112 protein-coding genes, 1 riboswitch and 1 other annotated feature (2 of these 114 cut by a window edge) are annotated in these 115,343 nt (G+C 48.0%); of the genes, 29 read left to right on the top strand and 83 right to left on the bottom strand.

The window, feature by feature from the left end; translation table 11 throughout:
* From KB186_RS11630 to KB186_RS11590, 9 genes are all read right to left on the bottom strand, one after another.
* Positions 1-1,136, bottom strand: the 5' portion of a protein-coding gene (locus tag KB186_RS11630) for an alkaline phosphatase family protein (RefSeq protein ID WP_232773645.1). 931 nt of this gene lie to the left of the window's left edge; the window shows 1,136 of its 2,067 coding nt (coding positions 1-1,136); its start codon is at positions 1,134-1,136; the stop codon falls past the left edge of the window.
* A 374-nt stretch (positions 1,137-1,510) separates the two neighbouring features.
* Positions 1,511-2,698, bottom strand: coding sequence for a M20 family metallopeptidase (locus KB186_RS11625; RefSeq protein ID WP_232773644.1), 1,188 nt, complete (start codon positions 2,696-2,698; stop codon positions 1,511-1,513).
* A 50-nt stretch (positions 2,699-2,748) separates the two neighbouring features.
* On the bottom strand, positions 2,749-3,972 hold the full coding sequence (locus KB186_RS11620) for a Zn-dependent hydrolase (protein WP_173608917.1): 1,224 nt from the start codon (positions 3,970-3,972) through the stop codon (positions 2,749-2,751).
* A 150-nt stretch (positions 3,973-4,122) separates the two neighbouring features.
* The gene (locus KB186_RS11615; protein WP_173608918.1) at positions 4,123-4,560 is read right to left on the bottom strand and encodes a hypothetical protein; all 438 of its coding nucleotides are present in this window, start codon (positions 4,558-4,560) and stop codon (positions 4,123-4,125) included.
* Position 4,561: 1 nt separating this feature from the next.
* Positions 4,562-5,515 carry an aminoglycoside phosphotransferase family protein gene (locus KB186_RS11610; protein WP_173608919.1) on the bottom strand — a complete coding sequence of 318 codons (954 nt, stop codon included), beginning with the start codon at positions 5,513-5,515 and terminating at the stop codon, positions 4,562-4,564.
* Positions 5,516-5,651: 136 nt separating this feature from the next.
* A complete protein-coding gene (locus KB186_RS11605) occupies positions 5,652-7,238 on the bottom strand; it encodes a M4 family metallopeptidase (protein ID WP_232773643.1) in 1,587 nt (528 codons plus the stop codon).
* A gap of 151 nt (positions 7,239-7,389) precedes the next feature.
* Positions 7,390-8,718 (bottom strand): helix-turn-helix domain-containing protein, encoded by a 1,329-nt coding sequence (locus KB186_RS11600; RefSeq protein WP_229087974.1) that lies wholly within the window; start codon positions 8,716-8,718, stop codon positions 7,390-7,392.
* A 43-nt stretch (positions 8,719-8,761) separates the two neighbouring features.
* Positions 8,762-9,298: an HXXEE domain-containing protein gene (locus KB186_RS11595; RefSeq protein WP_173608921.1), complete on the bottom strand. Its 537-nt coding sequence runs from the start codon at positions 9,296-9,298 to the stop codon at positions 8,762-8,764.
* Positions 9,299-9,313: 15 nt separating this feature from the next.
* Complete coding sequence (locus tag KB186_RS11590) at positions 9,314-9,904, bottom strand: TetR/AcrR family transcriptional regulator (protein WP_173608922.1); 591 nt, start codon at positions 9,902-9,904, stop codon at positions 9,314-9,316.
* A 133-nt stretch (positions 9,905-10,037) separates the two neighbouring features.
* Positions 10,038-10,315, top strand: a binding site (T-box leader).
* Positions 10,316-10,548: 233 nt separating this feature from the next.
* Between KB186_RS11590 and trpS the strand changes: the two genes are divergently transcribed.
* The gene (gene trpS, locus KB186_RS11585; protein ID WP_047070564.1) at positions 10,549-11,535 is read left to right on the top strand and encodes a tryptophan--tRNA ligase; all 987 of its coding nucleotides are present in this window, start codon (positions 10,549-10,551) and stop codon (positions 11,533-11,535) included.
* Positions 11,536-11,594: 59 nt separating this feature from the next.
* Here the strand turns inward: trpS and KB186_RS11580 are convergent, their stop codons facing one another.
* The 4 genes from KB186_RS11580 to KB186_RS11565 all read right to left on the bottom strand — a co-directional run bounded on the left by KB186_RS11580 (position 11,595) and on the right by KB186_RS11565 (position 19,282).
* A complete protein-coding gene (locus tag KB186_RS11580; protein WP_232773642.1) occupies positions 11,595-17,084 on the bottom strand; it encodes a chitobiase/beta-hexosaminidase C-terminal domain-containing protein in 5,490 nt (1,829 codons plus the stop codon).
* A 171-nt stretch (positions 17,085-17,255) separates the two neighbouring features.
* A complete protein-coding gene (locus KB186_RS11575) occupies positions 17,256-17,936 on the bottom strand; it encodes a queuosine precursor transporter (RefSeq protein WP_221867532.1) in 681 nt (226 codons plus the stop codon).
* Between the two features lie 69 nt (positions 17,937-18,005).
* Positions 18,006-18,614: a Crp/Fnr family transcriptional regulator gene (locus KB186_RS11570; protein WP_221867531.1), complete on the bottom strand. Its 609-nt coding sequence runs from the start codon at positions 18,612-18,614 to the stop codon at positions 18,006-18,008.
* Positions 18,615-18,754: 140 nt separating this feature from the next.
* Positions 18,755-19,282, bottom strand: a complete 528-nt coding sequence (locus KB186_RS11565; RefSeq protein ID WP_221867530.1) for an HPP family protein — start codon at positions 19,280-19,282, stop codon at positions 18,755-18,757.
* 139 nt (positions 19,283-19,421) lie between these two features.
* Here KB186_RS11565 and KB186_RS11560 point away from each other — a divergent pair, with 139 nt between their 5' ends.
* Entirely contained in the window at positions 19,422-20,378 is a 957-nt protein-coding gene (locus KB186_RS11560; protein WP_232773641.1) for a GntR family transcriptional regulator, read from the top strand.
* A 161-nt stretch (positions 20,379-20,539) separates the two neighbouring features.
* Positions 20,540-21,610 carry a hypothetical protein gene (locus KB186_RS11555; protein ID WP_173608928.1) on the top strand — a complete coding sequence of 357 codons (1,071 nt, stop codon included), beginning with the start codon at positions 20,540-20,542 and terminating at the stop codon, positions 21,608-21,610.
* Positions 21,611-21,759: 149 nt separating this feature from the next.
* Here the strand turns inward: KB186_RS11555 and KB186_RS11550 are convergent, their stop codons facing one another.
* Positions 21,760-23,040, bottom strand: a complete 1,281-nt coding sequence (locus tag KB186_RS11550; RefSeq protein ID WP_255688669.1) for an NCS2 family permease — start codon at positions 23,038-23,040, stop codon at positions 21,760-21,762.
* Between the two features lie 167 nt (positions 23,041-23,207).
* Between KB186_RS11550 and KB186_RS11545 the strand changes: the two genes are divergently transcribed.
* From KB186_RS11545 to KB186_RS11535, 3 genes are all read left to right on the top strand, one after another.
* Positions 23,208-24,080, top strand: a complete 873-nt coding sequence (locus KB186_RS11545; protein ID WP_232773639.1) for a LysR family transcriptional regulator — start codon at positions 23,208-23,210, stop codon at positions 24,078-24,080.
* Between the two features lie 77 nt (positions 24,081-24,157).
* The gene (locus KB186_RS11540) at positions 24,158-25,681 is read left to right on the top strand and encodes a glycine betaine uptake BCCT transporter (RefSeq protein WP_173608931.1); all 1,524 of its coding nucleotides are present in this window, start codon (positions 24,158-24,160) and stop codon (positions 25,679-25,681) included.
* 91 nt (positions 25,682-25,772) lie between these two features.
* Positions 25,773-26,303, top strand: coding sequence for a hypothetical protein (locus KB186_RS11535; RefSeq protein ID WP_232773638.1), 531 nt, complete (start codon positions 25,773-25,775; stop codon positions 26,301-26,303).
* Between the two features lie 31 nt (positions 26,304-26,334).
* Here KB186_RS11535 and KB186_RS11530 read toward each other — a convergent pair whose 3' ends face one another.
* The 3 genes from KB186_RS11530 to KB186_RS11520 all read right to left on the bottom strand — a co-directional run bounded on the left by KB186_RS11530 (position 26,335) and on the right by KB186_RS11520 (position 28,394).
* Positions 26,335-26,787: a 2-thiouracil desulfurase family protein gene (locus KB186_RS11530; protein ID WP_173608933.1), complete on the bottom strand. Its 453-nt coding sequence runs from the start codon at positions 26,785-26,787 to the stop codon at positions 26,335-26,337.
* Between the two features lie 24 nt (positions 26,788-26,811).
* Positions 26,812-27,750, bottom strand: coding sequence for a type I pantothenate kinase (gene coaA / locus KB186_RS11525; RefSeq protein ID WP_229087973.1), 939 nt, complete (start codon positions 27,748-27,750; stop codon positions 26,812-26,814).
* Between the two features lie 191 nt (positions 27,751-27,941).
* Positions 27,942-28,394: a Dps family protein gene (locus KB186_RS11520; protein ID WP_047070550.1), complete on the bottom strand. Its 453-nt coding sequence runs from the start codon at positions 28,392-28,394 to the stop codon at positions 27,942-27,944.
* A 261-nt stretch (positions 28,395-28,655) separates the two neighbouring features.
* Between KB186_RS11520 and KB186_RS11515 the strand changes: the two genes are divergently transcribed.
* Together KB186_RS11515 and KB186_RS11510 are read left to right on the top strand one after the other, a co-directional pair.
* Positions 28,656-29,081, top strand: a complete 426-nt coding sequence (locus tag KB186_RS11515; RefSeq protein ID WP_173608935.1) for a DUF1259 domain-containing protein — start codon at positions 28,656-28,658, stop codon at positions 29,079-29,081.
* A 52-nt stretch (positions 29,082-29,133) separates the two neighbouring features.
* Positions 29,134-29,565: a DUF1259 domain-containing protein gene (locus KB186_RS11510; RefSeq protein ID WP_173608936.1), complete on the top strand. Its 432-nt coding sequence runs from the start codon at positions 29,134-29,136 to the stop codon at positions 29,563-29,565.
* Positions 29,566-29,934: 369 nt separating this feature from the next.
* Here the strand turns inward: KB186_RS11510 and KB186_RS11505 are convergent, their stop codons facing one another.
* From KB186_RS11505 to KB186_RS11485, 5 genes are all read right to left on the bottom strand, one after another.
* Entirely contained in the window at positions 29,935-30,831 is an 897-nt protein-coding gene (locus KB186_RS11505; RefSeq protein ID WP_232773637.1) for a nucleotidyl transferase AbiEii/AbiGii toxin family protein, read from the bottom strand.
* 18 nt (positions 30,832-30,849) lie between these two features.
* On the bottom strand, positions 30,850-31,434 hold the full coding sequence (locus KB186_RS11500) for a hypothetical protein (RefSeq protein WP_173608937.1): 585 nt from the start codon (positions 31,432-31,434) through the stop codon (positions 30,850-30,852).
* A 432-nt stretch (positions 31,435-31,866) separates the two neighbouring features.
* Positions 31,867-32,490, bottom strand: coding sequence for a hypothetical protein (locus KB186_RS11495; protein ID WP_173608938.1), 624 nt, complete (start codon positions 32,488-32,490; stop codon positions 31,867-31,869).
* A 149-nt stretch (positions 32,491-32,639) separates the two neighbouring features.
* The gene (locus tag KB186_RS11490; RefSeq protein WP_232773636.1) at positions 32,640-34,448 is read right to left on the bottom strand and encodes a helix-turn-helix transcriptional regulator; all 1,809 of its coding nucleotides are present in this window, start codon (positions 34,446-34,448) and stop codon (positions 32,640-32,642) included.
* A 4-nt stretch (positions 34,449-34,452) separates the two neighbouring features.
* Positions 34,453-35,040, bottom strand: a complete 588-nt coding sequence (locus KB186_RS11485) for a sensor domain-containing protein (protein ID WP_221867520.1) — start codon at positions 35,038-35,040, stop codon at positions 34,453-34,455.
* A 270-nt stretch (positions 35,041-35,310) separates the two neighbouring features.
* On the opposite strand from KB186_RS11485, the gene KB186_RS11480 reads away from it, so the two are divergent.
* From KB186_RS11480 to KB186_RS11470, 3 genes are all read left to right on the top strand, one after another.
* Positions 35,311-37,299: a serine hydrolase domain-containing protein gene (locus tag KB186_RS11480; protein ID WP_232773635.1), complete on the top strand. Its 1,989-nt coding sequence runs from the start codon at positions 35,311-35,313 to the stop codon at positions 37,297-37,299.
* A 74-nt stretch (positions 37,300-37,373) separates the two neighbouring features.
* Entirely contained in the window at positions 37,374-37,526 is a 153-nt protein-coding gene (locus tag KB186_RS11475) for a hypothetical protein (protein WP_172141946.1), read from the top strand.
* A 209-nt stretch (positions 37,527-37,735) separates the two neighbouring features.
* The gene (locus KB186_RS11470) at positions 37,736-39,739 is read left to right on the top strand and encodes a serine hydrolase domain-containing protein (RefSeq protein ID WP_232773634.1); all 2,004 of its coding nucleotides are present in this window, start codon (positions 37,736-37,738) and stop codon (positions 39,737-39,739) included.
* A 335-nt stretch (positions 39,740-40,074) separates the two neighbouring features.
* Here KB186_RS11470 and KB186_RS11465 read toward each other — a convergent pair whose 3' ends face one another.
* From KB186_RS11465 to KB186_RS11435, 7 genes are all read right to left on the bottom strand, one after another.
* On the bottom strand, positions 40,075-40,770 hold the full coding sequence (locus KB186_RS11465) for an Imm3 family immunity protein (RefSeq protein WP_173608943.1): 696 nt from the start codon (positions 40,768-40,770) through the stop codon (positions 40,075-40,077).
* 3 nt (positions 40,771-40,773) lie between these two features.
* Positions 40,774-44,034, bottom strand: a complete 3,261-nt coding sequence (locus KB186_RS11460; RefSeq protein ID WP_232773633.1) for a deaminase domain-containing protein — start codon at positions 44,032-44,034, stop codon at positions 40,774-40,776.
* Positions 44,035-44,071: 37 nt separating this feature from the next.
* Positions 44,072-44,446 (bottom strand): DUF4280 domain-containing protein, encoded by a 375-nt coding sequence (locus tag KB186_RS11455; protein ID WP_173608945.1) that lies wholly within the window; start codon positions 44,444-44,446, stop codon positions 44,072-44,074.
* Positions 44,447-44,653: 207 nt separating this feature from the next.
* Positions 44,654-45,583 carry a S66 peptidase family protein gene (locus KB186_RS11450; protein ID WP_232773632.1) on the bottom strand — a complete coding sequence of 310 codons (930 nt, stop codon included), beginning with the start codon at positions 45,581-45,583 and terminating at the stop codon, positions 44,654-44,656.
* A 49-nt stretch (positions 45,584-45,632) separates the two neighbouring features.
* A complete protein-coding gene (locus KB186_RS11445; protein ID WP_173608947.1) occupies positions 45,633-47,000 on the bottom strand; it encodes a sigma-54 interaction domain-containing protein in 1,368 nt (455 codons plus the stop codon).
* Positions 46,987-47,748, bottom strand: a complete 762-nt coding sequence (locus KB186_RS11440) for a response regulator (RefSeq protein WP_232773631.1) — start codon at positions 47,746-47,748, stop codon at positions 46,987-46,989. The genes KB186_RS11445 and KB186_RS11440 overlap by 14 nt, the downstream gene beginning before the upstream one ends.
* Complete coding sequence (locus KB186_RS11435; protein ID WP_221867513.1) at positions 47,735-49,306, bottom strand: ATP-binding protein; 1,572 nt, start codon at positions 49,304-49,306, stop codon at positions 47,735-47,737. Before KB186_RS11435 ends, KB186_RS11440 begins: the two co-directional genes overlap by 14 nt.
* Before the next feature lie 99 nt (positions 49,307-49,405).
* Here KB186_RS11435 and KB186_RS11430 point away from each other — a divergent pair, with 99 nt between their 5' ends.
* On the top strand, positions 49,406-50,455 hold the full coding sequence (locus KB186_RS11430) for a DctP family TRAP transporter solute-binding subunit (RefSeq protein WP_173608949.1): 1,050 nt from the start codon (positions 49,406-49,408) through the stop codon (positions 50,453-50,455).
* A 5-nt stretch (positions 50,456-50,460) separates the two neighbouring features.
* On the opposite strand, the gene KB186_RS11425 is transcribed toward KB186_RS11430, so the two are convergent.
* The 3 genes from KB186_RS11425 to KB186_RS11415 all read right to left on the bottom strand — a co-directional run bounded on the left by KB186_RS11425 (position 50,461) and on the right by KB186_RS11415 (position 53,518).
* On the bottom strand, positions 50,461-51,915 hold the full coding sequence (locus tag KB186_RS11425) for a HAMP domain-containing sensor histidine kinase (RefSeq protein ID WP_173608950.1): 1,455 nt from the start codon (positions 51,913-51,915) through the stop codon (positions 50,461-50,463).
* Positions 51,881-52,570 carry a response regulator transcription factor gene (locus tag KB186_RS11420; protein WP_173608951.1) on the bottom strand — a complete coding sequence of 230 codons (690 nt, stop codon included), beginning with the start codon at positions 52,568-52,570 and terminating at the stop codon, positions 51,881-51,883. The genes KB186_RS11425 and KB186_RS11420 overlap by 35 nt, the downstream gene beginning before the upstream one ends.
* Before the next feature lie 213 nt (positions 52,571-52,783).
* Positions 52,784-53,518, bottom strand: coding sequence for a stalk domain-containing protein (locus tag KB186_RS11415; protein ID WP_173608952.1), 735 nt, complete (start codon positions 53,516-53,518; stop codon positions 52,784-52,786).
* A gap of 247 nt (positions 53,519-53,765) precedes the next feature.
* On the opposite strand from KB186_RS11415, the gene KB186_RS11410 reads away from it, so the two are divergent.
* Entirely contained in the window at positions 53,766-55,058 is a 1,293-nt protein-coding gene (locus tag KB186_RS11410; protein ID WP_173608953.1) for a dicarboxylate/amino acid:cation symporter, read from the top strand.
* A gap of 49 nt (positions 55,059-55,107) precedes the next feature.
* Here KB186_RS11410 and KB186_RS11405 read toward each other — a convergent pair whose 3' ends face one another.
* Positions 55,108-55,362, bottom strand: coding sequence for a hypothetical protein (locus tag KB186_RS11405; protein ID WP_173608954.1), 255 nt, complete (start codon positions 55,360-55,362; stop codon positions 55,108-55,110).
* Between the two features lie 327 nt (positions 55,363-55,689).
* Between KB186_RS11405 and KB186_RS11400 the strand changes: the two genes are divergently transcribed.
* Entirely contained in the window at positions 55,690-56,187 is a 498-nt protein-coding gene (locus KB186_RS11400) for a cation:proton antiporter regulatory subunit (protein ID WP_173608955.1), read from the top strand.
* A 2-nt stretch (positions 56,188-56,189) separates the two neighbouring features.
* Positions 56,190-57,422 carry a cation:proton antiporter gene (locus KB186_RS11395; protein ID WP_232773630.1) on the top strand — a complete coding sequence of 411 codons (1,233 nt, stop codon included), beginning with the start codon at positions 56,190-56,192 and terminating at the stop codon, positions 57,420-57,422.
* Positions 57,423-57,469: 47 nt separating this feature from the next.
* Here KB186_RS11395 and KB186_RS11390 read toward each other — a convergent pair whose 3' ends face one another.
* Positions 57,470-58,030 (bottom strand): peroxiredoxin family protein, encoded by a 561-nt coding sequence (locus tag KB186_RS11390; protein ID WP_221867509.1) that lies wholly within the window; start codon positions 58,028-58,030, stop codon positions 57,470-57,472.
* Positions 58,014-58,709, bottom strand: coding sequence for a hypothetical protein (locus KB186_RS11385; protein WP_232773629.1), 696 nt, complete (start codon positions 58,707-58,709; stop codon positions 58,014-58,016). Before KB186_RS11385 ends, KB186_RS11390 begins: the two co-directional genes overlap by 17 nt.
* Positions 58,710-58,798: 89 nt before the next feature.
* Between KB186_RS11385 and KB186_RS11380 the strand changes: the two genes are divergently transcribed.
* On the top strand, positions 58,799-59,578 hold the full coding sequence (locus KB186_RS11380; RefSeq protein WP_221867507.1) for a GNAT family N-acetyltransferase: 780 nt from the start codon (positions 58,799-58,801) through the stop codon (positions 59,576-59,578).
* A gap of 54 nt (positions 59,579-59,632) precedes the next feature.
* Here the strand turns inward: KB186_RS11380 and KB186_RS11375 are convergent, their stop codons facing one another.
* The 21 genes from KB186_RS11375 to KB186_RS11275 are packed head-to-tail and all read right to left on the bottom strand — an operon-like array spanning position 59,633 to position 78,877.
* Positions 59,633-60,268: a precorrin-2 dehydrogenase/sirohydrochlorin ferrochelatase family protein gene (locus KB186_RS11375; protein WP_221867506.1), complete on the bottom strand. Its 636-nt coding sequence runs from the start codon at positions 60,266-60,268 to the stop codon at positions 59,633-59,635.
* A 25-nt stretch (positions 60,269-60,293) separates the two neighbouring features.
* On the bottom strand, positions 60,294-61,076 hold the full coding sequence (gene cobA / locus KB186_RS11370) for a uroporphyrinogen-III C-methyltransferase (RefSeq protein ID WP_221867505.1): 783 nt from the start codon (positions 61,074-61,076) through the stop codon (positions 60,294-60,296).
* Entirely contained in the window at positions 61,073-62,113 is a 1,041-nt protein-coding gene (cobT, locus tag KB186_RS11365; protein ID WP_173608962.1) for a nicotinate-nucleotide--dimethylbenzimidazole phosphoribosyltransferase, read from the bottom strand. Before cobT ends, cobA begins: the two co-directional genes overlap by 4 nt.
* Positions 62,113-63,630, bottom strand: coding sequence for a cobyric acid synthase (locus KB186_RS11360; protein WP_173608963.1), 1,518 nt, complete (start codon positions 63,628-63,630; stop codon positions 62,113-62,115). The genes cobT and KB186_RS11360 overlap by 1 nt, the downstream gene beginning before the upstream one ends.
* Positions 63,623-64,999 (bottom strand): cobyrinic acid a,c-diamide synthase CobB, encoded by a 1,377-nt coding sequence (locus KB186_RS11355; protein ID WP_173608964.1) that lies wholly within the window; start codon positions 64,997-64,999, stop codon positions 63,623-63,625. Before KB186_RS11355 ends, KB186_RS11360 begins: the two co-directional genes overlap by 8 nt.
* Complete coding sequence (locus KB186_RS11350; protein ID WP_173608965.1) at positions 64,996-66,141, bottom strand: cobalt-precorrin 5A hydrolase; 1,146 nt, start codon at positions 66,139-66,141, stop codon at positions 64,996-64,998. Before KB186_RS11350 ends, KB186_RS11355 begins: the two co-directional genes overlap by 4 nt.
* A complete protein-coding gene (cobM, locus tag KB186_RS11345) occupies positions 66,141-66,920 on the bottom strand; it encodes a precorrin-4 C(11)-methyltransferase (protein WP_232773628.1) in 780 nt (259 codons plus the stop codon). The genes KB186_RS11350 and cobM overlap by 1 nt, the downstream gene beginning before the upstream one ends.
* Positions 66,920-67,630, bottom strand: a complete 711-nt coding sequence (cobI, locus tag KB186_RS11340) for a precorrin-2 C(20)-methyltransferase (RefSeq protein WP_173608967.1) — start codon at positions 67,628-67,630, stop codon at positions 66,920-66,922. The genes cobM and cobI overlap by 1 nt, the downstream gene beginning before the upstream one ends.
* Entirely contained in the window at positions 67,627-68,856 is a 1,230-nt protein-coding gene (gene cbiE / locus KB186_RS11335) for a precorrin-6y C5,15-methyltransferase (decarboxylating) subunit CbiE (protein ID WP_173608968.1), read from the bottom strand. The genes cobI and cbiE overlap by 4 nt, the downstream gene beginning before the upstream one ends.
* Positions 68,819-69,955, bottom strand: coding sequence for a cobalt-precorrin-5B (C(1))-methyltransferase (locus KB186_RS11330; protein ID WP_232773649.1), 1,137 nt, complete (start codon positions 69,953-69,955; stop codon positions 68,819-68,821). Before KB186_RS11330 ends, cbiE begins: the two co-directional genes overlap by 38 nt.
* 4 nt (positions 69,956-69,959) lie before the next feature.
* Positions 69,960-70,610 (bottom strand): precorrin-8X methylmutase, encoded by a 651-nt coding sequence (locus KB186_RS11325; protein ID WP_106655678.1) that lies wholly within the window; start codon positions 70,608-70,610, stop codon positions 69,960-69,962.
* Between the two features lie 2 nt (positions 70,611-70,612).
* Complete coding sequence (gene cobK, locus KB186_RS11320) at positions 70,613-71,386, bottom strand: precorrin-6A reductase (RefSeq protein WP_173608969.1); 774 nt, start codon at positions 71,384-71,386, stop codon at positions 70,613-70,615.
* A gap of 12 nt (positions 71,387-71,398) precedes the next feature.
* A complete protein-coding gene (locus KB186_RS11315; protein WP_232773627.1) occupies positions 71,399-72,343 on the bottom strand; it encodes a sirohydrochlorin chelatase in 945 nt (314 codons plus the stop codon).
* A gap of 35 nt (positions 72,344-72,378) precedes the next feature.
* On the bottom strand, positions 72,379-74,136 hold the full coding sequence (gene cobJ, locus KB186_RS11310; RefSeq protein WP_173608971.1) for a precorrin-3B C(17)-methyltransferase: 1,758 nt from the start codon (positions 74,134-74,136) through the stop codon (positions 72,379-72,381).
* Between the two features lie 27 nt (positions 74,137-74,163).
* Positions 74,164-75,114 carry an adenosylcobinamide-phosphate synthase CbiB gene (cbiB, locus tag KB186_RS11305; protein ID WP_221867502.1) on the bottom strand — a complete coding sequence of 317 codons (951 nt, stop codon included), beginning with the start codon at positions 75,112-75,114 and terminating at the stop codon, positions 74,164-74,166.
* Positions 75,111-75,743 carry a histidine phosphatase family protein gene (locus KB186_RS11300; RefSeq protein ID WP_232773626.1) on the bottom strand — a complete coding sequence of 211 codons (633 nt, stop codon included), beginning with the start codon at positions 75,741-75,743 and terminating at the stop codon, positions 75,111-75,113. Before KB186_RS11300 ends, cbiB begins: the two co-directional genes overlap by 4 nt.
* A complete protein-coding gene (cobS, locus tag KB186_RS11295; RefSeq protein WP_232773625.1) occupies positions 75,740-76,480 on the bottom strand; it encodes an adenosylcobinamide-GDP ribazoletransferase in 741 nt (246 codons plus the stop codon). Before cobS ends, KB186_RS11300 begins: the two co-directional genes overlap by 4 nt.
* The gene (gene cobU, locus KB186_RS11290) at positions 76,477-77,016 is read right to left on the bottom strand and encodes a bifunctional adenosylcobinamide kinase/adenosylcobinamide-phosphate guanylyltransferase (protein ID WP_232773624.1); all 540 of its coding nucleotides are present in this window, start codon (positions 77,014-77,016) and stop codon (positions 76,477-76,479) included. The genes cobS and cobU overlap by 4 nt, the downstream gene beginning before the upstream one ends.
* Positions 77,013-78,128 (bottom strand): threonine-phosphate decarboxylase CobD, encoded by a 1,116-nt coding sequence (cobD, locus tag KB186_RS11285; RefSeq protein WP_232773623.1) that lies wholly within the window; start codon positions 78,126-78,128, stop codon positions 77,013-77,015. The genes cobU and cobD overlap by 4 nt, the downstream gene beginning before the upstream one ends.
* Complete coding sequence (gene cobO / locus KB186_RS11280; protein ID WP_017247397.1) at positions 78,125-78,673, bottom strand: cob(I)yrinic acid a,c-diamide adenosyltransferase; 549 nt, start codon at positions 78,671-78,673, stop codon at positions 78,125-78,127. Before cobO ends, cobD begins: the two co-directional genes overlap by 4 nt.
* Before the next feature lie 27 nt (positions 78,674-78,700).
* Positions 78,701-78,877, bottom strand: coding sequence for a hypothetical protein (locus KB186_RS11275; RefSeq protein WP_232773622.1), 177 nt, complete (start codon positions 78,875-78,877; stop codon positions 78,701-78,703).
* A 35-nt stretch (positions 78,878-78,912) separates the two neighbouring features.
* Positions 78,913-79,128: riboswitch (cobalamin riboswitch) on the bottom strand.
* 181 nt (positions 79,129-79,309) lie between these two features.
* Between KB186_RS11275 and KB186_RS11270 the strand changes: the two genes are divergently transcribed.
* Entirely contained in the window at positions 79,310-80,002 is a 693-nt protein-coding gene (locus KB186_RS11270) for a M15 family metallopeptidase (protein ID WP_232773621.1), read from the top strand.
* A 71-nt stretch (positions 80,003-80,073) separates the two neighbouring features.
* Here the strand turns inward: KB186_RS11270 and KB186_RS11265 are convergent, their stop codons facing one another.
* On the bottom strand, positions 80,074-82,161 hold the full coding sequence (locus tag KB186_RS11265; protein WP_232773620.1) for a hypothetical protein: 2,088 nt from the start codon (positions 82,159-82,161) through the stop codon (positions 80,074-80,076).
* A 280-nt stretch (positions 82,162-82,441) separates the two neighbouring features.
* Here KB186_RS11265 and KB186_RS11260 point away from each other — a divergent pair, with 280 nt between their 5' ends.
* Both KB186_RS11260 and KB186_RS11255 read left to right on the top strand, forming a co-directional pair.
* Positions 82,442-83,326 (top strand): hypothetical protein, encoded by an 885-nt coding sequence (locus KB186_RS11260; protein ID WP_232773619.1) that lies wholly within the window; start codon positions 82,442-82,444, stop codon positions 83,324-83,326.
* Positions 83,327-83,401: 75 nt separating this feature from the next.
* Positions 83,402-83,932, top strand: coding sequence for a peroxiredoxin (locus KB186_RS11255; RefSeq protein ID WP_232773618.1), 531 nt, complete (start codon positions 83,402-83,404; stop codon positions 83,930-83,932).
* Between the two features lie 288 nt (positions 83,933-84,220).
* On the opposite strand, the gene KB186_RS11250 is transcribed toward KB186_RS11255, so the two are convergent.
* Positions 84,221-85,795 (bottom strand): glutamate synthase-related protein, encoded by a 1,575-nt coding sequence (locus KB186_RS11250; RefSeq protein WP_232773617.1) that lies wholly within the window; start codon positions 85,793-85,795, stop codon positions 84,221-84,223.
* A gap of 73 nt (positions 85,796-85,868) precedes the next feature.
* Complete coding sequence (locus tag KB186_RS11245; RefSeq protein ID WP_232773616.1) at positions 85,869-86,180, bottom strand: hypothetical protein; 312 nt, start codon at positions 86,178-86,180, stop codon at positions 85,869-85,871.
* A 360-nt stretch (positions 86,181-86,540) separates the two neighbouring features.
* Here KB186_RS11245 and KB186_RS11240 point away from each other — a divergent pair, with 360 nt between their 5' ends.
* From KB186_RS11240 to KB186_RS11225, 4 genes are read left to right on the top strand one after another with little or no spacing between them, the layout of a single operon-like run.
* Positions 86,541-87,833, top strand: coding sequence for a right-handed parallel beta-helix repeat-containing protein (locus KB186_RS11240; RefSeq protein ID WP_370646672.1), 1,293 nt, complete (start codon positions 86,541-86,543; stop codon positions 87,831-87,833).
* Positions 87,830-88,411, top strand: a complete 582-nt coding sequence (locus KB186_RS11235; RefSeq protein WP_232773614.1) for a nitrous oxide reductase accessory protein NosL — start codon at positions 87,830-87,832, stop codon at positions 88,409-88,411. The genes KB186_RS11240 and KB186_RS11235 overlap by 4 nt, the downstream gene beginning before the upstream one ends.
* A gap of 17 nt (positions 88,412-88,428) precedes the next feature.
* Positions 88,429-89,235, top strand: a complete 807-nt coding sequence (locus tag KB186_RS11230) for an ABC transporter permease (RefSeq protein ID WP_064201759.1) — start codon at positions 88,429-88,431, stop codon at positions 89,233-89,235.
* A gap of 4 nt (positions 89,236-89,239) precedes the next feature.
* Entirely contained in the window at positions 89,240-89,965 is a 726-nt protein-coding gene (locus KB186_RS11225; RefSeq protein WP_232773613.1) for an ABC transporter ATP-binding protein, read from the top strand.
* Positions 89,966-90,019: 54 nt separating this feature from the next.
* On the opposite strand, the gene KB186_RS11220 is transcribed toward KB186_RS11225, so the two are convergent.
* The 6 genes from KB186_RS11220 to KB186_RS11195 all read right to left on the bottom strand — a co-directional run bounded on the left by KB186_RS11220 (position 90,020) and on the right by KB186_RS11195 (position 95,314).
* Complete coding sequence (locus KB186_RS11220; protein ID WP_173608991.1) at positions 90,020-90,937, bottom strand: response regulator; 918 nt, start codon at positions 90,935-90,937, stop codon at positions 90,020-90,022.
* A gap of 3 nt (positions 90,938-90,940) precedes the next feature.
* On the bottom strand, positions 90,941-92,209 hold the full coding sequence (locus KB186_RS11215) for a sensor histidine kinase (protein WP_232773648.1): 1,269 nt from the start codon (positions 92,207-92,209) through the stop codon (positions 90,941-90,943).
* 76 nt (positions 92,210-92,285) lie between these two features.
* Entirely contained in the window at positions 92,286-92,936 is a 651-nt protein-coding gene (locus KB186_RS11210) for an amino acid ABC transporter permease (protein WP_173608992.1), read from the bottom strand.
* Between the two features lie 15 nt (positions 92,937-92,951).
* Positions 92,952-93,605 (bottom strand): amino acid ABC transporter permease, encoded by a 654-nt coding sequence (locus KB186_RS11205; protein ID WP_088906220.1) that lies wholly within the window; start codon positions 93,603-93,605, stop codon positions 92,952-92,954.
* A 96-nt stretch (positions 93,606-93,701) separates the two neighbouring features.
* The gene (locus KB186_RS11200) at positions 93,702-94,553 is read right to left on the bottom strand and encodes a transporter substrate-binding domain-containing protein (protein ID WP_173608993.1); all 852 of its coding nucleotides are present in this window, start codon (positions 94,551-94,553) and stop codon (positions 93,702-93,704) included.
* A gap of 32 nt (positions 94,554-94,585) precedes the next feature.
* Positions 94,586-95,314, bottom strand: a complete 729-nt coding sequence (locus tag KB186_RS11195) for an amino acid ABC transporter ATP-binding protein (protein WP_007715956.1) — start codon at positions 95,312-95,314, stop codon at positions 94,586-94,588.
* A 187-nt stretch (positions 95,315-95,501) separates the two neighbouring features.
* On the opposite strand from KB186_RS11195, the gene KB186_RS11190 reads away from it, so the two are divergent.
* A complete protein-coding gene (locus tag KB186_RS11190) occupies positions 95,502-95,981 on the top strand; it encodes a hypothetical protein (protein WP_232773612.1) in 480 nt (159 codons plus the stop codon).
* A gap of 69 nt (positions 95,982-96,050) precedes the next feature.
* Here KB186_RS11190 and KB186_RS11185 read toward each other — a convergent pair whose 3' ends face one another.
* The gene (locus KB186_RS11185) at positions 96,051-96,905 is read right to left on the bottom strand and encodes a manganese catalase family protein (RefSeq protein ID WP_173608994.1); all 855 of its coding nucleotides are present in this window, start codon (positions 96,903-96,905) and stop codon (positions 96,051-96,053) included.
* Positions 96,906-97,063: 158 nt separating this feature from the next.
* Between KB186_RS11185 and KB186_RS11180 the strand changes: the two genes are divergently transcribed.
* From KB186_RS11180 to KB186_RS11170, 3 genes are all read left to right on the top strand, one after another.
* On the top strand, positions 97,064-97,420 hold the full coding sequence (locus KB186_RS11180) for a DUF2512 family protein (RefSeq protein WP_173608995.1): 357 nt from the start codon (positions 97,064-97,066) through the stop codon (positions 97,418-97,420).
* Between the two features lie 123 nt (positions 97,421-97,543).
* On the top strand, positions 97,544-98,062 hold the full coding sequence (locus KB186_RS11175) for a DUF3231 family protein (RefSeq protein ID WP_173608996.1): 519 nt from the start codon (positions 97,544-97,546) through the stop codon (positions 98,060-98,062).
* 71 nt (positions 98,063-98,133) lie between these two features.
* Positions 98,134-98,550 carry a DUF2243 domain-containing protein gene (locus tag KB186_RS11170; protein WP_232773611.1) on the top strand — a complete coding sequence of 139 codons (417 nt, stop codon included), beginning with the start codon at positions 98,134-98,136 and terminating at the stop codon, positions 98,548-98,550.
* Positions 98,551-98,569: 19 nt separating this feature from the next.
* Here KB186_RS11170 and KB186_RS11165 read toward each other — a convergent pair whose 3' ends face one another.
* From KB186_RS11165 to KB186_RS11110, 12 genes are all read right to left on the bottom strand, one after another.
* Positions 98,570-99,496 carry an ADP-ribosylglycohydrolase family protein gene (locus tag KB186_RS11165; protein ID WP_221867489.1) on the bottom strand — a complete coding sequence of 309 codons (927 nt, stop codon included), beginning with the start codon at positions 99,494-99,496 and terminating at the stop codon, positions 98,570-98,572.
* A gap of 37 nt (positions 99,497-99,533) precedes the next feature.
* On the bottom strand, positions 99,534-99,731 hold the full coding sequence (locus KB186_RS11160; RefSeq protein ID WP_229087967.1) for a hypothetical protein: 198 nt from the start codon (positions 99,729-99,731) through the stop codon (positions 99,534-99,536).
* 88 nt (positions 99,732-99,819) lie between these two features.
* Positions 99,820-100,110, bottom strand: a complete 291-nt coding sequence (locus KB186_RS11155) for a DUF3817 domain-containing protein (protein WP_047070474.1) — start codon at positions 100,108-100,110, stop codon at positions 99,820-99,822.
* A gap of 96 nt (positions 100,111-100,206) precedes the next feature.
* Positions 100,207-100,734 (bottom strand): PadR family transcriptional regulator, encoded by a 528-nt coding sequence (locus KB186_RS11150; protein ID WP_173608998.1) that lies wholly within the window; start codon positions 100,732-100,734, stop codon positions 100,207-100,209.
* Between the two features lie 12 nt (positions 100,735-100,746).
* On the bottom strand, positions 100,747-102,264 hold the full coding sequence (locus KB186_RS11145) for an MDR family MFS transporter (RefSeq protein WP_173608999.1): 1,518 nt from the start codon (positions 102,262-102,264) through the stop codon (positions 100,747-100,749).
* Positions 102,265-102,374: 110 nt separating this feature from the next.
* Complete coding sequence (locus KB186_RS11140; protein WP_173609000.1) at positions 102,375-103,028, bottom strand: hypothetical protein; 654 nt, start codon at positions 103,026-103,028, stop codon at positions 102,375-102,377.
* Between the two features lie 166 nt (positions 103,029-103,194).
* A complete protein-coding gene (bla, locus tag KB186_RS11135) occupies positions 103,195-104,013 on the bottom strand; it encodes a subclass B1 metallo-beta-lactamase (RefSeq protein WP_173609001.1) in 819 nt (272 codons plus the stop codon).
* A 42-nt stretch (positions 104,014-104,055) separates the two neighbouring features.
* Positions 104,056-104,736, bottom strand: a complete 681-nt coding sequence (locus tag KB186_RS11130) for an FHA domain-containing protein (protein WP_232773610.1) — start codon at positions 104,734-104,736, stop codon at positions 104,056-104,058.
* A 27-nt stretch (positions 104,737-104,763) separates the two neighbouring features.
* Positions 104,764-105,678, bottom strand: coding sequence for a BBI family class A beta-lactamase (gene blaBBI / locus KB186_RS11125; protein WP_173609003.1), 915 nt, complete (start codon positions 105,676-105,678; stop codon positions 104,764-104,766).
* Between the two features lie 216 nt (positions 105,679-105,894).
* Positions 105,895-106,293 carry a penicillinase repressor BlaI gene (gene blaI / locus KB186_RS11120; RefSeq protein ID WP_173609004.1) on the bottom strand — a complete coding sequence of 133 codons (399 nt, stop codon included), beginning with the start codon at positions 106,291-106,293 and terminating at the stop codon, positions 105,895-105,897.
* Positions 106,294-106,336: 43 nt separating this feature from the next.
* Entirely contained in the window at positions 106,337-108,106 is a 1,770-nt protein-coding gene (locus tag KB186_RS11115) for a BlaR1 family beta-lactam sensor/signal transducer (RefSeq protein ID WP_173609005.1), read from the bottom strand.
* A 218-nt stretch (positions 108,107-108,324) separates the two neighbouring features.
* Positions 108,325-108,894, bottom strand: coding sequence for an FAD-dependent oxidoreductase (locus KB186_RS11110; RefSeq protein ID WP_047070467.1), 570 nt, complete (start codon positions 108,892-108,894; stop codon positions 108,325-108,327).
* A gap of 225 nt (positions 108,895-109,119) precedes the next feature.
* Here KB186_RS11110 and KB186_RS11105 point away from each other — a divergent pair, with 225 nt between their 5' ends.
* On the top strand, positions 109,120-109,998 hold the full coding sequence (locus tag KB186_RS11105) for a YpjP family protein (protein WP_232773609.1): 879 nt from the start codon (positions 109,120-109,122) through the stop codon (positions 109,996-109,998).
* A 50-nt stretch (positions 109,999-110,048) separates the two neighbouring features.
* Positions 110,049-110,582 (top strand): hypothetical protein, encoded by a 534-nt coding sequence (locus KB186_RS11100; protein ID WP_221867485.1) that lies wholly within the window; start codon positions 110,049-110,051, stop codon positions 110,580-110,582.
* Between the two features lie 57 nt (positions 110,583-110,639).
* On the opposite strand, the gene KB186_RS11095 is transcribed toward KB186_RS11100, so the two are convergent.
* From KB186_RS11095 to qoxA, 5 genes are all read right to left on the bottom strand, one after another.
* Positions 110,640-111,170, bottom strand: a complete 531-nt coding sequence (locus KB186_RS11095; RefSeq protein WP_232773608.1) for a GNAT family N-acetyltransferase — start codon at positions 111,168-111,170, stop codon at positions 110,640-110,642.
* A 404-nt stretch (positions 111,171-111,574) separates the two neighbouring features.
* The gene (cyoD, locus tag KB186_RS11090; RefSeq protein ID WP_069846383.1) at positions 111,575-111,892 is read right to left on the bottom strand and encodes a cytochrome o ubiquinol oxidase subunit IV; all 318 of its coding nucleotides are present in this window, start codon (positions 111,890-111,892) and stop codon (positions 111,575-111,577) included.
* Between the two features lies 1 nt (position 111,893).
* Positions 111,894-112,502, bottom strand: a complete 609-nt coding sequence (gene cyoC, locus KB186_RS11085; RefSeq protein ID WP_232773607.1) for a cytochrome o ubiquinol oxidase subunit III — start codon at positions 112,500-112,502, stop codon at positions 111,894-111,896.
* 2 nt (positions 112,503-112,504) lie between these two features.
* Positions 112,505-114,475, bottom strand: a complete 1,971-nt coding sequence (locus tag KB186_RS11080) for a cbb3-type cytochrome c oxidase subunit I (RefSeq protein WP_232773606.1) — start codon at positions 114,473-114,475, stop codon at positions 112,505-112,507.
* 23 nt (positions 114,476-114,498) lie between these two features.
* Positions 114,499-115,343 carry the 3' portion of a cytochrome aa3 quinol oxidase subunit II gene (qoxA, locus tag KB186_RS11075; RefSeq protein ID WP_173609010.1) on the bottom strand. The gene runs 142 nt beyond the window's last position, so 845 of the gene's 987 nt are visible here — the last part of the coding sequence; its start codon lies beyond the right edge, outside the window — the gene reads right to left on this strand; the stop codon is at positions 114,499-114,501.

Below are 115,343 nucleotides of genomic sequence, written 5' to 3'. Positions count from 1 at the left end.
CCGAAGCGGCTCTTTTGGTTGTTCATAATGACGTTCAAATCTTCCTCGGTTAGGAGGCCGTCTCCCGATACGTCAATCGAATTCGTAACGATTACTTCCGCTTTCGCCGTTTTGCCTCCATCGACAGTTTTCACTGTGAGTTTTGCTTTGCCCGGTTTACCTGCTACAACAGTTGGGCGTCCATTGACCATTTCGACCTTCGCGACTTCTTTGTTGTTGGAACTCCATCTGACATCCTGAACGGATGCTTCTTTCGGGGAAATTACAACTGTAACAGGCATCGTTGCTCCAGCTTTCAATTCGAGCTCCTTCTGATCCAATGAAATGCTCTTCACTGGAATTTTCGGAGCACTTGCGTAACTATCAGCTACTTCTTCATCTGTAACGGTACGACTCAGAATCTGCAATTGGTCCAACTGTACGTCATAGCGGTTTCCAAAATGGTTTCCAGCGCCATCTACTCCAATCTTGGTAGTGAAGCTAGTGTCGATTGTTCCCTTGGATTGGCTGATGTCGATTGTTTTTGCTACTTTACCGTCGACGTAGATCGTTGCCAGTTCACCCCGATCATGAGAAACGACGACATAGTGCCATGCATTATCCGCAATGTTTGGAATCGTTGCATCGAGACGGGAGCTGTCGGATGTGCGCCAATTCCACTTTAACGTAGAACCTTGCAGTCCGATGAACCACCCCACGTTACCACCGCTTGACCAGTTTTTATTGGAGATAATGCCAGGATCAGCGTCAACGCCAGGAGATTTTACCCAGAAGGCAATGGTGAAATCTTGTGTTTCCCCAAACTTCATTTCGTCATTTTCACCCAGATCTATCCAGGTTGCATTGTCTTTTGAGGTTGACTGGAAGTGAATGGATTTCCCCAATCCTACACGTCCTTCCACGAACGTTGGTGTTCCGAACACTTGCACTGGATAGTGAGATTCTGAGCTATCCTCTATGCTATTCTCAAACAGGAAACGATAGAGTTGCTTTTCAGATGGGAGTTCTTTCGCCGCCTCTGCCGTCGCATAAACAGACGAATTCAGAAATGGAGCTGGTGCGATGACTCCACCGGTAACGAGAGTTGTAACTGTTAAAAGGGCAGCAAGTCCTTTTTGGTTCAGGATTTTTTTCATGATACCTCTCCTCCTCTGATCTCAATTCATTTTCTTTTCATCGGCTTGATTTGCTTCATCACTTGCTTACGTAATTATCAAGCCTCCCTTTTTCTGCCCCGATCCCTATCACTTAGAAAGAATCCAGGTCTGTTTGCATTCATTTTATAGCTGCAGTGTTGAGGGTTTATTAAAATCAAAAGAAAAAACAATGAATTAAAAATTAAATACACAACACATCAACCACAAACACAACAAAACACACGCTTTGCGTACCACTACCTGAGTCCCGGATTGTGGGCTCTATTGGAAGGTAAACGTAAAAAAGCAGCTTGCCACATTGACAAGCTGCCTTACTTTTGGATTATGACTGGAGAATGATCGCTACCCTGTTTCTATTCCATCACGATTTTTCTGGCCGCGTTGACGAACATTTTTACGCCGACTTCGAGCGCATCCTCGTCGATTGTAAAACGTGGATGGTGGTGCGGATATGTGATGCCTTTTTCTTTGTTTCCGGCGGCGACGTAGAAGAAGCAGCCTGGCGCTTTTTGCTGGAAGGCCGAGAAATCCTCGCCCCCCATGGTTGGGCGCATATGCTCTACCCATTCTGCTCCCAGTGATTCTTCCACGACCTCTTCCATCAATTTCGTCACTTCGGCATCGTTGATAACCGGACGATAGCCAAATTCGTACTTGAACTTATAACCAGCGCCATGCGCTTCTGTAATGCCTTTGATCACGCGTTCCATGAGTTCCGGAACAGACTCGCGCAGATTTTTGTCAAAGCTGCGGACTGTCCCGCAAATCTCTACCGCACCCGGAATGACGTTGTGTGTCGTTCCCCCCACAAATTGTGTGACAGAGAGAACCAGATTATCGAGCGGATCGGCATTGCGGGATACGATGTGTTGGAGGTTGGTCACCACTTGTGCCGCAATCGCGATGCTGTCGATCGTTTCATGCGGGAGCGCCGCATGTCCGCCTTTTCCAAGTACCGTGATCCAGAACGTATCGGGAGCTGCCATCATTGGACCTGGGCAGATACCCACTGTCCCAAACTCCATCGTCGACCACAGATGCGTACCAATCACCATGTCTACGCCGTCCATGACGCCTGCCTGTACCATTTCCTCCGCTCCGCCCGGGTATACTTCCTCCGCGTGCTGAAAGAAGAAACGAACCTCTCCCTTGATCTGATCCTTCATCCCGGACAGCAGCTTTGCCGTTCCGAGCAGCATGGAAGTATGTCCGTCGTGTCCGCACGCATGCATGACACCAGGATTTTTCGAGACGAATTCAAACGTATTCTCTTCCGTAATCGGCAATGCATCCATGTCAGCGCGCATGGCAAGCACTTTTCCAGGCTGGGAACCGATCAATCTGGCCATCACACTGTTTTTCGTCGGTCTGGACACTTCCAGATTGCCAAAAGAAAGCAATGTCTCGTATACAAACTGTGCTGTTTTTTCTTCATGGAAGGATAATTCAGGGTTCTCGTGCAAATAGCGTCTCCACGCAATTACCTGATCCTTGATTTCTTCGACCGCCTTATTAAGTGTTACCACTGCTATTGCTGTCATGCCGCTCTCCTCCTGATTTTCGTGGCTCCCCCACTTACTATCTCATATGCCTATTTTGCTAAGGATAAAACGGTGCGGTACAGTACTTGTGCTCCGTTCGCACAATCCTCTTTTGTCGTGAACTCTGCCGGGTTGTGGCTAATGCCATCCTTGGACCTGGCGAAAATCATGCCAACCGGGCACAGCTCAACTAGCTGCATGCAATCATGCCCTGCTCCACTCGGGAGTCTAAATGCTTCCAAGCCTTCTGCTTTACATGCTTCGGCTACAGCATGCTGGATATCGTCCGAGCATACAGCAGGAGCTATGCGTTGCAGCAGTTCCACTCTCAACGTAACATTGCGCTCAGCACAGATCACTTTTGCCCGTTCGTAAATACGCTGTTCCACTTCATCGCGGATCGCTTCGTCCACGTCGCGCAAATCAAGCGAAAACTCGACTCGTCCAGGAATGACATTCACCCCGCCTGGGAATGCTTGCAGGCGTCCAACCGTCCCTACACTGGTTCCTGTCCGTCCGGCTTCTTCCTCGATGACCAGCATCACTTGAGCGGCTGCTGCCATCGGATCACGGCGCAAATTCATCGGCGTTGCCCCGGCATGACCGGCTTCTCCCTCCAGCACGAAATTCAACCAGAGCGGGCCCGCCACTCCTGTCACGATCCCGACAGATAGGCCGCGGCTTTCCAGTACTTTACCTTGCTCGATATGTAGTTCCACATACGCTTTTACACTTCCAGGCGTTCTCGCGGCGAGACTGGTGCGGTCTGGATCAAGCCCTGTTTGTCGCATTGCTTCGGCAATCGTGACCCCATTCTTGTCTGCTTGTTCCAGCTCGTCACGCTTGATCAGACCCGCGATACCGCGACTGCCGATCATCCCGTAACCAAAACGGGTTCCTTCTTCATCTGTGAACGCGATGACTTCGATCGGATGCTCTGTTTCGATTCCCTGTTCTTGCATCGTCTGTAAAACTTCTACGCCAGCCAGCACGCCAAGTGGGCCGTCATAATCGCCGCCATTTGGTACGGAGTCGATATGCGAGCCAACTAAAACGACAGGAGCGGCCGGATTTTTCCCTTCTTTTCGCCCAATCAAGTTCCCAACCTCATCTTCGCGAACGGTGAGACCTGCTTCTTTCATAAAGCCTGTGACGAGATCTTTTGCCGCCCTTTCCTCAGGCGTAAAAGACAACCGCGTGATGCCGCCCGCCTCTTGCTTCCCGACGTTGCCAAGCTGTCCCAATCGATCCCACAATCGATCCGAATTGATCATGACGCGCCACTCCCCCTTCTATGTAAAGCCAATAACGGTTGATTAACGGTTATGTCCTTAATTGTATAATAGTCTGTCTATTTTGAAAAGGAGGCAGCCATGGCCCCCTGAAATAAAGTCCTAGACTGTCTCAATAGCTGTTCGATTTCCTTACGGAGATCCTTCTACGTAATAATTGATTTCCTCCAATGCTTCCGCCGCAGTTTCCCTAATAGAATCGTTCGGAGAATATAAGTACGGCTCAATTACTTTTATAAATTTTCGGTTTTTTGAAAAACCCAGGATGGTTAATGCATAAATAAGGATAGCGTCTTCCAGTGTTGGCAGAACATCTGCTAATGGCTCCCATTCTACATTTCTTGCGACTCCTTGAAAGGTTACTGCATTCATGAGTAGATAAAACAAACTTTCCTTTACTTCAAAGTTTTCCTCTGCAATCGCAAGTTCCAGGACATACTTTGTAAATGTGATAACGTCATTTCGATTAGGGTTTCCATACTCGAGCAAATCACCAATATCACCCAATCTGAGATGTAGATCTTCCCTTCTATTTAGGAATAACCTTTCCAAGTAAGTAACGTCTATCATGTTAAGCCTCCCTGCTATCAATCTTCCTCAATTCCCCTTTCAAATGTCCGATCGTCTCCACTCGATCTTGTTCTTCCTGCTCATCAAACAGAAGCTGCTCTAGCAGTTCACCTATATCTTCCAGCCTACGCCGGATTTGATAGAATTCCAGCGCTTGTCGATTGATCACATAATTTGGATGTGTCTTCCGATAGGTAGTCATAAACTCCTCAAAAAAAGGCTCATCTACCAAAAACATCAGATCGGCTTCTACTGGAGCCAGCTTCAATCCTTCCCAGTCTATGAGAATGAGCTGGTGATCAGATTGCATCAGGTTCCAGTTGTGAATATCCGTATGGCAAAGCTTCATTTTTACCTCACTGCCTCGCAATTCCTCTGCAATCATCTCCAACTTATTCATGCGGTCAGCCAGTACGTTTACAAAAGGTCTGACGATTTCATCCACATCATCAGGCAGACGATAGATATCTTCGTTCAGCATTTCTCTAAACTGCTCGGCAAATGGGATGCGGAAGTCTTCCTTGATGGCAGCCGTACTGACCGGGATTTCTTCTGTGTACAAATGCAACTCTGCTATGATTTCTGCCAACTGGCGAACTTGCATCGAGTTTAACACTTGGCTCCCAATGGTTTTCCCCTCAATATATAAAAACAGTTGATAGATGCCCATGTCGTCTTCATGTTTAAATGCTGCGTTTCTAGTCAGCAGCGGAACTGGAATTTTGCCTTGCAGTCTGGTCTGACGTGATAGCCATTGGATAATGGGAACATACTTATCGATCAGCGCTGTCCACTTGGGCGTAGATGCTCTGCTTTTTTCATAGACCTTCAAGAAATAGGAGTGCTGGTGGCTAATGACTTTATAAGCAAGCGCCGACCATCCACCTTGTTGAGGGGTCACATCAACAGCGTCTATATCATAATGGTGTCTCACTATGTTTTTTAGATGATCCATGAGATACTCCTTTCTACTCCATATACACACAAGGTAAATTACCACCAACATACAAAAAATTGTCTTGCCCCACAATAGGAGCAAGACAATTTTTAATAGTATGACAAATATTTCGTGTCGCAAAATACTTTAGTGATTATTGCACGCCAACTGCATCATACGCATCTTTTACAGATTCTACTTGTTGGGAATTAGCACCGAAAAGAACTGTTGCGGATTGAATAGCTGCTTGTCGCATAGCGGAGAAATTAGAGTTTGGATTGAGGTAGTTTGTTAGAGCGTAGTAGTAGATTTTTGCTGTGTCATTGCGACCAATGCCTGTAACCGTTACACCGTGGTGTGAGCCACCCTCTGCGAGGAGGTATGCCGCTTTGTTGTTGATACCGCTGTTCGTGTGTACGCCTCCGTTGTCATTTGGACCTGTATATCGATCGCTGTAGTGGTCAGGATCACCAGCAATGGTTGGATCTTCGAGAGAGCGCAGAGCATCTCCTGGAGTTCCTGGCGTGTATACATCTTCACCCATGAGCCAATCGTCGTTGTCAATCATTGCCCCGAAGATATCAGAGATGGATTCATTTAACGCACCGGACTCATTTTGATAGATCAGATCGGCTGTTTTTTCTGTAACAGCATGTGTTAATTCATGTGCGACGACATCCAAGCCAGCAGACAGTGGACGGAATACGCTTCCATCTCCATCACCGTATACCATTTGTACGCCGTTCCAGAATGCGTTGTTATAGTTGCTACCGTAATGGACAGTGGAGATCAATTTCGCACCGTTGTTGTCATAGCTGTTGCGGTTATGTGCGTTTTTATAGTAATCGTAGGTTGCCTGTGCATAGGCATGCGCGTCAACAAGTGCTCCATCTGTCCACTTGTTATCGGTATCAGAGCCAAGAGTGCCTGGGAGAGTGTATCTGTTCCGTGCAGTGTACGTCTCAATTCCCTTGCCGCGAGTCGTATCTTTCGTTGTATAGTTGGTATTGCTTACTTTCGTTACTTCGAACGATTTGGAATCACCTAGTACCCCTGTACCCGTCCCTGTAATCTCATGGAGCATATTGTATTTGTTAATCACGTCACCAGTGTTTGCATCGATGAAATACTTCCAACGGCCTGGCTGTGGATCGAGGAAATTCAGCTCCACTTCGTAAGCCAAATACGATTCATCTTCGTGGATGTAGATGTAGAGGTTCCCTTCTGGCTTCACTTCGAACTTCTTCACTTCTTTGTCAATCTCATCCTCCAAATCCTTGATAGCCTCTTTAACCGCTTTATCTGCCTTGAGTTTTGGTTTTTTCGTCAGCTTATCATTGTCTGACAAGTCAGGCGCGTAGTTCCCGAGGAATGCCGTTACATTTCCATCCTCGTTTACGTGAATCGTCTGCTGATAACCATAGACCGGGATGCCCTCGTACATTTCTTGTACGCGATAGTGAGTCATGTCTGTCTCTTTGTCTGTCACTTCATCTAGCACTTTAAAGTGATCTTTCACATCTCCATCAATGCGGAAGGAATCTTGGTACTGTTCCAGGAATCCCCAAACTTTTTCTTCGCCATCCAGCTCTTCTGCTTCGAACTCTTCTCCGATAAATTCGGGGGTATCCCACTCAGCGCTATAGACGATGCTTTCGGATGCGGCCTGCGTAGCCAACGGCAGGAATGTAGTGGTACCTAATGCGAAGCTGAGTGTTACTGCAAAAACCGATTTCTTCATACTTGTTAACTCCTCCTTGGTAATTATTGTTTTTTATGTAATTTCATAGTTGTTTACATCTCTTATTATTTGTCATAAATGTGAATTTGAGAACAATTTTTTAACGACAAAAAAATCATTTCCCGAAAGAAATGATTAATTGGTAAATTTATTACAATTGCGATTGCCATACGATTCGATACACCTTTCGCGGTCTGCCCCGCGGGTGCGGGTTTTCTTCTCTGATTACCTGCGCTAGTCCCTTTGACTCCAGTTCAATCAGGATTCGTCTGGCGCTTCGTGGCAGAATTTGCAGATATGAGGCTAATTCTGTCGCATGAATTTCCTGAGAGCCTCGCTTTTTGAGTATGGAGTAAAGCTTGGCGAGCGTCATGACACTTAGAGAGGTAAGCTGACTGAGCTCTTGCAGCTTTTCTGAGTCGTACCGATAGGTGATCTGTTCATCACGACCAAGCGGCCCTGCGATGCTTTTGTCATCAAAGAAGACCATCCAGTTGCCTGCCCCGCGCTCTTTGGCGTGCAGCAAAGCCGCGCCACCGTGGATTTCTGCTTCATAAGCGGTCTTGCCGATCCCGATTCCGCACGTCACCAGATCAGCGCGAATGCCAAACAGCTCTTCCAAATCCGGCATGGTCGCATAGTCACGGGTCACTTCTTGCAGGTTGCCCCGCGTTGTAAAAATAACGTAGCGTCCGGGACCTGCTGTCTTTAGTGAGCCTTGCAAATGCTTTGCGTAGCGCAACAGCTTTTCCATCGTCTTGATCTCGGCATTTTGCCATTCATCTGTGGAAAAGTTGCCACCGGCAAGCTCGCGAAATGGATCGATCTCCATCATCTGCACAGCGATTTGGGTATCTTTGAAGTGAAGCATTTCGTGTGTCCGCAAAAGCATGTGAATGACCGAAATCACGCCTGCACGTGTCGGCACGACCCGATGTACAGGGACACCTCTGCGTGCCAGCTCTACATCTGCTGTCCGCAAGCAGGTGACAGCCACCTTTGTCTTGCCTGCCCTCCAAAGCTGTTCGTGGTAATCCGCCAGTTCATCGGCTGAGATCGCTCCCTCGTAATGCTTGAGCCATTTGTAGCCGCCAGCGATGCCCGCTTCATCCATAAAATGCTCCAGTTCTTCTGGTGAAAATGTATCAAAGCTCACTTCCTCCACCCGGATTCCCAATTGATGGGACAGATGAAGCAAGGTTCTGTACAAGCTCGCACCGAGATGAGGCACATACGCCATCGGGACTTGAACCTTGCCTGACTCGCTCACCATGGCATAAGGGACTTGTCCGGAGAAAAGCCACATATCCACCTCATCCACATGCGGCATGATCAGATCGAGGATTTCTTCTTCTTTCCAATAGACAATCGGCAAGTATTCAATTTCGGGAAACTCTCGCATGACTGATTCGATGATGGCAAGTGAATCATCCGCGCCTATTACGCCTAGTCGCAGCTTCAACAAAATTCCCTCTTTCACACCAATCTTCTCCTACTAGGATAACATACTCCCTTTCTTTTTCTCATCGGGGGATCATTTTACCTGCTGCCTCCCCAAGCCGGTGTGCCACGTACAAAACAGGTATGATCAGCAAGCTGAACGGCAATGTGCTCCATAGCAACGGCCACGTCACAAGCCCCGCCTCAAGCAATCGATCATACGTATATAAACTATACGGCAAAACGAATGCCACAGCCGTCACCACACCAGGTGTGTACGTGCGAAGGACAACGGTATGACCAACATGCATGAACACATGGAGAAACATCACGTGCAGACAAACAAGGAAAAACGGAAGGTACGTTCCAGCCGAAAGCGTCGTGACAGTCAGGATGACCGCTGCCGATAAAACCGCGAAAATAAAGGAGACTGCGACAGCAAATTGCGCCGTATTCATTGAAAGAGACGGCTCCAGCATCTTCATAAGCCGTTCTGGCACAGTCCGTCTAATCATGTCTTTCTTGGCTCGCACCCAACCTTCTACCATCACGATCTCCTCGAAATCATGAAACATGAAAACGACTAAAAATAGCCAAATCAGATGGGACAGCTCCAGCATACAAGCACCCACTCCCTATTCGTTTGCCTGCAAAATTCCATATGCCAAAAAAGATACCGCGTCATCTGCAAGCTGCTCCGCTGTTTTCTCCCCTGTCAGCAAATACCGCGCCGTCATCCGGTCTATAACTGCGATCATTGCTTCAGCCGCTATCTCCACAGACAACTCGACACGAACATGCCCAGCAGTCTGATTTTGTCGCAAGTTGACAGCAACAATCGAAGCCAGCTTACGATGCAGCTCTTCGCCCTCTTCTGCCTGATACAGCACAATCCGGGTCAAGTCGGGCTGATCCTGAAAAAATCGGAACAAGGCGAGCAAGTTTTCCCGTACCTGATGGAAGACATCTGCCTTCGTCAAAGCCGTTACCTTTTGACCGCTATTCGCCAATTCCCACAGCTTGGTGACGAATGTGTCCGTCAACTGCTGATACAAGCCTTCCTTGCTGTCGAAATACTGGTAAAAAGACGCCTGAGTCAGACCTGCTGCTTTCACAATGTCGCTCACCCGTGTACGATGAAAGCCTTTTGCCGCGAACTCAGAAGCTGCGGCCGCAAGCAACCGACTACGACTCAGCTCTCCTTTTGACAATTTGTCATTGGTCATTTTCTCACCTACCAAAAGTAACTCATCAGTTATATAACTCTTGAGTTATTTTTACAACTTTTGGATTTCCTTGTCAAGACCCACTTGCTTTTTCCTTCCGCTCTATGTAAAATGTTTGCTCAAAGGGTATCATTTGATGGCAATGAGGAAGAAGAGTAGTCATTTTGCGAGACTTCAGAGAGCTGATGGTTGGTGCGAATCAGTGTTAAGGAAATGATGAATGGGCTTCCGAGCTCCAAACCGAACCCGCCCTTATGGCGGCAGTAGGCCTTGGCGTTACGTCCGTACGTTACAATGGACACCGTATCAAGCTGTCTTACACAGAAGCGGTACGGATTAAAGAGATTTTGCGTATGGATGATTCCTTGCGCGAAATAACAAGGGTGGCACCACGGTTCATTCGTCCCTGTCCAGGGCGGATGAACCTTTTTGTATTTAAGTGGACATTCAAAAAATCGACTTTTGATCACGAAGTAGTTCTGAAAGCTTATGCGGCATCGAAAATGGCGTTCACCTTCGAAGTCCGGTGCTCATGTAGGTCCCCTACATTCCGCTCCTCCTTCTTCAGCTTCTCGCCATTTTCTCGGTGCTGAAAAGTCGACTTTTTGAATTCATATTTCACGATTGAAAGGAGCAACTTTCCCATGAAAACCATCTTTTCCGGCATTCAGCCGAGCGGCATTATGACACTCGGCAACTACTTGGGCGCAATGAAGCACTTCGTTCCGCTTCAAGATCAGTTCAACTGCTTTTACTGCATCGTCGACCAGCATGCGATCACCGTTCCACAGGAGCCTGCTGTTCTGCGCGAAAACATTCGTCGTCTCGCGGCTCTCTATTTGTCCGTTGGCCTCGATCCGAACAAAATGACGCTATTCGTCCAATCGGAAGTACCGGCCCATGCCAAGCTCGGCTGGATCATGCTGTGTACCTCTTACTTGGGTGAATTGGAGCGCATGACCCAATTCAAGGACAAATCCGATGGACGCGGCGAATCTATTCCAGGCGGTCTGCTAGCTTATCCTCCATTGATGGCTGCTGATATTTTGCTGTACGGCACTGATTTTGTCCCAGTGGGCGAGGATCAGAAGCAGCATCTGGAGCTGACACGTGATTTAGCTGCTCGTTTTAACAACCGTTATGGTGACATTTTCACCATTCCGGAAGTTCGCCTGCCAGAGACTGGCGCACGCATCATGTCCCTTGCTGAAGGCACCAAGAAAATGAGCAAATCCGATCCAAACCAAGGCGCCTTCATTTCCATGCTGGATGATGCAGACACCATCACGAAAAAAATCAAGCGCGCACAGACGGATTCCGACAGCGTTGTACGTTATGACAAAGCAGAAAAGCCTGCTGTCTCTAACCTCATGACCATCTACTCCCTCTGCTCCGGAAAAACGCTGGACGAGATTGAAGCGATGTACGAGGGCAAAGGCTATGGCGCATTCAAAACCGAGCTGGCAGAAGTTGTCGTAGAAACACTCCGTCCGATTCAAGAACGCTTTGAGCAGCTGTTCCACTCCTCAGAGCTGGATGATATCCTGACTGCCGGGGCAGAAAAAGCGAATAAGGTCGCGAATGAGATGCTATACAAAGTTGAAAAAGCGATGGGGATGGCACGTATCTAATCCATTTGCACAACAAAAAAACGGGCTGGGAAGCTTTCTCCCAACCCGTTTTCTTTTCGTCAATTGCTCTTAACCGTGACAGTTACCTTCGCTGTCTTGCCATTGTAGCTGATCGTGATGGTCACTCTTGTCCCTGGTTTGGCATCATCCAAGACAAGAATACGTCCAGACTCATCCACCTCTACCTGTTCGGGCTTGCTTGATGTGAACTCGATACCCGCTGCTTCGGTAACGTCCTCTTCTGCATCATTACCGAGGATCGCCTTCACCTTGAGTTGTGCTTCCTCTCCTTGGGCTAGCTTGAGAGATTTCGGCTCGATCTCGATCCTTTTCAGGGCACTCTCTCCGACGACATAAGTTGCCGCCGTTGTTACTGTAAAGCTACCCAAATCATCTTCCTTCGTCACCTGGATCGCTTTACCCTTGAGTCCAGTAGCTGCTCTCCACATATTGCTACGGTACGAATACGCCTGGAGCTTTTCGCTTGCGTCCTCGGCGACTGGCAGACCAAGTGTAAAGCCTGTTTTGCCGAGATTTGTCACTTTTTTACCGTTGCTCCACACTTGCAATTGATACGCTTCGCCAGGGTTCGGCACACCTTTCCACCCGTTCCCGTTTGCTTGTGTCAGAGTGAGAGCAAATTCTCTTGCACGCTGAGCGGCAAAATATGTGCCAGGCACCTCAACCCATGCTTCGCTGTCCAAGGTTACGCGAATGCCTACCTCTTTTTCCTTTAATTGTTCAACGAGCTGTTGTTCCAGGGTCACCGTTGGATCAGCGGATTCTCCCTTGCGAGAACGCGTGTCGCTCGCATCGTCATCGCCTTCTTTCACCTGAACGAACAGCACAGGAGCAAAGCCGATCTTTTCTTTCACGGACTCGATTGCCTTCATGAATTCCCCGAGTACGTCCAGAAGCTCATCTACTTGTTCGTCATCTGCCTTGATTTCATCCCCATCTTCTATGACGACAGTGCCAAGCTTTTTCAAGAGCTCTCCTGCCAATGTTCGGACATGCTTGGCTACCTCTTTGGAAATATCCTTTTCATCGAGCGGCTCCAGCGCTGTTTTCGCCAAACTCGTCAAAGAGGCAAGTGCCAGGCGGGCAATCTCTTCATCCTCGATGCCATCTTCAGTGAGCGGGTCAAATGCTTTGTCCAAAAAGCTCTTCGTCACATCTTGGAGTGTCTCTTCACTGATAATTCCTCGCTCAGCCTGCTCGGTTACTGCCTCGAGTACAATCGTGATCGTATCCGTGACTGTCTCCCATTTCTCCGTCGGCGTCCATTGCTTGGCATCCAGAAGTTTTTCCAAATGGCTGAGCACTTGATCCACCTGACCCAAAATGGCTTTCTCCCCGTTACTTGAGGAGATCACTTGAGCTGCTTGCTTGTTCAACTCACGCTGCGCGTCCGGTGTGGGTGTTCTGTCCGGCGGCGTAACTGGCGGTGGTGAATCCGGCTTGGCCGGAACCTGTACGGTCAATACTTTCGTTTCTGCTGTCGATTGATCGGATGCTCGCGTGACCTCCAAAACTAGGTCTACATTCGTCTGGCGATATGGCAGCGTAATTTTTCCATCCAGCGCAATGACTGCTGGATCACTAGACGACTTGATCGCGATAGTAAAGCCTGTAGGTACTTCTGGCAGCTTCAAACGGGTCTCACCCGCTGCGGGCTGTGTGAGCTGCGTAATGCTTTCCGCGACTTCTTGTGCTGTTTTTTCCGGCGTACCACGATCCTTCAAGTCCAGTTGGACAAGGACGGGATTATGATCACTCACACGTCCCTCGCTCTCGGTCAAGCCAGCGTTGATGTGAACGATGTCAACCTTTGTGTCATCCTTCAAGTGGTTGCTGACCAAAATTTGATCCAAGACTTGGGAGTTCCCTTGGTACACGTACGTATACTGCTCACCCTTCGGCAGTTTCTCGACCATATTGGTCAAAACGCCATCTGCCAATTCCTGCACCGGATTCGAAAACGGGAAATCGTTGAGATCGCCCAGCACCACAACATTTGCTTTCGCTTCCGCTGCATGGATTTCTTTTACGAAGTTATTTAACACACGGGCAATTTTCATCCGCTGTACTTCACTCACCAGCTGTGGCGGCTGATCTTTTCCAAACAGCGCTTGATCTCCACCCTTGGAGTTGAAATGGTTGGCGATGACAATGACTGGATCGCCCTGGAAAATGAATTCCGCTGCCAGTGGCTTACGGCTCGAAGCAAACGCCGCGTTGGTCGGATCTACCCGTCCTGGATTGTGTGACAAATGCGCTATACCATCTCGTGTCTCGATTTGCACCGCATCAGTCGCACCACCTGGCGTTCCTGCTGCCAGCTGAACCCGTTCTGGGTTGTAGAAGAAGCCGACACGGATGTTTCCTCCTGGCTGTCCACCATCCTGATTGTTCTGTGGCGCAATATCGATGTATCGGTAAGTCGGTCCGTTTTTGTTTGCTATTGCTTTGATCAATGCGTCCGCAGACTGCGTAGCATCTGTTTGCCCATTGTCCGTCGGGCCATTATCGTCCTGCATTTCCACCACTCCGACAATATCCGGCGCTTTCATGTTGTCTACAATCGTCTCGGCGATGCGATTGATTTTGGCAGAATCGGTTTTTGCCGAGAAATTCTCGATGTTGTACGAAGCGATTGTCAGCTTGTCTTCTTTTGGGGAAATACTTGTCACTGGCTGCTCATAATGGCTTGGCTGTACCGTAAACGCTCGTGTATGGAACAGCTTGTAGTTCGCAAAGCTGTAATCAATGATACCTACCAGCGGGCCGTCAAATTTGTCGCCGACTTTTACTTCTCCAGTAATCGATTCGAGTTTGTCCGATACCGTGATGCGCTCAGGGTGAAAATCATTGGCTTCCAGCACCACTCCGCCGGCTGGCGTACGTGGCTGATTCGGATGGGCTCGATCATCGATGACGACAAATTCCGTTGCGCGTGGATTGGTAAACGTCTTGGTTTCGCCAACCACGATTGGATTTTCGATTTGTACCAGCATGCCTTCGAGGCTTTCCCAGAAGTCGATGCCGTCTTGGTCTGGATCGAATTTGCCGAGACTGTCGTTGTCGATAATTCCTTTCGGATATTCGTAGTTGTCTTTGCCCAAGATGAGTGGGTCTGGGAGTCCCTTTGCTGGATTTACAACGGCGTACGAGGTTGCATCAATTTGCGTTTGAGTGAGGTCTGTACCCGCCCTGTTCGATGGTACATATTCCTTGACGGTACCACTAACGGTTACTTCATCGCCAGGGGCGACCGCTGCTTTTGGCTCGTAAACGTAAATGCCTTCAGAGGTAAATGGATCTGCGTCCGGTTGCGGGTCTTGCATATAAAAGCCTTGTACATTGCTGCCGCTTTTGACGATGGCCGTGACGATTCCTGGAATATTGGTCACCGTTCCATCCGTCATCGGTGAGCGGTGCGAGGTTCCTTGAATGTCATGGATACGAATGTTTTCTTTTTGAACCACATAGCGGAAGATCGCTATATTGCTGTCTGTGTAACCATCCTTGACGGCTATGGCTGAAAGTGTCGTATCCGTATCAATCTGGATCGGTCCCGTATACTTGATGCTTCCTCTGCCGGGCGTTGAACCATCTACCGTATAGAAGATCGTAGCGTCAGCCATCGTCGTTGTGAGCGTGACATTTGTTCCTTTTGTCACCATAGGACCAGCTGGGCTCGCTGTGACCATCGGGACTTTATTCTCGTCCTCGACGAGATCGGCAACAGTGCGCGGCACCAGCTTGTATACATTGCGGTCGTAGTTCACCACGCCTGTAATAGCTGCATAGCTCTTGTTCACTGGTAGCAGAAGAGAGGCATCCGGTCGAGACACAAACGTGCCGTGCTGATCCTCCAGCGTATAGTTGCCGCTTGATACTGATTTGACAGTAACCACCTTCACGGTTACCAGTTTGCCTTCCAATGCCTCTCCTGTAGCAGTTGCAAAATCAGTGGAAGTCACAACTTGCGTTTTAGGCACACCTGCTTGCTTTTGCACGATTTCCACGTTATTGGTGAGTGCTTCGAGTTGAGCAAGTCCATAATAATCATTCATTTTTCCGGTAGCTCGGATCTTGTCTCCTACCTCAACTTTGCCAGTCAGCCCTGGCGCACGAAGTACGAGTCCTGCCGTCTCATCTTGGAAGTACACGTTGTTTTGTCCGCCCGCTTCAAACATCGCGGTCACCGTTCCGACGACAATCACGTTCGTCCCAACCGGGGTTTTTCTTGCTTCAGCAATCGTCGTCGAACCTACGGCTGACTTGGTGACGCTAACTTCCGGGCTCTCAAACGACTTGCCATATGCCCCAACTGTTTGCTGCGTTACGAGGATATGATCCAACTGGTCGATGTTTGGAATCGTAAAGGAAAATGACCCATTTGCCTGTGCCGTTCCAGTTTCTTTGTTACTAAGCATTAGCGGTTGTTTTTGTGGATCGTATGCACGCAGTATCGCATTCCCTGCTGCCGCACCTGCTTCTCCACGCAGCTCGCCCACACCGTTCAATGCTTGCAGGCTGACTTTATCCTGGATCATAGCTGGGCTTGCTACCGCTGGCCTCAGCTCAATGCTCGCGCTTTCCTTCTTGCTGCCTTCCGTTGCCGTGAGATAGACTCCCTGTGCATTTGGATCGGGATTGGTAAAAGTCAGGCCGATCAGTCCGGAAGCATCCGAATCTTGCTGTGCCAAAGGAGTGTCGTTACCTGTTCCGGTAGGCTGACTCGCATAAACCTTAATAGTCCGCCCTTGACCGGCATAGCCGCGAATTGTTGCTTGGATAGGATCCGTATGATCAAAAATGAGTTCTGTGGCATTCGGCTTTTCGGTCACATCTGTTGGTAGCGGCGGTTCTACCGGGCTTTGCGTGTTTTTCGGGGTAGGTGCCCCTGTAATAAAATCGTTGCCGTTGTTATTGGTATCCCAGCCATTTCCTCCGTTCGGCACAATGCCACTGGCGTCGCTAATGCGTTGGGCACTGGTCGTATTCGAGGGAGCTGGTGCTGGTGAGTTGCCCTCAGATGAATTGGCATCACCAAATCCAACCATATCAGCAACACCTGCTTGTGAGGATACATCTGTTCCAGTTAAAGGTGTTGTATGGCTGACGAGAGCGACTTTCCCTTTCGTACCTGACAAATCAGTCTTTCCAGTATCATCAGGAGAAGGGAGTTCTGTCCCTCCACCTTGTCCTGCCGCTTGCTGAATCAAATAAAATCCATAGGGGGCAATGCTTCCAGTCAAATTAGTTGCCTGCCATTTCTCACCCGTAGCAGAAGCATACTGAACTGACCACCCTACTAGCGAAACAGCCGTGTCTGTCGGGTTATACAATTCAATGAAGTCATTCTTGTAATGGGCACCTGAATTCCCCCCACCCCCATACACCTCACTGATCACCACATGATCAGCCCGCTCGGCTTTTACCTGTGGTATCCACCCGGTCGGTAAAACAGTTCCCATCATGACCGCGGCTATTAACACCAGCTTTGGCCATCTGGAAGTAATCCCTCTTTTTTTCAACATTCTTGCATCATTCCTCCTCACATCATTCGGAAGTAATTACTATAAGATGGTAAACGCATAACCTGAATCTTATGTAAATTTGATGTAAAGTTTGTATAATCCTTCTAAACATGGAAAAACAAAAACCGCCAAGTTTCATCGTCCTTGGCGGTTTTTCCGTGTTTTTGTCAATTAGCTTTCGTCCACTTTCATACTACGTGCGATATAAAGAGCCGGCGTCGAAGCTGCCGATACGACAAACTTGATCAGGTAGGTGGTCAACAGGATTTGCCACCAAACATCCATCGGGAATTCTCCCAAAAAGGCAATCGTACAAAAGGTAACCGAGTCAAGCAACTGACTAAAGAGCGTGCTTCCATTATTGCGAATCCAGAGCTGATTTGGGCCCGGACATTTTTTCTTCAACCACGAATAGATTTTCACGTCGACAAACTGGCTGACAAAATACGCACACAAGCTACCCAGTGCAACTCTTGGCATCAAGCCAAAAATCGTCTCTAAGGAACCTTGGGCAATATCTGTTTCCTGTGGTTCAAACACCAGCACGAGCTGCATGATGATCGTAGCCGCAATTAAGGTAAAGAAGCCGAACCATACGGCTTTTTTCGCTTCTCTTTCCCCATACTTCTCGTTCAATAGATCGCTTACCAAATAAATAGAAGCATAAATCGTATTGCCGAGCGTCATGACCAAGCCGAACATTTCGATCGTTTTGACCACTTGGATGTTGGCCAGCACGGTTGCCATCCCGATCCACGCGTACAGTCCCATTCTGCCGAACAATCGGTAGCAGAGCAGGAACAGCCCGAAGTTCACCAGAGCAAACAGCACTCCGATCCAAAAATTAAACATATGATTTCCTCCTAGTTTTGATAACGCGGGAGTTTACGAACCGCGGCCCGTTTTGAGCATTCAATCATTTTACTTGCATTCTCTTTTTTTATCAACCATTCTCGAGGCATGTACCGCAATCGACATGCGGGACACCAACACCATTCCCTCATCGACCAAACTCGCTAATGCTAATGAAACAGTTTCTCTGGTCGCCCCTACCATGTTGGCAATCTCCTGGTGGGAGAGAGATACGGTCAATTTCCAAAACGGCCCCTCTGCTTTTCCGAACCGCTGACATAACTGAACCAACAGATGCAACACGCGATCCCTGACCGATTCCAAGGCCAGCTTTTCCATCCGCTCCTCTTGTTCGCCCAATCGTTTTGACAACTGATACATCATTTCTTTCAAGCGTGGTGGACATGCTTGCAGCATTTCTTCCATCCGAGTCGCACTCCAATGAGTAAGGGTCGTTTTTTGCATCGCTTCAATGTACACAGCACGTGACCCTAGCACCATTTCCCCAATCTCGCCAAAAACAGCTCCGGGTCCCAGCAATCCCACGGTAAAGGATTTTCCATCCTCGTTTAACCGAGAGAGACGCAGAAGTCCCTTTTGAATGAAAAAAATGCCCATTCGAGTGTCCGTCGGTGTCTGAAACACCGTTTTCTTGGCTAGAACGATTTGCTCACTCATGATACATCCTCTCCACACCACATACCTAGTTACCTATACTTTTATGTATTTCATCTCATTTGTCAATCACCCTCTCCTCTTCTTTCTCCATGAAAAAATGACCCCCTAATAAAAGGCGGCCATTGTTTACTGTGATATTGCTATACCCAAAACACAGGATAAGCACGCTTCTTATGCATGTTATTGACGAATAGCGCAATCAGCACAACCACTACTGCACCTATAAGTACCGGAGACAATAAAAACTCCCATCCCTTGCCGTCCATGACAATGACGATCGGATTGGCACCCGCAGGAGGATGGGTCGTTTTCGTGACATGCATGACGACAATCGCAAGACCGACACTAACTGCTACGACCCACAGCTGCGATCCGCCTATTTGATAAAGCAGCACGCCAACCAAGCTGGTAAAAAAATGCCCCCCGACGATATTGCGCGGCTGAGATAACGGCGAATCCCAAGCCACGAAAGCAAGCACACAGCTTGCTCCAAATGAAGCCATCAACCAAACAGCGGTGGTGAATTCCGTCAGCATGCCCAACACCCCTATCGTCACTAATCCGCCAAGGCCCCCAATCAAAGCAACCGAGCCAGATATTTTCAAAGGCGTTCTGCTTCTCCCCTTCATTTTGGCTACAAATCCCTTTATGCTCCATTCATCACTCATCACAGTCACCTCCTGCTCCCATCGTAGCAAGTGACCCTTCCTTGTTCTGTAAGCTATCTTACAAAAACACAAATAATAGCTAGTTACCTAGATATTTAGTAAAATAAAATACAAACACCAAACTGTGAGGCGAATATCCATGACTCAATCACTTGTGCGGCTAAATCCAGACTTTCCAATCCCGATTCATGTGCAAATCAAAGAACAATTGAAGCTTCTCGTTGGCCTCGGCCACCTTCAACCGAGCGAAATGCTCCCACCTGCTGCCCAATTAGGGGATCAGCTGCAAGTCAACCGTAACACCATCAATGCTGTATACACACAGCTACGGGATGAAGGTCTCGTCCATATGCAAAAGGGTCGCGGCACCTCTGTCGCCGACAATTCTGCGATTACTGCCTTTCGCATGCGGCAGCAATCGCTTTATGATCACGCCAAAACCATCATGACCGAAGCACAGCAGCTTCCGTTTTCGCTGGATGAGCTTATGCTTGCTTCCATTGCTTACGGGCACTTGTTTCTTTCCCGGTCCAAAAAAGAAGCCCGATGGCTCTTGGTAGAATGTCACGAGCATGACCATCCTTTTTATCGTAGGAAAATAGAAGAGATCATTGGTCAGCCCATTCAGGCTGCCTATCTTGAAAACCATTCAGATGTTCTCTCTGCTATACAAGATGCCGACCAAATCGTCACCACCGTCAATCATGCAGAGGAGGTAAAAGAATTAGCTGCTCGTTATCACAAATCAGTCCTCATCATTGGAGCAAGTGCCCAGACGAGCACGCTTCTGGAGATCGCTCGCCTGGAGGCAGGCCGTGCAGTTGGGTTTGTTTGTCTCGGAAAAAAAGGCGGGGAATGGATGGCGAGACGGGTACAAGAGGCAGGTATCGAACAGATTCAACACATGACCGCAGGATTCGCTGATGAACGCTCCTTGCAGCAGATTATCCACGATTCTGACTTGCTCTATGCCTCCGCTGCGGTATATGATCAGCTCCTCGCGTTAGCTCCAGACAAAACACGTCTCTATCCCATGCTGTTGGAGCAAAGCAGCGAGGCACTGCTAAAAGAAGCGAGCAACCTCCTAGCCCCCTAACTTTTACCTGTTACCGATTTGTAGGATTTATGTCGATAGTCTGTAACCAATGCAGCCACCCTATCGTACATAATGAACGTGTAGCAAGGACAAGCCAAGATGCAGCAGACTACACATTTACATCATGATCAGTCAGCAAGACTGGGGAGGAGATTCACCACATGAAACACTTGAAACACTTGAACAAACTCGTAACAGGAACAGTACTAACTTCCGTACTTTTCACTGGAGGGTATGCAATCACAGCAGATGCAAGCAACACAACTGCTACAACAAAAGGCTTGCAAGAGATTACGAAAAAAACAGCAGACGTAACGGGTGACAAAACCGCAGACACAGTGGTTCTGTACGGGAAAAAAGAGAAAAACAGCCCATACGTGAAGGACCTCACCATCAAAGTAACAGATGGCAAAACGAAGAAATCTTTTAACATCGACGTGAAGGACAACGGCTACGAGCCGAAGCTGTCCGTTCAAGATTTCACTTACGATAAAAAAGGCGAGATCATGGTTACTGCAAGCACTGGCGGAAGCGGCGGCTACACAACCAATCACATCTACACCGTGAAAGATGGAAAAGCGAAAGAACTCAGCCTGCCAGGTCTCGATAAAAACAAAGCAGGCGTAGTCGGAGCGGACTTCGTCGAACTGAAACCGATCGACCTAAACAAAAATGGCCTCTACGTACTGGAAGGCACAGAGCGCCTGACTGGTGATTACAATGCAGATGTTCGCGGCTACCTCAAATCCAAATGGAAGTGGAACCAAACCAAATGGGAATTGATGAGTGCCAACTTCGAACCAGCTGTAAAACCACTCGAAGTCTATCATGATACTTTCAAAAGCCAAGACGCAGCCTTTACTTTTAAAGGTCCAAAATCTTGGAATGGCAACATCCTTGTTGAGGAAAAAACAGGCCCAAATGCAGACGAATACTTGCCAGAAGCAAAGAGTGTAACCCGCTTCATCTTCAATGCTGACAAAGCGGAAGATCGTACACCTGTTGTAGTTATCACCGCGTTTGACCTGAATGACTGGAAAAAACTGAACAACCCGGACGAGCCACCAGTCGGCGTCGAAATTGCACGTAACCAAGCAACCAACACGGTTTATGTAGCAAGCTTGCCACAAGACACAGTATTTGATCCAGCAAGCAAAGAAGGGAAGAAATTCATCCCTCTGATGATGTCTCTGGACCAAGTAAAACAAGCGTTTACGCTGGTAAAACGATAATCAATGCGCATCTCTCCGTGAATAATCCCTTTGCCTCTCTCATTGGCAAAGGGACTTTTTCATTGTTTTTAAGATGGTTTTACGAGGCAAATCGCACGGGAGAACAGAACAAAAAAACCCCCGACACAAGTCGAGGGAAACCTTCTCTTTTATGCGAAGATCGGCAGCATGAGATTCAGCAAGAACAATCCCGCGATGACATACATGAGCGCAGGCACTTCACGGCGTTTGCCCAATGCGAGCTTCAAGAGCGGATACGCCACGAATCCAAACGCAATTCCATCTACAATGCTGTAGGACAACGGGATAATCGCGATGATCAAAAAGGCAGGGAAGCCTTCCGAGAAGTCCTTCAGATTGATATTCTGTACATTTTGCAGCATCAGTGCGCCAATGATGATGAGCACCGGAGCAATGGCTCCATCTGGAATCATTTTGATGACAGGAAGCAAACCGAGCGAGAGCAGGAACAAGGTACCTGTTACAAGTGCGGTCAGTCCCGTCCGTCCTCCCGCTGCGATTCCTGCGGCTGTCTCTACCGTCGAAACCGTCGGACTGGTTCCCAGAATGCCAGAGATGGCAGCCGACAATGCATTCGCTTGCAGCGACCGGCCAAACTTCTCCGGCTGCCCAAGCATCGAGGTATGCCCATGAATCAAGCCGATATTTTCAAAGACGATGACCATCGCCAATGAGAAGGTCGCGATCCAAAATGGCAACGCCCAAATGGCTGAAAAGGAAAGACCCGCAAATACGCTTCCGTAATCCGCGAATGAAAACGAGCCTCCCCCTCCTGGCTCGATAATCCCGAACAAAAAGCCAAGTCCTGTACCAACCGCAATACCGATCAAGAAGTTGCCCGGTACATTACGAACAAACAAAATCAACGTAACAATCAAAGTTATCAGCGTGACGATCACATGCGGGCTGGACACGTCACCCAGCGCGACAAATGTAGACGGATTCATAACGATTAGCCCGCCTTTTTGCAGACCGATGAAGGTCAAGAACAGCCCGATCCCTACGGTAATCGCTTCTTTTAGCGAAGCGGGTATCGCACTGGACAATATTTTCGCGGCCTTTGTAAAGGCAATGACACTAAAGATCAGACCCGAAACAAAAACAGCTGCCAATGCTTCTTGCCAAGTGAGGCCCATCGATTTGCATAACGTGAACGTAAACAGGGCGTTGATCCCCATGCCGGGAACCAGAATAATAGGTGCATTTGCCCAAAAGGCCATAAGAAGTGACCCGATAAATGCCGTCAATACAGTCGCCAGAATGCCTGCTTCCATCGGTATTCCAGCATCATTTAAAATCGAAGCGTTTACGGCAACAATGTAAACAATGGTGACAAAGCCAATAAATCCGGCGATGAGTTCCCTTTGAAACGTCGTGTCGTAAGCGCGCAAGTGAAATAGCTTTTCCATCCACGTACGCACGGATTTCCCTTCTTTCCTTTATGTCTTTTCCATGAAGTGAAGATTCACAGGAAACATGCTATCATAGCTTCATCAATATGAAAAATATCCATAAAATCTAATTTTCATATCGTTTTCATATGGAACCATTCTCGTAAGGAAAGAAGGCATTGTGTGTGGACATTCGGCAACTGCGTTATTTTATCGCCATAGCGGAAGAAGGTCAGATAACGGGAGCGGCTAAAAGGCTGAACATGGCCCAGCCGCCTTTGAGCCAGCAACTGAAACAAATGGAGGAGGAACTCGGAACCTTGCTTGTTGAGCGCTCAGGCAAACAAATGGTTCTGACAGAAGCAGGCGTCACTCTCTACAAACAGGCCCTCAATATCGTTCATCAAATGGAGGAAGCCCTTTCCGAGGTCAAAGAGACAGGCGAAGGCATTCGTGGGACGCTTTCCATCGGTGTCAGCGCACTGTCGGCCTATCGTCTGCCAGAACAAATTCGCGTGTTTCAGCAAAAATATCCGCTCATTACGTATAAAATTTGGAAAGGCGATACGCAGCTCCTCAATCAGTGGCTGGAGCGCAGAACCATAGAAGTCGCTATCGTACGTCTCCCCCACTCATTGAACAACTGCACCATGATTCCGTTGGAGGAAGAGGATTTTGTGCTCATTGTTCCTGCCACCTCCCCTTATGCCGATCGCAAAGAAATCGAAATGCGCGAGATCGCCCAGCTCCCGCTCATCATGCCGAGCACGCCAGGATTGGGCATCTACGACTTGATTATCAAGGAATTTTCCCGTCTAGGCGTGGAACCGCATGTCATCTGTGAGTGCCCGGACATCTCGCTCATCGTCAGCATGGTCGCCTCCTCTGTCGGTTCCTCCATCGTCCCCATCTCGGCATGGGAAACTCATCAGAGCGAACAAATTCGCGGGATTCGACTCTCCGGTACTTCTATTTATTCTTCCGCTGCTGTCGTTTGGCAGTCTGGACGCCATCTATCCAAAGCAGCGAATCGGTTTATCGAGACGTTTTCATCGTAACTCCAGTGGAATAATCTTGGAAATCCCGCGGGATGATAAACTATTACCATTTCTTGTAGATTCCCGGGAGGATAAAGATGACTTTCCTGATATCCTTGGTCATTGTATTTGTCATTGTGCTGTTCGGCGCGATTTCTCCTGAGCTGTTCGCCTCTGCGGCTTCCCATGTCCTGAAAGTGACCACGACGAATTTTGGCTGGTTTTATTTAATCGTGACTTTCGGTTTTCTGATCTTTTGCATCTTCCTTGCCTTTAGCAGATACGGACAAATCCCTTTGGGGAGCGACGATGATGAGCCGGAATACTCGCTGCCTACGTGGTTTGCCATGCTGTTTTCTGCTGGGATGGGGATCGGTCTTGTCTTTTGGGGAGTGGCAGAGCCCGTCTCTCATTACTTCGCTCCGCCAGCAGGTGTGACTGGACAAACGACCGAAGCCGCACAAACTGCTCTGCGCTATGCGTTTTTTCACTGGGGTCTGCATCCTTGGGGGATCTACGCTCTCATCGCACTCTCTCTCGCGTATTTTCAATTTCGCAAAGGGGCGAAGGGCTTGATTTCCTCCACCTTTGGCCCACTGCTCGGTGAACGCATACACGGACCGCTCGGAAAAGGGATCGATATTCTGGCTGTCATCGCCACGGCATTCGGTGTCGCAACCTCACTTGGCCTCGGAACTCTGCAAATAAATGGGGGCTTGTCTCACCTCTTTGGACTGCCGTCCAGTACCACAGTGCAGATCGTCATTATTTCCATAATTACAGTGCTATTTCTGCTCTCGGCTACGACAGGGCTGGATCGAGGTATCAAGTATTTGAGCAATACGAATCTGGTATTCGCTTTGTTGCTCCTCCTGCTAACGCTCGTACTGGGACCAACCTCATTTATTTTTGACGCCTTCACCAGCACACTGGGCAGTTATTTGAACAATCTCATCTCGATGAGCTTGCGACTGACCCCTTTTACACAAGGGACATGGGTAGCCAACTGGACACTGTTTTACTGGTCGTGGTGGATTGCCTGGGCGCCGTTCGTCGGCATGTTTATCGCACGCGTCTCCAAAGGTCGCACGATCAAGGAATTCGTCATTTGCGTGATGCTCGTTCCGAGTTTGTTGAGCTTTATTTGGTTTTCGGTTTTTGGCGGAACTGCTCTTCATCTTGAAATTTTTGATCAAGCGCCTATAGGGGCGGCGGTACAAAGTGACATATCGACTGCGTTGTTCCTCGCCCTGGAGCAGTTGCCTATGGGGTACATTCTCGCTGTCGTTGCGATTCTGTTAATCATTACCTTTTTTATTACATCAGCGGATTCCGCTATTTTCGTGCTCGGCATGCTGTCTTCTGATGGCAACCTGGACCCGTCGAATCGGGTAAAAATCACCTGGGGCGTCCTCCAATCCGCTATCGCGATTGTTCTGTTGTTAAGCGGCGGCTTGGAAGGCCTACAGACAGCCTCCATAGTGGCAGCACTGCCTTTTACCGTCATCATGGTCTTGATGTGCTTCTCCCTTGTCATGGCATTGCAAGAAGAAGACCGGATTGCGAAAAAGAAGCGGAAAGAACAGCAGAAGAAGCTGGAGAGGTTGTTGAAGGAGTTGTAAAAATTAGGAAGACCCTTCTATCAGGCATTATGCTTCGTGAAGGGTCTTTTTTGTGGTATTATATGGAAAATATTTCAAAGGATTTGATCGTATGGAGCTAGATCGTTCTTTTCGAAAAAAGATAGTACCGATACCGTACTGGAAATTGATGATTGTCTTCACACTATTCATTGCTTCGTTTATTATCTTGCAAGTATGGGAAAATCAAAATCGCCTCTATACCGACAATCTGTACATGAAACGATCGATTTTTACAGGTGTAATGTTTCAAGTGGAATTTATCAAGGAACCAAACAGGAAAGAAATAGAGCTGTACAGCTTTGCAACCCCAGACGCTCGAGTGGATCGCCAACAAATGCACAAAGACAACCAACTGGAGTTTTCATTACTGGAGGATAAAATCGATCTGCTCATTCGAGAAGAGCGCAATGTCATCTTTTATTTCCTAATCTTGTCGTACATACTGTCCGTTTGGTTTATACTGCGAAATGTTATTCGCGATCATAGCCTTCCTGCGTTAGCATTTGTTGCATGTGTCTTCTTCAGTTTTTCTCTTTGGCGTTCTTGGTTCAAAATACAGGAGTTGCTTGAAGAGACCGCTTATTATATGAGCAGATTGTAAAGGGGGACGCTATTCATCGCGCCCCCCTTTGTTATTCATTAGATGTTTTCACCTCAGATGTTACCTCAATCCCGTTTCTGCGAAACAGCGCTGCCGTCAGCCCGACACCCGGCACTTTTTTCCCGGAAAAGCTGCCATCGTAAACGAAGGAGCTCCCACAGGACGGGCTGTTTTCTTTTAAGATAGCAGATGTGGCTCCAACCGTTTTCGCCAGCTTCAGTGCTTGGTTCGCCCCCATCAAAAATTCCTCGGTAACGTCTCGGCCAGTGTCGTCTATGATGCGTGCTTTGCCATCCAGAACATCATCTCCCGTACCCCCGATGATTTCGGCTGGCGGTCGTGGTGTTGGCAAGCCTCCCAGCTGTTCAGGACAGACGGGAATGGCCTTTCCTTCCCGGAGCAATTGCTCCAGCTCTTGGTTCAAGCATGACTTCTGATCGTAACGGCATTCACAGCCGATCAAACAGGCGCTAATCACTTTCATGACAACCGTCCTCCACCTTTTTATTTACAGCTTGCGCAGCTTCACGCTTTGTACCCTATGATCCTGCCCCTTGTCCAAAATCAATTGAGCGCGAACACGCGTCGGCAAAATGTTTTGACGCAGGTTAGCTCCATTGATCTCCGTCCAAATACCGGTGGCCACCTTAGTCGCCTCCTCATCAGACAAACTCGCGTAACGCTTGAAATACGAGGATGGATCGGAGAACGCAGTCTGACGCAGCAGCTTGAACCGCTCTACATACCATTGCAGGATGTGCTTCTCTTCCGCGTGTACGTAGATCGTGAAGTCAAAGAAATCCGAAACAATGACCTCGGAAATACGAGTATCGTTTTCGTCACCTCTAGGCGGTTGCAGCACATTCAAGCCTTCGACAATCAAAATGTCAGGCTGTCTGACGGTCTGCCATTCATCTGGCACGATGTCATATACAAGGTGGGAATAAACTGGTGCTTTCACTTCAGGCAAACCCGATTTTACATCGGATAAAAAATTGATAAAGCGGCGCAAGTCATAACTCTCCGGGAATCCCTTGCGCTTCATGATTCCTCTGTCTTCTAGGACCTTGTTCGGATACAGGAACCCGTCGGTCGTTACCAAATCCACCTTCGGATGATTCGGCCAGCGGGACAACAGCGTCTGCAAAATGCGAGCCGTTGTGCTTTTGCCTACAGCCACACTGCCTGCGATACCGATAATGAATGGAACCTTGCCATCCTGGTTCCCTAAAAAAGTGTGAGTCGCCTGGTACAGCTCCTGCGTGCCCCCGACATACAAATTCAGCAGACGGGACAACGGAAGGTAAATGTCGGAGACTTCGGTCATGGACATTTTCTCGTTTAAGCCCTGCAAAAGGGAAAGCTCGTTATCAGATATGGTCAACGGCGTGGAAGCCCGCAGAGCACTCCACTGCCCGCGATTAAATGTAACATAGGGTGATGCCATGGGAATGTACATCCTTTCCATCATGAAAGTGCTTACTTTATTTCACACAAGGTTAGTTTACACCAGCATGTCTTTCTTGGGAACAAGGGGGTTGCCCCAAATCAGACCAGCTCTGCACTTTGCCTTCATGAGTACATAGGAAAAAAGCCGATACCCCATGGCATCAGCTTTGCTTATAAAAGAATTTCTTGTTATTTTCCCAAGTGGGCTTGCAGCATCCACACATGCTTCTGCAAGCTGTCCATGATCCCTAAGAACATATCGCCAGTCGCTTCATCGTCCCCTGCTTCCGCGGCTGTAATACCTTCTTTGAGTTCTTTGATCAGGAGTGTAAAATCGTTCACGACTGCCTCTACCATCTGATCCGCAGACTCTCCACCTGTCGCTTCCTTAATGGAAGCCTGCTCCATACAGGCCTTCAACGTCGAAACAGGCTTGCCCCCAACCGTTAACAGCCGTTCTGCCAGCTCATCCACATTTTTGGCTGCCTCGTTGTATAGCTCCTCAAATTTTTCATGCAGGGTAAAGAAATTCGGTCCTTTGACAAACCAGTGATAATGATGCAGCTTCATATACAGCACAGACCAGTTGGCAACTTGTTTATTAAGTACGTCGGTCACGGGCCGACTCATTGTCATACTCATCCGGACGCTCCACCTCTCATGGTATAGATATAGCGTTTGTAGTATGTGGTCAATCAGGCGATTCTATTCTTTTCATGACAGTCCATCTTTTCTACAAGCTGGACGAAACTGCGAGCACGAGCTTATACAACTAGCTCCACGTATTGCTAAAAGCTCTGGAATGAAATGTGTGTCTTTTTCATGTAAAAAACCACAAATTACTCATTTCCCTTTTTTCTGTCAATCATAAGCTATTTCTAGATTGACAAAAGGAGGATTACTATGGCGCATAAAGCGAAAACGAAGGTTAGCCCACAATTCAAAAGACTCTGTACCCGATTTGGAAGAATATTAGGGGGCGAGTCGGAAATTGACAGTGGGCCGGTTTGTTTTGTCATGCGGCTTACAAATCTTCGAGAAACCATCTTAGGAAGACGAACGCTATCTCCTTTAGTTCGAGCTCAAATGTTTTCGTTTGAATCCCTTGATAAGTCGGGCCGTGCCCTTTGTTTGGGAGAGACTGCCGTTCACCAAAATCAGGTGAACCGCTTGATGTCGAATCTCCGCAAGCGCGGAATTAAAGTGACCGCACTTCACAACCACTGGCTAAAAGAAAACCCGCGCTTAATGTACATGCATTGGGAAGCGATAGAAAACCCTATCGTATTCGCTAGGAAAACCAAAGAGTCCATCGCATTCCTGGGTTAACATGGTGGAGCCATGAAGTTTTCATTTCATCATAATCGAAAGGATGACGGATATGGGCAAAGTAAATGCAAAAGCAAAGGCAAGTCCCCAGTTTAGAAGACTGTGTAACCGATTTTCAGCCATTTTAGGTGGAACAGAGCATGAAATTACAAGAGGTCCCGTTTGTTTCGTCTCCAGAAATAGAGTATTCAATGCGTCTATATTAGGCAGAAAAACCACATCTCCATTGGTCCGCTATCAATTGTTCTCATTCGAATCCTTGAACAGTTCGGGACGTGCACTATGTTTAGGGGAAACGGCTCTCTTCCAAAACCAAGTAAACCGTTTATTGTCAAACCTTCGCAAAAACGGGATAAAGGTAACAGCAGTCCATAATCACTGGCTCTTTGACAACCCGCGTCTTATGTATATTCATTGGGAGTCAATTGATAATCCCATTGCATTTGCCAGGAAAGTGAAGCGTTCTATTGCTTTTTTGGGATAATCATTGGTATTGATAACAGAAAACAGCGGCAGGATAACGTGATCATATCGTCCAAGACTGCCGCTCAGCTTCAAACCAAAAACGCGAGATTTCGTACACAATCCACGATTAGTATCCCCTGAATCTCCGTGCAATTGCGGATTCACGGGATATTGCCATTTTCGTTACTACTTTCACCTTTTCCTGTTGTCTCGCGCATTTTGTTTCACGAGCTGCTGTGCAATTGTATTTGGGTTAATGTAGGGTATTATTCATTGATGTTGATGGGGAATGTTCCGACCAATTTCATCATTAAACTTGTATCCCATAAAAAAAGCTCACTCCTTCTACCCTAACAGAAGGAACAAGCCTACTTCATTTATTATCCTGTTACAATTTTTTGGGTGTTGGACTTGGCAAACTTTCAAACGCTTCCCCATTAATCCCGGCAAAATCCATCTTTTTACGCAAATCACTGACAAACTGCGTAAAATAGAGGCCACGATCCATGCTGCCCGCATATTTTCTCAAGTCGTAATCGTAGGTTAACGAATCGTATATGTAATGCAAATCATCAACAAGCACCTTTTTCATATCCGCATTTTTAATAGATGGATCGATACTGCATTCGTTCACGAGCGCCTGTAATGTTGCCTTGAGCGCATCGTTGTCATAGGACGGGTGAGCGAGTAAAAATTTCAAATCGTACAAGTCTTTAAACCTCGGTCTGACAATTGTTTGATGCAGCTTCCAAGCAACCTGGATGGACAGAGGCACAGTGTACGGAACCAGAAAGCTTTCCCCGAAAGCAGGTTGGTACTGTAGCGGAACTGGGTCTGCTTCCATTTCCAGGTTAAACGAAATATCAAGATCAAGCTCGTTATAATCATTCGCTTCCCTTGTTTGGCCTTTGAAATAATAGGCAATATCCGTATTTATCGTCGGAAAATCATCTGCCATTGCGTAATCGATATATCTCCAAAAGGCATTTTCACGAAAGCTTCTAAACACGACGCCGTCGTTCAGATCCATTTCGGTTACTTGAATCATCCATTGTGTAAATACTTCATGGGCGTGCTCGACGTCCCTGATCTTCCCCGCATACAATAAGTCAATATCATCCGCGTCCCGAATCTCTCGGTTGTCCAAATATTGTCTGGTGAGAAGGCTGCCTTTTAATACAAAGGGCATATTCACAAGAGCAATTCTTCTCAACAGTGCTTCCAAAACTACTAGCTCTCTCGCCTCATATTCTAACTCTGCTACATCATCATATGTTATCATCATGATCCTCCATCTTAAAAATTAGGATATCCAGCCGCTGTCCAGTTCTTCTCGGCTGTCATAAATACATAGTTCGTATTGTTCTTTGATTAACTCGATCTGATTTGCTTGCAATATGGTATGTATCATTTCTACTCGATCGTAAAACTGTTTCGGGCTCTCATATTCTCGGACAGTGATGAATCTCACCTTTCCATTCGCATTCAATGAGTTTCTCGAAATATGCCCGCCATGATCCTCACATAAATTTCGTAACGCATCGACATCATCGACCTGTACTTTGCCATGCCATTCGAAGTAAGGCTTCGAGTTTTTTAGGATGGGCTGGTGAAAGTACGTTTCTTCCTTTGGAGAAATCTCTACTTTTTTTCGGACGATGGTAAAACCGTTGTTTTGAAACGTAGCTGCAACCTTTTCCATCTCTATATTCGCTTCATGAAAATCTGCTCGCTTGATTACTCCTGTTATCATCGGTTGATTGATGTAATTTCCCTGATCCAAAACGATCATGACCGGTTTCACATGTTGCGATTGGCAGAGATCGATAAAAGCTTCCTTTTCATCAAGTTGTAGATCGTTGAAGGTAACATGAAACTCAAATTCCATTACTTCACTCCCTGACTTTCCTTGTATGGCACAATCAATATATTTCCTTTTCTTCCTATTTGTATCGACATATCTATGCTAGCTCTTAACCGTTTCGTTTAAAAAATAAAAAAGTAGAGGTTCGCTGAGAATCTTCTCTCAACATATCTCTACTTTGTATGGTGCTAGTTGCTAACCATTTAGCTTGGTGGTTGCTGAAAAGTCCAGAGAGTGCACGTTTTGGGACCAGTACTCCAAGATTTCATCGAGTCTTAACGCCTAAGTCCTGATCTTTGAGCCTAAAGAGCTTTGATACGTAAGGTTTGAAATCTGAGCGCTAAGCTTTGAGCTTTCATCCGCATATTCACCAAATAATTTTAGGATGGCCTGGTTAACCCACCAGGCAAGGGACTCTCGTTTATCAGCTATTCAAATGATTAGCAAATCACACTGTTAATCCACAAGATTGATTTTGGTAATCGTATTGGATTCGCTTAATATAAAATCGACTTCACACTCAAACTCGTCAATTTCTTTACTAAGCGTATCCATTTTCTCTTTCAGCTTCAAGGGGTCTACGAGCTTCGCTTCATTTTGTTCTTTAAACGGTTTGGAGATCGCTTCCATTTCCGTATCCTTCACCTTGGAGTCTTTGCCAAAGTTCGCTTCGAGCAGCTTTTCCAATCGCAGCTGTACTTCTTCATTTTTCTCTTCAACCTGCATGACAGCGTGGTTGTAATCTCTTCTCATTTTCTCCAGCAGTGATTTCTCATATTGAATGGAGGTTTTTCGCTCGATTGCTTCGGCAACTGTCATTTTCTTGCCGCTTATCGTTACCATCGTCTTTGCGTTGGACTCGACGATCAGCGACTTAATTTTTTGTCTTCTTTTTATTAAATCAATGGTGGATTGGTAGTTGCGCTCTGTTGTTTCCACATACAGTTCTGTTGACGTGTAACCAGTTACTGGCTTAGGTCCAATGGCCGAAGACATGAAAGTCGTTTCATTGATTCCTTTTTGAATTCGTTTATCGAGTAACTTTAATTCTGAGAGTCCTCTTGTGATAGACATTTCCATCGTGTCATTCCTCCTCGTGGAGTTTGGATAGAAGAGTTGTTTATATATAGGGGGGTTCATTTGATAGTTTAATATACAACTATCTGTAAATAGCTGTCAAATGACCTATACAAAAAAAACCAGGGCCTACTCTCCCTGGCTATCACACGTTACAGAAGTCCTTCCATTTTCCCTTTTTGTACCGCGTCATCCCGATTCCGCACCCCGAGCTTGTCATACAGAGCAGACGCATAGTTACGCACGGTCCCGTCTGACAAATACAGCTTGGAAGCAATTGTTTTATAACGCATGCCTTGGGAAAGCATCTGCAAAATCTCCTGCTCCCGCTTCGTTAAACCATAAGCATTCTCGTCTTTTTCGCTTTGTTTCGGTGCACCGAGCAAATCTTCCTGTTCGCTTGCTGGCTGTGCATCCAGCATTTTATGAAACAGGTCCTGTGCAATCATCGTACCACCGCGATGGACGAGGCGAATCGTTTCCGCAAGCTCTCGTGAATCGATCGATTTCAAAAGATATCCGTCTGCACCACTGCGCATGATTTCCTTGGCTTTTTCAGTATCTTGAAACGTAGACAGGACAAGGACACGAATACCGGGCCATTTTTCCTTTATTCGTTTTGTCGCAGTAATCCCGTCCATATTCGGCATCTCCAAGTCCATCAGCACAAGATCTGGTTCCAGCTCCTCGCACAGCGCCACAGCCTGGACCCCATCCTCTGCTAACCCGACTACCCGCAGGTCCCGCTGTCCCTCTAATATGGAACGCAAGCTTTCCCGAATAAACGAGTGATCATCGACGATAAACAAACGAATGATTTCATCGGTGCTCTCTACCATCCTCGGAACCAAACAAGTAATGAGCGTTCCTTCTCCCCGCTCTGAGTATACGGATACTCTTCCTTGCAGAAGCGCGGCCCGCTCTTTCATCGTCGTGATCCCGAAGCCATCCTCCCAATTATCCACCCCGTGACCGTTATCCTGTACTTCCAGCCTCGTCTGTTGCTGCTCAAAATGCAAGGAAACGACGATGTCTGTAGCGTTCCCGTGTCGTACGGCATTCGTCAAAGATTCCTGCAAGCAGCGAAACAAGGTCATTTTCACTTGTTTACCGATCGGATACTCTTCTCCAATTGCACGAAACCGCACATTCACTTTTGCATGTGTCTGAAACTCCTCTGCAAGCTGCCTCAGCGAATGAACCAAGGGAAGCGTCTCTTGCGGTGCCCCCATCTGATGCAAGTACCCTCGCACTTCCTTCATACCTTTTCGCGCAAGCTGCAAGAGGGATTCGAGCTTTTGCGCCCCTTCCTCCGACGCTACATCCTGACGCAAGGTTTCCAGCCCCATGATGATCGAGACATAGGAATGCCCCATCGTATCATGCAGGTCCTTTGAGAGTCGGTCCCGCTCCTCCAGCAGAGTCACTTTCTCGATTTGGGTGAGGTATTGCTCCAGCACACTGTTTTGCTTGAGAATAATTTCATTTTGCCGATGATTGACGATGAGCAAATGAAAGGCAAACCCTATCGCATAAGCAAGCCCGACTTGCGAAAAAATCACGAAGACATCAATTTCCCGCGAAAAAAGCACAATCAGCAGTGGAAGGAAAACAATCGTAATGGGAGCCGCCCAGCGATACGATTTCTCCGCACTATTGGCGGCAATCAAAAAAGCAGGCATCAATAAAGTAATGTACGCCTCCGGAAACATAGACGTGAGATAAATCGATAATCCGCCAAACAAGAGCATTTCTGCTATCAGATAATAACGATAGCTCAGCATTAAACAAATCCACGGGACGGAAAACACCATCATTTCCCAAAGTATAACAATCCATAAGGGTAGCGTGAGATAATCTCCAAATTTTACAGTCGTAACGGTGAGTGAAAAGCAAACGATCAGACGTAAAAAAAACATCACCCAGTCATACCAAGCCCATTGTTTCACGACATCTAACAAACCATCATCTCCTAATTGCTTTGAACATCAAGCGGGTGTACCCACCAACTAATTGTACCAGACCGTTCCCTAGCTTGGAGCATCCGATCATGAGTATGAATCCTAAACCCATGATTTGCAATGCCTTCAGCTCTGAATCCACTACGCTCCCGAAAAAATGTATCTCCACGAAAGGATAGCACAACGGTACGATCGCAAAAAATACGGGTGCAATGTAGATGAGCACTCCGACCACCAGGCAGATACAGCCTAGGACAAATTTTTTCATCAGCCAGTAAACGGATATCCAGTTTTTTACATCCGATAATTCCGCCTTAGCCTGCATCCATTGATTTCCCTTGGCTCTTTCTCTCATTGCCAACGGTTCTATGGAAATATCCGTATAAATCTTCGTCTGAATACGTTCATGCTGGACAAAGGTTTGAGTTGTACGCAAAACATTGGTGAGCAATGGAATTCCCACTACGGTAAAGGACAAGGCCAAGCCAAGCATGATACTGACCATGTAAAAACATAAATAAAATACTCCCGAGACAAATGTATACAGCAAAAAGATAACATTTTGAACGTTACGCATGATCGCTTTTTTCATATAAGCTAATTCTCTCCTATCTATACTTTTTCCGACACACTAATGACGGTCTGCCATAACCGTAAACCACTGCGCGTCACATGAGCCAGTATCAAAATGTCATATGACAGGCTAAGTCATGTCATTTCATCAAAATCATTTGTTAGTCGGAAAAGTGATGACAGGAAGTAACTACCGAGTATGACACGAGCTTTGCCATACTGTGCTCAAGCGCTCGCTCTCAGAGTCGGTGCGCCAAAACGTTTTGTAACACAAAAAGGAGAATCGCACATGAAAAAAGTGATACAAAAAATGAGTCTCGTTGTTTTTCTTCTCTCCACAACCTTGATTTCCGCATGCACACAGTCGCTCGGTGCTGTTGAATCTACTCAGACTGCTTCCATTGCTACCCAAGGACCGGTGGATGCCAAAGAAATAGAAGCGTTTGCTGATCCACTGTTTGCAAAAAAAATGAAAGAATTTAATGTGGCTGGTTCCAGCTTTGTTGTCGTCCGTGATGGCAAAGTCATCGTGAACAAAGGCTACGGTTTTGCTGACAAGGAAAAGAAAACCCCTGTTGATAAAGACACGGTGTTCCAAATTGGCTCAGTATCGAAAACCTTTACCGCCTTGGCTGCCATGCAGCAAGTCGATGCGGGTAAAATTGACCTGCATGCCAATATAGAGGAATATCTCGGTGGGCTAAAAATTCCGAATAAGACAGGAAAACCAGTCACCATGTACGACTTGCTCGCCTACACACCCGGCTTCGAATTTCCGGACGAAACTACCTTTACCGGTCCACAATACATCGGGCAGGACATCTCTATGGATGAATTCTTTCCAAAGCACATGCCGGTCATCGTCCGACCACCTGGCGAAGTCTATACGTATGATAATACAGGATTCTTGCTCGCTGGCTACGCTGTGGAAAAAACAAGTGGAATCCCATTTTACCAGTATATGGATGAAAAAGTGTTCAAACCTCTCGGAATGTCCTCGACCAGTGTACGCTTGAAGCCTGAGCTCATGAAGAGAATGGCTACCAATTACTTTAATACTGGCGAGCAACGTCCGCTAGAAGGAACCAATCCAACTGATGGTCCGCAGGGAAGCATTATATCAACAGCAGATGACATGGCAAAGTACATGATCATGCACCTGCAAAACGGAAAATTTGACGGCAAGGAAATCGTCAGCCAGAAAAGCTTGGATTTGATGCATACGCACCAGTATTCCGCGGGTGACATCCCGATCACAACCTTAGGCTTTGAAAACTATTTTCCAGAGTATGCAAATGGTCAGAAAGTTGTTTTGAAGGGCGGAAACATGCCAGGCCATTCTTCCCTGATGGTATTGATCCCGGAACATAAAACCGGCTTTTTCATGTCCTACAACAATGATTCAATGGTTAGCGCTGATATTTACAAAGAATTCATGGATCATTATTTCCCAGAAACAGAGAAAAAAGCTGAGCCTGTTTACATGACCTTGAGTGAAGCGGATGCGCAAAAATATGTCGGGCTGTATCAAAATACACGTGCCTATTGGACACGCACTTCTATTACCTATGAGAATGGATCACTCGTGCTTGAGAGTGAGGCAACCGGAAAACAAAAACTGCGAATGATTAAACCATTGCTATTTGAAGATGAGACAGGCGAAAAAGTCGCGTTCAAGGAAGACAAAAACGGTAACATCAACTACTACTATTATACAACAGCAATAGGCGTTAACATTGCTGGCGAATCTCAAAGAATGGAAATGGAAAAGACCTACTCAGACGTCCCTAACACTAGCAGCTATAAGACCCATATCAACAACCTCAGCGCCCTTTCCATTATGGGAGCGAAATCAGGAAGTAAATTTGATCCTACAGGGACCATGACACAAGGCGAATTTGCTGACACCCTGATCAAAGCAGAAGGCCATTACGTAATGGCCGGGAGTGAAGACGGACTTAGACAGCAATTGGCCGCAGGCATCCCTAATTTGAACCCATCGGCACCAATTACAAGACAAGTCGCTGCTGCCATGATCCAAAATTTAAAGCAGCTTGAACCTGTGGCAACCAGCAAAGTGACGCTGCAAGACCCGGCCGACGCATGGGCAAAAGATGCGATCACTGCTCTTGTTTCACAAGGCATCGTCGATCCTGACACGAAGGTAAACGCAGATGGCTCTTTCACATTCCGCGCAAAAGATTTACTGAAGCGTCAAGAAGCCAGTGCCTTGCTTGACTTAGCATTTGGTTACTATTCATTGCCGATTAAACGATAAGCATCCTTTTCCTATTTTTGGGATAAAGTAGGGACTTGTTGTATACCCTACTCCTTTGAGGGAGGTGAATGGTCGTGGAAAATAGCGATAAACACAGGGGACAAGCTGAGCAAAAAGTTTCAAGTGACTTGAATGAGAAGGAAATCGAGCTTCAGCATCAATTTCAAATGTTCCCTACCCCGGATGAAAAACGCGCCTCAAAAGTGATTACCGAGCTGAAAGATTAATAATTACTCTCCCCTACTTTAAGGCTGTCGAGAAACTCGGCAGTCTTTTTCATATGCTCTTGGAACCTGCGTATGAGCCAGTGCCAAAGTGTCATATGACAGAAAGTTACTACCGAGTATGACAAGAGCTTTGCCATACTGTGCTCAAGCGCTCACTCTCGGAGTCGGTGCGACAAAACGTATTAGCAAAACCCAAAGGAGAATCACACATGAAAAAAGCTTTTCAAAAAATGAGTCTCACGGTTTTTCTTCTCTCCGCGACCTTGATTGCCGTATGCACCCAGCCACTCGGTGCAATGGAAATAAATCAGACTGCTTCCATTGCTGCCAATAACATAAAAGGACCGCTGGATGCAAAAGAAGTAGAAGCGTTTGCCGATCAACTGTTTGCAGAGAAGATGAAAAAATTTAATGTGAATGGTTCCAACTTTGCTGTCGTCCGTGATGGCAAGGTCCTCGTGAACAAAGGATACGGCTTCGCTGACAAGGAAAAGAAAATCCCTGTTGATAAAGACACAGTGTTCCAAATTGGCTCTGTAACGAAAACCTTTACCGCCATGGCGGTCTTGCAGCAAGTCGATGCGGGCAAAATAGACCTGCATCATAATGTAGAGGCATATCTCGGCGGGCTAAAGATTCCCAATAAGACGGGAAAACCGCTCACTCTGTACGACATGCTTACCTATTCAAGCGGCTTCGATTCTCCTGACATCACTACCTTTCTCGGTCCACAATACATCGAGCAGGACATCTCGATGGCTGAATTCGTTTCAAAGAATAAAATGCCGTCCGTCATCCGACCACCTGGCGAGGTCTATTCCTACGATAATACAGGATTCTTACTCGCTGGCTACGCCGTGGAAAAAGCAAGTGGAATCCCCTTTGCCCAGTATATGGATGAAAAAGTGTTCAAGCCTCTCGGAATGACCTCGAGTAGCGTTCGCTTAAAGCCTGAGCTCTTGAAGAGAATGGCTGCCCATTACCGCCCTAATGGCGAGCCACATCCCGCAGAAGGATTCATTCCAAGTGATGCTCCGCAGGGAAGCATTCTATCAACGGGAGAAGACATGGCCAAGTACTTGATCATGCAGCTGCAAAACGGGAAATTTGACGGCAAGGAAATTGTCAGCCAGAAAAGCCTAGACTTGATGCATTCTTACCAGATTTTCGCGGAAAAGGACATCCCGGTCACAACAGTAGGCTTTGAAAACCTCTATAGAGAGCTGGCAAATGGTCAGCACGTGGTTTTCAAGGGAGGAAACATACCTGGCCATGCTTCCCTGATCGTATTGATCCCTGAACAAAAAACCGCCTTTTATATGTCCTACAACAATGACTCGGACATGAGATCCGATATTTTCAAAGAGTTCATGGATCATTATTTCCCCGAAAAAGAAAAAGCAGAGCCTGTTTACTCTCCCTTGAGTGAAAGAGATGCACAAAAATATATCGGGCTGTACCAAAATACGCGTGGCTTTTGGAACCGCACTTCGATTGCCTACGAGAATGGCTCACTCATGCTGGAAGATAAAACCGGTGGAAAACAAAAGCTGCGCATGATTCATCCACTGCTGTTTGTAGATGAGGAAGGCAATAAACTCGCGTTCAAGGAAGACAAAAACAGCAACATCCAATACTTCTATTATTCCACGCCGAAAGACGTCACACACGCCGTTGCCCATTCACAAAAAATGGATAGGAAGGAGACTTACTCAGACGTCCCTAACACCAGTAGCCATAAGACCTATATCAGCAATGTCAGCGCTCTTTCCATTATGGGAGCAAAAACGGAAGGTAAATTTGATCCTACAGGTACCATGACACAAGGCGAATTTATTGACGCTCTGGTCAAAGCAAATGGCTGGTATGGATTTCCCGGGGACGAAGACATGAATAGACAGCAATTGGCCGCGAGCCTCCCTGATTTAAACCTTTCGGCACCTATTTCAAGACAAGCCGCTGCTGTCATGATCCAAACTTTGAAGCAGCTTGAACCCGTGGCAACCAGCAAAGTGAAGCTGCAAGACAAAGCCGATGCATGGGCAAAAGATGCGATCACTACTCTTGCTTCACAAGGCATCGTCGATCCTGATACGAAGATAAGCGCAGATGGCTTCTTCACATTCCGCGCAAAAGATTTGTTGAAGCGTCAAGAAGCAAGTGCCATGATTGATTTAGCGTTTGGTTATCATTCTTTGCCGGTTAAGTGGTGAGTAGCTGTTTTCTCTCTTTGGGATAGTGTAGGGCTCTTTCTCTCCCCCACGGCTGTCGAGTAACTCGGCAGCCTTTCTTCTTTTAGAAAAAAATCCGCTTATGGGACACTAGATTCTCGCCAGAACCTTCATCTCTGCGAGACTCTCGTGTGCATGCTTAAAAGGCTCATTCCTCCTCGCCGTTCGAGTTGGAATAAGCCTTTGAAAGTTAGTTTAAGCGTTTATTAAGTTTTTTTGTGTTTGGTTTGTTGTATAGTACGATTTTGCTGTTGAAGTTTTAAACCAAGTTTACACAAAACTTTTGAAATACCCATGCAATCGTCGCCAGTTGAGCCTTAATGATATGCCAAACGATCTAATACCCGTTCTATTCTCAATTGCAATTTTTGTTTTTCATTTTTAGATAGTTGTTCTCCAACATCATCAATGTTAAATTCTTTAAGGGTTATTTCAATATGTTTAAGTTCAACAGTATCCGTCAAACCGTCCTCTAACAATCTTTCAGCTAATGTAGTGTAGACTCCAATTTTTTCACTCTTTGTGTTTCTACAATCTCTTTTAAATCTATCCAATACTTCTTTTGCAATTTGATCAGGAGTTTTGTCTTTTGAAGTTATCGAATTATAGTAGTTGTTAACTTCATTAATCATTTCATCATAGTACCACATAGCTCTTGCATTATTAGTTAATTGTTTGTTACTTAGGTTAAATAAAACTTCATTCTTTCGGGTAATTAATTCTTCATATTCGCTTGCAGATAGTTTCTGTCGTAGAACTTCGTAGTCAACCTCATCTAAAAGCTTTATTATTATATCTTTTGATTTATGAAACACGTAGGGTTGCTTTAAAACTAGCTCACTATACCTAACTAAAATTGTAGCTTTTTCTAGATCACCACTATTCATTATTAGCTCGAAATCTTCGAAAGTCTTGGCTAATGCTTCCAAATTACTCATGTTCCTATATTTGTATTCCTGAAATGTTTCATCAAATGAGTTCAAAATCTCTCTATATTTTAATTTAGGAATCATGGTCTAGCCTCCCGTTTTTTTAGTTGGTACGATAGGATTTCCTTGATTATGAAGTACTTCAATTTGAATGTTCTTAAACTTCTCTGTAAATTGTCTGATGATGTAATTACAACTTCCACAAGTATCCTTCTCTGTAAACATAGTTATTTTTCCTCTTGCATTTGTATTGTTCCCTAGATCCTTTGCTATTTCATTTAATATCTTATATTCTGTATCGTCAATCCTTAAAGACTCAATACCAAGTGCATTAGGTGCGGTTGTGGCTTCAAATATTGGATCGTCTGGAAGTCCAGATATGTCTTTTATATTTGGGTTTCCAGAGTGTTTTTCCACTTGACTGTGCGCATAGTATTCTTTTTTGGGTAATTCTATATCCAGGTCAACCTTTGTATAAGAAAAGTTTCCTTTACCACTTTTTAAAACTGTATTGGATAGATTTCCTTTATATTTAGATGCAGCTATCAATAGGTCCTTGTCAATTATTTGATCAACTTGTCTTGTTGTGACCCACTCAAAATCAATGAGTTCACCTGTATCTGGATCACGAGTGTATCTGTGTTCATATGGAGTCGATCCTTTCGATGGATCACCTTTATCCGTCCCCTCAGTATCCGGCTTCTTATCTCCTTGAGGATCATTTTTCTTAGTACTATCACCCTTACCCTTAGGAGGCGTAGAATGATTCGAATTCCCAAAATCGCCGTTCACTACCTTTGGTAAATCCTTCTCATCAGGAATCTCGTGAGGTTTTTCAGCATGTTGAGCATGCCCTGTCCTCGCCTCAGTATCTGGCTTATTACTTCCTTGAGAATTATTTTTGTTAGCACTATTAGCCTTGCTATTCAGTGACGGAGAATAATTCGAATGTCCAGAATCCCCATTCACTACTTTTGGTAATACATTTTTATTAGGAATATCGAGAGATTTTGCAGCGTGTCCCGTTTGGGTTTCTGGGGCACGAGAACCAGTATGGCCCTTCCCACCATCCAGTCGATCATCAATCTCTTTATTCGACTGCTCTTTCATTTTCATCTGAAGCTTTTCAACGAGTCCTTGAATCTCTGCCTGCTTATCACCCGGTGTCTTAGCACTCGTCTTCATCTTCCCATCAAAAATCGATGCTCCGCCATCCATCATATTATCGACAGAGTTAAGCAATAGTCCACCTATTCCTTTTCCTCCGCCACCATCCAAACCCTTTCGACCACCTGGCCCATCCAGCTTATTGGCCAGTTTCACTGTCCGCGTAACGGCTGTACCTGTACCAGCACTAAGAGCACTTACCGCTACCTCTGCAACCACCATGTCTTTCTTAAACTCATTCTGACCCTTTGCATAGCTTTGTTCTTCTGATCTGGTCCACAGACCGCCGCTAAACAAGTTATCTTGATCATATTGGGCGTCTTTCACGAATGGGTCGATATAGTCATCGTATAGCCCTTGTCCAAACGACTTTGCATCGGATTTGATTTGTTCCCACGATTTATTGCCCGTTACCGTATCTCCCACGTAATTGACTGCATTCGTAGCGGTTTCTACAGCTCCTCTCGCGAGATCATTTCGTTCGAGGAGAGAAGGTCGCTCTTCCCCAGTCACCCCTTCATAAATGGCGTCTACCAGATACGATGTTGGTAACGCGGTCGACGCAATATCTCCGGCATCTACTACGACATTCCACAAGCCTAACAAGGTATCTCCGAGACCATCTAACTTTCCTTTCGCCTCAGCAAGCTGGTTGTTGACAGTTCTACGCAACATGACGGCAGCCAAACCGTTTTCCTGAACGTCCTTTTCAAACGCACTTAATATTCTCGGAAACGCCTGGCGTACGGTCGCATCCAGCTTAATCTCCTCACTACTGGATTTGTTTTCCTCCAACAACTCTATCGTATCCGACGCCGTTTTCACGTTCAAGCTCTTAGTCCCGGACAAAGACACGGCTGCCCCTGTCAAGGTCAGGGCACCACTCGCACTGATATTCACATTCGAGGTACTTTTCAGACTGACGCCAACATCCTTGTTCATCGAGATGTAAAGCATCCCTTCCTGAGCAGTCATCGTCAGCTCTTTATCCCCGAGCGTAAACTCTTTTCCCTGCGGATTCCCAAACGTCTTCACACCGGGGTCCTGCATTTGCCGCTCCTGCTTCTCGGCAGCCGCTCCTTTGGGCGCATGGCGCACGGAGTTCATGACCATGCCGTCGTCTTCTTCGGCGCTCGGGAAGTACAGCTTTACCTTTGAGCCGAGCTCGGGCATGAGGTACAAAATTTGGTTGCCTTCCGCTGCATATGGGAACCACTGGGCCTTGCTTGGCTCTTGCTTTTTGTCCATGTTCAGGTGGAGCTTGACCTGATTGCGACCAATTTGAATCACTTTTCCGTCGATCGCCGCACCGATAATGGCCTTGTTGTACAGCTTCGTTTGCTTGACGGCTTCTGGCACGGCACATATATAGCTCCATCTCAGGAGTCCCTGCTCCAGCTTCCCAGTGACTTTTGTAATGACAAACGTTTGCCCTTCCCGCTGCACCTCATCCCCGATTTGCAGCAGATCGTCATAATCGAAGGCGTACGTCGTGTACTGGTACTCGCTGACAGACGAGGAGCCGTTTGCGGCCTTTTTCATGTACGGTGCGATGGCCCGGTTGACCTCGTATGGCGATTCGTCTTCCAGCTTGATTCGCTGGCGTCCCTCCGGCATGCCGATCCACAAGCGTACCTTATGCGCACTCAAATCCGGTACGAGGACGGCTCCGACATGGGACGCGATTCGCTTTAAAAAGGTCCAGTCTGTCTCCTCGTACTGCATGATGAACTTGCCCTGCTGGCGGTCGTCGAAGGCTTGATCGATGACATCTCCACCGTGATAGATGGACATGATTTCGTCTACGACATCCCGGTAGAACCGATTCACCTGTTGAAACGAACGTGTTTTCACGCTCATGTCCAACGCATATGTATGCGACACGGCCTTTATTGTGACGTAGTGAATATCCCGTACGACCTTGATTTCCACATGATCCAGCCGCCCCATGAAAATCGGCTGTTTTTCCCCGCCTTCCACCTTGTACAGCTCGATGGGATCGTGGGTGCCGGCACGATTGATGATCTCGTCCTCTTTGTCTTCCGGGACAATTCCTGTGATCGTGAGCGTGGCATGCGTGCCTGTTTGATGGACGAACTCCAGCTGATCTAACCGTATTGGTCCATATGGCCAAACGACTTTTATATCCTGATAGGTCATGACGCCGCTTGTACGCTGCATATTCTCCCCCCTCCTTTTCTAGCAAGCGCGATAAGCGTCAATCCTGACCGTCTTTTTCAATCGTGATGATGCCTGAACGATTGCAAACCAGCTGCGACCTGCTCAGTAAGGCATGCTCGTTGTCGATGAGCACATCGTGTTTTCCATCTGTCCATTTCGAGAACGTCTGTGGTACACACTCCACTCCTCCTGCCGCTTTGCAAAACCCAAAGCATCCGATATTCACGCCGGGGACGTGATCGGCGACATTCATGACAGGCTTGTTAAGGCTGTAAACGCCATGGCACAAGGGTAAATTCAAAACGCCGGGGTCGGTTCCCTGACTGCACTTGAGGGTCGCTCCCCGCACGACATATGAGTACTCGGGGCTGAACAGCCCCATTGCAAGTGCTTGAAGTAACGCTAGCATCATTAGACCTATCTCCCCTTCCCAAAAAATCCTCCGCAAGCAACTTCCATATTTCGTCTTATTTTTACATTCCATCTAATAATCGGGATAAATTGGAAAATAATTTATGGGTCAAACGTCCTGTTTCCTTATTTTTCAAAATAACCCAAAAAGGCCTCCACCAACTCTGCGATAGTTGGGGAAGCCTTCTTGAAAGAAAAAGCAATCTCGTTATATCGTTACACTTTCTTCGATCACCAGCTCACCGTTTGTCGCGTCGAGACTGGCCTCTACGCCCAGAGGGAGAGCAATGTTGCACGCGCCATGCCCGATCTGTATGTTCCAGATGGTCGGCTTTCCGTACGGTACGACGATATTTTGAAACACATCCCAGACTGAGAAGCCTTCGCGCTTTTTCGGCTCACAATCGGTCCAGGTCCCGATGACGACGCCCGCACAATCATCAAACAAGCCACCCTGAGCAAGCTGTGTCAGCATGCGGTCAATCCGGTACGGCTCCTCGTCGATATCCTCCAAAAACAACAGCTTGCCTCTCGTATCGAGCTGGTACGGGGTCCCCATCAACGCGGAGACGAGGGCGAGATTCCCGCCGACTACAGGTCCAGCTGCCTGACCTTCGACGAGACAGACGATTTCTTCCCCCGGCGGATTCATGATCGCTCCCAATGGCTCGGGGCGAGTCATGGCGCGCAGCAAATATTGCTTGGACCAGTCATCCAATCCATGCGCAATGTCTGAGGTAGCCATCGGTCCGTGAAGGGTAGCCAGATTCGCACGCTGTCCAAAAACGGTATGCAGCGCCGTAATGTCGCTGTAGCCGATAAACAGCTTCGGGTTTTGGGCGATGAGGTCATAGTCGAGCAAAGACAGGATTTGCGGGGAACCGTAACCGCCACGCATGCACATGATCCCGTCTACTTCCTCGTCGACGAACATGGCATTTAGCTCAGCCGCTCGTTGCTCAGGAGTTCCCGCCAAATACCCACCGTACGATTCTCGGCACGTATCCGATATTTTCACCTTGTATCCCAAACCTTGCAGCTCTGCCATTGCTTTGTTCAGCACTTCTTCTGTAGCAGGGCTAGAGGTTGCCACTACTCCGATTGTATCGCCCGCTCGCAATGCTTTCCCTTTGTTCATCTGTCCAGTCTCCTCCTCCGGGTTCTCTCCCCATTATCGTACATCTGTGTCAAATGGTGCATAGCCATTTTCGCAGCTTGCGACTTGCAGACGGCTGGCTGATTCCGAGCGCTTCCGCTACCTTTGTCGTCGTTTTATGCTGCTCATACGCCCGGTGCACGAGCTGCCGCTCCACCTCGTCCATTGCCTCCTGCATCTGCATTACACGATCAACCTTGATCCCCTTGTGCTCCCTGTACTCTTGGTTATGTATGTAACGCGGAATTTGCGCGGGCGTAATGAGGGTATCGTGAGACGTAACGACGAGCCGTTCCACTACATTTTCCAACTCTCTCACATTGCCAGGCCAATCGTATTCACTGAGGATGCGATAGCAGGTATCTGCGAGCTGTCTCTCCAAGCAGTACTTTTGCGAAAAGACATTGAGAAAGTAATGAACGAGCACGGGTATCTCTTCCTGTCGTTCGCGCAGCGGTGGAATTTCTAACGGGACGACGTGAATGCGATAGTACAAATCCTCGCGAAATTTGCCTTCCTTGACCATTTGCCGCAGGTTTTTATTCGTGGCCGTGATCAGCTTTACATCGACTTTTCGCGAAACAGAGCTGCCTACGGGCGTAATCGTTTTTTCTTGCAACACATTCAACAGCTTCACTTGCAAGGAGAGTGACATCTCCCCGATCTCGTCCAAAAACAGCGTGCCTCCGTTTGCCTTTTCAATCAAACCTGCCTTGCCATCCTTGTCTGCTCCCGTAAAAGCACCCTTTTCATAGCCAAACAGTTCTGACTCCAGCAATGTCTCGGGAATGGCTCCGCAATTGATATGCACGAATGGCTTGTCCACCCGCGGACTGCACTCGTGGATGTATTTTGCCAGTACGCCTTTTCCGACGCCTGATTCCCCTAGCAGGATCATGGATGATTCTACCTGCGACAGTTTTTTTGCCATCATGGCGACTTGCTCCATGGACTGACTGCGGTAGATCAAGCTAGTCTCTCCTTTTTGCCTGTTGTTCTCCTTGGTCATTTCACTCTGCAAGACCGTTCCGACGTACTTGACTTCATTTAATTCCTGCTGAAGTTGCTCCTGGCTCGTTATATCAATGAACGTATGGATCACTCCGTTAAAATTCCCGTCCTGATCCCAAATCGGTGTACCTTCCACAAAAAGCTTACGATTTTTGCGGGTGGTTTGAATCGTGTGTATCTTTTTCTTGTCGCGAATGACCCGCATCGTGATCGTTGGCGCAAAATAACCGTGATGATAAAACTCTTCAATCGGCTTGCCCATCATCTCCCTGGGATCGATTCCGAAAAATTCCTCATAGCTTCCCGAGCAAAACAAGGTCCTGCCTTCTGCGTCTGTTACGTGTACGATATCAAACAGCGAGCCTAACAAGGCTTCATAATCGACCATGGCGCTCCTTACCTCCCGTGCCCCCCGCATCTTGTGGAGTGACACGTACATAGCGATTCGTCGGTCTGCCTACCCCACCATAGCTGACATCCATTCTGACACTCCCGCTCTTCTCCAGATAGTCCAAATAGCGTCTAGCTGTTACTCTCGCGATCCCTACGCGTTCGGCCACGTCATCTGCCGAGAGCGGCTGACTCTCTTTCTCGATCTGGCGCATGATCTGCTCCATGGTGACAGCGTGCAGTCCCTTCGGCAGCACTGCCCTGCCAATAGTGGCATCGGCTTGTTCTTTTTCCGGGCTTTTGCGGAATAGCAGTTGGTCGACTTCATCCTGGGATGCGGTTCCCTCCCAATCAATCCGTCGGCGAAACTCTCGATAGTTTTCCAACGACTGCTTGATCCGCTCAAACTGGAACGGCTTGATAATATAGTCCATTGCCCCATTGCGCAGCATCGATTGAATTGTGGTTTTGTCCTTTGCGGCTGTCACGACGATGACGTCCACTGCATGTTTGGCGGCACGCAGCTCCATCAGCGCCTTCACCCCGTCCTGGATCGGCATGAAAATATCAATGATCACCAAGTCAGGATTGAGCTCATTCACTAGCTTGAGTCCATCTGCCCCGTTGGCTGCAATTCCGACCACGACGAAGCCCGGGACGCGCTCAATGAACTGCTTGTTAATTTCCTGTACCATCGGATCATCTTCCATAATCAGTACGCGAATGTAATCGTTATCCTTCTCCATGACTCTCCACCACCCCCATCGGAAACGTTATAAGAAAGCTGGCCCCTTCTCCGCGTGCCGAATGGCAAACCAGCTCGCCTCTCCCTTTATTGACCAACTGCTGCACCAGATGCAGACCAAGTCCACGGTGCGCGCGTTCTTTCGTAGAAAATCCCCGTTCCAGCATGTGTCGGCGCGTCTCTTCGTCCATGCCGATTCCATTGTCCTCCACCAGGATGGAGCAAATCTCTTCGTCTTGCTCGATACTGATCATAATCTCCTTCTCCTCGCGTTCGATTTGCTCCAGTGAATCAAAGGCATTCTCGATCAGATTCCCCAAAATGAGCACGAAATTATGATGATCCATGTACGGCGGAAAACGTTCCAGATGACTCCTGCGATCAATCACAACTCGAATACCCAGCTCTCTTCCGCGACTTACTTTGCCAATCAATAGCCCTGATAAATTCTCATCCATGATCCGCGTCGTTAAAAAGGAGATGAGCTCCTCCTGCTGCTCGTTGACCTCGAACAAATACGCGAGCGCCTTTTCATGCTGATGGAGCTGGAGCAAGCCTGCGATGGTATGCAAATGGTTCATGTGCTCGTGGTTTTGTACCCGCAGCGCACCGACGAATTCTTTTACGCCTGTCAGTTCCTCCGCCATTCTCGCCACTTCTGTTCTGTCCTGAAAAATCGCAATCGCGCCGACGATCTTTTCCTCGACCTTGATCAGAAAACGGTTGGACCAGAGCAGTGTATTGCCGACGTGAATTTCCGTGTTGGTAAAATTCTGGCGAAGCTCCAGCACTTCTGGTAATCTGGTGTCGTGCAGGACAGACCGTATGTGCTTGCCCAGCACCTCTCCTTCGATGCCAAAAATTTGCTTCGCCCTGTCATTAAAGATCGTAATTCTCTCCCGATTGTCGATGGCGATGACTCCCTCATGCATGGCATGGAAGGTTGCGGTTCTCTCTACCAGGATTCGCGCGATTTCGTCCGGCTCCAGGTCGAGCATCTGCTTTTTCATGTGACGGGCCAACTGATAGGAACCCCACACCCCGAACAATAAGGAGAAGAAAAAGGTCAGTGCAATATTGTTTCGCTCGCTGTACAAGATCCCCCAAACATCAGGCATGACACGTCCGACCAAGACAACACCCACCTGTTGATGCTGGTCATCCATGATCGGCACGTAGGCCCGCAGAGCCATTCCCATCTCTCCTTTGACTTTTTGAAAATAGGAGTGCTCGGCATAGGCCTCATCAACCGCAGGGTCCATAAACACCGTACCAATCCGCCCATCTAATGGGTCTGAATAACGGACACGCTCCATATTCAGCACGACGATATACGTCACATCATTGACGACGCGCAGGTTGTTTGCTGTCGGTTGGATCACCTTCCATCCGTCTGGTTCCTGAATGCTTTTTTGTACATTCGGAATCGTCGCAACCGTGCGCGCTGTGGTCATCAGCCGTTGTCCCAGTTGGGTTTCCGTAATCCGAATAATCCCTCCGGCCATGATCAAGTTTCCGATGATCAAGGAAAAAAGAACGATTCCGACGGAGAGCAGCATAATCTTCCATTTGATTGTTAAACGTTCGAACAGGTTCGTTCTTTCCTTTCCATTGGGTTTGTAACTCACATTCATTCAACATAAGCAGGTGTTTTGAAAATGAAATCATTGGTAACCAGTACATTCATTGTTATACTCGGACTTGTGAGCGCTGTCATTATAGGCTTCGGACCAGATTCTCTGATGGAAAACAGAGGGTACGATGAAGAACAGGTAGGGCTGTCCAGTCAAATTATCATCAAGTTCAGCCACGTAATCGCGGAAAACACGCCGAAGGGTCTCACTATCGAACGCTTTTCCCAGCTCGTGAAGGAAAAGACAAACGGACGTGTAGAGGTACAAGTCTTTCCCAACAGTATCCTTCATACCGAGAAAACCGAGATGACTGCTTTGCAAAACGGCGAAATCCAGATGATTGCCCCTGCGTTCTCCTATCTGTCAAACACGATTCCCGAATGGGCTGTCCTTGATCTGCCTTATCTGTTTCGATCACAAGAGGACGTCGAAACCGTATTCAATGGAGAAATCGGCCAAATACTATTCGATAAGCTCGAAGATTCCGACATGAAAGGACTGGCCTTCTGGGGAAGCGGCTTTAAGCAAGTGACAGCCAACCGCCCGTTGATTATGCCTTCCGATTTTGTCGGCCAACGTTTGCGGATTATTCCTGGCAACGTGATCGAAGCTCAATTTCGCACGCTCCGGGCAATCCCTGTAGGCTCTTCCTTCAATGAATTATACAGCATGCTGGCTGCCGGAAAAGTAGACGGCGAAGAAAATACGATTTCCAACGTGTACACCAAACGGCTCTACCAAGTTCAAAAGCACATGACGATCAGCAATCATAGTTATTTGGGTTACACTGTGGTGATTAATAAAACGTTTTGGAACAATCTCCCCGCCGATATTCAGCAGGCGATATCGGAAGCGATGCAGGAAGCGACAGCTTACAATAATCAATTGGCTGTATCGATGAATGACAAACAGCTACGCTTGCTCCAAGAAAACGGGGGAATGAACATCCACATACAGACAGCAGAAGAACGTGCGGCCTGGATCGAAGCGTTGCAGCCAGTCTACGATCAATTCGCTCCGAGCATCGGAGAACCATTGATGCAGAAAATCAGAGAGCTCCACCAACGCCGGTGAAGCTCTCAAGCAATCTCCTCGCTCTGGTCCTTGCGCATAGGCAAAATGAGCGTAAAAACCGATCCCTCTGACGTGCTCTTTGCGAGGAGGAGATCACCGCCAAGCGCCTTCGCCATCATGCGAGAATAGGACAACCCCAACCCAAGTCCACGTACTTTGTCTTTTTTATTGCTACCCCGGAAGAAACGCTCAAACACAAGAGGCTGTTCCTTTGCGGGTATTCCTGGTCCATCGTCTTTGACGTCGATTCGTAAATCTGTATCCGTTTTGTAGAGAGTGAGCGCTATGTTCCCCTTCTCGCCAACAGCCTGTTTCGCGTTGTTCAATAGGTTAATCAAGATTTGCTGGACACGGCCCGGATCGACATAGATCATTGTCTGCTTTTCCAGAACCCTAACGGTAAACGTGACGTGACCGAGGTCGTGGACAATCTGCCATTGTGAGGCGATCTCGCGGATCAGCTTGTTCACGTTTTGCTCTTCCTGACAAACAGTGATCGCTCCTACGGCAAATGAATTGAAGTCTAGCAAATCCTCTACCATTTTTTGCAGGCGCTTTGTTTCCTTCAGACAGATTTCCAAAAACTCCTTCTGCTCCTCACCGGAAACCACCTCGTCGTTAATTGCCTGGATTAATCCGCTAATCGACGTAACGGGGGTTTTCAGCTCGTGTGTCACTCCAGCCAAAAGCTCTGTTCGCATGCTTTCCAACTGCCGAAGACGGTCGGCCATTTCCGCAAAGGTATGCACCAGCTCGTGAATTTCTTTTTCCTTGATCGTTTTATTGAGCAAGACGTCGTAGTTTCCTTCTACGATCTGTCGTGCGGACATCACCACATTTTGAATCGGTTCAGACAGCTTGCGCGCATGAAAATAAATAACCGCCCAGCCAAGCACACCCAAACTCCCCAGCATGATGACCAAATATTGGATTTCCTCTTTCCCTACCTTGATATCTGTTTCTGGGAAAAGCAAGATCACCTTGCCAATGATTTGGTCATTGAACTCCAAATTTTTCCTGATTACATACAGGGTCTCACCTGACGGATGCCTCACTTTATCCCGCTTATCTGCCTGCTCCAACAACTCAGGTGCTGCCTGCTGCAATGGAGGCGGAAGCTTGGTTGGCCGACTGTATACGACCTTTCCTTTTACATCTTCAATGAATAAAATCAAATTGCGATCCACACCCATAAACTTTCGCCGATTATCCAATACCTGATGAAGTTTTTCCCCCACCAAAATATTTCCAACATCATCGACGACCCGATCAGCCACTTCCTCTGCAAACAGTCGCGTGACCTCGATCTGCTTTTCAATCGCGGCGTACTTGATCCAATAGGCAGAGACAGCCCCAATGATGAGCAATCCGATCACGAGGGTGAGTAGATAGCGTGTGGTCCAATAGCGCAGCAGCGATACGGGCTCATTGTTTTTTATAAACACAGAATTGATACCCAACCCCTCTTTGCGTCTTGATCTCGCCTTCCTGAACTGGCCAATTCTCCAGTGTCTTTCTGACCCGCTTGATCGCCAGGTCTACAGCACGGTCACTCCCGCCATAGTCCATTCCCCATACTTGTTCGATCAATTGTTCTCGGGTAAAGGTCTGATTCGGATTTTGTGCCAGAAAAAGCAGCAAGGACAAATCGCGCGGGTGAAACGTCAGTTCGAGACCATGAAGCGTCACGTGATGGGACTGAAAGTTTATTTTTAAGCTTCCAAATAGTCGGGTTTCCTGATCTTTCACCAAAATAACAGAGCGGCGCAGCACCGCATTGACTCGTGCAATTACTTCATCCGCGACAAAAGGCTTCGTTATGTAGTCATCTGCCCCTTGATTGAGTCCTTTGAGCTTTTGGTCTGTTTGACCGAGCGCCGTCATCATAATGACTGGACAGGAGCTCTTTTCGCGAATGTACTGGAGAATCTCCCAACCGTTGCGTTCAGGGAGCATGACATCCAACAGAACCAGATCCGGCTTTTTTTCGTCAAAAAGCTCCATCGCCTTGATTCCATCGTTCGCTTGCAAGACCTCATACCCTTCCTTTTGCAAGTAAGCCTTCAGCACGCGCGATATCACCAGTTCATCTTCTACCAACAAAATGCTTTTCATATCTTCCCTACCTGATTTACAGACATATGATCATTCCTATTCGAGAATTCTCTCGCATGGTCTCTCTAATCATCTACGTACTTCTATTCTATCAGTTTACAACCTTGTATTAAAATTTGGCTTTGATGTTTTTGGAAAATAGGAAAAAAGCCTTGCATCCTGTGAAAAGGAGCAAGGCTTTTTTTGTGAGAAACGTCCCCACTTTGCGGGAAGTTAGTTGATAACGTCACCTTCGAAAGTGATATCTCCATCGCTAGCGTCAGCGGAGAAATCATACAGGTTATCGTCATCCTCATCGACAATTTCACCGTCAATATCTGCATCTTCGAACTCATCCCAAATATCTTCCACTACTTTTTCCACGAGTTCTTCGAAATCAGATTCATCCAGATCCTCATATTCATCTTCGAATTCTTCACGGTCAACTTGGATTTCTACATCGATATCATCTTCGTCGCCACTCAGAGAGATCTTCCACTCGATATCTTTGTAGTCATCGTAGTAGTTATTCAGATCGTCTTCCAGATCGTCCAGATCGTCATCGTCTTTGCTACTGTTATTCTTCTTGCTGTTTTTCAAATCAGAGATCTCTTTGTTCAGGCTATCGATGGTGTTTTGCAGACTTCTGATTTGAGCATCACGTGCAGCTAACTCGTTTGCGTGTTGGGAGTTAGGCAAGTCTTTTACTGTGATGGTGTACTTCGCGCCATCCCATGCTACATCCTTGCTGAATACGCCAGCCATCATGCGAAGTGGAATGTACGTGGTTCCGTTTACGATGAATGGTTCGATTGTTGTTGGAACAGCTGCACCGTTATAGATAACTTTAATGTTGTTGTACTTAGCTTGCAGATTCTTCGTTCCAGTAGCCGCTTGAGAGCTCGTCGGAATAAGTGTGGTAGACAGAATCAACGCTGAGGCAATCGCCAGATATTGCTTCTTGAACATAGAAAATCCTCCATTCTCCCGGTTGTCTGTTTCTTTCGTGTCACTATGTACATCTCTTACTTTACCTATCGTTCGTGTCGAGAGTATGTCAACAATTGATTTTTTCCTTTCCAATTTGAGGGGTTTTCTATGACCAAAAGGACCAAAACAACCAATATGACCGTATCATTTTCAATTTTCCACACCATTTATACAATGCGAAAGAGAGGGATAAAGCGCTTTCAATTCTTGGAGGAGGAGTGATTCGATGCGGATCAACTTTAAAAATCTGACCGTACAGGTCGTTATAGCCATCATTCTCGGTATTTTAGTTGGTCATTTTGCACCCAAATTCGGCGCAGAGCTGAAGGTGTTGGCCGATATTTTTGTCAAACTGATCAAAATGGTCATTCCACCGATTGTCTTCTTCACCGTGGTGAATGGAATCGCCAGTATGGGAGACATGAAAAAGGTCGGTAAGATCGGCGGCAAAGCGCTGCTCTATTTTGAAATCGTTACCACAATCGCATTGGCCATCGGACTGCTCGTGGTCAACCTGATCAAGCCTGGGGTAGGCTTTGACAAAACGGGACTGACCAGCGGGGACGTTTCCAAGTACACGGAGGCTGCTGCTCAGAGTAACAACGGTTTTATCGATTTTATTGTGAAGATCATCCCGGAAAATGTCGTCGGGGCGATGGCAAATGGCGAGCTGTTGCCTATTCTGTTCTTCGCTGTCCTGTTTGGTCTCTCACTCGCTGCCATGGGGCAAGCGTCCCAGCCTGTCATCAAGCTGTTTGACAAGCTGACACACGGATTTTTTGGTGTCGTCAATATGATCATGAAGGTCTCGCCAGTAGCTGCATTTGGCGCGATGGCGTACACGATTGGGAAATTCGGCATCGGGTCGCTGACCAGACTGGGCCTTTTGATGACGGCTGTCTACATCACAATGTTTTTGTTCATTATTCTCGTCCTGGGCGGGATCGCGCGCTACTATAAATTCAGCATCTTCTCGTTTATCAAATACATTCGGGAGGAAATCCTGCTCGTGCTCGGAACATCCTCCTCAGAGTCCGCTCTTCCAAGAATGATGGATCGGCTGGAGAAGTACGGCTGCTCCAAATCCGTTGTCGGTCTGGTCGTACCGACGGGCTACTCGTTTAACCTGGATGGCACCTCGATCTATTTATCTATGGCCGCCATTTTTATCGCCCAGGCATATGGCATCGAGCTCAGCTTTTGGGAACAGGTCACTCTTTTAGGAATTCTGATGATTACGTCAAAAGGGGCTGCCGGTGTCACAGGTTCTGGTTTCATTACACTCGCCGCTACCTTGGCAGCCTTCCCTGTCATTCCGGTCGAAGGCATTGCCCTCTTGCTCGGCGTCGATCGATTCATGTCAGAAGCTCGTGCCATCACGAATCTGATCGGAAATGGCGTAGCTACCGTGGTCATAGCCAAGCATGAGAATGAGTTCCATCCGGGACGCGTCCAGCAAACAGATGAAACTGCCAGCGAGACGGACAACGAGTCAGAGGCAAAACCGATCATGGCCTAGTCCAGATAAAAAAGAGGTTCTCCTATTCCCGAGAGAACCTCTTTTTGCTTTAGTCATTTGGCCATGTTTTACGAAGCTCCACCTCAAATTGGCGCAGGTGATTAATTCGCTTCTGTGCTGCCTGATACTCCTCCTGCCAGCCCTCTTTCTCGCGCTCTCTGATCAGCTCCGCCTTTTTCTCCAACTCCCTTACCTCATTGCGCAATGCGATCACGATGTCCAATAGCTCATCCATCTCCATGGACCGCATGTCTTGAATAAAGACCCATTCCGCTTCTGTTAATCGATACTGTTTGTTCGCCATGTTTCATCATCCTTAAAATAACCTCTTTCGAAGCCGGCTCATGGAGGAGCGACTTCGCTTTAGAGGAAAGTTGATATTCCTGTACGTTTATAAGTGTGTCATTTTTTAATAAAAATGTTTCATTTCAAAGAAAAATCATGTCATTTCGTGTATAATAGTTGTTGTAGGTATGAATGTCGACAATAGTCCGCACAACAGGGGGGATTATTACTAAAATATCACCGGAATGGATATAATTCCAAATAATTATTGACGACTTGTTGCTCACTGGGAAAAAAGAGCCGATATCTATGCCAATACAGTGTCTTGCGTGAAGGAGGATCTTACATGTTCTCGATTAGAGAATCCGATTTGCCAGGGATCGGCAGGAAGTACCAGGTCGAAACCAGAAGTGGCGACAAGCTGGTTATCGTCATTCACGATGATGGCCGCCGGGAAATGTATCACTTTGACCGTGATGATATAGACGAAACAATCTCCATGGTTACCCTTGACGATGATGAGGCGAGACAAATTGCTGCCATCGTAGGCGGTTTGACGTATAAACCATCTGCACTGGAAACAGTCGAGGTTGCGTTAGACAAACTCATGATCGAATGGTACAAGATTGAATCGAACGCTCCTGCCATTGGCAAGACGATTGGGGAGCTCAACATTCGTCAAGAAACTGGCGCTACTATCATCGCCGTTATCGAAAAAGACCATAATCAAACGATTAATCCCGGCCCCGAGTATGTCCTTTGTACAGGATCTACGTTGGTCGTTGCAGGTGAACGGAAGCAGGTGAAGGCTCTCAAGACTATTCTCAGCAACGGAGGTGAGTGATATTGGAGCACATCGTTTTTGAAGTCGGTCTTGCCCTCGCACTCATAGCAATGGCGGGGTTCCTCTCCATGAAGTTAAAATTCTCCATCGTACCCTTCTACATTCTCGTCGGGATGATCGTGGGTCCACACGCTCCCGACATCGGCTTGTTTGATCTCCGCTTTATTGAAAGCGCCCCGCTCATCGAATTTATGGGCAGAATTGGCGTACTCTTCCTGTTGTTTTACCTCGGACTTGAATTTTCAGTAGGCCGCCTGATCAAGGCTGGTCGATCTATTGCCGTTGGCGGTACCATTTACATTGTCATCAACTTTACCCTCGGCCTCTTGTTTGGTTGGGCTGCTGGATTTCCACTCAAAGAAGTTTTGATTATCGCAGGCATTACCACTATTTCCTCCAGTGCCATTGTGGCAAAAGTACTGGTGGATCTCAAACGTACAGCAAATCGCGAAACAGAGATGATCTTGGGGATCATCATGTTCGAAGACATATTCTTGGCCGTCTATATCTCAATCGTATCTGGCTTGGTGTTAAGCGGTGCAACTTCCCTTGCTGGCGTCCTCTCATCCGCATTGATTGCACTTGGCTACATGCTCCTCCTCATTATCGTAGGCCGCAAGCTCGTTCCTTTCCTGAATCGGGCATTGAACATCAAATCAAACGAAGTGTTTATGATTACGGTGTTTGCCGCTCTGTTTCTGATTGCGGGTTTTTCCGAAACGATCCATGTTGCCGAAGCCATCGGAGCACTGCTCGTAGGTCTCGTTTTGGCAGAAACACAACACATGAAGCGCATCGAGCATCTCATCCTGCCATTTCGTGACTTCTTCGGAGCCATGTTCTTCTTCAGCTTCGGTTTGACAATTGATCCATTGTCATTAGGTGGGGCCGTATGGTTGTCCATTGGTGCCGTCGCCCTCACCCTTTTCGGTAACGTCGTCGCCGGACTTTTGGCTGGGCGAAGTGCCGGATTGCCTCCGAAGGCTTCTACCAATATTGGACTGACCATCGTATCTCGCGGTGAGTTCTCCATCATCATGGCTAATCTCGGAAAAGCGGGCGCACTCATGGAAATTTTGCAACCATTTGCGGCTCTTTACGTTTTGATTCTCGCCATTTTAGGACCATTGCTAACCAAGGAATCCAAGCATATATACAAGCTGCTCAATGCTGTATTTCGTCTGGATCGAAAGACATCCGTCAAGGAACCAGCAAACAAAGCAGACGCTGGATAATAGGAAAGACATGACTACCGACAGCAGATATGACTGCTGTCGGTTTTCTATTTGATCGCAGACAACATGTTTTCCATGATTTCTTCACTCATCGGGCCGATGTATTTGTTCTGGACTACGCCGTTCGAATCAATAATGTAGCTGGTCGGAATCGAAATGGCTTTGTATACATTCGCTACTTCTTTATCGGGATCGAGCAAGATCGGAAAGGTGATGCCATACAACTTCACGAAATCCGCCACCACTTCCGGGCTCGTCTCCGTATCGGTCAGATTGACCCCGAGAATAACAACGCCTTTTTCTTTGTTCTCTTCGTAGTAACGCTGCATGTCCGGCATTTCTGCGCGGCAAGGAGGACACCACGTCGCCCATAGATTGAGAATGACTTTTTTCCCCCGGAAATCGGACAGCTTGACTGTACCGCCACCTATCTGCTGCAGTTCAAAATCCGGGGCGGTATTTCCTTTTTCTATTCCAATCTGCCCGTTGCCTTGCTCGCCAGATGAAGCGATGGGTTCCTGCCTGTTCAAGATTTCCGCATCAAAAATACCCCATCCCAAAAGCCCCAAGAGTACGAGAATCGCCCAAACATTATGATGCTTCTTCATCAGTCGTTCCCCCTATCGGCTTCACTCGTCTGGACAAAAAGAGCAGCAAGAGAGCGAATGCATAGTACATGAGCTGATCGCCAGAAAGTCCTGCAAACACAGCTTCTCGATTCGGAATAAAAAAGTGCACATAGACTTGGCTAATGGCAAACCACATCACGGGTGCAAGCCAAGCCGCCAGATGAATGAGTCCTTCCTTTGCCCGATGCAGCCACCAAAGAAAGAGGACGCATATGACGACCTGCTGTAGGTGATACCACATGCTGCTCTGTTCCAACAGGACCGTGAGCAGTTGGTAAACACCAGTTGCAGCAAGAAAACCTGTCGCCATTCCCAAGGCAACGAAATGAACAAGAATCGCTTTTTTGCGTACCGTCTTGGTGAGGTAGACGACAACTGCCACGACTGCCAGGATGGCTCCGGTTTCTCCCCCGGAAAAGTAAAGAATGGATGAGGGATTCTCCACTGCCTTCGAAAAATGAAACAGGACGTAGCTGAACTTCCAAACGAGAAATGCCAGCAACAGTGCATTACTCAACAGCTCAATAACCGCTGATTTCATTTCTCTGCTATGTTTAAGCTGAGCGGATATAGCCACAAAGCCGAGCGAAAGTGAAACAATGACCGCCAGCATGCTCATTTTCAACAAAAAGGGGCCTATTTGAAAAGCATCCGACATTTTCGTTTCCTCCTTTATGAAAATGGCTTACTCTGAGAAGACAAGTATTCAAACAACTATCACCATATCAGGAAATGGGGAATAAAGGAATGCTCACGAATATTTTTACTTTGCAGGAGCGCTATGCCCTTGCTTTTTCTACGCGAACGGAGCATCCACAAGTGCGAGTATATCGCGATGAATCGGTCCCGGACATGTATAGCCATAATTATACAGAACTGATGTCGGTTCCCACTCAAGACTGGGTACAAGCTTTCATCGAGCAAGAGCTTCGACATGCCAAAGAGCAGCAGCTCGGCCACTTGAAGCTGGAACTGCACCCGTCGCTACCTTTTTCAGAAGAGTTAGTGTCTTTTGCTTCCCAGCTTGGGTTTGAAGTAAATACGATGCTGTACATGGTTGCTCCACTGGATGTTGCCGATAAACTGGCGCCGAATCCACAATGCTCCGTTTTACGAGGGGATTCAACTGACATCATGAAAGCAGGCATACGCTGCCTTACTGCTTATGATTCCGTTATGATCAATCCTGATTTTGCTGTACGTAAAGCGAACCGGAAAAGAGAAATTTATGAAAAAGGCGAGATCATTCCGTATGTGTGCTTTGTCGATCAGGAGCCAGTCGGTGCATGTGAATGGCATCTTTACAACGAGCTTGTTCGTATGGAGGAATTTTTTATACTGGATGCCTGGCAGCGTAGAGGATTCGGCACGGAAATCATTCGGGTCATGATGCAGGACGCCAAAAAGCTCGGCGCCACCCATATGTACTTGACGACCTATGCAGATGATACGCCGCAGGAAATGTACAGAAAGCTCGGCTTTGAAGTGGTCGGGAGACATTTGGAAATGATCTGGCGAAAGAAGTAGAAAAAAGCTCCCACCAAGTCGCTTAGTGGGAGCCATCCAATTTTTTGCGTTGATCTACTCTCTTGTCATGGTAAGCAGTGCTGCGGCCTCCCGATCTCTCCGGTCGGTTTCGCCATTTTTGGTCCACTGTAAAAAGCGGTCGTCCAAAAGCTCTGCCAGGATTGCCCGTTTATCCGCCTCGTTCGCCGCCAGCGAGAGTACTTGTCTTCTCATGCTGCCGAGAAAAAGCGTGTAGTCCTCGTATTCTGGTCCCACCCATTCTTCGAGCTGACGGCGCATTTTCTTTGCCAGACCCGGGTTGTTCCCACCCGTAGAGATAGCAATCTGCAAGTCTCCACGTGCAACAACAGATGGAACGGTAAAGGAACAGAGGTCTGGGCGATCAACGATATTGACCCACTGATGCGGACGGCACGCTTCGTATACAGCCAGATTGACGGTGGGATCACTCGTCGCCGCGATGATGAGAACCGCCTGTTCTACGTCCTGTGGGGTAAAGGGGCGCTGTGCTACCATCAGCTTCCTAGCATGTGCCCACTCAAGGATGGTTGCCGTACAGGAGGGACTCACAACGGTGACATCCGCACCAGCAGCAAGCAGACTGCCGATTTTCCGCTCGGCTACCTGCCCGCCACCGACCACTAGGCAACGCTTGTTTTGTAGATTGACCATCATGGCATAGTGTGTCATCAGCGTTTCCCCCCTCGTTTTCCTATTATTGCACTTGCTCCATTCCAAGCGTAGCTTCAAACCAGTTGATTTTCTCACGCATTTTCACGACATCACCGACCAGAATGATAGCTGGATTCGTGATGTGACTGTTTTGGGCCAAACGTTCCTCAATATCAACCAGGGTACCCGTTACCACTGCTTGCTGCGGGAGTGTTCCCCAAGAGATGACAGCGACTGGCGTATGTGGATCGCGTCCGTGCTTGATTAATTGGGTGCGGATCAACGGCAGATTGGCTACTCCCATGTAAAAGGCAACCGTGTCGATGCCATTTGCGAGAGCACTCCATTTTTCTACCGCCAGCTCCGGCTTGTCTTCGCGCAAATGTCCCGTCACGACAGCGAATGAAGAGCCGTGATCGCGGTGTGTCACCGGAATACCCGCGTACGCCGAGGCTGCAATTCCAGCTGTTACTCCCGGGACGATTTCAAAGGCAATTCCTCGCTCAGCCAAATGCTGCGCTTCTTCTCCGGCACGTCCAAACACACAAGGATCGCCCCCTTTTAGCCGTACGACGACTTTTCCTTCCAGCGCTTTTTCCGCTAACAGTTCGTTAATCGATTCCTGTCTCATCGTGTGATGATCCGGCAGCTTGCCGCAGTAGATGCGTTCTGCCGTCTGTGGCGCGTACTCCAGCAGGGCTGGATTTGCCAGACGATCATACACAACCACCTCTGCCTTTTGCAGGCATTCCATTCCTTTTACGGTAATCAGCTTTGGATCGCCAGGGCCAGCTCCTACGAGATAGACTTTCCCCGCGCCGCTCATCGGTCACTTACCCCTGCTGATGCAAATGTCGCCATCTCACGGACCATCCGTGTCGCCGCTTCCACGATTGGAAACGCCAATGTTGCTCCGCTTCCTTCGCCCAGTCGCAATTTCAGGCTGAGCAGTGGCTCCTTGCCTAATGCTTGCAGGACAAAATCATGCCCCGGCTCCTCAGAACGGTGACCCGCGATCAAGTAATCAGCAACGAGTGGCTCCATTCGAACAGCAAGCAAAGCCGCTACCGTAGCGATAAAGCCGTCCAGCAGCACAGGGACACGGCGAGAGGCTGCTCCCATGATCGCACCAGCCATTGCTCCGATTTCCAGTCCGCCGACTTTTGCCAAAACGTCCAATGGATTAGTTGCATCCGGGCGATGCAGGGCAAGTGCTTCACGAACAACTGCCTTTTTACGCTGCCAGCCCGCGTCATCCAGCCCTGTTCCTCGTCCGACGATTTGCTCAGGATCAGCTCCGGTTAATGCTGACAGGATCGCACTGCTGGCTGTCGTGTTGCCAATGCCCACTTCACCGACGATCAGGACTTTGGCGCCTTCCCCGATCATCGCTTCCGCCATCTCGAGGCCAACTGCGATGGAGCGCTGCGCTTCGTCTGCGGTCATTGCTGGTTCTTTCAGCATATTGCCCGAGCCTGCTCTGATTCGCTTGTTGTAAACACCCGGTGCTTCGATCTCGACCGCTACACCGACATCGACGATTTTTTGAATGGCTCCGATTTGTCTGGCAAAGACGTTGACTCCAGCTCCGCCATGAATCATATTCAGCACCATCTGCGCTGTCACTTCCTGCGGATAGGCAGAGACACCTTCCCGTGCCACACCGTGATCGGCCGCAAAAACAAGCACGCCCGGCGGGGTTACAACAGGCATCGTCTCACCTGTCATCCCAGCCAGCTCAATAGCCAATTGCTCCAGGCGTCCAAGGCTGCCAAGCGGCTTGGTCAACTGATCCACATGCTGTCTCGTTTGCTCACTTGCTTCCTGATTTCGTGGCTCAATCGCCGGATAAATGACTGCCATTATATTTGCACCTCTTTTTCTTGAAAAGCTTTCATGTACTCTTCGATCGTATCCAACCTCACATGGCGACGAACAGTATCCGCCAACAGATCGTACCCCTGCTCTCGTAGAGCGACAAAAGATGGGCGATCCGTAATGGGTGAGAGTCCTTTTTGCTCACGGATGGCATTCAGCAACAGCGTGCGGAAGTGGTCATTGTGGAACAGCCCATGAAAATACGTACCGATCAACTGCCGCTCCTCCTGACAATAGCCCTCCGTACGCCCCTCCATCTGGATAAAAGGAAAATCATTGCGCGAATAAGCGGATTGCCCCATGTGAATCTCGTAGCCTTCCACCGTCAGCTTTTCCTTCGCAAATACTGCTTCCCCACGGGACAAAACGGTCGTTTTCTTCTGCTCCATCGTCGTGATCATCGGGATGAGACCCAGCCCATCAAGCTGCTGCAACGGAGACTCGACCCCAGCCGGATCATGAATGGCTTCTCCCAGCATTTGATAGCCGCCGCACAAACCGACGATATACGTCTTCCCTTTATGATGAAGGTCTTTGACCGCCGCAGCAAGACCCGTCTCTCGTAAGAAATGCATATCCTCGATTGTATTCTTGCTGCCCGGCAGGACAATCAGGTCAGGTTCCCCCAGCTCTTCCAAACGTGTCACAAAGCGCATCCGGCAATCCGGCTCTACAAAAAACGGGTCCACGTCTGTAAAGTTGGAAATTCGCGGGTAGCGCAAAACCGCAATGTCAATCTCCCGCGGCGTCTCACGCTGACCTTGATAACGGTGCAAAATCAGCGAATCCTCTGCATCGATCCACAAGTCTGGAATAAATGGCACGACACCAAGAACAGGTTTGCCCGTATATTCTTCGAACCAGTCGAGTCCCGGCTGCAAAAGTGTCAAATCACCGCGAAAACGATTGATGATGACGCCGATCACGCGATCCCGGTCTTCGGGTTCAAGCAGTTGGAGAGTACCGACCAAGCTGGCAAACACACCCCCGCGCTCGATGTCTGCCACCAAAATGACGGGCGCGTTCGTGAGACGAGCGACTCGCATATTGACGAGCTCGCGGTCATTCAGATTGACCTCTGCCGGACTGCCAGCCCCTTCAATGACGATCCGCTCATAGGAGCTGGCGAGTCGTTGATACGCTTCCTCAATGATCCGCAAGCCCTCGTCATAAAATTCCGTTCGATAGGCAAAAGCTTTCATGTTGCCGTATGGCTCGCCGTTGACGACAATTTGCGATTCAGAATCTCGTGTCGGCTTGATCAAAATGGGGTTCATGTCAGTCGTCGCCAGAATTCCCGCTGCCTCTGCCTGAACGCCCTGCGCCCGCCCGATTTCTTTTCCATCCAGCGTCACGTAGGAATTCAGGGCCATATTTTGCGATTTGAACGGAGCTGTCTTGTAGCCATCTTGGGCAAAAATACGGCAAAGCGCTGTTGCAATCGCACTTTTTCCTGCATCCGAGCTGGTACCTTGCACCATCAACGGGAGGGATTTAGGCACGAGCGGCCACCTCCGCGCATCGGTTCAGCCAACGCTCAACCAGTTTGGGGTTGGAGCCGAAATGCAAGTGAGTATAGCCTGCGACCAGATTATCTTGGGCATAGCCCTCCGGCTTCGTACCGCGAAGCCCTTTCGTCTCATATGCTGCTGGCAGCTCTTGATCCGAAGCATACGTAGAGTAGTGAAATTCATGCCCTTTTGCCTGTTCTTCGGTACCGAGCAAGAAATTGCCTTCCTTGCCGCGCACTTCCCGATAGCCAAGCGCTGCGAGCTTTTTCTGCATGGTCACCTTGCCTGAGATGAGCCCCACCATTGGATAGCTGTCGCCATCGGTTGTGACGATCGCCTCTGTCAAAAACATGTAGCCGCCGCACTCAGCCAAGGTAGGCAAGCCTTTTGTGATCGCTGATCGGATCGATTGTTTCACCGCTTCATTTTGCGATAGCTCTGCTGCAAATTCCTCCGGGAAGCCTCCCCCGATGTACAAGCCATCTGCGTCCTCAGGCACTCCCTCACCGGCCAGTGGGGAAAAGAACGCGAGCTTCGCGCCATATGCTTCGAGCAGCTCCAAATTTTCCGGATAGTAAAAATGAAAAGCAGGGTCCTTCGCTACAGCAATGGTGACAGTGGCAGACGCTTCTCGCGGAGCAAACAACGTAGGTTTGGCTTGCAGCGGCTCTGCCTTTGCCAACTCCCAGATTTGCTCCAAATCGACTGTCTCCGCAATCAGATCAGCCAGCTTTTCAAACAAGGGAGTCAACTCTCCACGTTCGACAGATGGCACCAACCCGAGATGACGTTCCGGTATTTCCAGCTCGTTCTCCCGTTTCAGGTAGCCCACGACCGGAATCCCACACTCCTGCTCGATCGCTGCCTTCACGATTTTGTGATGCCCTTCACTGCCGACCTTGTTCGCGATGACACCGACGATTCTCGCCTGTGGATTAAGCAGTTGAAAGCCTTTGACAATCGCAGCCGCACTACGCGCCATGCTCTGACAATTGACCACCAGCAGAACCGGAGAGCCAGTCAGAATGCTGATTTCTGCGGTGCTGCCTTTATCGCTGGTCGCTTCCTTGCCATCGTACATGCCCATGACACCCTCGATAATCGAGATGTCTGCACCCTCGCTGCCGCGGACAAAAATCTCCTTCACGATCTCGTGCTCTAGCATAAAGCTGTCCAGATTGCGCGAAGCTCTGCCGGTCACAGCCGTATGATACGTAGGATCGATATAGTCAGGACCACACTTGAAGCCCTGAACGGTATGCCCTTTTCTTTTCAGAGCAGCCATCAGTCCGATGGTAACGGTTGTCTTGCCCGCTCCGCTGCCTGTTCCGGCAATCACAATACGGCGGCTGTCCGTCATGCGCGCTCCTCCTCGTGATAGGGAATCAATCCGACCGAAATGGTAGTGTTGCCCGACTTCTTCTTGGTCAAAACGAGTTCGCCCACGCCAGCGTACAGCTTCGCGGCAGGCTCACTCACTCCGTACGCTCCCGTGAACTTGAAGACGGTATCAGACGGATCGCTGATTTCGACCTTGTTTAATTCTTCAGGCGAATACCAGACGAACGGCCAGCCGTATTTTTCGCAAACGGCGATGAGACCCGCTTCATCCTTTTTCAGCTCGATGGTCACCAGTGCTTTTACACTTTTGATCGAAAATTGCAGTTCATCCAGCGTTTCCTTGATGACTGCTTCGATCTCCTCTGCGGAGGTTCCCCGGTTGCAGCCCATCCCGAGCACGATTACCTTCGGACGATAAAGGACGCCATTGTCCAAAATCGATTGTTCCTCCGGTGTGAGCAGGCGATGAGAAACGACTAGAGCAGCTTGCGGCTGATCGGCTTTGGCCTCAGCGATTGTCGCGTATTCCTTGATGGACGGTGGCATTGGGGTGTCATGCATCCACCAGTCGCGTTCACCGGATTCATTGATGACGGCTACACGCTCCTCGTTAACAACGGAAGCACTGACAGGAGTCAGCTTATCAGCGGAATCCCACTCCCAGCCAAAACGTCTACCGAATAGATCGACGGGAATGGTCTTTTGTACATCCGATGCTGTGGTGATAATCGGACGAGCACCCATGACTGCCGCTACCTCGCGAGCCAGCTCATTGGCACCGCCCAAATGGCCGGACAGCACACTGATGACATTCTCCCCACGGTCATCGACGACGACGACACCCGGGTCTTTCTTTTTGTCTTCGAGCAAAGGTGCGATCATCCGAATAACCGCACCCAGTGAAATAATGATGATCAAACCTTTATAAGCAGGCCAGAGAGCGGGAAACAGCATCCGCACACTGTTGGAAAACAGCTGGATGCCGCGCGCTTCCTCATCTCCGCGTTCGAACTTGCTCATGTAGTACAGGTCTGTCCCAGGAAATTTCTGTGCCAGATCTCGGGCCATCTCTACCCCGTGCTTCGTGATTGCGACAATGGCATAGTCTCCGCGCTGCTCGATAACAGGGATTTCTCCCTCGATCAGTTCGATGATCTTCATTATTCCTTCACACCTTTTCTGAACCCGTGTGTAAATGTTTTATCGTACAGCTTGGAACGGTATTGCTCGCTCTTGTCGTGGATGTTCGGGTCCAATGCCCAGCCAGCCAAAATCATCGCGTGCTTGCGAATGCCGTTTTTGCCCATGTCTTCGTCCAAATTTTTCAGCGTGGTGCGAACGATCAATTGATCCGGCCAGCTTGCACGTTGTACGACTGCTACTGGCGTATCCTCGCTCCAGCCTGCATCGACCAGCTCGCGGACTACTTTTTTCGTCAACGTCGCGCTAAGGTACAGAGCCAACGTGCAATGATGCTCAGCGAGCGCACGCAGCTTTTCTCTTTCAGGCACTGGTGTGCGACCCTCCGCACGGGTAAGGATGATCGTTTGTGTCAGATCAGGAATCGTCAACTCGGCTCCTACTGCTGCCGCTGCCGCAAATACAGAGCTCACACCTGGAACGATTTCTACCTCGATGCCTTTTTCTTTTAACAGGGCGATCTGTTCCATGATCGCGCCATAAATGGACGGATCACCTGTATGCAGACGTACAACTGTTTTTCCACTGCTAATCCGTTCTACCAATTGTTCTACCATTTCTTCCAGTGCCATCCCCGAGCTTTGCAGTACTTCTGCATTCGGATTGCCGAGCGCAACCAAATCCTCGTTCACGAGAGAGTCGGTATACATAATGACGTCTGCCTTTTGCAGCAGCTTTAAGCCTTTTACCGTAATCAAATCAGGGTCGCCGGGACCCGCTCCCACTATGTACAGTTTCATTACTTTTTCACCACCATCAGTGTAAGATAGCTAAGCTCTGCCCGCTCCAGTTCACGCATATCGGTCCAAACCATTTCCTCGGAGGAAGTGACCTTGGTCGCTACTGCTGCCTTTTCAGCCAGCCCCATTTCTTTCAGCAAGCCAATGATCATTGGCAGTACTTTTGCTACCTTCAAGAATACGACGGTATCGTGGTTCTCCAGCGCTTTGCGCATGGCTTCCTTGTCTTCTATTGCCGGGATGATGCCGATCTGCTCGTCGCCATCCGCCAGCGGCAGATTGAAGCGGGACGCAGCTCCCAAAAACGAAGAGACGCCTGGTACGGTTACGATTGGCACTTCCGGGTGCTCCTCATGCATAACGCGCATCATGTGGATGAACGTGCTGTAAAACATCGGATCGCCTTCTGTTACAAAAGCGACGTCTTTGCCTTCAGACAGACGCTCCCAGACGATCTCTACCGTGTTGTTCCACTCGCGTTCCAAAATTTCTTTGTCCCGCGTCATCGGGAATACGAGTCCGAGCATTTCCTTGTCTGGAGACTGCACATACAGCTCAGCGATTTGATGCGCGTAGCTTTTGCTGCCCATCCGTTTTTTCGGGTACGCAACCACTGGTGATTGCTGTAATAGACGAAATGCCTTGACGGTAATCAATTCAGGGTCGCCGGGACCTACTCCCAGTCCGTACAATGTTCCGATCTTGGTCACTTGCTGTCTCCTCCTAGTTCTTCTGCCTGCTTGGCCCAGGCCGTAATGATGTAGATCGGATTCAATGCTTCAAAGCGCGTCAGGGACAAAATCGGCTTGCTGCGCGATAGCTGTGCCAGTGTCACCGATGTCTCGAATCCTTCCTGCGCGAATGCTTGTGTCGCTTCGTACAATGTCTCAATAGTCGCCGCGTTCACCACAATCCGGCCTTTCGGACGCAGTCGTGTGCAGCAGATATTCAACAGCTCTCGCAATTCTCCGCCACTGCCGCCAATAAATACGGCATCCGGGTCCGGGAACTCATCCAAGCCATGTGGGGCACGAGCGTTAATCACTGTCAAATCCGTGCGAAACTTCGCCATGTTCTGGCGGCAGTTTTCCAGATCATCCACGTTCTTCTCTACGCCGTACACTGCACCCTCACGCGCAATCCGTGCCGCTTCAATGGCGACAGAGCCTGTGCAGGTGCCGATGTCCCAGACGATACTTTTCGCATGCAATTGCAGCTGCGCGATGCTTAAAATGCGCACTTCTTTTTTCGTAATGAGTCCCTTGTCCGGCTTGCGCTGGGAAAACTCCTCGTCTGCAATTCCAAACGGCCATACCGGGCTTGGACGGCGTTTTTTCAAAATCACGACATTCAGATCAGAAAAGATACCATCTGCCATTTCCTCAAGGGAATACCAGCCTGTCCGCTCTTCCGCACTGCCCAGATTCTCCGCCACGAACGCATCGTACTCGGTCATCTGAAACGAAAGGAGGTACTTGGCGATCGCTGCTGGCGAGTTCTCCCGATCCGTCAACAGTGCGACCTTATCCTTCCCGTCTATCCGCTGTGCCAGACCTTTGATACTACGTCCGTGCACACTAGCCAATGTCGCATCCTGCCATGCTTCGCCCATTTTGGCAAAAGCGAGCTGGATGGAGCTGAGGTGCGGGTAGATCTCCACGTTCAGCTTTTTGGAAAGCAAGCCGCCAATCCCGTAAAAGAGCGGGTCGCCTGACGCCAGAATGACCGTCTTGCGCGTCTCGGTGCGTAGCTCTTCTACCATCGCGGTCAGTCCGCCCTTTAGTACACGCTTTTCCCCTGTATACTCCGGGAAAAAACTGAGGTGTCGCTCTCCTCCAACCAACAGTTCACTTTCTTCTATCCAAGTCCGGTACAACGGCAGCAGGCTCTGCTGTCCATCATCCCCGATTCCAATTACTTTCATCGCCTGTGTCATTGATCGTCACCCTTCCCAACAGGGACCCTTTCATTGTGATGATGATGGTTTCGACCTCGATGCCGCCGCCCACTTCTTTTAATGCAGCGCGACAGCAGTTTTCGCACATGATCTCGAAAAAGGCGGGCGTGTCCACCATCATATCGCCTACCTGCGAAGCGGTGTTGGCTCCCAAAATTTCGTCAATACGCTCCTGAGAAGCTCCTGCATCTGCCGCCATTTGGGCGAGGAAGCCGAAATCGACGGGTGCGCTTTTGGAATGAACCATCATGACGCCTTGCGCTACCTTGGAAAACTTGCCCATCATCCCGACCAAGGTCACTTTGCACATACCCTTGTTTTTGCACTGCTTGAGAGAAAAGCCGACGAAATCCCCCATTTCTACGAATGCTTCTTCCGACAGCTCTGGATAAGTAGCGACCCCGTAGGATTCACTCTTTCCGCCCGTCGACAGCACAATATGATCGCAGCCGGCTTCCTTGGCGACGTTGACCGCTTGCGCCACACTCGCCTTGTAGGCAGAAGTGGAAAACGGCACCACGATTCCACGCGTCCCCAAAATGGAGATGCCGCCGAGTATGCCGAGTCGTCCATTCAATGTTTTTTTGGCGATTTCCTCGCCTGCAGGCACAGAGATGACGATTTTGATCCCGCGCTGGGTCCCGTACTCATCCAGCACTGCCTGAGCGGTTTCCCTGATCATTTTGCGCGGGACGGGATTGATCGCTGCCTCGCCAATCGGAACGGGCAACCCTGGTTTGGTCACCCGTCCCACGCCGAGTCCGCCATCCAAAATAATGCCAGGCTGATCCGACCATTCCACAGTAGAGAGGATAAGGGCACCGTGTGTCGCGTCCGGATCGTCTCCCCCGTCCTTGATCGTGCTTGCTGTCGCCCTCTCCAAGGAAAACTCACAGCTCTCCAACTGAAAGGTGACATCCTCGCCGATTGGCAGGCGAATCGTCGCTTGGCTCTGCTCTTCCTGAGTAATCAGCGCGATCAAAGCAGCCTTGGTCGTCGCCGTTGCACATGATCCAGTCGTATATCCGTGGCGGAGGGGTTTTGCCTCTTTTTCGTCCGTTGCTGCTTTGGCTGCCATCTGCTTAGCCCAACCGTTCCGCCATGATCGAAATAGCATTCAATGCTGCTACCGTTACTGGACTTCCGCCTTTGCGCCCCATGTTCGTGATGAACGGGATATCGAGCTTCGCCAGCTCTTCCTTGGATTCTGCCGCAGATACGAAGCCAACTGGCATCCCGATGACCAGACCTGGCTTTGCTTCGCCTTCCTTCACCATGCGGATCAGCTCCAGGAGTGCAGTCGGTGCGTTTCCGATGCAAAAGATTCCGCCATCCGCTTCCTTGATCGCTTTGCGCATGGAAATGATCGCACGGGTCGTGTTCAGACGCTTCGCCTCTTCCATTACATCGCGGTCGGAGATGTACACCTTCACTTGTCCGCCGAATTTTTCAATGCGGTTTTTGCTGATGCCGACTTGCACCATCTGTACATCTGCTACGACGATTTTGCCGCTGCGGATCGCTTCGATTCCCGACTTTACTGCGTCCGGGTGGAAAACAAGGCTGCGTCCGAGGTCAAAGTCTGCGGATGCGTGGATGACACGTTGTACTACCGGATATTGTTCTTCTGTAAAAGAATGCTCGCCCAACTCATCTGTAATGATTTGAAAGCTCAAGTCCTCAATCTCTTGCGGTTGTACGGTCATCGGTTTAAATTCCGTTTTGAAATCCATGGTTAGTTTCCTCCAGTCACTTGTTTGAGTTCGCCCAGCACGCTGGCGTAATCCGAAAACTTCGTTCCATAATCGATCTTTGGACGACCGATGACGATGGTTTCGATGCCCATTTCCAGTGCCGCTTCCACCTTTTCATCAAAAGCGCCTACCTTGCCGCTCTCTTTGGTGATCATCAGCGTGACACCATAATGATCGTAGAGCGCTTTGTTCAGATCCTTGGAAAAAGGACCTTGCATCGCGACAATGTTTTTTTGCTCGACACCCAGCTCTTCGCATTTCTGCATATTGTCAAGACGCGGCAGCATGCGTGCTACCAAGGTCGTGTCAGGCAAGCCCAGAAGCCGATCCGTGAACGTTTTCAGCGTTTTGCTGCCCGTCGTCAGCATGATGACGCCCCGCTTTTCTGCCGCCAGCTCAGCCGCCTGGACGTAGTCTTCTACCACAATCAGCTTCTCACTGCCCGGTGAGGAGATGCTTTCCCGCTCGTAACGAATGTAGGGAACTCCTGCGCCCTGTGCTCCTGCCATGGCGTTTTTGGAGGCTTCCTCTGCGAAGGGATGACTCGCGTCGATCACGCATTGGACGGCTCTGTCTTGGATCAGCTGCTGAATATCGTCTGCAGTCAGTCGTCCGACCTGAACAGGCACGCCTGCCTCCTCCATACTTTTCGCAGCATTGTCCGTGACGACCGTCGTCAACAGCTCGTAGCCCTTGTCCTTGATTTGCAGAGCCAACTCGCGCGCGTCGCTCGTTCCAGCCAGTACCAGAATCATGCTGTCTCCCTCCTACTTGGTAACGTGGTCGTGCTTGTGCTTGTGATCGTGGTCGTGGTCATGGTCGTGATCGTGGTCGTGATGATGATGGTGGTGGTGACCATGGTGATGATGATGTCCATGCTCGTCATCGTGGTGGTGATGGTGATGGTCGATGTGCTCCATCGCTGCGAGCCTGTACTGACAGGTATCACAGTTCAGCTTCACTTCACCGTGCAACGCTTCCTCCACACGATCCTTGAGCACTTCCTTCAACAACGGATGGAAGCCAAAATACTCGGCCATTTCGAACTGGGCTTCTGGATATTGCTCGCGGAACTTCTCCAGCTGGTCGCTCATCCGTTTGATCAACACACCCGTGAACAGGAAGTACGGCAAGAGAACGATGCGCTTCGCCCCCAGCTTCAAGCAACGCTCCACGCCCTCATCGTACAACGGATATGTCACGCCCATGAAGGCGGTCTCTACCCACTTGGCTTTATAGCGCTCCCAGAACAGTCGGGACATTTTGTAAATATCGCTATTGGCATCTGCATCGCTGCTACCGCGTCCGATTACAAGTACAGCCAGGTCATCGTGGTCTTCTCCGGAGGCAAAGCCTGCCTCTTCCATGCGAGCGGTCAAAATATTGATGACTTCGTCGTGAATGCCGATCGGGCGTCCATAGATGAATTGAACGTGTGGGTGCAGCTCCTTCGCCTCGTCGATGGCAGCAGGAATATGAATTTTTGCATGTCCGGCAGAGAACAGGATGATTGGAATCACCGCCACGCGGGTTGCACCCCGCGCCACGCAGGTATTCAAGCCTTGCAGCATGTCAGGACGGGCAAACTCCAGAAAGCACGTCTCGATTATCGGTACATCCAAATCCGGTGTTAGCGTCGCCACAAACTGGCGAATCTCTTCATTGCCTTCCGGGTCTTTGCTTCCATGACCTACAAATAATACTGCGTCCATTTTATGTCCCCCTCGTTTTTACATGTGTTCTTGCATTAATCTCCGCATGCAGCATTCTCGATTTCAGCTTTTGCTGGCTCGTACCATGCAAAGCCCTCCAGCTCACCTACACGTTGGAAAAACTTGTGGAACCGCTCATTCGGAAATGCTTCTTTTTTGAATCGGTTCACGATTCGCTCCACGAGTGGAACAATCTCTTCTTTTTCGATGCCTTCTGCTACCGGAATACCGGAGTGTGCATTGCGTCCTACCGTTTTGGCTCCCAGGAATAAATCGAACTTTCCTTTGCGGAATACGATTCCGATATCCTCTTGAACCGCGCCGTAGCACGCCATCCCGCAGCCGTTGAAGCCGATCTTCAGTTCCTTCGGCATTTCTTTTCCACCCAGCTTTTGATGCAGTTCGTCGGCATAAGGGATGCTGTCTTTTTTCTCGCCGTCGCAGAAATCACACGCCTTTACCTGCAAAACATCTCCAATCGGACTGAGAATCAACCCAAGCTCTCGCAAGCGGCTAGTAATGCTTTCAGGGTTGGCAGTCGGCACGCGCAAAATCATTTGGTGGTGTGGGGTGTATTCGATCTCGCCTTTTTCGCCAGCCACTTCGGCAATCGCCATCATTTGCAGCGGCGTGATTTTTTTGTTGGCAACGCCCGGACTTACCGCGCATTCGAAAATCATCTCCGGCGTAAAGGTAGATACCGGACGGTGGACTTGGCCTGCAGCTGGCTTGGTTTCAATACCTTTCGCCGCATTGATAGCCGTCAACGCCTCCATGGCCCATGCGAATGGAGCTTTTGGTGCGGCTTCTTCTGTTACAGGAGGCGCTTCCAGTACTGCCGTGCTTGTTGCTGCACGATTTGCTGGTTCTGTAGCCGTTACGCTGTCCTCGGTCACAGCTACTGGTCTTTCTTCCTTCGATGTTGCTGGTGCTGCCGGAGCTGACGCTAGGCTCTCCTCGGTGGCCTCGAGCGACCAAGGCTCATTTTCTACACGCAGACGCTGATGCGGCTTCAGTGGCTGCTCATCGGCAGACAGCGTATATTTGCGCTGATAACCGCGCGGCGTAATCATTTTGCCGTCGTATACAAACGTCGATGTATTTCCGATAATCACGGTGGTCAACATGCCGATATCATGCTCCAGCATTTGTGCCAGTGTCGTCACGACAACCGTTTCACGTTCGCGATAAGCACTTTTCACGATACCGACCGGCGTATCTGGTGAGCGGTACTGCAAAAGAATGCGTTGCGCTTCGACGATCTGGCGTGTGCGTCGTCCGCTGCGCGGGTTGTACAACGCGATCACAAAGTCAGCCATCCCTGCTGCGTCAATTCGTTTGGCAATCAGTTCCCACGGCGTCAAGTGATCGCTCAGACTGATCGTACATGCATCGTGCATGATAGGCGCACCGAGGATCGCTCCACAGGAATTGATCGCCGAGATGCCCGGTACGATTTCGATGGGTACGCCGGTAGCTTCTGTCCAGCCTTTTTCCACCAACACTTCGTATACGAGACCTGCCATCCCGTAAACTCCTGAGTCTCCACTGGAAATGACCGCTACCTTTTTGCCTTCCTCTTCCGCCTGACGCACGGCTTCTCGTGCACGCGCCACTTCTTCCGTCATCCCTGTGCTGACGATTTGCTGATTCGTCAAAAGTCCGCGGATCAAGTCTACGTAGGTGGAATAGCCGATAATGACATCGGACTCCTGCAGGGCTTCCCGCGCCCGCTTGGTGATATGCTCAAAACTTCCTGGACCAAACCCGATCACAAACAATTTGCCGCTCATAAGGCCCCTCCCCTTTTCGCTTCCTGTTTATAATAAAATCGATATCATCACGCTAACGAGCAGACATAAGAGCGAAACGAGATACATCAAACGAATCGTCGCGACAATGTCACTTGCCTGCAATGGTCGCTTCGCATCTCCCATTTTTGCCCGATTCGACGCAACGCCTTGGTAATAATTCAATCCCCCGAGCTGTACGCCTAGTGCGCCAGCGACTCCGGCTTCCGGCAAACCGCTGTTTGGACTCGGATGCAAATGCGCATCTCTTCTGATCATTGCCCAGCACTGTTTCCCATCCAATCGTTGCAGCCAGCTTGCGACGACGAGCAACAAAGCTGTCAAACGGGCGGGTATGTAGTTCAGTACATCGTCAAAGCGGGCAGATGCCCAGCCGAGATTCAGATACTTCTCATTTTTATAGCCGACCATGGAGTCGAGGGTATTGGCGGCACGGTACGCCATTGCCAACGGCGCTCCCCCAATCGCTGCGTAAATTAGCGGAGAGACGATCGCATCGACGATGTTTTCCGCCACGGTTTCCACCGCTCCCCGACATACTTCCGGTTCATCTAGCCGCTCTGTATCACGTCCGACTACCATGGACAAGGAGCGTCTCGCCGCTTCCATATCCCCAGCCACAAGATGACGGGCAATCTCCATCCCGGCATCGGCCAAGCCTTTTGTCGCGATCGTCGTGGAAATCAACCAGGCACCCAAGATCCAGGCAAGCACCGGATGGATGAACGTCGCTCCCCACAAAAGCAGCCAAACAACAGCGTAGCTGCCGCCAACGATCACGACCGGGAACAGAACTCCTGCCAGCTTCAAATGCGACTCCTCTTTGACCAGAGAACGTATGACCCGCTCCAATCGTGTAATCCACCAGCCCATGATGATCACTGGATGCGGCAGGCTCCGGGGGTCTCCTACCACCCGATCAATCAAGTAGGCCGCGCATAATATCCATACTTCTGTCATGTTGTCCCTCTCTTACTCTTCAGGGGTTGTCGCATCCAATTCTGCCCTTCCGTATCCAAGCATTCCGCTACCAGAGCCGCTCCATGCTTAATGCCCTCGACCTGCCAATATCGGTCGGGATTGTTTTCGAGCCACGCGGCCTGGAACCAGCGGATTACGCCGCCATGTGTGACGATGACGACTGTATTGGATGCCTCCTCCTTGCCCACTCTCTCCAACAAAGAACGTAGCCAACGATCCACGCGCATCCCCAGCTCTTCCAGACTCTCCCCACGTGGAGGTCGATTCCGAAAAGGATCGTCGTACCACCTCGTGGCTCGCACAGGGTCCGACTGCATCAGCTCATCGTACGTCATCAGTTCCCACTCGCCAAAAGACAGCTCTCTCAAGGCTGGCTCCGAAATAACCGATAGCCCCACCATAGCTGCGAGCGGTTCGGCAGTCTGCCTGCATCTGAGCAGGTCACTCGAATATATCGCAGCAGGTCGTCCGATGAGCACTGGTAATTCCTTGGCCAAATCACTCGCGTGCAAATGCCCGCGCTCATTCAATGGAACGTCGCTATGCCCCAAATATCGATGCTCACGATTGCTGTCTGTCTCCCCGTGACGTATCCAAACCAGTTTCATAACCACCAGCTCCCGACTAACACCAGCAGAACGACCGCTTCACTGCTTTCGATAACAGCCCCGTAGCAGTCTCCGTTTAGTCCGCCCAGTTTTTTTGCAACCGAGCGCGAAAACAGTAGAGCGAACAATAGCGACAGGAAAATAGCTGTCATGACCTGCAAGCCCCCAAGATACCAACCTAAGGCAAACACGACGATGTAGCTCACGATGATAGCGGAAACGGAAAGCCCAGCACTGATGCCTTTTCCGATTCCTTTGTCCGCCGAAAGATATGGCCAGAGCTTGATCGACAAAAGCACATGTGTCCGCGCTGCCACTGGTGCTACGATCAAAAAGCTGCCCCATCCCGGATGTGCGAGCTCTGCGACTGCACCCGCCTTCATCAGCAAAAGCATAATCGCAGCAAGAACCCCCATTGCACCTACGCGGCTGTCCTTCATAATCGCAAGCATTTGCTCTCGCGGTCTACTACTGCCAAGACCGTCCGCGAGGTCCATCCACCCATCCATATGAAGACCACCAGTCACGTAGACCCATGCGACTAGCGTCAGAATAGCGGCGATCCACGGACTAAACAACACCAGTCCCGCTTGATGCACACCCCATAGCAGTAAACCGATGACGAGACCAACTGCGGGATACCAGTTGACGCTTCTTCTCCACGCCTCCTCAGAAGGACGAAGCCACGGAACCGGAATACGCGTAAAAAACGAGATCGCGTGTAAAAATGCATTCATCCTTTGATCCTCCACGGTATCCCTGACAAAACCGCGTAGACGGCGTCCGCTTGTCGCGCACTTCTCTGATTGACATCCCCCAGAACATCCGCGAACCATCTGCCCAAACGACTCAAGGCTACACCGCCCAATCCGACCTCGCTTGTGACAGCAATGACTTTTTGCGGGGAATTCTGAACGAGGGACAGCCATGCCTCCGCCTCTTGCAACAGGGCTTGCGTGTGTGAAGCACTTCTCCATTCCGCCTCATCCACGCTCATTAATCGATTACTCACCCAGGTGGACAGACAATCGATCAACACCACATCATACTGCTCACGAAATGCGTGGTAATCGGTTAAGCGCTCTCCTACCTCTACACAGCCCCATTCCATCGGACGACGTGCTTGATGCAGCTCGATTCTCTGCTTCATTTCATCATCCCAAGCCTTGCCTGTCGCCACGTACAGGACTCGACTGCTCAGCTTCATTGCAAGCTCTTCCGCGTAGCGGCTTTTTCCTGAACGGACACCGCCTGTTACCAGCACCAAGCTCATCGCTGTTCACTTCCTTCCGCATGAGCTTCGCGAAGCGCTTCCATAAGTCGTTCATTTTCCTCTCGTCCACGCACTGCGATTCTCACATCATGTGCCGTCAAACCGGGATACATCGCACAGTTGCGGATCAGAACGCCTTTTTTGCCGAGCCGTGCCTGCAATTGTTCGGCTGACAATCCTTCTGGCGAGCGCAGTAGCAAAAAATTTGCCTCCGAAGGCCATACCTGCCAGCCCAACTCACTTCGGATGCTATCAGTTAAATACGCACGTTCTACTTTTATGAGCCTGCGCGTCTGTTCCTCGTATCCCTGCTCCTGCAAGCACAGTTCGCCTGCCAAAAGGGCCAGTGCATTCACGCTCCAGCTCACTTGCTTTTGGCGCATTTTCGCAATGACATCCGGGTGCGCAATCGCATAGCCCAGGCGCAATCCCGGGATCGCGTACATTTTCGTCATCGACCGCATCAAAATCACACGGGGAAAGTGCTCCAGTTGCGTCGCCAATGTATACTGCCGCTCTTCCTCTACAAAATCGAGGAAAGCCTCATCCACGATGAGCCACGTATTGGTCTCTTTCGTCCATTCCGCCATTTGGCGTAGCTCATCCGGCTGATACAGAATTCCTGTCGGATTGTTTGGTGACCCGACAAATACGAGATCACACTGCGTAAAAAGCGTGTACAGCTCGGCAGGATCGGGCTTGTACCCGTTCGCTTCCTTCCCGAAGCAGCCAATGACACGGGCTCCATACTGCTCGGAAAGTTGCGCGTATTCCGAAAAGCAAGGATATACTACTCCAACTGTTTGCGGCGAAAGACCGAGGATGGCCAGTGCCATCGCCTCCGCTGCACCATTGGCAGGCAGCAACCATTCCTCCGGCACTTGCAGCCGTCTCGCCAGTGCCCGACGAAACACACGATGTCCAGGGTCTGGGTAATGCGTAACAGCAGCCAACGAAGCCAGCAGCATCTCACGGACGCTCGCTGGCATCCCCAGCGGATTAATATTGGCACTGTAATCCAGAAACTGCCCGGGCTCTCGACCAAAGCGCTGCGCTGCGGTCAGCAAGTCTCCGCCATGACCATACGTCTCTATTACACCTGCGCTTGTCAAAATTCTACCCCCAGCACAGCTGGAATCCCTTCATCGTAGTAATGCTTGATTGGCTTCATCTCTGTCACCAAATCTGCGATGTCCAAAATCTCCTGCTTTGCTGCCCGTCCCGTAATCACGAGGTGGATATGACTTGGCCTGTTTTGAATCGCTTCCAACACATCGGACAATGGCAACACATCGTCAATCGGGAAGCGGTCAATCGCCAATGCATTATTCAGCTCATCCAGAATAACGACATCGTACGCTCCGGAAGAGAGCTTCTCGCTCGCAAACGCCCAAGCTTCTTTCAATGCCTGACGATGCTCCTCCGGTGTCTTCGTCCAGGTGAAGCCGACGCCCATTTGCACGATTTCAATGCCCAATTTATCGAAAATAATCTTTTCTCCGTATGTACGCTCTGGAGACTTGATGAATTGAACCATCAGCACCTTTTTCCCGCGCCCTGTTGCCCGCACAGCCAATCCGACTGCTGCCGTTGTTTTTCCTTTGCCGTCTCCTGTGTAAACGAGGGTCAAGCCCCGCTTCTTATCGTTTTTCTCCATCGTGACCACCTCAAAAAGTGACGTATTTTACTCCGCTGTTCCATCCATACTTTCCGAAGCAACAAAACGGTCATGACCGTTTTGTTGACCGCAAGCGGTCGCATCCACTTTTGTGAAAAACGTCGAGACGTTTTTCACAGAAAAAAAGCGCTCTGTTTCCCCCAGTACGTAAGGAAAAACAAAGCGCGGATAGCTGAAAAGCAACAATCCTCACCTCTTCCTTTGACCCGAAGGAAATCAGTGTAAACATAAAACAGGCAGGTCTCCTGGCTTGAGGATCATCGCTTTTCTTCTCCTTCCCGCTCCCGGATGGGCAGTGGATGGCATGGTGCCTTGAAGAATAGCTACTCTCTTACAGTGGCGGGACCGCGTTGGCTTTTCACCAAACTTCCCTTTTAACCTTGCTCCTGCGAATCGGTTTCGCAAAAACAAGGACCTGTTTCTCTTCCATATGTAAATGTCATTCGTTTCGTTGACAAGCACTTGCTTTAATAATAGCAAAAGCTACCGAGGATTCAAGCAAAAGCTGCGATTCGTCGCAGGTGTCTATTGGCAGAAAAATAAGATAATCACCGTTTACTTACCTGAAAATTTTCGTTACCCTATTGGCAAAACAATCGAAAGTGGTGTGCAGTCATGCTATTTCCTCCGATTCCAAAAATACCCGACATGATTCTGCCCAGCCCACTGCCGATCAAGGAATGCGGCGAACCGATGATCCCCCTCTCTTCCTTTACGGAGAAAATCACGGTGTATCCAGCCTACTACCACGAAGGCTATGCCGGAACACAGCCAGAAGCTTTTTTGCGAGAAGGGGCAGCACGCAGGCTCGCCACGGCAGCCGCCCAACTGCCCGTAGGCTACAAACTCGTCGTGCTGGACGGCTGGCGCTCGTTCGAGGTACAGGCATCGTTGTATGAACGTTTTCGTGAAGCTTTGCTTTTACAAGGCTGGCAGGAAGGACCTGCACTCACGGAAGAATTGAGCAAATTCGTCGCATATCCAACAACAGACCTCTCCAAGCCGTCCCCTCACCTATCCGGTGGCGCAGTCGATCTGACTATCGCAGGACCTGATGGCTGGCTGGAGATGGGAACAGACTTCGATGATTTCAGTGAAAGGGCTGATACTCGCCATTATGAAGAACTCCTACAGCCTACCCAAACGGACATCGAAATTCGAGACAATCGACGACTGCTGTATCATTTGATGACCGCTGCCGGATTCGTCAACTATCCGAAAGAATGGTGGCATTTCGAGTACGGAACGCGGACCTGGGGACAAAAAACGCAGCATGAGCCGATCTATGGCGGGGTTTTGTCGATGTGAGAAATAACTACCATGAAAAAGACCGTCAGCCCATACTGCCTGACGGTCTTGCTTATTCCTTTATGAAACAATCACTGCATAAAATCCGCCATGATGATCTCCGTATCAAACGGCGTAATCCCTTCCTCCAAGGAAAATACCGTATCTGCTTCTTCCGCTTGGTCAGTCAGCGTCCCTCTCGCCTGTGCATGAAGCATGAACAACTCATGCAGGGTAGGCTTCACCAACGAGGTGAGCGCTCTTCCCATCAGCTCCACCCCTCCGGCATTGGACTCCACATTGTTGGCAAAACGCGGATCGGAATTCAGGGCGATATCCGTCCAAATCACTTTTCTCTCCACGAGATCCAGAATGACCGGGATACAAATCTGCGTGTTTGCGGCGAGATCAATCTTGTCCTGTACCGTCTGCGGCTCGAAAATTTCTCCTGTCTGTGGCGCTGATCGAATCATCCAGCCGGCAAAGCATTCAGGCAAATCGCAATAAGGTTGACTCGTAAACGAATACAGGTTCATAACGACATATCGACCGCCATAGCGGATGACAGAATCCATGTCGATGTCGATGAACTCGCACGCGCCTTTGGGAGCCTCTACAATATCCCCGCTATGGCACGCTTGATACTTGTCGGAACGCAGATTGGTATAGGAAATATGCTCCATGTACTTCCAGTCTGCGTTATAGAGCACGGCAGACAAATCGATATCGACTCTGCCTGTAGGGACATCGTTGACGATCCCTTCCCTCCACCACAGGAAAAAGCGAATCGTTCCTCCATCCGGGATCGATAGTCGGGAGCCGCGTGCAATCGTGCGCAGTGCTTTGCTGGCAGATCGCATCGAAAACGGAACGAGATGCTCCTGCAGCCGCGGATCGATATAGACTTTGCCCAGCGACGGCAATAGGGCAAAACGGTTCAACAACGATGTCCGGCAAATATCCGCTGCCTTCTGTCTGATGTCCTCTTGCAAGCCTGGCACCCGGTTTTCGATTGCCTTTACTTTCGCCACTTGCCCTTTCGGAAAAAAGGTCCGCCATTCACCGTAGCTGTTCCGTTTGTCGAAGTGATTCATGACCTGCAAAAGAACTGGAGTCGATACACCATCCGCAATTTTCTCGAAGGCAGAAAGGACTGGACTCCCCTCCTCCGTCACACGCAGCAAATGATCCAGACGACGGGCAAATTCCCCAGGACGCTGTTCAAGCAGCTTGATCGCCGTATTCACATCTGCACGGGCCAGCGCCTGCTCTACTTGGCTGTTGAACGTCTCGACCTTGTGATTGTTTCGCAAAATATCGAATGCTTCGGCCGCTTTCGGATAGCGATCCTTATATTCAAAAGGATGCAAGATTTCCCCGAGACGAATCCATCTGTTTTTGTAACGATTCATATCTTCTACGATATTCGAGCTGGCTTCCAGCAGGCTAAGGAGCAGTCTTCGTTCCCCGCGTTTAAACTTGCGAAATTTCGCAGGCTCCGCCAAGCTCACATCCCCATCAGACAGCGCCACCGCCAGACGCAATACATCTGTTGCGGTCTTGCAATAGTGGGCAAAAAAAGTAGCAGGAAGCTTGTCATACTTCAGCAACAAGCTCGCAGTGATTGCCACGTTTTCCTTTTGCGGAATCTCTGCTGGCAGTGCTTCTGCAATTCCTTCATAGCTCTGTATCAAGCCCTCCAGGTCTTCCTTGTCGGTAGCGGACAGCGAGCTATTGGAGCGCAGCAAATTCATTCCTATCTGAAGCAACTCTTCATCTGTACCCAAATGAATCAGCTTCAGGCGAGATTCTCTCAGCAAGGGCAAACGTTTTTTCACTTCGTGCACAGGCAGGTCCAACGTCAAATAATGAATGATCGCATTTACAAACAGCTCACCCTCGCCAGCCTCCATGACTTGCTTGGGAAAATTCGGATACATCGGCTTGTACTGACGGGATGCCCCGATCTTGACTTTTAGCACAGCTACCACATCCGAATAGAGCGAGAAAAACTCTCCTTCCGACAGCGTGCGGATTCTTTCTAGCAATTCCAGTGAAAAGGTATAGCCCAAGCTCTCTATATTACGCAAAGCCGCAGCTAAATAAGAGGTAGGCAGTTCATGCTGCCCCAGATGTACGATGATTTTATTTTTCCTACGGAGGTAAATTTGATTTTTCATTGGCATCACGAAAAAAATCAGGAAAGCAGTACCCCTAATGGTGAACCAAACCTTTTGCTTAGAAGGAAGGTGTACAATAGCCTGATTTTTTATTCCCTTTTGTAATTTTTAACCATCTTACTTCAATTTTGTCAGATGGTAAAGCTCTCTTTCAGAACGAGACATAAATCCGTCCCCGGACCTAATTCGATTTCATTCCGCTGCCCGTTATTCTGTATTCTTCCTCCCTGTAAAGTGAGTAGCAGAGTACCAAAACTTTACAGGAGGGAGAATTCCATTCATGAATCCATCTGTTATGAAAAGTCATACTGCACCCCCTTTCTTTCAAGGGGAGAAATGGTTAGTGTATACCGGCTTGCTCGGCTTCTTGCTCGCTGCGCTATGCGCAATCTGGGTCATGCTGTACGGAGGACCCGTCGCTCCTAATGGCGATGTCTCGAAAGCGTTTTCCTTTAATGCCGCACTCGGAATATTTTTATTAACGACAGCCGCCATCATTCCGTTATCTGCCCTGGGCACGCGAAGTAGAGCTTTCTTTCGCTGGTCTTATATCCTGCTTGCTTTATACTCTTACGGAGCGGAAACGGTACAAAACTTCCGCGGCGTGGACCCGAGGTTCGTCAAAAATGGCACACCCTTCGACGTTGCTGTCGGTTCCATTTTTACTTTTGTGGCTCTTCTCCTGGTCCTTTTTTATGTATTCATTGCCATTCAGTTTTTCCGTAGAAAAGCTTATTCCCTACACCCAGAGCTGGCCGTTGGCATCCGCTATGCCATGATTGCGATTATGCTCTCGTTTGCGGCAGGTCTCTGGATTTCATTCAACGATGGTCGAGTGGTTGGACACGAAGGGAATATCATTTGGCTTCATGGCATTGGCTTTCATGCTCTGCAAGCAGTACCTTTTGTCGCTTGGTTAGCGGAACGTAAAAAGCATGTGTCCAATGCTCGTACTGGATTCATCCATCTCGCCGGTATCGCCTACTTGTTCGGTTTAGCTGCAATCGGCTGGCAAACCTATCTCGGTCGAGCCGTTTTGGAAATGTCCGTATTTCCGATCCTCGCCGCCTGTTGTTTCTTGGTCTCCTTCTATCCAATCGTTTTCTTCCTTCTCCAAAAGAACGATACAAAAAAGCTCCACAACACTTTTGATATTCCGAACTAATTGATTCTCCTTATCATTCGTGATACTTTGTTACCAGTACCTGACATACGGTAACAGAAACGAGGAGATCGATTTATGACAGCACGTATTGGACTTCCTGCACCTGATTTTACGATGGACACCGTGACGTTTGACAACGGATTTCCCCTGCCAAAGAGCTTGGTTGACTATCGTGGAAAATGGCTTCTTTTGTTCTTTTATCCGTTTGACTTTTCGAAAGTATGCCCGACAGAGATCATCAGCCTGAACCGTCGGATCAAGGAGTTCGCGGATTTGAATGTCGAAGTGCTTGGCATTAGCGGCGACAGCATACATACACACAAAGCATGGATGAGATCGAGCGACGGCATCGGTCCACTCTCGTTCCCCCTCGCTTCGGATTACAGCAAAGAAGCGACCCTGGCATACGGTGTGCTGGACGAAGCAACCAAAGCGCCGCTGCGCGGCAGCTTCATCATCGATCCAGAAGGCATCCTGCAATACGCAGTCATTTCCAATTCCAAGGTTGGCAGAAGCGTAGATGAAACGCTTCGTGTAATCGAAGCTCTGCAATCAGGCGGATTGTGCCCAATGGACTGGAAGCCTGGGCAAAACACGATATCCTAATCGATAGACAGAAACAAAGGCCGCATGATCGCTTGTACAGGATCATACGGCCTTTTTCATTTTTTCATAGACATAAGAAAACCTCTATCGAGGCCTATTCATGGAGGAGCGATCGCGTTTTAGCGGAAAGTTTTCATGCGCTCCGGAATTCATAAGCGTACCGCTAATAAATTCCTATACGTAAAAAAATCAGGAAAGCAGTACCCCTAATCTCAAGTTATGTTAGAAGGAAGGTGTACTATAGCCTGATTTACTCACCATACCATTATTTATCTTCTTTGTAAATACTTATCTGGACGCAGCCGGGTACGGAAACAAGTCAACCACACGTATGGTCTCCCCGCTTTCGTTGGTAAACACGACATGCTCTCTCCGAAGCTCAGTCGGACTCTCCAAGCCACATGCCGCCGCCAGCGAGAACAAGCCTTCCCTCAACTGCAAAATATAGTTCATGACACGCCACTGCTTTTCCGCCGGAACCAACGCTTCCTGGTACTTGGAATCTGTCGTAGTGACTCCTGTCGGACATTTCCCTGTATGGCATTGCATCGCCATGATGCAGCCAGTTGCAATCATGAACCCGCGCGCAGAGTTGACGCAATCCGCTCCCAATGCCATGGCGATTGCTACTTTGTCAGGAGTAACGAGCTTGCCGGAAGCAAAAATCCTGATGCGGTCCCGGACACCGAATTTCCGCATCGTATCATCGAGAATGATGAGCGCAGCGAAAAGCGGCAAGCCCATGCCATCTGCCATTGCCTTGAACATTGCGCCTGAACCGCCCTCAGAGCCGTCAACCGTAATGAAATCCGGGTAAATGGACAGCTCCAGCATTTTCTCAAAAAAATGCTCCAACCGCTTTGGATCGCCGACGACGATTTTTACTCCCACCGGCTTGCCTCCCGCCTCCTGCAAACTACCGATGAAACGCAAGGCTTCATCCGGATTGCTGAGGAACTCGAAGCGGTTCGGTGAATTGACTGTTTGTCCCACAGGTACCAGCCTTGCTGCTGCGACTTTTTCCGTGACCTTGGCGCCCTCGAGGTGCCCTCCGCGTATTTTGGCCCCTTGATGAAATTTCAGTTCGAACGCTTTGATGTTCGGGATGCTTGCCTTTTTCTTGAATTCTTCGATTGAAAACTTGCCCTTGTCATCACGGAAGCCAAACATCCCCGGTCCGATTTGCGAAATAATATCTACACCTGTTGAGAGATGAACTTCTGCAACGCCACCCTCTCCTGTATTGATCCAAGAGCCGCCTGCCATACGTGCCCCATACCCAGCGGACATGATATAGTTTTCTCCCACTGCTCCAAAGGAGGTAGCTGAAGCACCGAACATCCCTTTTAGCCGCCAGGGCTGCCTTCTGTTTTCGCCCACGACAATGACATCCTCGTCATGCAGCATCCACGGCTTAACCTCTAGTTCCTCGATAAGCTTTTCTCTTCTTGTAAACAGTCCCTCATGGGTAATCTCATACTTTTTGCCAGGGACGACTTTTTCGTTATCTACCCGCAGCTCACTCGTCAGCCTCGGGAACATCGCATTGGACAAATAGAAGCCAGGCTTCTCGTAATCGCGTTTTCCACCAAACGAGATCAGGTCGGTCCTATATTTGGCCGCATAAACCATACCGACAAAGTCAGAACGGGAGAACGGCTTCCCTTCTGTATCCGATTCAAACCAATACTGACGAAACTCAGGCCCGAGCTTTTCCAGCAAATAACGCATCCACCCCAAAAAAGGATGGGAACGAATAATGGAGTGCTTCGGCTGTTTAGACAGGGCGTACATATAACCGAAAAATACAATGGGTGGCAAAAGAAGGATGATGATAATGATGCATAACAGAGTAGGTACCACTTGTGCTTACCCTCCCCAAACACAATATTCTAGTAAATCATGTCAAGGATAGGATGCAACAAGTTCTCTGTTTTTAATCGTATTTCTCATCATCCTCCCGAATTTGCCCATCTACGATCAATTCCAGCTCCGTTTCAAAATTCAGCATGATCTCTACAGGCAGCTGCTCTGCAACCTCTGCCATGTCTGGAAGAAGCAGTGCATCCTCTAGTGTATCAGGCTTCGCTTCCAGCTGATTGTACCACTCGCGGATGTGATCCATCATGCGGTAAAACGAAGCCTCAAACTGATTCGCATCGTCCTCCGCGTCGTCCTCGTGGCTCTTTTTCATCCGATCCCAATATTCCAGCGTCGTGCGCAGTGCTTTTTCTATGTTTCTATCCATTTATCTTCTCTCCTTTTCGTCTCTACCATTTAGTATGACCGCTTTAATTGCACATTGCCACCATAGGTGTAAACCTCTCGACCCTTCCATTTTTTCATAATCGTTGCGTTTTTTGACACGTTTTATAGCCCGGTTGAGTCATACGAAAATGAAAAGAGGCTGTTATCCTAAATGTAGCTAGCAGCCGATGATCCGGCAATAAACAAGAGAGCTCTCTAGTGGAATAGGGGAGGATGCAACCTGTCATTACGATGGAAAGATCGAAAATTATCTCTCCCGCTACTTTTCGTTTCCGTCATTTGTATCGTTGCTCTACAGCTGCCTATCACAGCCAAGGCGACGCCTGCCGATTCTGACTCCTTGCAGGCGATGATTGATCAAGCACGCCCTAACGATACCGTAACCATCCCGTATGGTTTGTACAAAGGTCCTATCCGCATTACCAAGCCGATTCAATTGGTAGCCAATGATCCCGTGAAGATCATCAATCCGACCGAGGAAGAGGCAACGCTCACGATTGAAAGCGACAATGTGAGTGTGCAAGGAATCCATATCGTGGACAAGCGAATCAACAGTGACGTAGCCGCTCTTGTCATCCGTGGCGATCAAAACTTCCTGGAAAATGTCATCGTTGAAACGAAAGGGATCGGTATTCAATTACGACAAGCAGACTACAACACGCTGCACAACGTTCAAGTCATCGGAAAAATCAAAGGTGATGGCAGCCCAACGACCAGTACGGGACATAATCACGGGGCACAGCCCGAAGTAAAGCCAAAGCAAACGGAAAAAGCGAAACGAGGAAACGGAATTGACGTGCGTGAATCGGATCATAACCGTTTCATTAAAAATCAGGTGACGAATGTCGAAGATGGCTTTTACGTCGAAAATAGCGATCGAAACCATCTGGAACAAAATCTGGTGACGAACTCGCGGTACGGCTATCACTTCATGGGTACCTCTGATACGACGGTCATCAACAACATTGGAATGGAAAATGTGACAGGCTCCCAGCTTATGGAGTCGCGCAAATTGACGGTTACCGGGAATCAATTTTTGAAACAGCAAAAAAATCCTGGTTCACAAGGAATTCTACTCATTACCGTCCAGGATACGCTGATTGCCAACAACACGATTGAGGGCAACCGGGTTGGACTGTATTTAGAGCAATCATCTGGAATTACGGTCAAAAACAATTTACTCAGTCTCAACTTTATCGGCATGCAGTTTTTGTCCTCTTCTGACAACGTATTAACCGATAATCAATTTGTCTCAAACGTCATCCAAGCGCAAGCCCAGGATAGTCAGAACAACAACTTAAACAAAAACTACTGGGACAATCTGCAAGGACTCGATGTGAACGGGGATTCCCGCAGTGACTTGCCGTACGAAATGAATCCTTTTTACCTGGGTTTGACCGATGCGGTTCCTGCCTATCAGTTGTTTTTCCAAGCCCCGGGATTTGTGTTTCTGGAAGGCTTGTTTACTAGCGGAGCCGGCTCAGCAATCAAGGATGCAACTCCTTTAATGCAACCCTCGGACACCGTGCTCATTGAATCGGGGCAAACGAGCAGTTGGGGCGCAGGCATTCTTGGACTTATCTTGTTAATAGGAAGCTGTTCGATCATTTATATAGGAGTGAGAAAATCATGAACAAAATGAAAAAATGGGGTACAACAATCGGAGCAATTCTCGGCATTAGCCTGCTTATGGTCGGCTGCGGAAGCGAAGAGCCAAAACCTGTAGATATCGCGGAAGGCGTAGACAAATGCGACCTTTGCAAAATGCATGTCCCTAACGATCACAATGCTACTGAAATCGTTTTAAAAGATGGAAAAGCACTGAAATTCGATGATCTCGGCTGCATGTACAACTGGACGAAAGAGAATGGAACCGATAACGTGGCTGTACAATTTGTCCGCGATTACTACACAGCAGAATGGACAAAAGCGGAGCAAGCTACCTACGCTTACGACAAAGACTTCAAAACGCCAATGACCTATGGCATCTATTCTTTCAAAGAGAAGTCTGCTGCAGACGGCTTCGTTCAAGAACAAAAGAAAGGCATTGTCATGAGTGCGGAACAGTTGAAAAATCATAGCTGGGAAAATGGAATGAGCAAACACATGAACAAAGACGGTCATTCTTCCGAAGGTCAACATAATGGCGGTCACGAAAGCAAGCCAGCCGATCACGGAAGCAACAGTACTGCCCCAACCACACATAACTAACAGAGGGAGTGGAGTCTTTGCACATCAATCTGATTGCCAAACGAGAAGTGAAGGTAGGCTTTCGCAATCCATGGTCCTACTCGTTTATGGCTCTGTTCTCCCTGTTTAGTTTGGGACTCTTGATCATCCAATCGCAGTCCTACATGAAGGGTTATACGTACACGACAGGTACCATGCTGAATCTGATTTTGTATTTGCTGCCACTGATGACGATGCTTCTCTCCTCTTTTTCTTTGACGGCGGAAAAAGAAGAGGGAAGCTGGCAGCTACTCTCTACCTACTCCATGACGACCTTTTCGTTCCTGGTGGGGAAATACTTGGGACAAGCACTCGTGTTAGTCGCGATTGTCAGCTTCGGGTATGGGTTGTCTGGTGTGGCAGGGATGCTGCTAGGAAAAAGCTTTGCATTCTCGACACTTTTGTTTTTGCTCGCCTTTTCCATCTGTCTCATTCTGCTATTTTTAGGTATAGCCATGCTGATTGGCGCCATCAGTAAAAACCGTTGGCAGGCTTTGACAATGGGGGTCAGCATCTGGTTCTTCTATATTCTGGCATGGCCTACTCTTCTCATCTCTGTGCTCAGCTTCGTCCCTTATACATGGATCAAGCCCCTGCTTCAGCTCGCAACGTTTCTCAACCCAGCAGAGTTTGTACGAATTTTTTCCGTTGCCAGATTAGGCGGTGGCTCGATCTTTGGACCTGAATACTACAAATGGGTGTATTGGGCTGATTCTCCGCTTGGTGATCTCATCTTTGTCGCACTCAGTCTGCTCTGGATCAGCGCGACCTTGTTCATAGCCATCCGGGTATGGGAAAGAAGGTAATGCAATGAATATGTTAGGACTTACTATCGACCAGGTCACCAAGGAAATCAATGGAAAAACAATCGTCCACCCATTCAGTATGAACATTGAACCCGGTCAGGTCGTTGCCTTATGCGGCGGGAACGGCGCAGGAAAAAGTACGATCCTGCGGATGCTGGTCGGTATTCTCCCTCCTTCTTCGGGAACCATTCAGCTAAATGGGTTGAACTGGAACGATAATCGCGTAGAGTATCTGCAAGAAATCGGTTATATGCCAGATCACTTTACATTTTCTGCCGGACTTACCGCCAAAGAAACGCTCGAATTTTACGCTTCCCTACGCAATCGCACCCCAGAAGAGGCAGATCGCCTGCTGAAAATGGTGGGACTGCATGAAGTGAGAAACAAACGGGTGTCTCAGTTCTCCAAAGGCATGCAGCAGCGTCTCCTGTTTGCCCAAGCGATATTGGCCAAGCCCGCACTCGTCGTCCTCGATGAACCGACCAACGGACTCGATCCGTATTGGATGGATGCCTTCGTCGATCTCGTGCGGGAAGTAAAGCTCGCGGGGCAATCCGTTCTCTTTACGACGCATCAGCTACAGGTGGCAGATGCTGTGGCTGATCGAGCGATTTTCTTGATGAACGGGAAAATCGTACGTGATGGCTTGATAAAGGAGTACCAGCAGCAGTATGGGGCAATTGGTTTATATGGTGCCTTTTCCGAGCTTGTGAATCAGACAAAGGCATGAATAAAAAAACGCGGGAGCTTTGATCGTTTAGATCGGCTCCCGCGTTTTTGCTATTTATAGTGCCTTTGCTTCCATATAAAAGACAGATAAAAACTTTTTCACACTAATCCGGCACTTCGTCGTTTTTTCGCCCGCCTCCAGTTCTTGCATCCGTTGGCGAATTTCTTGAAAGTCAAACAGTCTTGGTGCAAAGTGTTCAAAGGTCGGGTTGGCATAATCGGTCAAGCCTAATGAGGAAAGATGCGTAAAGGCTTGCAGGACCATCCGGCGAATCCGTTGTTCCATGGCACGCACCTCTTTGGTAATTCCATGCTCATCCAAGCTGGCATGTACCTTCAGCAGAATTTGTGTGTACAGTTCCTTGAGCTGCAATTCGTGCAGCTTGTCTCCTTGTCGCTCATCCTGTTCGAGCCATTCCATGATCAATAACAGATCGGGAGCACCAGCTTCACTCGCAATCCCTAGCTGCAACAGCAGTTTTCTCGCTTTTTGAGCAAGGATGTCCTGATCGGACGACTGACTTTTCAAGCCGCTGGTATGCGGTTCTTTTGCTTTGACGTCCAGAATTTGCAATGATTTGCGGATGGTTTGCAGAGAGGCTTCCAGCGACAAGTAATCCGATACCCGTTTCAGTACAGCCATCACTTCGAGGCGGTTGATCGGCTTTTGAATAAAGGTATCAATCCCTTGCAAATAAGCCTCCCCGATCATTTCCTTGTTCTCTACCTGTGACACCATAATGAAGCGGCCCGCGAAGCCATCTGCCTGCAACTTTTTGATCGTTTGAATGCCATCAAGCCCCGGCATCAACAAGTCGATCAAAATGACATCGACCCCATATAGCTGATCAATCGATACGTGACTGCCGTCGCTGGCTTGTCCTACAATTTCGCCCAACCCGCTGTCTTGAATAATCCGTTCGAGCATGCGGCGCACTACCGCATCGTCTTCAATTAAAAAGAAACGTATCATAGCTTACACTCCCTCCTTTCCGAGCAATTGGTCGGTCGGAATTTGCACTTCTAAATGCGTCATTTGCTTCTGATCAGGTAAAATACGCAAGCTCCCTTGCAGGCTTTGGACAATTCCGCGGGCATGCGTCAGTCCAATTCCGGTAGAGGCATTTCCCTGTTCATCGTATTTCGTCGTATACCCGGGCTGAAACACCCATTCCTGCTCTTCCAGCGGGATTCCCGGACCACTGTCAAGTACACTGAACACCAGATGACGATGAATCAGTTTTACATTCAGCTCAATCCTTCCCGACGTGGGAATCGCCTCTACTGCATTGGCTACCAGGTTGTTTAGCACGGAGAGCAGCGCATAGATTTGGCTGGTAGACAGGCTGACGTTACAGCTCCACTCGATCCGAATATCCTTTCCCAACATCTCTGCGTATTTCTGATTCGCCCGAGCAACCAACTCACACAGTTCTTTGATCGGCAGCTGTGGTGCCAGTCCCTCCTGATTGATCAGCTTGGAAATGCCCGCCAGCATCCGTTGTGAATCTTTTTTCACTTCATGCACATTCTCGGCAATCGTCAAGGCGGTCGGGGATTCCGTATGATCCGAGGTGAGCAGACGCCTGTAAAGCTGGTAGCTCTCGCGCGTGATTTCCTCCAAATGCGTCATCGATTTGCGCAAGTAAAAGGCTTCTTCATACAGCTCCGTATTGATCATCCGCAGACGCTCCAACTCTTGCTGACGCACCTCTCCCACAGCCCGCAACTGCCTGATCGAAAAGCTGTTGTACAAGCCGACAGCAAAAAAGCTGCGCAAGACCCCAAAGAAGAGAAGCATCAAAAAGCTCTGCCAAGTAATCGGCGGAAAATCAGTGAAATACTGTCGTACCTGAATCTCTACCACATTGGAGATAAAATCAATGGATGCACCTATCAGCCCCAACCATAGAGGGAACTCGCGATAGCTACGCGCACGGAGCAAGTAAAACAGAACGGTAAAGCTGAAATAGTAAAAGGCGGAGGGAAGATGCGCAGCCACACTCTCCATGTACGGACGATACGCAAAAAAGACATCCATTCCGACGCGAAATCCGAAGATAAACGTCCCTGTAAAAAATCCCGTCAACAATACAGGTACGGACGAAAACCACAGCAATCCAAAAAAGAAAGCAGCGATGCCCAATGAAAAACGAAAAGACCCTCCTACGGGGTTTACCTTCATCTCTCCAAAAAAAGCAGTTGCCAGCATGATAATAAACAGGATCAAAAGGCGTTCTCGCATAGCTGCTCCTTTCATACGGAAAAAGATCTCCTATTCTTATTTTACTAAGAATCGGAGATCTGCAAAGATAAAACGCTTAAGCGTGCTTGTTTTCCAGTCGCTTGGAGACGACTGACAACGCGTAGTTGACGACAAAGTACATCACTGCCACCATCAGGAAGGTCGGGATGACGTAGTTGACATTGCGTCCGTTGATGATTTGCGCATGGTTCATCAGCTCAGGCAAAGCGATTACGACAGCCAGCGACGTATCCTTCAAGAGCGAAATGAATTGGCTCACAATCGGCGGAACCATTCTTCTGAGAGCCTGTGGCAGGACAACATGCCACAGTGTCTGGACATAATTCAGACCAGAAGAACGTGCAGCTTCAATCTGTCCTTTTTCGACCGAATTTAAACCGCTTCGCACGATTTCCGACAACATCGCTGCTTCGAAAATAACCAACGCCAGAACAGCGGCCCAAAACTTGTCCAGCTTGAATCCCACTTCCGGGAGAGCAAAATACGTAAAGAAAATAATCAACAAGAGCGGCAAATTGCGAATCAGCTCTACGATTGTCCCGAGAACTTGTGAGACTCCGGGAATTTTTGCGTAACGCAAAACCCCTACGATAATCGCAATAGTAAAGCTGAAGACAATTGACAAGAAAGCAACCTGCAAGGTGACCCAAAAGCCTTCGAGCAGGAAGGTCAAATGACTGGGCGCATAAGCTCCGGTAAAGTCCATGATGTCCCCTCCTTCTTAGCGGCTTCCAGCCAAGCGTCGCTCCAAATAACTGACGAACGCGCTCAACGGAAGGGTCAGAATCAGATAGAAAACAGCTACAAAAATGTACACATCAAAGGTAACAAACGTATCAGCGGAAATCAGATCCCCAAAATACATCAGGTCAAGACCTGCAATCACACCTAATACTGAGGAGTTTTTTACGAGATTGATAAACTGGTTGCCCATCGGCGGGATCACGACCTTGATCGCTTGCGGCAAAATGATATAGCGCATTGTTTGTCCATACGTCAATCCCGAGGAACGAGCGGCTTCTGTCTGTCCTTTTGGAATCGCCAGAATGCCTGCGCGGATCGTCTCCGCGATAAATGCTGCCGTATACACTGTCAAGCCAAGCGTACCTGCAATAAAAGGCTCCAGCACGATACCAATTGCCGGTAGACCCACAAAAAAGAGGAACACGACGAGAATCAACGGGATATTACGCACAAACTCAACATAAGCCGTAGCGATCCACTTGAGTGGTCGAATCGGAGAAATCCGAAAGATCGCAAAGAGCGTCCCCAGTGCAAAGCTCCCGACGAGAGCAAGCAGGCTCGCCTGCAAGGTGTTCCAAAAGCCTTCGAGATACATATCCATGTGATCAAACAAGATAGAAAAATCGATCATCTCTTATGCGATCCTCCTTGTGTGCAAAATTCAGTTGGGGATATAAGGGAATGAGCGGCAGAGTAAACCGCTCATTCTTTATAGAGTCGAACCGCATTATTTTTTAGGTTTTGTTCCGATCCATTTTTCATAAATCTTGTCGTATTCACCGTTTTCTTTCATTTCTTTCAGCAAATCGTTCACTGTTTTCACGAATTCAGCGTCACCCTTGCTGATTGCAATACCGTATGGCTCTTCCGTGAAGGTTTCTTCTGTTACACGGTAGTTCGGATCTTGCTTCGCCATACCGTACAGGAGAGCGTTATCAGTTGTCAGCGCGTCACCTTGACCAGCTTTGAGTGCTGTGAAGGCTTCCGCGTAGTTTTCGAATTCCAGTACTTCTACGTCAGGAGCACTCGCTCTGATGTTTTTTGCAGAAGTAGAACCTTTTGCGGTCACGATTTTCATGCCTTTTTGCATGTCTTTCAGACCGTTGATTGAGCTGTCCTTTTTCACCAGGAAAGATTGACCCGCCAGGAAGTACACGTCAGAGAAGTCTACTTCTTTTTTACGGTCTTCCGTAATGGTCATCGTTGCGATGATCGCGTCAATTTCTCCGTTTTTCAGCATCGGGATACGTGTTTTGGAGGTTACTTCCTTCAGCTCGATTTTGTTTTCGTCCCCGAGTACTTTCTTCGCAATTGCCTTCGCAATATCGATATCGAAGCCTTCTACATTTCCGGTTGCCGGATCTTTCAAGCCGAACAAGTTCAGGTCGTACTTCACTCCGACTACGAATTTGTCTCTTTCTTTGATTTTTGCCAATGTGCCTGTACCTGCTGCAGCTGGTGTACCTTTTGCACCGCCTTCTGTTGCACTACCCCCACCACAGCCTGCCAACGCAGTTGCACTCAGCATGAGTACGAGACCCATACCTGCTACTTTTTTCCACAGCTTGTTTGCTTTCATCTGAATTCCCCTTTTCTCTATCGTTTTATTTTTTAGTGATTCAAAATCCGGCTCAAGAACAAACGCGCACGCTCTTCACGCGGACTTGCGAAAAACTCCTCTGGTGTAGAATCTTCGAGAATCGTTCCCTGATCCATAAACACGATGCGGTCTGCCACTTCGCGGGCAAAGCCCATTTCATGCGTTACGACTACCATCGTCATGCCTTCCTTCGCCAGCTTCTTCATGACGTCGAGAACTTCGCCGATTGTCTCGGGGTCCAGTGCAGAGGTCGGTTCGTCAAACAGCATGATTTTTGGTCGCATGGCCAGTCCTCGTGCGATTGCGACGCGTTGCTGTTGACCACCAGATAGTTGCGTTGGGAACATTTCTGCCTTTTCCGGAATCCCTACCTTTTCCAAATAGTAGAGAGCCGTTTCTTCGGCTTCCTTCTGCGATACGCCCAGTACCTTGGTTGGTGCCAGCGTAATGTTTTGCAGTACGGTCTTGTGCGGATATAGATTGAAGTGTTGGAACACCATGCCGATGTCCCGACGCAGCTTGTTGATATCGGTGTTTTTATCGTTCACTTTCACCCCGTCTACCACCAGTTCTCCGCTTGTAACCGTTTCCAATCTGTTGATGCAGCGAACCATCGTGCTTTTACCCGATCCTGACGGGCCAATGACCACGACGACTTCTCCCTGGTTGATATGCAGGTTGATGTTCTTGAGGACATGAAAGCTTCCGTAATGTTTATTTACTTGATGAAAACTGATCAACCTTAAATCCCCCCTGCTCTATGTCTTATTTTGTATACTAATGTCGAACTACTCAAAACTACTGAAAAAGACAAAGAAAAGTTTTTCTGTTTACAATTTTCTAATAACACACAATAAAAAAACAAAGTGAACCTACCAGTCGAATGGGAGCCAATATACCATGTAAGACCTGAATGGAGGCCGGCCTATGCTTCCTGATAGCTTCTCATTCCTTGAGGGCAAACAAGGTACTCCGTATAGCGTCATGATGGGTCAAGAAGGCCAGCAGTGGCTGCATGAGCTTCAAGAAGAAAGCAAGGAAACAGGTAAAAATGTCGTATGGAAAGTTGTTCCACAGACGACTTCTCCTATCGAAGCCTATACGAGCGTGTATGAGAACGAGCAGAAAGAACGCATCTTTGTCACGGTCGAGAAATTCCCGAAAGAACAGCTAGATGTACAATTGAGTACACCAGAAACAACAAAATACGATGCAGTAACTATCAGTGGAAAAAAAGCGCATTACACGAAAAATGACCAGTTCTTGTTCAGTGAATCCGGTCAGTATCAAGAGCTGTCTTGGCTGGATCAAGATGGAGATCAACCGATTATGTATCGTGTAGCTACCGATTCGCCAACGGTTTCCAAAGAAATGCTGCTCCAGGCTGCAAGAGCAAGCCAGCAGTAACAAATAGAAAAAAAGAAAAAACCAGTTCAACGCTCTTTATGCGATGACTGGTTTTTCCCTTTTAACCTATTACGCATTCAGATCATACAGTCCTGGACTGTGTTCATTTGGCTGTTCCGGCATGATAGGAACCGGGAAGCCCTCAGGTGGCGGAACTACTTCCAAACTGCCGCCATTTCTACTCGGTGACTGTCCGTTGAAGATTTCTCCAATACGAGTGTTATCCAAGCGGAAATTGAACTGAGCATTGTGGAAGCCCATTTCGACATACTTGCGGCACTCAGGATACTTGTTTATGTCGTAGTTGGGGATAGGGAACAGCTTGCCCCAGTTCACGCCTAATGTCTCCAATGCCTTTGCGAAGGCGTTTTGATGGGCGTTATCCCGAACGATTAGGAAAGCAAGCGTTTCACGGAATGTTTTGTTCGAGCTCATTTCGTAAATGCGTGACTTTTGCAGGACACCGGTTGATTCCAGCACCAGGTTGTCGAGAAGATCGCTTATCAAATTTCCATGATTATACACATAATTCCCCATCCATGGATTTCCTGCTGCATCGACGGGTAAGGAGCTTTGCGCACCCACGATGAAATGGTGCGGGTTCGCGTGCTTGACTGCCTCATCAAGCGGTGCTCCGTCAACCCCCGCATTACCGGGAACATCTTCACCACTCCCCGTCAGCAATTGATTAATCGTGTGCTGTACAAGTTCCACGTGCGCTATTTCTTCCAAAAAAACACCCCGTAGCAAATCACGATACGGTATGGCATTCCCACGGAAGTTGTTCGCCTGGAAAAAATATTGCATCATGGTGCGCATTTCTCCAAAACGACCACCCAAAATCTCCTGGATGACTTTAGCTGCCGCCGGGTCTGGTTTATCTGGAACAATCATGTTAATCAAATCTTCCTTGTAAAAGTACAAAACGGATGACCTCCCACCAAATAGATGAATGCTAGGTCTTAGTTTGGATGATGACGATCTACTTTAACCGGAAAAAGCAAGAAAACGGCACTTGAATAAACCCGACTATTTTGTAAAACAGTAAGCACCATAAGGACTATAAAGGAAGGAGAATAAAAATGACTCGATTTTTAATTAAGGCTGCTGTTAACGGTATTATTGTTGTCGCTTGTTTATGGTGGTTTGCAAATGCATCCTGGACATCCGCCATTTTAACGGCACTCGGCTTAACCGTCATCGCCTATCTGATTGGCGATCAATTGATATTACGAGCTACCAATAATGTTACGGCCACGATTGCAGATGCAGTGATCGCTGGGATTTATTTATGGGCAGTTGCCAGATGGCTGAATTGGCCACTAAGTTTTGGCGAGTTAATCATTACGGTAGCCCTTTTAGGTGTGGCAGAACTTGTATACCATCGCTATTTGGGGATATACGATCATAATCGTGTCCAGAAAGAACCCGGTAAATAATTCTCCTCTTCCTTTGAGGGGATATATCCTGTCTCCCTTGTAAATCTTATCTATGGGTTACATCACAAAGTTAGGAGAACCCGAATGGATATCAAAACTCTATTGAGTACCGGGAGGACGTTAATGGGTATTTTATCAGGCAATCCGCAAAATGAACCTATGCATTATGGCGAGGTATTTGGAGTATGGATGTATCTTTCAACAACAAAGGGCTTGCTTGCTAGTTATCAAACAGCGCTCAACCATACTGGTGATCATGATCTGAAAAGCTTTCTCGAGGACATTACGCGAAGCATGAAACAAGAAGTAGAGCAACTGGATGAATTGCTCAAAGTGAATGGGATTGGATTGCCACCTGCACCACCGGATCGACCAGTAGCGAATCTGGAAAGCATTCCAGCTGGAGCTCGTATGAACGATCCAGAGATCGCTGCCGGTGTTTCAAGAGACATTGCAGCCGGATTGGTTGCCTGCAGTCAAATCATGGCTCAGTCCATCCGGGAAGATATCGGAATGCTTTTTGGTCAGTACCATGTTGCAAAAGCCCAATTTGGCCTCAGGTTGCTCCGCATTTTAAAAGAAAAAGGCTGGTTAGTTCCGCCGCCTCTTCATATGCAAGCGCCAGAACTTGTCCATGCCTAATCTTGGTGATAAGCACTGTCTGATTGGCAGTGCTTATCGTTTTTACCTATTTTGAACTGGGGGATGCACGATTGAAAAAAACAATGATCGGTGCCTTTCTCTTTGGAGTAGGTATCATTGGCATGCTGGACGGCATTATCTTTCATCAAATCTTACAGTGGCATAGTGTCGACATGTATGGAGATCGACACCATCAGATCATGAGTGACGGTTTCTTCCATTTATTCGTGACGGTTATCATTTTCATTTCGGGCATTCTTCTGTGGAAAAGCAATCCTTTAGGGACTGTGTACTATTTCTGGAGTAGTTTTTTCCTCGGAGCTGGTATATTTAACTTGATGGAAGGAATCGTTAACCACCATCTCCTGCAAATTCATCACGTCAAGCCGGGCCCGTCTCAATTCTTATACGATATTTATTATGATGTATTCGCACTTCTGCTGATTGTAATCGGATGGCTGCTGTATAGGCGCACAAAATCTAAATGAAGCCATTCCATTTTGTCGGTTAGCGAGTGGCGTGCTCGTACAATTTCCGCGCGAACTCCTCCATCAACTCTCGCTTAGCCAACAGCTTGCGCATCTGTTGAGGCAAGCCCTCTACTCCGTAATAGGCACCTGCCAATTGACCGTAGACAGCTCCCGTCGTATCCGCATCATCCCCGAGGTTTACCGCCAGGAACAGGCCTTCTTCAAAAGAACTACTGCTATAAAAAGCCCAAAGCGCCGCTTCAAGCGAATCGACGACATACCCCGATCCTTTGATCTCTTTTCTCGTTTTCTCTTTATAGGAGCCATTCGCAACACGGGCGATTTCAGGATCAAGCGGTTGCTTTTCCCATAAATCGGCTACAGGAGAGAACGAATCAGCAAGCAACTCCTCTTTGGAAATACCTTGTAGAGCACCCACAAGCAAAGCCCCCAAAAAACGACAGCCGTCTACTGCCTTAGCCGTCGCGTGTGTCGTGCGAGAACTTTGCGCGCAATAATCAATGGCAAGCTCCGGTTGATCGGCATAATAGAGTGCGACAGGTGCTAGCCTCATCATGGAGCCATTCCCTGCCGACATCGGATGATCCGATCCGCTAAATGGAATTTTTGTCTGCTCAAATCGCCACAGCGCTTCTTTGGTGATATTCCCGATATCGAAGCAATGATCCTTGCAGCTCATGTAACCCTCACGAAACCAGGCTACATATCGGTTCATCTGATCAACCGGATCGAAGCCGTTCTGCGTAATCAAGCTCTCAGCTAAGCAAAGAGCCATCGACGTATCATCCGTCCATTCCCCGGGTTTTAAATTGAACGGTCCTCCGCCGACCATTTCTGTAAGCGGCTCGAAGGTCCCCGGTTTGCGAAATTCTAAAGTAGTTCCGAGTGCATCTCCAACGGCCAACCCTAGCAAACTTCCCGTATAGCGGTCACGTAGTTCCACACCTGCACACACCCTTTTTCAGAATTATCTGTTCATATCAAACAAAACATCTGGCAATGACATTTTGACCAACGTATTGTTCATTCAATTCATCTGTCGCTACCTTTTCTTCTGTGCTCGCAAGCGTGATAATCTGCGGCAGAACCAGCTTGTAACGGTCCTCCATCACGGTTTCAAGAACGTACTGTTCCTCTTCGTCCCACAAAAGAATTCCTGCCAAAATTCTGGTCTCCACACAGATCCCCTCCATTTTTTCTCTTTTGAATATGTACGAAAGACGGGTACAATGACCCGCCTTCTAGTGCCTTACGTAATGTGTATACTTACTGCTCTTTTTTCAGGCGTGCATCCAGAACAAAGTTGCCGAATGGCAGTAATGAAGCGATAAATGCCCCGATTACTTTCAGGAAAGACCATTTATTGGTCATTGTAACATGTGCTAACGCCAAAATATACAGGACAAAAAACAATCCATGAAGCGAGCCAGCAATTTTTACTGCGGCTGGATAATCCCAAAAATACTTGAGCGGCATAGCAATCCCGAGAAGGACCAAATACGAGACACCTTCGATCAGGCCGATGAGACGGAAACGTCCGAGGGCAGAGTTCATCATGTGCGGGTACCATCCTTGCCATTGAAATTACCACTATTATAAATGAAAAACTATCATAATGATGAAAATAGTCCAATGTTCATAATATAGTCAAAATCAACGGCCCCAAGCTTCTTCTCGGATGCGTTCCATCCAGCGCATCTCTGCCTGCAAATGCTCAATGGCACCGATCAGAATCGCTCGTGCTCCCCAGCTGAGCCTCTCTCTTTTTTCCTCCTGGATCGATTCCAATAATCCAGCTAACCGTCTTACCTCCCGGATGTTATCTTCCAAGGCCTCATCCATTTTTTGCGGATCACCGTACGAAGCAAAAGTAAGCGCAGCGTAAATCGGATTGGTCAGCTGCATCGGTTTTTGCAGCTCTTCCAAGAGAAGCTGTTGAAATTGCTCTTCGCCTTTTGGCGTGATCCCATACATCTTCTTATCTGGGCGGCTAGTTTCACGAATGACTTCTTTGACCTCAATCATCCCGCTCTTTTCCAGTTGGTCGAAGGCGTAGTAGAGGGAGCCTTTGGCGTATTTCATGTAACAATCCATCCCTCTAGCCTTCACCTGCTGCTGAACCTCATAGGGATGCTTCTCTCCTTCCATCAGCAATCCCAGAACAAGCAATTTTAGACTCATGACGATTCTCCTCTATCCACGTTCCGGTTTCGGTGCGGAAGGCGATTTCCCCAGCGCCCGATCATTTCCCATCAGCAAAATGCACACGAGAGCAAGAACAGCAGGAACGAGTGCCCACATAAACGTATTCGCTATCGAAGAAGCGAGAATATCGATCATTTGATCCAAAACAGGAGCCGGTATGGATTCGCGCGCTTCTGGTGTCAAAATCGCTCGTGGGTCTGTCATGGCATTCGTCATCCCTTGACCCCCGAAGGCAGAGAACAAGCCGTTTTCAAACGAGTTACGTTGCAAGATCCCAAACACGGTGATCCCCAATGTCATCCCCAATGAACGGGAAAAAGAGTTCGTTGAACTGGCCGATCCTCTTTGACGCATATCAAAGCCATGAATCGCTGAAATTCCCAAGGTGGAGAAAGAGAAGCCCACGCCAAACCCTGCAATCACCATATAAAGCGTCACGATTGAACGAGGAATATCAGGCGTCAGTGTACTCAAAAGAAAAATACCTGGTATGAAAAAGGCAGCGGACAGAAGCATAATATTGCGGAAGCTGGTCTTCGTCGTCAGAAATCCTCCTACTTGGCTGCCAACAACCGAACCAAGCATCATCGGTGTCAACAGCAATCCGGCATTCGTCGCTGACCCGCCATATACCCCTTGGATAAAAATCGGCAGGTACACAGTAGCAATAATGAAAGCAGATCCATACAACAGTGCAATCGCATTTGTCGTGGCAAATAACCGCTTCTTGAACATGGAGAACGAAATAATCGGATCAGATGCCCGCTTCTCGACAAATAGAAAAATCACAAACAACAGGAAAAAGGAAGAGAACAGGCCAATAATCTGCATCGAATCCCATGCATATTGATTGCCGCCCAGCTCCAGTGCAAACATTAGACTCACTACAGCACCGACAAGCGTAATCGCTCCCCACCAGTCAATGCTTTGCTTGCGGTATTCCAACGATTCCTTGTAATACATCGAGATCAACCAGAGGGACACGGCACCAATTGGTACATTGATGTAAAAGATCCAGTGCCAGCTGACATACTCGGTAATATACGCCCCAAGCAAAGGGCCAAATACGCTGGACGTACCGAATACAGCTCCGAATAGTCCCGTCATCTTTCCACGTTTCTCCGGCGGGAATACGTCAAAAATAATCGTGAAGGCAATCGGCATCAGCGCTCCGCCGCCAATCCCTTGAATCGCCCGATAAATGCTCAACTCGACGATGCTGTTTGCCGTCCCGCATAAAATGGACCCTAACAAAAATACAATGAGACCAAATACGTAAAAACGTTTTCGCCCATACATATCGGAGAGCTTACCAAATATCGGCATCCCCGCCATCGTAGCGACCATGTACGCTGATGTCACCCAAACAAACTTATCCATGCCGCCCATCTCACCGACAATCGTACCCATCGCTGTCGCGACAATGGTGTTGTCCATGGAAGCCATCAGGAGACCTAGCAGCAGCCCGGCTAACACCATATTCACTTTACTTTCTCTTGCAATCATTACTTCGCCCTCCTGAGTGGTCAAATCAAAGTACTATACGTTATTATATTCAAATTTGACTACATCCCGAAAAAAAATGCTCCTTATTCTCGGAGCATTTTTTCTGTTTATTATCGCCCGAATGGTGACGGGCTAAATGGGGATGGCTGCTGGGCTTGATTACCCTTCCACATTTTATACGCCGCTTCTGACATCGGCTCCACTGTCGGCTTAATCTCTCCAGTGAATGGATTCTTATTATAGGGGAGGTTAAATGTCCGTGTCCCGTCGCTCTTACGCAACAAAGAACCATCCGACAGCTCCACCCAACTGCTTCCTGGTCCTCCATCGTCTACGACATAGAGGCCGTTATCATCCCAGGCCGGGTTAATTGGCACGTTATTTACCGGAGGACGTGTAGTCTGCTTCTTGACTGATTTTGTTGAGGTTTTCGTCTTTTGTGTTTTCTTCTTCGGTTTACTCGTTTTTGCAGTTGCTACCGCTTTTGTTTTTGGCTTCCCTTCGCTTTGTTTTTGCGCTGAAGCTGGTGCAGGTGCTGACACAGCCACAGGCTTTTCAACCGGATAGGCGGAAACGTTTGCGGCCCGCGGACTTTGATTGGCCAAATCCATAGCACGTTTGGTGATACCTGCTTTTTGGGAAATAGACGCTGTTTTTGTATCCGTTCGTCCATCGGTTTTTACCGCGTGAATCAATGTCGGCCACAAATAGGCGTTGAAGCCTAGTAAAGCGACCATCAAGGCAATACCTATGATTTTTTTCATAATAAGGACTCCTATGACTGAATGATTGTGGTAATAAAGCAATGACTTCTGGCCTATATCAAAATTTTAGACGATTGGAAGAAAAAAGAAAACACCTTACATAAACAAACTCCTTCTCATGTTGGTTTTGAGAAGGAGTTTGTTTTGCAGGAGTTCCTTTGACAATTCATTTCTGAGCAGCTTCTTGCTTCTCGGAATGTTGTTTGATTAGCTCCATAGTGTGATCAAGCAAATTTTTGCCTCCCGTTTTCCCATGTCCGGGTACAACGGTTTCGATATGTGGATATTTTTCGATTACCTTCTGAACGGAGTCATCCCACTCCTCTACATTGGCATCAGAAAGATTTCCGAGATCCTTGGCACCCAATGCTTTGACGAAGCATCCACCAAATAATATTTTGGATTGGGGAAGCCAAACGGTAATGTTATCTTTCGAATGCCCTTCCCCAGGATAAAAGGCTTCTAAGATAGTGTCGCCTACCTTTATTACTGGCTTTTCATCAAGAGTCGGATTGGGGGAGGGATATCCATATTCTTTCGCAAGTTTTGCCGTCAAACGTGTACTGCGTACCTCTATTTTTTGATCGAGTAACGCACGGATACCTGAAATGCTGTCATCATGTGCATGTGTAATCAGCGCCAACACAACGTCTTTCTTCCAATGCTTCTTGATCATCTGTAAGAGCTCTTCCGTTTTTTGGGTGTCGCCCCAGGCTGTATCAATCAGGACAACTCCTTTGGAAGTAGAAACGATTAAGCCATTGTGGTCATAGGTTGTGCCATTCCATTCTTGATAGGATGTATGTAACCATACTTTGTCATTTAATTTTGTTAACACAATGCTTTTCCCTGGATTGGTAATCTGGGTGGGAGATGATGTTGTCGTTTGGGCAATCGTTTGATTAGAAAAAGCTGTCAAGACTACGGCCACTGTCAGGAACAAACTGCAAATCGTTTTACTTATCCATCCCTTATGAATCTTCAACCGAATCTCACCTTTCTAACGTCGATTTTACTTTTGCCTGTTTCAAACATCCAAGCGATATCCATATCGCGGAATCGTCGTGATTTGCTGCCCGTAGTGCCGAAGCTTTTTCCTTAATCGATACACGAGCGCATTGACTTCCACCCGTCCGACATCCGGGACATTCCCCTCATGTATTCGTTCCGGCCAAACGGTCAGCATAATTTCTTCAAAACTAACGGCCTTGTTCGCCTTTTGGTATAGAAGCTTCAGCAAGTCCATATCTTTTCCGGTTAAAGGCAGTCTATTTCCGTCGATACGAACTTCTCTTCTCTCCAAATGAAAATCCAAACCTGGCAAAAGCGATGCGTTCTTCAGCTGCGTGAAAGGGAGCTCTACCGTATCATCCAGTCTATTGACCTCTCGTAAAAAGACGAGCTCGGCTACCCCTTTTGACAAGCTGATTTGATCCCCGTGACGAAGAATGTGAGAGGAGTAACGAAGCGGCTTCCCGTTTACCTCTGTGCCATGCTTGCTTTCCAGATCGATAATTTTGTAATCGTTCCCGATCCTTTGAAAGGCTGCATGCATTCTCGAAATGTACGGACTGGAAAAGGTAATGTCCAGTTGAAAACTAGTCCCCCTCCGCCCGATTGTACAGCGATCCTTCGTGAGATATTTGCGCGTGGCAAATTGGCTGGGGTCCCCTTTTTTTACGAGTAAGTATGCACCATTATCTATCATCTGGTGATCACCTCACGTGTTGATCGTTTACGGTTTTGCAGCCGTCAGTGCGTCAACAACAATCTTGGTAGCTTCAGCAATGAGCGCATCATCATAAGTGGCGTCCTGCTTATCTCTGCTAGACAGTACTGCAATGACAATCGGCTTTTTATTCGGTGGCCATATGATCCCTATATCGTTTCGCGTTCCGTAACTTGCCGCTCCGGTCTTATCTCCGACCTTCCATTCTTTAGGAACGCCCGCTCGAATCAGCTTGGCTCCCGTCGTGTTGCCTTGCAGCCACTCGATAAGAATCTTCTGCTTGTCAGACGACAGCGCATCCCCTACCGTATAGGCTCGGAGGCTCGTTGCAAGTGCTTTAGGTGTGCTTGTATCGCGAATATCTTCTGGTTTTGCCTCATTCAATTCAGTCTCAAATCGCTCGGATGTCGTTACGCTATCACCAATCTGTCTCAGAGCTGATTCAAAGCCTTTAGGTCCACCCAATTCCTTGAACAACAGATTTCCCGCCGTGTTGTCGCTATAACGCACCGCAGCGTCTGCAACCTCGCGAAGAGTCATCCCGGTCGCGACGTGTTTTTCTGTGATAGGTGAATATGTAACGAGATCGTCCTTAGTGTAGGTGATGACTTTGTCGAGCTCTCCCAACGGTTTCTGATGCAAGATCGCACCTGCCGCTAAAGCCTTGTACGTAGAAGCAAAAGCGAACCGTTCATCTTCTCGGTAAGCAACTGCCAAATCTGTTTCGGTGTCGATCGCATATACGCCAAGCCTCGCATCAAACTTGTTCTCCAACGCTGCGAACTTTTGGTCCATTGCAGATGCCGGCGTTTCCGTTTTTCCGACAGGCGTTTCAGCAGAAGAGCAGCCAGTAAGCGTGAGAAGCGTGAGTAAAACCGTTTTCACTGTGAATCCGAACAGTCTCGATTGATGAACTTTCATGGATGTCAAACCTCTTTCTTGAATAGTATAGCCTTTGTATTACACACGTAATATCGTACTACATTTGTAATCAACTGATTTCACGATAATATTACACGTGTAATCCATTGCTGTCAATCACCTTTTTCTTGCAAGATTCTTGAAAAAAAAGACGCCCTTTCAAGCAAACTGGATAACCGTAAATGGTTTTTCCAAGTCAGCTAGAAAGAGCGCACTCTATTTTTTGGGATGATCGGTCGATGATTGTTTCGCATCCAATATGGAACGAAGCTCCTGAATCTCCTCGTCCGATAAAGATTCCTTCTGAATGAACTGAACAAGCATTGATTTTAGAGCCCCGCTGTAAATCCGCTGCAGAAAAGACTGTGCCTCGGCGTGCTGGCATTCATTTTGTGAGTACAGCGGATAAAACGTATAGACTTTTTGGTTTTGATTGACGCCAACAGCATTTTTTTGAACCAAACGATTCAAAAGAGTACGTATTGTTTTTGGGTTCCAATCCGTTTGACCTTCCAAGGAGGAAATAATTTCGTTGGCCGTCAGCGGTGACCTTTCCCATAGCACATTCATCACTCGCCATTCCGCTTCTGAAATACTTGGCATGGATGTAGACACTGAAGTCTCCCCCTTTCGAAAATAATGACTGTAAGAGCAAAGGCTAGTAGAGACCTTTCGCTTTCAAAATAGATAAGGTTATTTCTGCTGCTGCAGGTCCATTCGCGTCATCTTCGCTTTGTATATTGGTAGCAAAGAAGTAGGTGCCTTCCTCGTTCTCTACATACCCGACAAACCAACCGTTCACATCTTTTTGATTGACGGTGCCCGTACCTGTTTTCCCGGAAAGAATCGCCCCCGCCTTTTTCGATAACCGGATGGAATCTTTCACCGTCTGGATATTATGTTCTTGAAAGCCAAACTGGTTCGTATAGAACGCTTTTAATAATTGTACCTGCTCCACCGGAGAAATCTTCAAGGAAGATTCTATCCAATATTCGCCGATTCCACCAGATGTATTGGCGTTCCCGTAGTTCAATTGTTCCAGAAAAGCTTGAATCATTTCCGGTGAGATGTTCTTATCCATCTCTTTGAAATACCAGGTCGTCGAGTTTCGCATCGCCGTAAATAGATCTTGATCCCGGTTCCACTGCTCATATGGATAGTGGATTCCATCCCATTTTAGCTGGGAATCTTCTCTCGAAATCACACCGGTCTCCAGACCAAACAAGGAGAGAAAAATCTTGTAGGTAGAGTTGGGTGAAACTCGTTGTGTACTTCCTGCCTCGTTATAAATCCGATACTGGTCGGCTTTCAAATCATATAAGACAAAACTGCCTTCAAAGCCACGGAAATAGTTGTCCAAATCCTCGTAAATAGTTCGATCATCTTGGAAATGATATCGGCTGCGATCGTCGGCTAATGCGGAACCAACAAGAACCTGACTGGCAACCAATACGACCACGATGGAAAAAATGACTGTGCTTTTCAGGTGCAACAGCTTTGTTTCCGCCTTGTGAGATGCGATTTTCTCGATGCGTTTTTTAACTGCCTTCTTGGAACCGTTTAGCTGATTGGCCAAAACGAGATTCCCGGCTCGACTTTCTTTATCCAAAAACTTAATGATGGTATGACCATATTCCAAGTAATTTCGCTTGTCTAAAAAGTTCAATACCGCTACATCACAAGCAATTTCACGGTCCACTCTCATTTCCCGAAAAGCCAGCCAAACCAATGGATGGAACCAATACAACAGCTGATACACGACGGTCACATAGTTCATGACAATATCATGGTTTTTTTGGTGCATGAGTTCATGCAAAAAGATATATTTCATTTCATTGATCGACAACCATTCATCAAAATGACTGGGAAGGACAACGTACGTCTTAAAAACGCCAAACGTCATCGGAGATTTGACCTGATTGGATTGTGCCAACACAATATGCCGCGTTATTTTTACATCCTTCTTGCATTGTTCAAACAAATCGATGATTTCTTGGTTGGTGATCACAGATGCTGTCCGCTTGATCTGCTGGATTTTTAGCCAGGCTGATAACGTGAAGGAAGCACAAACGAGCATCCCGACTACCCAAAAGCTGACGAAAATCGTAGAAAGGGAGTCTGATGTATAGCGACTTACCGACAACGTTAAATCCTGTACCCAATTCGCATTTTCAAACATAGGAGCTTGCGTGGCGAGCGTCGAGCTGCCAGCTTCATTACGTTGATGCATGCCTGAAACAAAAAGATTTCCAAAATCAAAAAAGTAGTTCGGGATGAAAGCTGGCGTCAAAGCGACCAACAAGAGAAACCACAAATTGTATTTCCATTTCGCCGATAGCTGTGAGCGAAATACTTTTCGAATCAAGAAAATAAGCGCGATCGTGCAGGAAGAAACGATCAAGCTTATCACCACATGATTGACGAACATGCTACTTGTCTCCCTCCCTACTTATACCTAGATAAAATAGAATCCGTATCAATTCTCCAGAGCAAGAGGAACGCTCTTCAACCTGACAGGATTCTTCATGTCAATTAGCACAGTAGCTTCATTATGTCAAAAACGAGACCACGATACAAGTTATCATCGATTGGGTGAAAAAGGAAAACACCTTCTTTACAAAGGTAAGAAGGTGTTTCTAACCTGATTTAGTTTGTTTTCAAAACATCGTGATCGACGTAACGCTCGCCATTCAATTCGCTGATGATATTGATTGCAACCTTGGCTCCATCACCAGATGTAATAATCGTATGTACGCTTACTCCCGCGCACGTACCTGCTGCCCAAATTCCTTCAATGTTCGTCTTTCCTTGTGCATCGACATCGACAACAGTTTTGATCCGTGGCTCCGTACCTTCTTTAGTTTTTACCCCAATCGCTTCTGCCAAAGTCACGAGCGCTCCAGTTGCAAGAATCACATGCTTAGCCTCAAAGCTGCCTTTTTCCGCTGTCTCTACAAGTAAGCCTTGCTCTGTTTTGGTAATATTGCTCACTTGATCGGCTACCAGCTCCGCACCGAATTTCGCTGCTTGCTTTTTCCCGATCTCAATGAGGTCTGGGCCTGAGATTTCCATGATGCCGTAGTGATTTTCCATCCACGCGCGCTTGGTCATGCTTTTGTCATTATCAATCAACAACGTCTTCTTCCCTGCTTTTGCAGCAAACAACGCTGCACTTCCTCCTGCCGGGCCTGCTCCAATAATTACGATATCAAACAAAGAAATCTCTCCCTTCCAAAATAACTTTCACAACATAATTATATACTAAGTATTGTAAATGTAACAACATCTATTAACTAGTTTATCCAGTGATTTTTATTTAGCTTCGAACGGAATACACCTTTATTTATTTTCAATGCAACACCATATTCAAAAAACAATTGATATAAGCATAAGTTTATATTATCCTAATAATTGGTAAATATTTGAAACAGGAGGATTAGAATGATTGATTTTATCAAAAAAGGAAAAAGATTGTTTTTAACCTCTCTTGCCTCAATGATGCTATTCAGCACTGTTCTTACCTCTAGTTTTGCTGCTGAGACAGATGTATTAACCAAATCATCCGTGAATGAAATGCTTCAATACGAATTTTCAAGTGAGGTCATGTCAGAAGACAAAAATGATCTTGAAAAATCACTTACCGATACTTTCGACAACCTAGACCTTGTTCTAAAAGGTATGAAATCCGATAGGGATCTTCAAGAAGCATTTTTAGAAAAGACTTCACTCGAAGATGACGTTAAAAGGGATCTGGAAGAGTATTTTTCCACCAGTCAAGATGATGAAAATGGGCTCAACAAATTGGTTAATGACGTAAAAGAGCAAATAGCTGAAAAGCATTCGGTATTGCCTGAAATAACAGAAACTCTACTATTGCAAAGTGGCTCAAGTTTTAGAAGCGAAGAAAAAGTTCAGCCTACCATATTACCCATTTTATTAAGATTTGCTCTTAAAGAAGCAGTTAAGAAAAAAATGGGGAAAAGGATACAAAAAATGGCTTATGATGAATTTGAAGAAAGAATAGAATCTGAAATATGGGCAGAAGTTGAAGCCTTGCATGAACAATATGATGGGGATATTGATTATGACGGGCCGGAGTCCAAAAGCGCTAGAAATGGCATTATCCAAGGAGAAAAAGTTTTCGATATAATAAACAAGAGGACGGGAAAAGACTTATTGAGATTTCATATGAAAAGAGTAGATGAAGGTTTAAGCATAGACTTCCATTGGCATAAAAGAGATGATAATTTTAAGTGGCATCATGGTCAAACTAAAATTACGAGAAAAAATCAATTTCCAGAACATTGGGGAGAAGATTAATGTATAGATAATTGGGGTACCCCGATTTTCTCTTCTTCAATAAGGAGTGAATGACAATCGAACTTCGAATAGGCTTTGTGATTGGCAAAAAAATTGATTGCAACAAAGTCCGGGAGATTTTATACACCTATGAAAACAAACAAGCTGCATCTTGCAAGGTAGTATTAGACTATATGGAGATGGACCCAGAGATTTTTTTAGATCGTTCCTACTCTTCCACATATCCAATCCCTATTAAAGATCCCGATCTCCTTGAAGCTGAACTTTCCCAGTTGTATGATTTTGTGTGGGTTGAAGTATTAGGTAATATTGAGCGACATGGCCACCCTTGCGTTATGATCTCCGATACAAAATATGAAGGTAAGCTCATCCATACATTAGACAAGCGAATGTTCATTTTTTTACGAGATATCATTAGTGACGATCAAGGGATACAACTTCTTGAGAAAATCCTCCATGTCCCAAAACCATTACAATGGCTCGTCCTCCCAAAAAAAGACGGAAAAACCCCACCCCCAGACTATATTCTTGACGAGATGGAGCAATGGGTACGCAAGTTGATTGCATACAAGATAGATGAATAAATAGGGAAAGGGCTATCTCAAACGTCTTGAAACGGATAATGAGATAGCCCTCTTCTTTTACAAAGATCGTGTAATCCAGAAGCGACGAATGACCAATCCATCGTCGTCTGTGCATTCTGACTCAAAAACGCCCCCGTTCTTCCGAATCGTTTTCTCCGATGCAACATTATCATAATCGCAAATCACCAATACTTCGTTTATACCCAACTCGCTTGTGATGTTTAGGGCTTGCGCTAAAATTTCCGTCGCATATCCTTTGCGTCTCTCCGAAGGGCGGATTCCATATCCGATGTGCCCGCTGTTTTTTCGTAGACGCTCGTTGAGACGATGCCGAATATTCACCGCCCCCACAATGCGTCGCTCCTCATTCACGAGCCAATACGTCGAATGAGGAACATAGCCATCCGGAAGATTGTCCTCGCTGCTTTCACTCTCCAGAAATTCCAGATACGCAGGAAAATCATAGGGCTCTCGATCCACTACCCACGGTACGATAGGTTCTCCACTTTCTTTCCACTCTTCGTAGAAGGAAATATACTCTGCTTGAAGCTCTGCACAAGGCTTCGTTACATACAGTTGCCCAGCCATCGACTTCACTCTCCTTGCATACTTTTGCGTAAAATTCTTTCTATTATAGCGGCAAGAAGATATTGTTACCAGCTAAATAATTTTCTACCTTCTTGAATCACTTGCATTGGATGACGAAAAGCCGCGTAGGAAGAAGCGCATTTCCAGTCCAAGCGCCTCTGGAGCCCAGCTCAGCTTCGGAAAAAATGGCGGGGAATTTCAGCTTCACTTATGGAATACTTCCTCGAAACTTCTACGTTTGAAGCGCTCCCGCCATTTTTTCCGAAGCGGACAGTCAATCCCCCTTGCGGGGCGTAGGCCGAAGCGTAGACTGGAAATGCGTTTCTTCCGTTCACTACCGCTACTATCAAAAAACAAAAAAACGCGGCACAAGCAACGATCGCCTGTGCCACGCTCTTAACTGATTAATATTTGTTAAACAACATGATCCAGAGGGAACCTGCAACGATTGTAAATACAATCACAAGTCCAAGAATCAATGTCTGTACGTTGTAGCGCGGTTTTTCTCCTTCGCGGATGTGCATGAAGAAGACCAACTGAATTACGAACTGCAAGACCGCCATTACCAAGATCGCGATCATGGTCGCCGTTTTACTCAAAATCGAGTTCATGACCAGCACGAGTGGGATAATGGTGAGCACGATCGACAGGATAAAACCGATTACGTACTCTTTCATCGATCCGTGACTATGATGTCCGCCATGGTTTTGATGTTGTGCCACCTTACATCACCCCCATCAAGTAAACGACTGTGAAGAGGAAGATCCACACAACGTCAAGGAAGTGCCAGTACAAGCTAAAGTTGGTAATTTTGCGGCGAGTAACCGCAGAGATTCCACGACGCTTCAGCTGTATCATCAACGCAGTCATCCAGAACAGACCAAGCGTTACGTGCAATCCGTGCGTACCAACCAGTGTGTAGAAAGCGGACCAGTAGCCGCTAGTCGCCATGGTTGCGCCTTCGCTCATCAAGTGCATGAACTCAGTGACTTCCAACACTACGAAAGACAGTCCCAAAAGACCAGTTACAGCCAGCCAAGCAATCAGCTGTTTCACATTGCCTTTGTTCATTGCCAGAACAGCGAGACCGCTGGTAAAGCTACTTGTCAACAAGATGAAGGTTGAAGCAATAACGCCTGGCAGCTGGAACAATTCCTGTCCAGTTGGTCCACCAGCAAAGCTATTCATCATTACCGCATAGGTTGCAAACAACGTACCGAACAACACGCAGTCTGTTACAACGAAAATCCAAAAACCGAGAACCTTAAGTTGCTCATGCTCTTCATGATGGTCGTGGTCGTGGCCGTGACCATGGTCATGATTCGTAGCCATCGTTACACCACCCTCCCCAGTGAAGCCTCAGTGCGACGCACTTCCTCCACCGGTACGTAATAATCCGTGTCGTATTGGAAGGAGCGTGCCCACATGCATGCGAATACTCCAATGAATCCAATAACGGCCATCCAAACCCATCCAAATGTGAAACCAAAACCTACCAGGAACCAGAAGTTCGCCATGATAAACGGAATTCCAGAGTTCTTCGGCATATGAATCGGCTCCAATTTGGCCGGTTGTTCTTTATAGGTGCCATTTGCTTTTGCTTCTTTTGTTTCCCACCAGTCATCCATTTCTTTCACTTGTGGAACAACAGCAAAGTTGTAGAACGGTGCAGGTGACGGAATCGACCACTCCAGTGTACGACCATTCCATGGATCTCCTGTCGTGTCGCGCTCACCATGCTTGATGCTGTAAGCGATTTGCCATACTTGGAAGATGAAACCGATACCCATCATGAATGCCCCTACAGTGGATACCAGGTTCAGGTCTGCCCAACCGCGATCCCAACCGTACGTGTAGTAACGGCGAGTCATACCCATGAAACCGAGCGCGTATTGCGGCATAAAGCACACGTAGAAACCAATATTCCAGAACCAGAAGCCCCATTTGCCCAGTTTCTCGTCGAGCTTGAAACCGAACAGTTTTGGCCACCAGTAGTAAATACCAGCCAGGTAACCGAACACTACCCCACCGATCAATACTTGGTGGAAGTGGGCAACCAGGAAGTAACTGTTGTGATACTGATAGTCTGCCGGAGCTACTGCCAGCATTACCCCTGTCGCTCCACCAATTACGAAGCACGGGATAAAGGCAATGGTCCACAGCATTGGTTGTTTAAAGGATATCCGACCACGATACATTGTAAACAGCCAGTTAAAGACCTTAACCCCGGTCGGGATCCCTACAATCATCGTTGATATCGCAAAGAAGGCGATAACACTTGCGCTCGTACCCATTGTGAAGAAGTGGTGAGCCCATGTAAAGAACGATACAACGGCAATGATCATCATCGCCCAAACCATTGATTTGTAGCCGAAAATCTTTTTACGTGAGAACGTAGCCACGATTTCGGAGAAAATACCGAAAGCTGGTACTACTACGATGTATACCTCAGGGTGACCCCACATCCAGATGAGGTTGAGGTACATCATCGGATTACCGCCGCCGTCCATTGTGAAGAAGTGGGCACCTGCGAAACGGTCAAGGAACAACAGAGCCAATGTTACAGTCAAAATTGGGAAAGCGAAGATAATCATAATGCAGCTGGACAATACGGACCAGCTAAACAATGGCATTTTGGAAAGCTTCATGCCAGGTGCACGCATTTTGAGAATCGTTACGATAAAGTTAATCCCTGTCGCCAAACTACCGATACCGGAGATTTGAATCCCCCAAATATAGAAGTTCTGACCTGGTCCAGGGCTGAATTCATTTTGTGACAATGGCGGGTAAGACAACCAACCAGCGTCTGGGGAGCCCCCGATTACGAACGAAAGGTTGAACAGCATCGCACCGAGCATAAACAGCCAGAAGCTGAGTGCGTTCAAGAACGGATACGCTACATCTCGAGCACCGAGTTGAAGCGGTACTACCATGTTAAACAAGGCAAACATCATCGGCATCGCCATGAACAAAATCATGATCGTACCGTGAGTCGTAAAGATGGCATTATAGTGATCCGAGTGCAGGAATTCTACGTTCGGGAATGCCAATTGTACACGCATCAGCAGGGCATCAACCCCACCGCGGAACAGCATCAGAAGCGATGCGATCAAATACATAATACCAATACGCTTATGGTCAACTGTAGTCAACCATTCGCGCCATAGCCAACCCCATTTTTTATACTTAGTCAGAACGAATAAGATTGCAATGATGGTCAGTACAATCGATACGTCCGCACCGTAAATCAGTGGGTCACCTGTTACAAAGAACGTGGATGCAAAATCCTTAATGTTCTCCCACACGTGGTATTCCTCCTCCCTCTCGCCTAGTGGTTCATACTGGAATGATTCATTCCAGGCATGTTGTGCGATTCAGTCTTATGCTGCGTATTTAGCGAAGTCTCACTAGAAGACTTGTCACCTGCAGGCGCAGGCATTTTCTCCATCACATAGTCCATATCGTGACCATGGCCATATTTCGCAACGATCTCTTCAAACATACCTTCTGGGAATGCAGAATACGTAAACTTATCTGTCACGCCAGGCTTGCGAAGTTCTTCATAATCTGCCTTCGTCATAGCTGGTGTCGTACCTTTTACTTCTTTCACCCATTTATCGAACTCATCTTTTGGTTTTGCGACTACATCGAACTGCATTTTAGCGAAGCCTTCACCAGAGAAATTGGAGCTAAATCCAGCGAATGTACCTGGTTCATCTGCTTGCAGATACAACTCAGTAGCCATTCCCGCCATCGCATAAATCTGTCCACCCAATTCTGGAACCCAGAAAGAGTTCATCGGTGCATCAGCAGATACCTGGAAGCGAATCGGTACGCCTGCTGGAATCTCCAAATGGTTAACAGTTGCGATATTTTGTTCTGGATACGTGAACATCCATTTCCAGTCCAAAGCCGTAACCTGAATGGTCATAGGGGCAACTTCTTTATTCGGGTTTTCTTTTAACACATAAACATCACGGACAGTAAAGTAACCCAGCAATGCAACGATAACGATAGGAATAATCCACCAAATTACCTCTAGGGTTGTACTGTGTGCCCACTCCGGCTTGTAACTTGCTTTATTGCCCGGTGTATCCCGATAGCGGTATACAATGAAAGCGGTAAGCGCAATAACCGGAACGATAATGACAGCGACCAATATCGTGGAAATAA

Source organism: Brevibacillus sp. AF8, assembly GCF_021270385.1.
Taxonomy (GTDB): domain Bacteria; phylum Bacillota; class Bacilli; order Brevibacillales; family Brevibacillaceae; genus Brevibacillus.
Note: the sequence above shows the minus strand (reverse complement) of the source record. Positions and strands in the feature narration are given on the sequence as shown.

Bases quoted from the DNA above. Each gene is read 5' to 3' on its own strand.
- KB186_RS11420 (WP_173608951.1), bottom strand. From the start codon at position 52,570: ATGAAAAGCATTTTGTTGGTAGAAGATGAACTGGTGATATCGCGCGTG.
- KB186_RS11355 (WP_173608964.1), bottom strand. From the start codon at position 64,999: ATGACGGACAGCCGCCGTATTGTGATTGCCGGAACAGGCAGCGGAGCG.
- cyoC (WP_232773607.1), bottom strand. From the start codon at position 112,502: ATGGCTACGAATCATGACCATGGTCACGGCCACGACCACGACCATCAT.
- KB186_RS11470 (WP_232773634.1), top strand. From the start codon at position 37,736: ATGAAAAAAGCTTTTCAAAAAATGAGTCTCACGGTTTTTCTTCTCTCC.
- KB186_RS11115 (WP_173609005.1), bottom strand. From the start codon at position 108,106: ATGTTCGTCAATCATGTGGTGATAAGCTTGATCGTTTCTTCCTGCACG.
- KB186_RS11105 (WP_232773609.1), top strand. From the start codon at position 109,120: ATGATTGATTTTATCAAAAAAGGAAAAAGATTGTTTTTAACCTCTCTT.
- KB186_RS11220 (WP_173608991.1), bottom strand. From the start codon at position 90,937: ATGATACGTTTCTTTTTAATTGAAGACGATGCGGTAGTGCGCCGCATG.
- KB186_RS11455 (WP_173608945.1), bottom strand. From the start codon at position 44,446: ATGATGCTAGCGTTACTTCAAGCACTTGCAATGGGGCTGTTCAGCCCC.
- KB186_RS11205 (WP_088906220.1), bottom strand. From the start codon at position 93,605: ATGATCGATTTTTCTATCTTGTTTGATCACATGGATATGTATCTCGAA.
- KB186_RS11605 (WP_232773643.1), bottom strand. From the start codon at position 7,238: ATGAAGAAATCGGTTTTTGCAGTAACACTCAGCTTCGCATTAGGTACC.
- KB186_RS11505 (WP_232773637.1), bottom strand. From the start codon at position 30,831: ATGATGATAACATATGATGATGTAGCAGAGTTAGAATATGAGGCGAGA.
- blaBBI (WP_173609003.1), bottom strand. From the start codon at position 105,678: ATGAAAGTTCATCAATCGAGACTGTTCGGATTCACAGTGAAAACGGTT.
- KB186_RS11410 (WP_173608953.1), top strand. From the start codon at position 53,766: ATGCGGATCAACTTTAAAAATCTGACCGTACAGGTCGTTATAGCCATC.
- KB186_RS11555 (WP_173608928.1), top strand. From the start codon at position 20,540: ATGAAACACTTGAAACACTTGAACAAACTCGTAACAGGAACAGTACTA.
- KB186_RS11095 (WP_232773608.1), bottom strand. From the start codon at position 111,170: ATGGCTGGGCAACTGTATGTAACGAAGCCTTGTGCAGAGCTTCAAGCA.
- KB186_RS11255 (WP_232773618.1), top strand. From the start codon at position 83,402: ATGACAGCACGTATTGGACTTCCTGCACCTGATTTTACGATGGACACC.
- cbiB (WP_221867502.1), bottom strand. From the start codon at position 75,114: ATGACAGAAGTATGGATATTATGCGCGGCCTACTTGATTGATCGGGTG.
- KB186_RS11405 (WP_173608954.1), bottom strand. From the start codon at position 55,362: ATGGCGAACAAACAGTATCGATTAACAGAAGCGGAATGGGTCTTTATT.
- KB186_RS11500 (WP_173608937.1), bottom strand. From the start codon at position 31,434: ATGGAATTTGAGTTTCATGTTACCTTCAACGATCTACAACTTGATGAA.
- KB186_RS11180 (WP_173608995.1), top strand. From the start codon at position 97,064: ATGACTCGATTTTTAATTAAGGCTGCTGTTAACGGTATTATTGTTGTC.
- KB186_RS11520 (WP_047070550.1), bottom strand. From the start codon at position 28,394: ATGAGTATGACAATGAGTCGGCCCGTGACCGACGTACTTAATAAACAA.
- KB186_RS11565 (WP_221867530.1), bottom strand. From the start codon at position 19,282: ATGAGTGATGAATGGAGCATAAAGGGATTTGTAGCCAAAATGAAGGGG.
- KB186_RS11145 (WP_173608999.1), bottom strand. From the start codon at position 102,264: ATGATTGCAAGAGAAAGTAAAGTGAATATGGTGTTAGCCGGGCTGCTG.
- KB186_RS11385 (WP_232773629.1), bottom strand. From the start codon at position 58,709: ATGTCGGATGCTTTTCAAATAGGCCCCTTTTTGTTGAAAATGAGCATG.
- coaA (WP_229087973.1), bottom strand. From the start codon at position 27,750: ATGGCATCACCCTATGTTACATTTAATCGCGGGCAGTGGAGTGCTCTG.
- KB186_RS11485 (WP_221867520.1), bottom strand. From the start codon at position 35,040: ATGAAAAAAGCGATCATGCGTAACGTTCAAAATGTTATCTTTTTGCTG.
- KB186_RS11100 (WP_221867485.1), top strand. From the start codon at position 110,049: ATGACAATCGAACTTCGAATAGGCTTTGTGATTGGCAAAAAAATTGAT.
- KB186_RS11480 (WP_232773635.1), top strand. From the start codon at position 35,311: ATGAAAAAAGTGATACAAAAAATGAGTCTCGTTGTTTTTCTTCTCTCC.
- cobJ (WP_173608971.1), bottom strand. From the start codon at position 74,136: ATGAGCGGCAAATTGTTTGTGATCGGGTTTGGTCCAGGAAGTTTTGAG.
- KB186_RS11155 (WP_047070474.1), bottom strand. From the start codon at position 100,110: ATGATGAACTCTGCCCTCGGACGTTTCCGTCTCATCGGCCTGATCGAA.
- KB186_RS11400 (WP_173608955.1), top strand. From the start codon at position 55,690: ATGTTCTCGATTAGAGAATCCGATTTGCCAGGGATCGGCAGGAAGTAC.
- KB186_RS11260 (WP_232773619.1), top strand. From the start codon at position 82,442: ATGAATCCATCTGTTATGAAAAGTCATACTGCACCCCCTTTCTTTCAA.
- KB186_RS11625 (WP_232773644.1), bottom strand. From the start codon at position 2,698: ATGACAGCAATAGCAGTGGTAACACTTAATAAGGCGGTCGAAGAAATC.
- KB186_RS11550 (WP_255688669.1), bottom strand. From the start codon at position 23,040: ATGGAAAAGCTATTTCACTTGCGCGCTTACGACACGACGTTTCAAAGG.
- KB186_RS11210 (WP_173608992.1), bottom strand. From the start codon at position 92,936: ATGGACTTTACCGGAGCTTATGCGCCCAGTCATTTGACCTTCCTGCTC.
- KB186_RS11140 (WP_173609000.1), bottom strand. From the start codon at position 103,028: ATGAAAAAAATCATAGGTATTGCCTTGATGGTCGCTTTACTAGGCTTC.
- KB186_RS11515 (WP_173608935.1), top strand. From the start codon at position 28,656: ATGGCGCATAAAGCGAAAACGAAGGTTAGCCCACAATTCAAAAGACTC.
- KB186_RS11150 (WP_173608998.1), bottom strand. From the start codon at position 100,734: ATGAGTCTAAAATTGCTTGTTCTGGGATTGCTGATGGAAGGAGAGAAG.
- KB186_RS11300 (WP_232773626.1), bottom strand. From the start codon at position 75,743: ATGAAACTGGTTTGGATACGTCACGGGGAGACAGACAGCAATCGTGAG.
- KB186_RS11440 (WP_232773631.1), bottom strand. From the start codon at position 47,748: ATGGAGAAGGATAACGATTACATTCGCGTACTGATTATGGAAGATGAT.
- KB186_RS11465 (WP_173608943.1), bottom strand. From the start codon at position 40,770: ATGATTCCTAAATTAAAATATAGAGAGATTTTGAACTCATTTGATGAA.
- KB186_RS11215 (WP_232773648.1), bottom strand. From the start codon at position 92,209: ATGCGAGAACGCCTTTTGATCCTGTTTATTATCATGCTGGCAACTGCT.
- KB186_RS11445 (WP_173608947.1), bottom strand. From the start codon at position 47,000: ATGGTCGATTATGAAGCCTTGTTAGGCTCGCTGTTTGATATCGTACAC.
- KB186_RS11510 (WP_173608936.1), top strand. From the start codon at position 29,134: ATGGGCAAAGTAAATGCAAAAGCAAAGGCAAGTCCCCAGTTTAGAAGA.
- KB186_RS11235 (WP_232773614.1), top strand. From the start codon at position 87,830: ATGAACAAAATGAAAAAATGGGGTACAACAATCGGAGCAATTCTCGGC.
- KB186_RS11580 (WP_232773642.1), bottom strand. From the start codon at position 17,084: ATGTTGAAAAAAAGAGGGATTACTTCCAGATGGCCAAAGCTGGTGTTA.
- KB186_RS11450 (WP_232773632.1), bottom strand. From the start codon at position 45,583: ATGAACAAAGGGAAAGCATTGCGAGCGGGCGATACAATCGGAGTAGTG.
- KB186_RS11325 (WP_106655678.1), bottom strand. From the start codon at position 70,610: ATGGATTTCAAAACGGAATTTAAACCGATGACCGTACAACCGCAAGAG.
- cobM (WP_232773628.1), bottom strand. From the start codon at position 66,920: ATGAAACTGTACATAGTGGGAGCGGGTCCCGGCGACCCTGATTTGATT.
- KB186_RS11435 (WP_221867513.1), bottom strand. From the start codon at position 49,306: ATGCTGCTCTCCGTCGGAATCGTTCTTTTTTCCTTGATCATCGGAAAC.
- cobA (WP_221867505.1), bottom strand. From the start codon at position 61,076: ATGAGCGGCGCGGGGAAAGTCTATCTCGTAGGAGCTGGCCCTGGCGAT.
- KB186_RS11350 (WP_173608965.1), bottom strand. From the start codon at position 66,141: ATGAAGATCATCGAACTGATCGAGGGAGAAATCCCTGTTATCGAGCAG.
- KB186_RS11380 (WP_221867507.1), top strand. From the start codon at position 58,799: ATGCTCACGAATATTTTTACTTTGCAGGAGCGCTATGCCCTTGCTTTT.
- KB186_RS11330 (WP_232773649.1), bottom strand. From the start codon at position 69,955: ATGGCAGCCAAAGCAGCAACGGACGAAAAAGAGGCAAAACCCCTCCGC.
- trpS (WP_047070564.1), top strand. From the start codon at position 10,549: ATGAAAACCATCTTTTCCGGCATTCAGCCGAGCGGCATTATGACACTC.
- KB186_RS11175 (WP_173608996.1), top strand. From the start codon at position 97,544: ATGGGTATTTTATCAGGCAATCCGCAAAATGAACCTATGCATTATGGC.
- KB186_RS11535 (WP_232773638.1), top strand. From the start codon at position 25,773: ATGGAGCTAGATCGTTCTTTTCGAAAAAAGATAGTACCGATACCGTAC.
- KB186_RS11590 (WP_173608922.1), bottom strand. From the start codon at position 9,904: ATGACCAATGACAAATTGTCAAAAGGAGAGCTGAGTCGTAGTCGGTTG.
- KB186_RS11315 (WP_232773627.1), bottom strand. From the start codon at position 72,343: ATGGACGCAGTATTATTTGTAGGTCATGGAAGCAAAGACCCGGAAGGC.
- KB186_RS11375 (WP_221867506.1), bottom strand. From the start codon at position 60,268: ATGACACACTATGCCATGATGGTCAATCTACAAAACAAGCGTTGCCTA.
- cobS (WP_232773625.1), bottom strand. From the start codon at position 76,480: ATGAATGCATTTTTACACGCGATCTCGTTTTTTACGCGTATTCCGGTT.
- cbiE (WP_173608968.1), bottom strand. From the start codon at position 68,856: ATGACACAGGCGATGAAAGTAATTGGAATCGGGGATGATGGACAGCAG.
- KB186_RS11200 (WP_173608993.1), bottom strand. From the start codon at position 94,553: ATGAAAGCAAACAAGCTGTGGAAAAAAGTAGCAGGTATGGGTCTCGTA.
- KB186_RS11190 (WP_232773612.1), top strand. From the start codon at position 95,502: ATGCTTCCTGATAGCTTCTCATTCCTTGAGGGCAAACAAGGTACTCCG.
- cobT (WP_173608962.1), bottom strand. From the start codon at position 62,113: ATGGCAGTCATTTATCCGGCGATTGAGCCACGAAATCAGGAAGCAAGT.
- cobU (WP_232773624.1), bottom strand. From the start codon at position 77,016: ATGAGCTTGGTGCTGGTAACAGGCGGTGTCCGTTCAGGAAAAAGCCGC.
- cobO (WP_017247397.1), bottom strand. From the start codon at position 78,673: ATGGAGAAAAACGATAAGAAGCGGGGCTTGACCCTCGTTTACACAGGA.
- KB186_RS11415 (WP_173608952.1), bottom strand. From the start codon at position 53,518: ATGTTCAAGAAGCAATATCTGGCGATTGCCTCAGCGTTGATTCTGTCT.
- KB186_RS11570 (WP_221867531.1), bottom strand. From the start codon at position 18,614: ATGAGTGAGCAAATCGTTCTAGCCAAGAAAACGGTGTTTCAGACACCG.
- KB186_RS11460 (WP_232773633.1), bottom strand. From the start codon at position 44,034: ATGCAGCGTACAAGCGGCGTCATGACCTATCAGGATATAAAAGTCGTT.
- KB186_RS11430 (WP_173608949.1), top strand. From the start codon at position 49,406: ATGAAATCATTGGTAACCAGTACATTCATTGTTATACTCGGACTTGTG.
- KB186_RS11560 (WP_232773641.1), top strand. From the start codon at position 19,422: ATGACTCAATCACTTGTGCGGCTAAATCCAGACTTTCCAATCCCGATT.
- cobK (WP_173608969.1), bottom strand. From the start codon at position 71,386: ATGATTCTGGTACTGGCTGGAACGAGCGACGCGCGCGAGTTGGCTCTG.
- KB186_RS11225 (WP_232773613.1), top strand. From the start codon at position 89,240: ATGAATATGTTAGGACTTACTATCGACCAGGTCACCAAGGAAATCAAT.
- KB186_RS11615 (WP_173608918.1), bottom strand. From the start codon at position 4,560: ATGATAGACGTTACTTACTTGGAAAGGTTATTCCTAAATAGAAGGGAA.
- KB186_RS11540 (WP_173608931.1), top strand. From the start codon at position 24,158: ATGACTTTCCTGATATCCTTGGTCATTGTATTTGTCATTGTGCTGTTC.
- KB186_RS11575 (WP_221867532.1), bottom strand. From the start codon at position 17,936: ATGTTTAATTTTTGGATCGGAGTGCTGTTTGCTCTGGTGAACTTCGGG.
- KB186_RS11130 (WP_232773610.1), bottom strand. From the start codon at position 104,736: ATGATAGATAATGGTGCATACTTACTCGTAAAAAAAGGGGACCCCAGC.
- KB186_RS11495 (WP_173608938.1), bottom strand. From the start codon at position 32,490: ATGGAAATGTCTATCACAAGAGGACTCTCAGAATTAAAGTTACTCGAT.
- KB186_RS11595 (WP_173608921.1), bottom strand. From the start codon at position 9,298: ATGCTGGAGCTGTCCCATCTGATTTGGCTATTTTTAGTCGTTTTCATG.
- KB186_RS11610 (WP_173608919.1), bottom strand. From the start codon at position 5,515: ATGGATCATCTAAAAAACATAGTGAGACACCATTATGATATAGACGCT.
- KB186_RS11265 (WP_232773620.1), bottom strand. From the start codon at position 82,161: ATGAAAAATCAAATTTACCTCCGTAGGAAAAATAAAATCATCGTACAT.
- KB186_RS11245 (WP_232773616.1), bottom strand. From the start codon at position 86,180: ATGGATAGAAACATAGAAAAAGCACTGCGCACGACGCTGGAATATTGG.
- KB186_RS11390 (WP_221867509.1), bottom strand. From the start codon at position 58,030: ATGAAGAAGCATCATAATGTTTGGGCGATTCTCGTACTCTTGGGGCTT.
- KB186_RS11530 (WP_173608933.1), bottom strand. From the start codon at position 26,787: ATGAAAGTGATTAGCGCCTGTTTGATCGGCTGTGAATGCCGTTACGAT.
- KB186_RS11270 (WP_232773621.1), top strand. From the start codon at position 79,310: ATGCTATTTCCTCCGATTCCAAAAATACCCGACATGATTCTGCCCAGC.
- KB186_RS11620 (WP_173608917.1), bottom strand. From the start codon at position 3,972: ATGATCAATTCGGATCGATTGTGGGATCGATTGGGACAGCTTGGCAAC.